Consider the following 113,778-nt stretch of genomic DNA (forward strand, 5'->3'; position numbering starts at 1 on the left):
GGTAAAACCACCATGGGGTATGGTGTAATTGGCAGCACGAGTGATTCTGGTTCATTTAGTCTAGGTTCGAGTCCTGGTACCCCAGCGCAGTAACAAAGCAAGCCCCCGTTGTGTAGCGGCCTAGCACGCCGCCCTCTCAAGGCGGTAGCGCCGGTTCGAATCCGGTCGGGGGTACAGCGAAACACAAGAAACGCCCTCCGCTTCGGCGGGGGGCGTTTTTTGCGCGTCCTTCCGCCCCTCGTGGGGCGGCGGGATAATCCCCGCATGGTCCACGTCGGTGATCTGCGGCCCGGTGACCACGCGTGTCTGCTCTTCGGATCGGACGAGGAGCGGGCCTCCATTCTGCGGGACTTCGTCCGAGGGGCCCTGGACGCCGAGGACAAGATCCTCTACCTGAGTGGTGCCGAAGCGGAGCCCCTGGGCATGCCCGGTGTGCCGGCGGGCCGGGTCGAGGTCGTCCGGCTCGGGGAAATCCTCTCCGGCCGGGGCCGGTTGGAGCCCGCCGCCCTGCTGCGGAGGCTGCGCGGTGCCGCCGAGCGCTCCCGACGGGAGGGCTATCGCGCCCTGCGGATCGCCGGGGACCTGTGCGCCGCCGTCCACGACGAACGGGACGTCCGCCGGCTGCTGCGGTACGAGGCGCTGCTGGCCGAGGAGTTCAGCGCGGGCCAGGCCCTGGCCGTCTGCCAGTACGACATCCGCCGCTGCGAACCCGCCGCCCTCGCCGCCCTCGCCTCCGCCCACGCCGGGAGCGTCGAGGCCGATCCGCTGGTGCGCACCCCCGAACTGGTCGTCGCCCGGACCTACCGCCCGCAGGGGCTGCGGCTGGAGGGCCTGGTCGACGAGGGAGCCCACCGCTGTCTGCGGGACGCCCTGCGGTCCGTGGCGGCGGTCCGGGGCGATGTCAGCCTGGAGATGTCCGGGGTGGAGTTCCTCGACCTGGGCGGGCTGCGGCTGCTGATGACCTTCGCCCGCGCCCGGGCGGCCCGCCACCGCGCCGTGGAGCTCACCGGGCTGCGGCCGCACCTCCGGCAGGTCATCACGCTCGTCGGCTGGGACCGCACCCCCGGCCTCCGGCTGGGGGCCGGGCATGGCCGGGACTGACCCGGGCACCGGTCCGGGCACCGGTCCGGGCTTCGTCCACCAGGCGTGCCTGTACGGCACGGACGAGGAGTTCCTGGCGACGGCGCTGCCCTTCGCCCTCGACGGGCTGGCGGCGGGGGAGCCCGTCCTCGCCGCCACGACGCCCGCCAACATCGAGCTGCTGCGGGAGGCATTGGGGGAGCGGGCGGGGGAGCTGGACACGGCCGAGACGGCGTATTTCGGGCGTCGGCCCGTGGAGCGGGTGGCCGCGTTCCTGCGCTACCACGACCGCCGCTCCCGCCCCGGGCGGCGCCTGCGGATCCTGGCCGAACCCGTGTGGGGCGGGAAGTCCGCGCGTCAGATCGCCGAGTGGAAGCGGATGGAATCCGGGCTCAACGTGCTGCTGGCCGGGCTGCCCGTCCGGATGATCTGCCCCTACGACACCCGGACCGTGCCCGGCGACGTGGCCCACGCGGCCCGGGCCACCCACCCGGCGCGGGTGGACGGGCGCCTGGTGACGCCCTGCGCCGAGTTCACGGACCCGGCGGCGTACGCGGCGGCCGTGCCGCCGCCGCGCCTTCCCGCGCCGCCGGGGGCGGCCCGGGCGGGGCCCACGGCGCGGATCGCGGAGATCCGCTCCTTCGCGCGCGAGCGAGCCGGGGCGGGCGGGCTGCGGGGGGAGCGGCTGGGGCTGGCGGTGCTGGGGGTGTGCGAGGCGGCGGGCCATCTGCTGGCCTCCGGGCCCGCGCCCCGGGTGGCGGTACGGGCGTGGGAGGAGCCGGGGGTGCTCGTGTACGAGCTGCTGGGCGCGCCGGTGCGGCCGCTGCCCGCCTTCGCGGGCTTCCGGCCGCCGGGGCCGGAGCCGCACTCGGAGGACGGGCTGTGGCTGGCGCGGACGCTGAGCGAATCGCTGGACGTGGCGGTGCGGGGTTCGCTGGCGCGGCTCACCCTGCGGGTGGCGGGCCCCCGGGACGCGGAGCGCTGGTGAGGGGGCGGCAGCCCCCTCGCACCCCCGCTCCGCGCTCACGCGCGGAGCGGGGGTCCGGGGGCGGAGCCCCCGGGAAGCTCACCCGTTGCGCCGCAGCGCCTCCGTGAGGCGGATCGCCGCGTCCAGGACGGCCTGGGCGTGCATCCGGCCCGGGTGGCGGGTGAGGCGCTCGATCGGTCCGGAGACCGAGACGGCGGCGACGACCCGGTTGGAAGGCCCCCGCACCGGCGCCGAGACCGACGCCACACCCGGCTCGCGCTCGCCGATCGACTGGGCCCAGCCCCGCCGCCGGACGCCCGAGAGGGCCGTCGCCGTGAAGCGGGCGCCCTGGAGGCCGCGGTGCAGCCGCTCAGGCTCCTCCCAGGCCATGAGGACCTGGGCCGCCGAGCCGGCCTTCATCGGCAGCGTGGAGCCCACGGGCACCGTGTCCCGCAATCCGGACAGTCTCTCCGCCGCGGCCACGCAGATCCGCATGTCGCCCTGGCGCCGGTAGAGCTGCGCGCTCTCGCCCGTGACATCGCGCAGGTGGGTGAGGACCGGGCCCGCCGTGGCCAGCAGGCGGTCCTCGCCCGCCGCGGCCGCGAGCTCGCTCAGCCGGGGGCCGAGGATGAACCGGCCCTGCATGTCGCGCGCCACCATCCGGTGGTGCTCCAGAGCCACCGCGAGCCGGTGCGCCGTCGGACGCGCGAGGCCGGTCGCCGTGACCAGCCCGGCGAGGGTCGCCGGACCGGACTCCAGAGCGCTCAGAACCAGAGCCGCCTTGTCGAGAACGCCCACACCGCTAGAGCCGCCACTACTGTTGTCCATGCAACGATACTCGCGTCTCACACTATGAAACGCAAGTTCATATTTTCGCGGGACGCGCCACCCTGGACGGACAGCACCCCACCCCACAGGAGAGAGCGATGGGACGGACACTCGCGGAGAAGGTCTGGGACGACCATGTCGTGACGCGCGCCGAAGGCGAGCCCGACCTCCTCTTCATCGATCTGCACCTGCTCCACGAGGTGACCAGCCCGCAGGCCTTCGACGGCCTGCGGAAGGCGGGACGACCGGTCCGTAGGCTCGACCTCACCATCGCCACCGAGGACCACAACACCCCCACCCTCGACATCGACAAACCCATCGCCGACCCGGTCTCCCGCACCCAGCTGGAGACCCTGCGCCGCAACTGCGCCGAGTTCGGGGTGCGCCTCCATCCGCTGGGCGACATCGAGCAGGGCGTCGTCCACGTGGTGGGACCGCAGCTGGGGCTGACGCAGCCCGGTACGACCGTGGTCTGCGGCGACAGCCACACCTCCACCCACGGCGCCTTCGGCGCGCTCGCGTTCGGCATCGGCACCAGCCAGGTCGAGCACGTCCTGGCCACCCAGACGCTGCCGCTGGCGCCGTTCAAGACGATGGCCGTCACCGTCGAGGGCGAACTGCCCGAGGGCGTCACCGCCAAGGACCTGATCCTCGCCGTCATCGCCAGGATCGGCACGGGCGGCGGCCAGGGCTACGTCATCGAGTACCGCGGTTCCGCCATCGAGAAGCTCTCGATGGAGGCCCGGATGACCGTGTGCAACATGTCCATCGAGGCGGGCGCCCGGGCGGGCATGATCGCCCCGGACGAGACCACCTTCGCGTACCTCAAGGGACGCCCCCACGCACCGCGTGGCGAGGACTGGGACGCGGCCGTCGCCTACTGGCGCACCCTGCGCACCGACGACGACGCGGTCTTCGACCACGAGGTGGTCGTCGACGCCGCCGAGCTCGCTCCGTTCGTCACCTGGGGCACCAACCCGGGCCAGGGCGCGGCGCTCTCCTCGGCGGTCCCCGACCCCGCTTCGTACTCCGACCCGTCCGAGCGGCTCGCCGCCGAAAAGGCGCTGGAGTACATGGACTTGACGCCGGGTCAGGCGCTGCGCGACATCCGCGTCGACACCGTCTTCGTGGGCTCCTGCACCAACGGCCGCATCGAGGACCTGCGCGCCGCCGCCTCCGTCATCGAGGGCCGGGACGTCGCCGACGGCGTGCGCATGCTGGTGGTCCCCGGGTCCGTCCGGGTGGCCCTCCAGGCGGTCGAGGAAGGGCTGGACAAGGTGTTCACCGCGGCCGGCGCCGAATGGCGGCACGCGGGTTGCTCCATGTGCCTCGGCATGAACCCCGACCAACTCGCGCCGGGCGAGCGCTCCGCGTCCACGTCCAACCGCAACTTCGAGGGCAGGCAGGGCAAGGGCGGGCGCACCCACCTCGTCTCGCCGCAGGTGGCCGCCGCCACCGCCGTGCTGGGTCACCTCGCCGCCCCGGGCGACCTGCCCGGCCTCGCCACCGATGTACGCACCCCCGTGGAGGTCTGACCGATGGAAGCGTTCACCACCCACACCGGCCGGGCCGTCCCGCTGCGCCGGAGCAACGTCGACACCGACCAGATCATCCCCGCGCACTGGCTGAAGAAGGTGACCCGCGACGGTTTCGAGGACGGGCTCTTCGAGGCGTGGCGCAAGGACCCGGAGTTCGTCCTGAACCGCCCCGAGCGGGCGGGTGCCAGCGTGCTGATCGCCGGTCCCGACTTCGGTACCGGCTCCTCCCGTGAACACGCCGTCTGGGCGCTCCAGAACTACGGTTTCAAAACCGTCGTGTCGTCCCGCTTCGCCGACATCTTCCGCGGCAACTCGCTCAAGAACGGACTGCTCACCGTCGTTCTGCCGCAGGAGACCGTGGAGGCGCTGTGGGAGCTGACCGAGAACGACCCCGCCGTGGAGGTGACCGTCGATCTGGTGGCGCGCGAGGTGCGGGCCGGCGGGCTGACGGCCGGTTTCGACCTTGACGAGAACGCCCGGTGGCGGCTCCTGGAGGGACTGGACGACATCGATCTGACCCTCCGGAACGCGGCGGACATCACCGCTTTCGAGGCCCGCAGGCCCTCGTTCAAGCCCTCCACAGCAAGAATCTGAGACCGATTCCGGCTCGTTTGGCCCAGTGTCGGACGGCCTTCACGGACCCCGGATTTCCGCTGCTCACCCAGGGTTTGGCATGATGCGCCCCCTGTCTTCGGACAGGGGGCGCATCGTTTTGTTGAGGCCCTGTGAAGCGACAACTCGCCTCAGATGGCACAATCGGTGCATGGAACGCGACAGCCAACTCGAGCTTTACCGGCTCGTCGCGGACCAACTGAAGGAAGCGCACACAAGGGTGCGCGCACTGCAAGTCCCGGAGGGCGTAAGGATGGCGCTGTCCCGGCAGCTGCTGGCCATCACGGCCTCGGCGAAGCACGATCTCTCAGGCGCGGCAAGGCGTCTGGACCGGCTGATGAACGACCTCGACGAGGGCCGTTTCCCCGAAGATCCCGGCACGCACGGAACTCCGTGATGCGTCGGGTTCGTTGCGGCACAAGGGTGATTAGACCGTTTCGTGTTTGATTTGCGGTATATATCTGCCTAACGTGCGAAAAAGCTGGAGCACTTTCCAGCCAATGTCTCCGAAGGGGAAGACGTGAACAAGGCGCAGCTCGTTGAAGCGATTGCCGACAAGCTCGGCGGCCGTCAGCAGGCCGCGGACGCCGTCGACGCGGTACTCGACGCGATTGTCCGCTCGGTCGTCGGTGGTGACCGTGTCTCGGTGACCGGCTTCGGTTCGTTCGAGAAGGTCGACCGCCCGGCTCGTTACGCCCGTAACCCGCAGACGGGAGAGCGCGTCCGGGTCAAGAAGACCTCGGTGCCGCGCTTCCGCGCGGGCCAGGGCTTCAAGGACCTGGTGAGCGGCACGAAGAAGCTCCCGAAGGCCGGCGAGGTCTCGGTCAAGAAGGCGCCCAAGGGCAGCCTCACGGCCGGCAAGGCCACCACCAAGGCCGCGGCGAAGAAGGCCACCGCCAAGAAGGCGACCGCCAAGAAGGCCACCGCCAAGAAGACGACCGCCGTGAAGGCCACGCCGGCGAAGAAGACGACGGCGGCCGCCAAGAAGGCGGCTCCGGCCAAGAAGGCCACGACGGCCAAGAAGGCCACCGCCACCAAGGCCACCACCGCGAAGAAGGCGGCTCCCGCCAAGAAGGCGGCGACCACGGCGAAGAAGGCGGCTCCGGCCAAGAAGGCGACCGCGAAGAAGACCGCGCCCGCCAAGAAGGCCGCGACCCGTACCACCACCACCGCGCGCAAGACCACGGCCAAGAAGACCACTGCCAAGAAGAAGTAAGGCAGCGGACGCACGTCGTAACGCGCCGGGCCGGGCTCCCCGAGGGGGAGCCCGGCCCGCGGTGCGTCCGTCCTCAGAACGTCTGGAGCGTCACCAGGGTCACCCGGCGCTGTGCCGGCGGGACCTCCGGGGCGCCCTCGGCCGGCGCCGCGAACTCGATCCGCACCCGCTGGCCGGGCCGCAGCATCAGCAGACCGCCGGCGTCGAACGCCGCCCCGTCGAAGGGCACGGGCGTGCCGTCGTCCAGGAGAACGCTCCCGGCGTGGGTCTGGGGATCGAAGGTGTACGCGGTGGCCTGCATGACCGGCAGCCTAGTCCGCCCGCGCGGGCGAGGGCGCCCCGGCGGCCCGCGCCCGGCCGGCGACCGCCGCCGTGCGCGGCCCCACGCCCAGCGCCAGGGCGGCCAGCAGGTCCTGCTCGGTGTCCACGTCCCGGCGTACGGAGTCCACGCCCGTGAGCGTTATCTCCTCGGCCCCCGAGGCCCGGTGCCGGGCGCGTGAGGCGCCCTCGAACGCGGGGGACAATTCCCTTCCGGGGGCCGCCGCCAGCAGGGTCGTACCGATTCCGGCGGCATCCGCGAGAAATGCGCGGGGAAATCCGCCGGCGAATTCGAGCACCCGCCCGAGTTCGGCGGGGCGCAATGCCGGCAGATCCGCGTTGAGCGTGGCCACGGCCGCGTCCGGGCGGGCCCGGCGCACTTCGCGCGCGCCGTGGGCCAGGGCCGCGTTCAGCCCGCCGCCCGGCGGCTCGGGCAGCACCCGGGCGCCCAGGGCCGCGAGCCGGGCCCCGGCCAGCGGATCCGCCGTGACGACCGCCACATCCCGCACGACGCCGCAGGCCAGCGCGGCGCCCACGGTGTCCAGGGCGAAGGCCAGGGCCAGCGCGGGCCCCGGCAGCCGTGCCGCGCCAGCCACCAGACGGCTCTTGGCCCCCGCCAGCGGTTTCACCGGCACCACCAGCGTCCAGTGCACGGCCCCGGTCCCCTCTCCTCGCGTCGGCCCCCATTGTCACCCGCTGCCGGAGCCCGGCGGCGGGCGCGGGGTTACGGTGTTCCGAGAAGTCCGGGGCCCCGGGGCGTTCTCGACAGACCGGGTACCCGGGGCGACACTTGTCCGGCCCCCGGGTGAGCAGCACGCCCGAAGCACGTCCAGGTTCCAACAGAAGGGTGTCCGAGTGTCCCGCCACAGAATCGGCTTCTGGTACCGCTTTGCGGCGGTGTTGGCGAAACCGCCGCTCGTGGTTCTGTTCAAGCGGGACTGGCGCGGAATGGAGCACATTCCCGCCGACGGCGGCTTCATCACCGTCGTCAACCACAACTCGTATCTCGACCCGCTGTCCTACGCCCATTACCAGTACAACACCGGGCGCGTCCCGCGCTTCCTGGCCAAGGCCGGGCTGTTCAAGGGCAGCTTCGTCGGCGCGATCCTGCGCGGCACCGGGCAGATTCCCGTCTACCGGGAGTCCGCCGACGCGGCCACCGCGTTCCGGTCCGCCGTGGACGCCATCAACAGGGGCGAGTGCGTGGCCTTCTACCCCGAGGGCACCCTCACCCGCGATCCCGACATGTGGCCCATGGAGGGCAAGACCGGCGCCGCCCGTGTCGCCCTGCTGACCCGTGCGCCCGTCGTCCCGGTCGCCCAGTGGGGCGCCAACGAGGCGATGCCGCCGTACGCCAAGGACAAGAAGCTGCGGCTCTTCCCCCGCAAGACCCTCCGGGTGCTGGCCGGCCCGCCCGTCGACCTGTCGGCGTACTACGGCAAGGAACCCACCGCCGAGGTGCTGCGCGAGGTCACCGAGGTCATCATGAGGGCCATCACCGAACTCCTCGCCGAACTGCGCGGCGAGCCCGCCCCGGCCGAGCCGTACAACCTCAAGAAGGCCCGTGCCGCGGCCCGCCGCGCCGCCGGGAAGGCCCCCTCCGAGGAGGAGAACGACAAGTGACGCGCGTCGCCGTCTACGGCACCGGTTCCTGGGGGACCGCCTTCGCGATGATCCTCGCCGACGCGGGCTGCGAGGTCACCATGTGGGGCCGCCGCGCCGCCCTCGTGGACGCCATCAACACCGGCCGCACCAACCCCGACTACCTCCCCGGCATCGAGCTCCCCGCCGCCGTCCGGGCCACCACCGACCCCGCCGAGGCCGCCCGCGACGCCGCGTTCACCGTGCTCGCCGTGCCCTCCCAGACCCTGCGCGGCAACCTCGCCGAGTGGACGCCCCTGCTGGCCGACGGCACCGTGCTGGTCTCCCTGATGAAGGGCGTCGAGCTCGGCACCGCGAAGCGGATGAGCGAGGTCGTCGAGGAGGTCGCCAAGGTCTCCCCGGACCGGGTCGCCGTGCTCACCGGCCCCAACCTCGCCAAGGAGATCGCGGCGCGGCAGCCCGCCGCCGCCGTCGTCGCCTGCCCCGACGAGTCCGTCGCCCGGCGGCTCCAGGCCGCCTGCCACACCGCGTACTTCCGCCCCTACACCAACACCGACGTGGTCGGCTGCGAGCTGGGCGGCGCGGTGAAGAACGTCATCGCGCTGGCCGTGGGCATCGCCGACGGCATGGGGCTGGGCGACAACGCCAAGGCGTCCCTGATCACCCGGGGCCTCGCCGAGACCACCCGGCTGGGCCTGGCCATGGGCGCCGACGCCCACACCTTCGCGGGCCTGGCCGGCATGGGCGACCTCGTCGCCACCTGCGCCTCGCCGCTCTCCCGCAACCGCACCTTCGGCGCCTGCCTCGGCCGGGGCATGACCCTGGAGGAGACCGTCGCGGTCACCAAGCAGACGGCGGAGGGCGTCAAGTCCTGCGAGTCCGTGCTCGATCTGGCCCGGCGTCACCATGTCGACATGCCGATCACGGAGACGGTCGTCGGCATCGTCCACGAGGGCAAGCCGCCCATGGTGGCGCTCAAGGAGCTGATGTCGCGCAGCGCCAAGGCCGAGCGGCACTGAAGCACCCGTGGTCACCAGGTACTCTCGACGCGATATGAGCAGCGAGACCTCCCCCCAGAGCCCTGAGCGGAAGCCGCGTGTCGCGGTCGTCTTCGGCGGCCGCAGTTCCGAACACGCCATTTCCGTGGTGACCGCAGGCGCGGTGCTGCGCGCCATCGACCGCGCCAAGTACGACGTGCTGCCGATCGGCATTACCACCGACGGCCGTTGGGCGCTGACCGCCGACGACCCCGAGCGGATGACCATCGCCGACCGGTCGCTGCCGAGCGTCGAGCAGCTCACCGACTCCGCCGACGGCGGCGTCCTGCTGCCCGTCACCCCGGCCAGCCGCGAGGTCGTCTACACCGAGCCCGGTGCCGTCCCCAAGGCGCTGGGCGAGGTCGACGTCGTCTTCCCCGTGCTCCACGGCCCCTACGGCGAGGACGGCACCCTCCAGGGCATGCTGGAGCTCGCCGGGATCCCCTATGTGGGCGCGGGCGTCCTCGCCTCCGCCGTCGGCCAGGACAAGGAGTACATGAAGCGCGTCTTCACCTCCTTCGGCCTGCCCGTCGGCCCGTACGTGGTCATCCGCCCGCGCGAGTGGGAGAACGACCAGGCGGGCGCCCGCAAGAAGATCGTGGACTTCGCGGGCGAGCACGGCTGGCCGCTCTTCGTGAAGCCCGCGCGCGCCGGCTCCTCGATGGGCATCACCAAGGTCGACGACCTCTCCGGTCTCGACGAGGCCATCGCCGAGGCCCGCCGCCACGACCCGAAGATCCTGGTCGAATCGTTGCTGCGCGGCCGGGAGATCGAGTGCGGCGTCCTCGAGTTCGAGGACGGCCCGCGCGCCAGCGTGCCCGCCGAGATCCCCCCGGTCTCCGCGCACGACTTCTACGACTTCGAGGCCAAGTACATCGACTCCGCCTCCGGCATCGTCCCCGCCCCGCTGAGCGAGGAGGAGACCCGCCGGGTCCAGGAGCTGGCCGTCGAGGCATTCGAGGCCGCCTCCTGCGAGGGCTTGGTCCGCGCGGACTTCTTCCTCACCGAGGACGGCGAGTTCGTGATCAACGAGATCAACACCATGCCCGGCTTCACGCCCATCTCCATGTACCCGCGCATGTGGCAGGAGACCGGCGTCGAGTACCCGGAGCTGGTCGACCGGCTCGTCCAGGCCGCCCTGCGCCGCTCCACGGGCCTGCGCTAGCGGCCGGTGGAGGGGCCCGTCAGGGGAGGATCCCCACGGGGACCGTCTTCGTGATGGCGCCGGCGAGATCGGTCAGCGCGCTGATGTCGCCGGCGCCGCCCACCACGCGGGCGGGCAGCGTCACCTCGATCCACGCCTCACGGTGCACGGTGGTGCAGCGGACGCTGCCGTCCGGCTGCCGCTCCGGCAGCCACTCCACCCCGTCGAGCTCCGCCGAGTCGGCGTTGGGGTTGTAGTGTTCGGAACCACGCGTAAGGATCTTGGGACGGGCCACCCCGCAGCGCAGTGAGATCGCGGGATCGCCCCACAGGGCCGTGAAGTCCGACGCGGGCTCCGCGGTACGCCGCTTCCGCCCGTCCAGGACGTCCGGCAAGGCACCGTGCAACGCCCGGCAGTGCCCGGCCTGCCGCGCGTCCGGCGTGGGAACCGCCGGACCCGCTGACGGGTCCGGCGCGGAACAGCCCGCGGCCGCGAGGAGCAGGGCGGCGGCGGGCAGGCCGAGGGGCCGGCGGAGCGAAGACTTCACCGGCCGAGCATACGGGGGAGCTAGATATGGACCACCGGGCAGGTCAGGGTGCGGGTGATGCCCTCCACCTTCTGTACTTTCGCGACCACCATGCGACCGAGCTCGTCCACGGTGTCCGCCTGGGCGCGCACGATCACGTCGTACGGCCCCGTCACGTCTTCGGCCTGGATCACTCCCGAGATCTTTCCGATGACTTCGGCCACGGTCGACGCCTTGCCGACCTCGGTCTGGATCAGGATGTACGCCTGTACCACGGAACCTCCAGGGCGGCTTCGAGGATCATGTGGGGAGAAGAGACGCCACGGTACCGCGTCGCCGCACGGTGCGGGGAGACCCGCGCGGCCTGCGCGGCGCGGAACACGTCACGATCAGGGCAACCGACACTCCGAGGAGGAGCTCAGTGAAAGGCACCGTGGGCGAGCTGGGGGAGTTCGGCCTCATCAGAGAGCTGACCTCCCGGCTCACCACCACCCCGGCGGTCCGGCTCGGACCGGGTGACGACGCCGCGGTGGTCGCGGCGCCCGACCGCCGGGTCGTCGCGAGTACGGACGTACTCCTGGAGGGACGGCACTTCCGCCGCGACTGGTCCACCGCCTACGACGTCGGGCGCAAGGCCACCGCGCAGAACCTCGCCGACATCGCCGCCATGGGCGCGGTGCCCACCGCCGTGCTGCTGGGCCTCGTCGTGCCCGCCGAGCTCCCCGCCACCTGGCCGACCGAGCTGATGGACGGCATCCGCGACGAGTGCCAGGTCGCCGGCGCGGCCGTGGTCGGCGGGGACGTGGTGCGCGGCGACACCATCACCGTCGCCATCACGGCCCTGGGCGACCTGCGCAACCACGAGCCGGTCACCCGCTCCGGAGCCCGCGCGGGCGACGTCGTGGCCGTCACCGGCTGGCTGGGCTGGTCCGCCGCCGGGCTCGCCGTGCTCTCCCGCGGCTTCCGCTCCCCGCGCGCCTTCGTCGAGGCCCACCGCCGCCCCGAGCCCCCGTACCACGCGGGGCCCGCCGCGGCCGCGCTCGGCGCCACCGCCATGACGGACGTCAGCGACGGCCTCATCGCCGACCTCGGCCACATCGCCGAGGCCAGCAAGGTCCGCATCGACCTGCGCACCGCCGCCATCGACGTGCCCACGCAGATGCTGGACATCGGCCAGGCCGTCGGCGTCGACCCGCTCCAGTGGGTGCTGACCGGCGGAGAGGACCACGCCATCGTGGCGACCTTCCCACCGGATGTGAAGCTCCCCGCCCGCTGGAAGATCATCGGCGAGGTCGTCAACCCCTCCGCCCTCCCGCAGGTCACCGTCGACGGCGCGCCCTGGGACAAGGCGGGCGGCTGGGACCACTTCGGCGACGACGGCCTGGAGCCGGGCGAATGACCGCCGGGGAGTAGATTGCGCGCATGCGCACACCCCCGCCCCGCGTGCTGACCGTCGCCGGATCCGACTCCGGCGGCGGTGCGGGCATCCAGGCCGACCTGAAGACGATGCTCGCCCTGGGGACCCACGGTATGAGCGTGGTCACAGCGGTGACCGCGCAGAACTCCCTCGGCGTCCAGGGCGCCTGGCCGCTGCCCGCCGAGGCGGTACGGGCCCAGTTCCGCAGCGTCGTGGACGACATCGGGGTGGAGGCCGTGAAGACCGGCATGCTCGCCTCGGCGGAGCTCGTGGAGACCGTGGCCGCGCTCCTGGCCGAGGTGACGGCCCCCGTCGTCGTCGACCCCGTCGGCATCTCCAAGCACGGCGACGCCCTGCTGGCCGCCTCCGCCCGCGACGCGGTCCGCACGAAGCTCCTGCCGGTCGCGACGGTCGCCACCCCCAACCTGGACGAGGTCGCCTGGCTGACGGGCGTCCAGGTCGCCTCCGAGACGGGTATGCGGCGGGCGGCGGACGCGATCCTCTCCCACGGCCCGCGCTGGGCCCTCATCAAGGGCGGCCACCTGGAGGGCGACGCGGTGGATCTCCTGACGGACGGATCGGAAGAACACTGGCTGCGCGCCCCGCGCCACGACAACCGCCACACCCACGGAACGGGCTGCACGCTGGCGAGCGCGATCGCCGCCGGTCTCGGCAAGGGGCTCTCCGTTCCGGAGGCCGTGCGGGCGGCCAAGGACTACGTCACGGGGGCGATAGCGGCGGGCTTTCCACTGGGCGCGGGCATCGGCCCGGTGCACCACGGGTGGACGAGCCCCTGACCCGCCCCTTCCCGTTTCCGAAGGAGCTGCCGCCCCTTCGAGACCCCGCTTGGGGCACAACGAAAAGCCGGCCCACCCCGAAACGGGGAGGACCGGCTTTCAAGGACGGCGAGGCTGCCGCGCTACTAGCTAGTTAGCGCGAGACCTTGCCGGCCTTGATGCACGAGGTGCAGACGTTGAGGCGCTTCGGCGTCCGACCGACCACGGCACGCACACGCTGGATGTTCGGGTTCCAGCGACGGGACGTACGGCGGTGCGAGTGCGAAATGTTGTTGCCGAAGCCCGGCCCCTTGCCGCAGACGTCGCAGTTGGCAGCCACGGGTCACTCCAAAGACTTCAGATGCACTTACGGGAAATCCCGGCGTGCCGGGTCGTAGGTGACTGGCTTGCCAGGGGGATGGCCTGATTCTCATCAGGCAACCGGAGCAGCATACAACGACCGCTCCTGGACAACGAAACTACCATGACCGGCCCCGAACCCGCCCGGCTCGCCCCCCGGGCCCGCGCCCGGGACTAGTCTGCCCAAGCACTTCACCCCGCCCCCGCCCCCGCCGTCCGAGGAGGACACACGTGCCGCACCCGCTCGACGCCGACGCGGTACGCGCCTGGTGCGCCCTGGCGCTCGACGCGCTCGGCGGAGCCCGCGAGGAGATCGACGCGATCAACGTCTATCCCGTCGCGGACGGTGACACCGGCACCAACCTCTACCTGACCGTCGAGTCCGCCGCCCGCGCCGTCGACGCCGTCTTCGACGCCCACGCCACCACCGGCCCCGGCTCCCGGCCCGGCCTGGCCGAGGCCGTCCGCGCCATGGCGCACGGCGCGCTCATAGGCGCGCGCGGCAACTCCGGGACGATCCTGGCGCAGCTGCTGCGCGGCATGGCCGAGGTCCTGGCCGCCACCGGCGGCGGCCAGGAGGCCGGCGACGACGCGACCCTCCTGCGCCGCGCCCTCCGCCGCGCCGTCGAGTCGGCGTACGAGGGCGTCGCCCGCCCCGTCGAGGGCACCGTGCTGTCCGTGGCCACGGCCGCCGCCGAGGCCGCCGAGGTCACCCCGGGCGACGGCCCGGCCGTCGCCCGCGCCGCGCACGAGGGCGCCCTGACGGCCCTGGCGGCAACACCGTGCCAGCTGGAGGTCCTCGGGCGGGCGGGCGTCGTCGACGCGGGCGGCAAGGGTCTCGTGGAGGTGCTGGGCGCGCTCGTGGCCGCCCTGACGGGCGGCCCCGGCGCCGCACGGCCCACCGCCGCGCCCGCCCACGCCGCCCATGACTGGCTCGCCGGGGGCTGCCCGGCCGAGGCCGGCGGCCTGGACGTCCCGCCGGGCGACGGGCCCGCCTTCGAGGTGATCTACCTGCTGGAGGCGGACGACACGGCCGTCGCCCGGCTGCGGGCCCGCCTCGACGCGCTGGGCGAGTCCCTCGTCGTCGTCGGCGGGGACGGCCTGTGGAACGTCCACGTCCACGTGGACGACGCCGGTGCCGCCGTCGAGGCGGGCATCGACGCCGGACGCCCGTACCGCGTCCGCATCACCCACTTCGGCGCCGCCGCCACCGAGCGCACCCGCGTCCACGAGCCCGTCCAGCGGGCCGTCGTCGCGGTCGTGCCGGGCGAGGGGCTGGCGGCGCTGTGCGCCGAGGCGGGCGCGACCGTCGTGACCGTGCGGCCGGGGGAGCCGCCCGCGAGCGGCGAGCTGGTGCAGGCGGTCCGGCGGGCCAACGCGCGCGAGGTGGTGCTGCTGCCCAACGACGCGGACCTGCGGCACACCGCCGCCGCGGCCGCCGAGCAGGCCCGCGCCGAGGGCGTCCGGGTCGCCCTGATCCCCACCCGCTCCCCGGTCCAGGGCATCGCCGCCCTCGCCGTCCACGAGCCCGGCCGCCGCTTCGATGAGGACGTCGTGGCCATGACCTCCGCCGCCGGGGCCACCCGGCACGCGGAGCTCGTCGTCGCCGAGCGGCAGTCGTGGACCATGGCGGGCGTCTGCCAGGCCGGGGACGTCCTCGGCCTCATCGACGGCGACGTGGCCGTCATCGGCGCGGAGCTCGCCGCCACCGCCGAGACCGTGCTGGACCGGATGCTCGCGGCGGGCGGCGAGATGGTCACGTTCGTGCTCGGCGCGGACGTGCCCGAGGCCGTCGCCGACCGCCTCCAGCGGCATGTGCGCGGCGGCCACCTGGCCGTGGACACCGTGGTCTACCGGGGCGGGCAGCACGCCGCCCGGCTGATCATCGGCGTCGAATGAACCGTGCCGACGGCGCCGCCCGGGCCGCGTTGTCAGCGGCGTGGTGTGCAATGGACCCGTGCCCGCCTTGGACGAACCCCTGAAGAAGACGCTCGGCGGCACCACCGCGAAGGTGATGGCCGAGCACCTCGATCTGCACACGGTCGGCGACCTGCTGCACCACTACCCGCGCCGCTACGCCGAGCGCGGCGAGCTCACCCGGCTCGCCGACCTGCCGCTCGACGAGCACGTCACGGTGGTCGCGCAGGTCCTGGACGCCCGGGTGCACAAGTTCAACCAGGGCCGGGGCCAGCGGCTGGAGGTGACCGTCACCGACGGCGGCGGCCGGCTCCAGCTGGTCTTCTTCGGCCGGTCGATCTACCACCACCAGAAGGAGCTCGTCCCCGGCCGGCGCGGCATGTTCGCCGGCAAGGTCGGCACGTTCCGCAACATCCGCCAGCTCTCCCACCCCGCGTACGAGATGCTCGGCGGCGACAGCGACGCCTCCGCCGCCAAGGCCTGGGCCGACCAGCTGATCCCGCTCTACCCGGCCTGCTCCAAGATGGAGTCCTGGAAGATCTCCAACGCGGTCGACGTCGTGCTCGCCTCGATGGAGGCCACCGGCTGGGAGGCCGTCGTCGACCCGCTGCCGCCCGCGCTGCGCGAGGGCCGGGGCCTCGTCCCGCTGCCGGAGGCCCTCCGCAAGATCCACCGGCCCCGGGCCAAGGCGGACGTCGAGGACGCCCGCTCCCGGCTGAAGTGGGACGAGGCGTTCGTCCTCCAGGTCGCCCTCGCCCGCCGCCGGCACGCCGACTCCCAGCTGCCCGCCGTGGCCCGCAAGCCCGCGCCCGGTGGCCTGCTGGACGCCTTCGACGCCAAGCTGCCCTTCACCCTCACCGACGGCCAGCGGAAGGTCTCCGCCGAGATCTTCGACGACCTGGCCACCGAGCACCCCATGCACCGGCTCCTCCAGGGCGAGGTGGGCTCGGGCAAGACGATGGTCGCCCTGCGCGCGATGCTCGCCGTCGTGGACGCCGGCGGCCAGGCCGCCATGCTCGCCCCCACCGAGGTCCTCGCCCAGCAGCACCACCGGTCGATCACCGAGATGATGGGCGAGCTCGCCGAGGGCGGGATGCTCGGCGGCGCCGAGCGGGGCACCAAGGTCGTGCTGCTGACCGGCTCCATGGGCACGGCCGCGCGCCGCCAGGCGCTGCTCGACCTGATCACCGGCGAGGCGGGCGTCGTCGTCGGCACCCACGCCCTGATCGAGGACAAGGTCCAGTTCCACGACCTGGGCCTGGTCGTCGTCGACGAGCAGCACCGCTTCGGCGTCGAACAGCGCGACGCCCTGCGCTCCAAGGGCAAGCAACCGCCGCACCTGCTGGTGATGACCGCCACCCCCATCCCGCGCACCGTCGCCATGACCGTCTTCGGCGACCTGGAGACGTCCGTCCTGGACCAGCTGCCCGCCGGGCGCTCGCCCATCGCCACCCATGTGGTGCCCGCCAAGGACAAGCCGCACTTCCTGGCCCGCGCCTGGGAACGGGTCCGCGAGGAGGTGGCGGGCGGCCACCAGGCGTACGTCGTCTGCCCCCGCATCGGCGACGAGGAGGACGCCCCCAAGAAGAAGTCCGCCGAGTCCGCGGAGTCCGCCGAGGACGCGGCGGAGCGCCGCCCTCCGCTGGCCGTGCTCGACGTCGCCGAGGAGCTCTCCCGGGGGCCCCTGGCCGGGCTGCGCGTGGAGGTGCTCCACGGGCGGATGCAGCCCGACGCCAAGGACGAGGTGATGCGCCGCTTCGCGGCGGGCGAGGTCGACGTCCTGGTCGCCACCACCGTCATCGAGGTCGGCGTGAACGTGCCCAACTCCACCGCCATGGTGATCATGGACGCCGACCGGTTCGGCGTCTCCCAGCTCCACCAGCTGCGCGGCCGCGTCGGCCGCGGCTCGGCCCCCGGGCTCTGCCTGCTGGTCAGCGAGATGCCCGAGGCCAGCCCCGCCCGCGCCCGGCTCGGCGCGGTCGCCGCCACCCTCGACGGCTTCGAGCTCTCCCGCATCGACCTGGAGCAGCGCCGCGAGGGCGACGTCCTCGGCCAGGCGCAGTCCGGCGTCCGCTCCTCCCTGCGGATGCTCACCGTCATCGACGACGAGGAGATCATCGCCGCCGCCCGCGAGGAGGCCGCCGCGGTCGTCGCCGCCGACCCCGAGCTCGCCCGGCTCCCCGAACTGCGCACCGCGCTCGACGCCCTCCTGGACAAGGACCGGGAGGAGTTCCTGGACAAGGGCTGACGCCCCGGGCCTCGGCAAGGGCTGAGATCCCGGGCCGGGCGAGGGCCGGGCGGACGCCGCGGCGCCGACGCCATACGCTGTCGGTGCGGCCACCGCCGCACCGTGTCACCCACCGCCGAAGGACTTCCGAGACCATGACCCGCGTGATCGCCGGCCGCGCCGGCGGACGCCGCCTGGCCGTACCGCCCGGCACCGGCACCCGCCCCACCTCCGACCGGGCGCGCGAGGGCCTCTTCTCCACCTGGGTGTCCTTCCTGGGCACCCTCGACGGCGCGCGCGTGCTGGACCTCTACGGCGGCTCCGGCGCCGTCGGCCTGGAGGCGCTCTCGCGCGGGGCCGCGCACACCCTCCTGGTCGAGGCGGACGCCCGCGCGCTGCGGGTCATCAAGGACAACGTCCGCGCGGTCGGCCTGCCGGGCGCCGAGGTGCGCGGCGGCAAGGCCGAGCAGGTCGTGGCCGGGGCGCCGCCCGCCGAGCCGTACGACGTGGTCTTCCTCGACCCGCCCTACGTGGTCACCGACGACGATCTTCGCGAGATCCTCCTCACACTCCGGAGCAGGGGCTGGCTGGCCGAGGACGCGCTCGTCACTGTGGAGCGCAGCACCAGGGGCGGGGAATTCCGCTGGCCGGAGGGTTTCGACGCACTGAGGGCCCGTCGCTACGGCGAGGGGACGCTTTGGTACGGTCACGCCGCTTCGCCGTGCACTGCCGACACCACGGGATCAGGCACGTCATGAATGGACCGGAGAGCGAGGAAACACCGTTGCGCCGCGCCGTCTGTCCGGGGTCGTTCGACCCCGTCACCAATGGGCACCTCGACATCATCGCCCGCGCTTCGAAGCTGTACGACGTCGTGCACGTCGCCGTGATGGTCAACAAGTCCAAGAAGGGCCTGTTCACCGTCGACGAGCGGATAGAACTCCTCCGCCAGGTCACCGCCGAGTACGGCAACGTCCAGGTGGAGTCCCATCACGGCCTGCTCGTCGACTTCTGCAAGGAGCGCGACATCCCGGCCATCGTCAAGGGCCTGCGGGCGGTCAGCGACTTCGACTACGAGCTCCAGATGGCCCAGATGAACAACGGCCTCTCGGGCGTCGAGACCCTCTTCGTGCCCACCAACCCCACCTACAGCTTCCTCTCCTCCAGCCTGGTCAAGGAGGTCGCGGCGTGGGGCGGCGACGTCTCCCACCTGGTGCCGCCGCTGGTGCTGGAGGCCCTCAAGGAGCGCCTCGTCCAGCGGTCCGACTCTGACTGATCGTCAGTAGCTGTCGGCCGGGGGCCGCCGGCCGTACAGTCGTCCCCGTTCGTTCCCATCGGCCACCAGGCCACCCCGGAATGCGAGAAGGCGGCGAGCGTCACGGTGGACGTCCAGAAGAAACTCGACGAGATCGTCAGGACCGTCACCGGCGCCCGCGCCCTGCCCATGTCGGCCTCCTGCGTGCTCAACCGGGCCGAGCTGCTCGCCCTCCTGGAGGAGCTGCGCGCCGCCCTGCCGGGCTCGCTGGCCCAGGCGCGCGAGGTCATCGGGGACCGGGAACAGCTCGTGGCCCGGGCGCGCGAGGAGGCCGAGGCGATCCTCGCCTCGGCCCGGGCCGAGCGCGGCTCCCTGATCTCCGGCACCGAGGTCGCCCGCCAGTCCCGCGAGGAGGCCGACCGCATCCTCGCGGAGGCCCACCGGGAGGCCGAGGAGATCCGCGCCGGCGCCGACGACTACGTCGACAGCACCCTCGCCAACTTCGAGGTCGTCCTCACCAAGACCATCGGCTCCGTCGACCGGGGCCGCGAGAAGCTCCTCGGCCTCGCCGGCGACGGCCACGACCCCGAGGGCCTGGCCCACGACGCCCCGGAGCGCAGCACCGACCCCCGGGCCCAGCGGCAGGGCGCCGACGCCTATGTGGACGTCAAGCTGGGCGCCGTCTCGGCCGTCCTGGCCAAGGCCCTGGAGGCCGTGGGCCGGGGCCGGGAGAAGCTGCTCGGGTCCCGCCCCGTCGACGAGCTGGGCGCCCACCTGGCCGCCCACGAGGGCATCGCCCCCGGGCGCCCCACCAGCGACGCCGACTTCCTCGCCGAGCTCGCCGGCGGCCCGCAGGACTCCCTGGGCGCCCCCCGGGCGCCCCGTGAGCCCCACCGGCCATCCGAGGCACCACAGGTTCCGCAGCAGCCCGTCTGGAGCGAATACACCGTCCCCGCCGGGGGCTACGAGGCGCAGGATCCGTACGGCTACGGCCGGCAGGCCGCGCAGTACCCGCCGCAGGCGGACCCGTACGCCGTCCCCGGCGGCTACCAGCAGCCCGACCCGTACGCCTGGCAGCCCCCGGCCCAGACGACGGGCGGCCACGGGACGGACGTCGGCCACGGGACCGACCTCGGCCAGGGCTACGGGACCGCGGCCGGCTACCCGGCCGACGGGCACCCGCCCCGGGCCGCGGGCGCCCTCGACGAGACCAGCTTCTTCGACACCTCGATGATCGACCTGAACCGGCTCCGCGAGTACGAACAGGGCCGCTGATCCGGTTCGGGCGGACCTGTCCGGGACGCGGATTGGGCCCAGGGGCGACCGTCCAGTATCCTGGCTCTTCGGTCGCGTGTACGTCCGCGATCCAGGCTGCCCGCCGTGCCCCGTGCACCCGGGGCCGCCGTCACCGCAGCGTAGAAAGCAGGAAGCCCTGAACGCCCGCCTTGACCCCCGCAACCCTCTCGTGTTCGATACGCGCGAGCTGGGCCGGCGTCCCGGTGCGCTGAAGAGGGTCTCCCGCTCCGTCCCCGCCCCCCGCGATCTCGGTATCGAGGTCATCGGTGTGGCCGAGGGCGCGACGGTGGAGCTCGACCTCCGGCTCGAGTCGGTCATGGAAGGGGTGCTTGTCACAGGCACCGCCCGTGCGCCGCTCACCGGGGAGTGCGTAAGGTGTCTGGAGCCGCTCGAGCGAGAGTTCGAAGCGGACTTCCAGGAGATGTACTCCTACCCCGACGCCGACGCCCGGGGCCGCATCGTGGCCACGGACGACGACGCCGAGGACGATGAGGAGGACATCCTCCACCTCGAGGACGACTTGTTCGACCTCGAACCCGTGCTGCGGGACGCGGTGGTGCTCTCACTGCCGCTGCAGCCGGTGTGCCAGGACGACTGCCCCGGCCTCTGCTCCGAATGCGGAGAGCGGCTGGCGGACGACCCGGACCACCACCACGAGTCCGTCGACATCCGTTGGGCGGCACTGAAGGGACTCGCCGGATCCGAAACGGCCGGCGAGAAGGACAACGCACCCCGCTCCGGCGGGGATGACACACAGGAGAAGTAGCCGTGGCTGTTCCGAAGCGGAAGATGTCGCGCAGCAACACGCGCCACCGCCGGTCGCAGTGGAAGGCTGCGGTCACCCCCCTGGTGGCGTGCGAGCGCTGCCACGAGCCGAAGCAGCAGCACATCGCGTGCCCCAGCTGCGGCACCTACAACAAGCGCCAGGTCCTCGCGGTCTGATCGGCGGGTGACAGGCTTCATGTCAGACGCCACTGCGCCGAAGAAGGCGTCGGCGGACACGGCCTCGTCCCACACGCTTCTGGAAGGGCGGCTCGGGTACACACTCGAGTCCGCCCTTCTGGTGCGTGCGCTGACGCACCGGTCCTACGCCTACGAGAACGGCGGGCTGCCCACCAACGAACGGCTGGAGTTCCTCGGGGACTCCGTCCTGGGTCTGGTGGTCACCGACACGCTGTACCGCATCCACCCGGACCTCCCCGAGGGCCAGCTCGCCAAGCTGCGCGCCGCGGTGGTCAACTCACGGGCGCTGGCCGAAGTCGGCCGGGGCCTGGACCTGGGCTCCTTCATCCGGCTCGGCCGGGGCGAAGAGGGCACCGGCGGCCGGGACAAGGCATCCATCCTCGCGGACACCCTGGAGGCCGTCATCGGTGCGGTCTACCTCGACCAGGGCCTCGACGCGGCCGCGGAGCTGGTGCACCGGCTCTTCGACCCGCTGATCGAGAAGTCCTCGAACCTCGGCGCCGGCCTGGACTGGAAGACCAGCCTCCAGGAGCTGACCGCCACCGAGGGTCTCGGCGTTCCGGAGTACCTGGTCACCGAGACCGGTCCGGACCACGAGAAGACCTTCACGGCTGCTGCCCGCGTCGGTGGTGTCGCGTACGGCACCGGCACCGGCCGCAGCAAGAAGGAAGCGGAGCAGCAGGCGGCGGAGTCCGCCTGGCGCGCCATCAACAGCGCGGCGGAAGCCCGTGTGGCGGCCGAGAAGGCCGCCGCCGAGTCCGGCGCGCTGCCGGGGGAGAAGTCCTCCAGCTGAGATACGGCGGTCCGGGCCGCGGTGCGAGAGCACCGCGGCCCGGACCGTTTCCTTTTCCCTTTCGCTGTCGTCGAGGAGCGCCGTGCCCGAGCTGCCCGAGGTCGAGGTCGTCCGGCGGGGTCTGGAGCGCTGGGTCTCCGGCCGCGTCGTCGCCGCCGTGGAGGTCCTCCACCCCCGGGCCGTCCGCCGCCACCCGGCGGGGCCGGCCGACTTCGCCGACCGGCTGACCGGCCACAAGCTGGGCGCCGCGCGCCGGCGCGGAAAGTACCTCTGGCTGCCCCTGGAACCCCTCACCGGGACGGGCGCGCCCACCCAGGCCGTCCTCGCCCACCTGGGCATGAGCGGCCAGTTGCTCGTCCAGCCGCAGGGTTCCCCGGACGAGAAGCACCTGCGCGTCCGCGTCCGCTTCGCCGACGCCACCGCGACCGAGCTGCGCTTCGTCGACCAGCGCACCTTCGGCGGGCTCTCGCTCCACGACACGGTGGAGGGCGACCCCGACGGGCTGCCCGACGTGATCGCGCACATCGCCCGCGACCCCCTCGACCCGGCCTTCGACGACGCCGCCTTCCACACCGCGCTGCGTGGCCGCCGGACCACGATCAAGCGCGCCCTGCTCGACCAGTCGCTGATCAGCGGTGTCGGCAACATCTACGCCGACGAGGCGCTGTGGCGCACCCGGCTCCACTACGAGCGCCCGACCGCGAGCCTGACCCGGCCACGCACGACCGAGCTGCTCACCCACATCCGCGAGGTCATGGCCGAGGCCCTCGCGGTCGGCGGCACCAGCTTCGACAGCCTCTACGTCAATGTGAACGGCGAGTCGGGCTACTTCGACCGCTCGCTGGACGCGTACGGCCGGGAGGACGAGCCGTGCCGCCGCTGCGGCACGCCCATCCGCCGCCGGCCCTGGATGAACCGCTCCAGCTACTTCTGCCCCCACTGCCAGCGCCCGCCACGCGCGGTCTGAGCGCCCCGGGGCAGCGCCCCAAAGGGGCGCGGGGAACTGCGCGCCCAGCCACGACGCACCCGCGCGGATAAAACGTACGGAACCTCAGCGGAGCGCTCAGCGCTCGCAGTCGTACCGCTGCCGCGCGGCCAGAACCTCCGGCATGCGCTCCTCAAGGAGCTCGATGAGCCCCATCAGCCGCCCGGTCACGTCGCGGCCCAGCGGCGTCAGCCGGTAATCGACCCGTGGCGGATTGGTCGGCTGCGCCTCCCGGTGCACAAGACCATCACGCTCCAGCGCGTGGAGCGTCTGCGACAGCATCTTCTCGCTGACGCCCTCCACCCGCCGCCGCAGCTCGTTGAAGCGCAGCGTGTCCTCGCGCAGGGCGCCGAGGGTCAGCGCGCCCCAGCGGCCCGTGACGTGCCCCAGGGTCTCGCGCGAAGGGCAGTTGCGCGCGAAGACGTCGAAGGGCAGTTGCTCGTCCGTGCCGTCGATCGTCGTCATGAGGACACCATACTCTCGCACAGCGCTAACCAAGGGGTTGCGCTAACCAAAAGTTAGTGCTTTCCTTTGGTCACCCAGTCAGCGCAACCAGCTTTTCCAGGGAGCCCCATCGTGACCACGCCCGTCGTCGCCATCGCCTACCACTCCGGCTTCGGCCACACCGCCGTCCTCGCCGAGGCCGTCCGCGCCGGTGCCGCCGGGGCCGGGGCGACCGTCCACCTGATCAACGTCGCCGAGATCACCGACGCGCAGTGGGAGCTCCTCGACGCCTCCGACGCCATCGTCTTCGGCTCGCCCACCTACATGGGCACCGCCTCGGGCGCCTTCCACGTCTTCGCCGAGGCGTCGTCCAAGCGCTGGTTCACCCGCGCCTGGCAGGACAAGATCGCGGCGGGCTTCACCAACTCCGCCTCCAAGAGCGGTGACAAGCTCCACACCCTGCAGTTCTTCACCGTCCTCGCCGCTCAGCACGGCATGCACTGGGTCGGCCTGGGCGCGATGCCGGGCTGGAACAGCTCCACCGCCTCCGAGAACGACATCAACCGCCTCGGCTTCTTCCTCGGCGCCGGTGCCCAGACCAACAACGACCAGGGCCCCGAGGGCGTCCACAAGGCGGACATAGCCACCGCCGAGCTGCTGGGCCGCCGCGTCGCCGAGCAGACCCGGATCTACGTCGCGGGCCGCGCCTCCGCCTGATCCGTCGCCTGATCGCGCCGCCCGATCCCGGGCGGCCACCGGACGCCGCTGCCCCGGCCGTACCGCCGTACGGCCGGGGCAGCGGTGCGTCACGGCCCGGTCGGTGACCTCGGTGGCGTCAGTAGCCGAAGTCCTGTGTCCAGTAGGGGCCGTTGCCCCCGTGGTGCACCCCTACGCCGATGCTCCGGTAGTCGCAGTTGAGGATGTTCGCCCGGTGGCCGCTGCTGCGCATCCAGGCCTCCATCACCGTGTGGGCGTCGGGGTGGCCGCGTGCGATGTTCTCCCCGCCGAGGTTCTTGATGCCGCGCCGGGCGGCCCGGTCCCAGGGGGTCCGGCCGTCCGGGTCGGTGTGGTCGAAGAAGCCCCGCCGGGCCATGTCGTCGCTGAAGGACTGGGCCAGCCGGTTGAGGTTGCCGCTGGGCCGCAGCGGGCGGCAGCCGGCCTTCGCCCGCTCGGCGTTGACCAGGGACAACATCAGGTGCGCGGCGGACGACCGGGTGTCCGCGAGCGTTCCGGGCAGCGCGCCCAGGTCGTCGTCGGGGTCGTGATCGGCGTGTTCGGCGGGCTCGTGCACCGAGGGGCGCCGAGGTGTGCCGGGGGCGGGCGGTGCCGGGCGCGCGCTGGGGACGGCGGCGCGCGCCCGGCCCTGGGGGTGGGCGCCGGGCGGGGCGTCGAAAGCGGCCGGGGGGCGCTCGGCGCCCCGGTTCGCCGGGGGGTTCCCGCGCCCGGGCGCGCTCACCGGCTCCACCGGGGCGCTCCGGGCCTCCGCCGGGGCCGGCCCTGAGGCCGCCGGTGCGGTCGGCGCCGCCGGTGGTGCCGCCGCGTCGCGCTCCGGCCGCGCCCCCTGGGCCCGGGCCGGTCCGTCGCGCCCGTCCGCCCGGTCCGCCGGGGCGGCGGCCGGTCCGTCGCGCCGGGGCGGGGGCACCGGCGCCTCCGGCGGGGCGTCCGCCAGCACGTGTCCGCTGCCGCCGGAGCCGGGGGAGTGGGAATCGGCGGGCGGGAAGGCCCCGCTGGGCAGCAGGCCGGAGACCACCGCGACCGCGCCCATCGCCACGGCCGCCGACGCGCCGAGCAGCCCGGCCCGCCGGGCGGGCGGCGCGGGCTTGGGGGGTTTGCCGCCGCCCGGGCCGGCCGCCGCCGCGCCGGTCTTGAGCGGTCGGCCCGCCTTGCGTTTGGTGCGGTGGGGGCTGCGGTGCCGGCCGGCACCGGTGGGGTTGGGGCGGACGATGGGAATGGGTTGGGTGACCGCCTCGGCCGGATCCTCGGTCCCGAACACTCCAGGCGTCTCGCTCGTCAGGGGAGCCCGGCCGGGCCGGGCATTCGCCACCGCCTCGTCAGCGGTCGCACGGGCAGAGCGTCGATGGCGACCCATCCACTGCCTTCCTTACGTGTTCGGCGCCAAGGTGCATCACTCGTACGGGGTAGCCTTATTCGGCCGCGACTGTACGGCACGGGATGGTGGGCCGAAGTGCTGCTTATCTAATTGGCCGGTTAACGTGCAGACATGAACGAGAATGTTCGTCTCACGGCATGGGTCCGTGGACATGTGCAGGGTGTGGGCTTTCGTTGGTTCACTCGGGCCAACGCCTTGCAGATCGGTGACCTGGAGGGCTTCGCCTCCAATCTCTCCGACGGCCGGGTGCAGGTCGTCGCCGAGGGCTCCCGCCAGGGCTGCGAACAGCTGCTCGACTGGCTGCGGGACGGCGACACGCCCGGGCGGGTGGACGGTGTCACCGAGATCTGGGGCCCGCCCAAGGGCGGATACGACGGTTTCGAGATCCGCTGATCCGACTGCCGGAAAATCGGATATCGGCTCGACTTTCCCGGAAATCGCGTCGCAGGAGTGTCCCCTCGCATATGCCATTGGTATATGCGAGGGCAGGAAATCGCCTGATGGTTGCCAACCGGGCCGCATCGTGCAAGGCTGCCTGTCAACGGATGATCTCTACGCCCCCTCGAGCCCCGGGCGCGGAATGCGGTGCGGATAAACCCCCGCGCACCCCTGGGACGCCTGCGGATACGGGGTGTGATCGTGTTGACCGTCAAACCTTTTGGTGAGACTCTGGAAGCCCCGCGCACCTTAGCTGTTTGGCATTGGAACACCGCAGTAGTGATGGCAGACACCGCGGGTGCGATTCCCTCACGACCCACACCGCTTCGGTCGGTCACTCAGTGTGGAGGACCATCCATCATGGCAAAGGCGCTTCTCGGTTACGTCGGCGGCTCCGACCCCCGAGTCCTCTCCGAGATGCGACGGCTCCAGCAGCGTGTCCAGGACCTTGAATCCGAGCTCATTCGGATGCAGGCCGAGAACGACGCGCTGACTGCCGCCGCTCACCGTGGTGACTCGCTGCTCGACAGCATCGACGTATCGAAGGCGGAGCCCGCGCTCGCCTGACCCGTGCCCTGCCCCGGGGCGCTCGGTCGGACCGCAACCGTCAGCCGCTGGAGAGTTCGCACTCACAAGGGACGCTTCGGCGTCCCTTCGTCGTGTGCGGCGATCTCGCTCGCCGTCCTCCCGTCCCCCTGATCCTCTCCGCGGTCGTCTCACGCATGGTGTGCCCTGAAGATTCCCGGGCGAAACCCATTGTTCAGAGCGGCGCGCCAGCGCCCGGCGCGCGGCCGCGCCGGGCGGCGCACGGCCGGTAGAGTCCTACCGCGTGCACCTCAAGAGCCTTACCCTGCGCGGCTTCAAATCCTTCGCCTCCGCCACCACGCTGCGCTTCGAGCCCGGGATCACCTGTGTCGTCGGCCCCAACGGCTCGGGGAAGTCCAATGTCGTGGACGCGCTCTCCTGGGTCATGGGCGAGCAGGGCGCCAAGTCGCTGCGCGGCGGCAAGATGGAGGACGTCATCTTCGCCGGGACGACCGGCCGCCCCCCGCTGGGCCGGGCCGAGGTCTCCCTCACCATCGACAACTCCGACGGTGCCCTGCCCATCGACTACGCGGAAGTCACCATCACGCGGATCATGTTCCGCAACGGCGGCAGCGAGTACCAGATCAACGGCGACACCTGCCGGCTGCTCGACATCCAGGAACTCCTCTCCGACTCCGGCATCGGCCGCGAGATGCACGTCATCGTCGGCCAGGGCCAGCTCGACTCCGTCCTCCACGCCGACCCCCAGGGCCGCCGCGCCTTCATCGAGGAGGCCGCCGGCGTCCTCAAGCACCGCAAGCGCAAGGAGAAGGCGCTGCGGAAGCTCGACGCGATGAAGGCCAACCTCGCCCGCGTCCAGGACCTCACCGACGAACTGCGCCGCCAGCTCAAACCGCTCGGCCGGCAGGCCGCCGTCGCCCGCCGCGCCGCCGTCATCCAGGCCGACCTGCGCGACGCCCGGCTCCGGCTGCTCGCCGACGACCTGGTCGCCCTCCGCGAGGCCCTGCGCGCCGAGATCGCCGACGAGGCCGCCCTCAAGGCCCGCAAGGACGCCGCCGAGGCCGAACTGCGGGCCGCCGCCCTCCGCGAGGCCGCCCTGGAGGAGCACGTCCGCGAGCTCGCGCCGCGCCTCACCCGCGCCCAGCAGACCTGGCACGAACTCTCCCGGCTCGCCGAACGCGTCCGCGGCACCGTCAGCCTCGCCGACGCCCGCGTCGCCAGCGCCACCACCGCCCCCGCCGAGGAGCGCCGCGGCCGCGACCCCGAGGACCTGGAACGCGAGGCCGCCCGCGTCCGCGAACAGGAAGCCGAGCTCGAAGCCGCCCTGGAGGCCGCCGGCCACGCCCTGGAGGCCACCGCCGGACACCGCGCCGAGCTCGAACGCCGCCTCGCCGAGGAGGAACGCCGCCTCAAGGACGCCGCCCGCGCCATCGCCGACCGCCGCGAACACCTCGCCCGGCTCCAGGGCCGGGTCACCGCCGCCCACGGCCGCGCCGCCTCCGCCGAGGCCGAGATCGGCCGCCTCGCGGCCGCCCGCGACGAGGCCGCCGAACGCGCGGCCGCCGCACAGGAGGAGTACGAGCGCCACCAGGCCGAGGCCGACGGCACCGCGGCCGACGACGCCGAGCTCGCCGCCCGCCACGACGCGGCCAGGGCCGGGCTGGCCGCCGCCGAGGCCGCCCTCGACGCCGCCCGTGAGGAGGCCGCCGAGGCCGACCGCCGCCGCGCCGCCGTCACCGCCCGCCGCGACGCGCTCGCCCTCGGCCTCCGCCGCAAGGACGGCACCGGAGCGCTGCTGAGCGCGCGGGAACGACTGACCGGACTCCTCGGCCCCGCCGCCGCACTCCTCACCGTCACCCCCGGGTACGAGCTCCCCGTCGCCGCCGCCCTGGGCACGGCGGCCGACGCGATCGCCGTCACCGGCCCCGCCGCCGCGGCCGAGGCGCTGCGCCTGCTGAAGAAGGAGGACGCCGGCCGGGCCACCCTCCTGCTCGCGGGGCCCGCAGAAGGAACGTCACCTCACCTTGCGGACGCCGAGGACGCCCCCGCCGGCGCTCTCCCGGCCGCCGGCCTGGTACGCGGCCCCGACGACCTGATGCCCGCCGTCCGCCGGCTGCTGCGCGGCTACGTCGTCGTCGACACGCTCGAGGACGCCGAGGCCCTCGTCCGCAGCCACCCCGAGCGCACCGCCGTCACCGCCGACGGCGATCTGCTCGGCGCCCACCTCGCCCAGGGCGGCTCCGGCGGCGCCCCCAGCCTCCTGGAGACCCAGGCGGCCGTGGACGAGGCGACCGCCGAACTGACCGGGCTGACCGCCCGCTGCGCCGCGCTCGCCGAGGCCCGGCACACCGCCGAGGAGCGCCGCGCGGCCGCGGCCGCCCTCGTCGAGGAGCTGGCGGCCCGCCGCGGCGACGCCGACCGGGAGAAGTCGCGGACCGCCCAGGCCCTCGGCCGCCTCGCCGGGCAGGCCAGGGCGGCGGCCGGTGAGGCCGAGCGCACCGCCGCGGCGGTAGCGCGCGCCGAGGAGGCGCTCCTGCGGGCCACCGAGGAGGCCGAGGAGCTCGCCGCCCGGCTCGCGGCGGCCGAGGAGCTCGACGACGAGCACGGCGCGGACGAACCCGACACCTCCGTCCGTGACCGCCTCGCCGCCGACGGCGCCAACGCGCGGCAGACCGAGATGGAGGCGCGCCTCGCGGTCCGCACCCACGAGGAGCGGGTCAAGGCGCTCGCCGGCCGGGCCGACGGGCTCGACCGCGCGGCCCGCGCCGAACGCGAGGCGCGCGCCCGCGCCGAGCGGCGGCAGGCCAGGCTGGCGCACGAGGCGCGGATCGCCGGGGCCGTCGCGTCCGGCGCCCGCCAGCTCCTGGCCCACGTGGAGGTCTCGCTGCTGCGCGCGGACGAGGAACGCGGCCGGGCCGAGCGCGCGAAGGCCGAGCGGGAGGTGGAACTGACCGCTGAGCGCGACCGGTCCCGGGGTCTGAAGACGGAGCTGGACAAGCTCACCGACTCCGTCCACCGAGGCGAGGTCCTCGGCGCCGAGAAGCGGCTGCGCATTGAGCAGTTGGAGGCGAAGGCCCTGGAGGAGCTGGGCGTGGAGCCGGCCGTCCTGATCGCCGAGTACGGGCCCGACCAGCCCGTACCGCCCTCGCCCCCGGCCGAGGGCGAGCAGCTCCCCGATGACCCGGATCACCCGCGCAACCGGCCCGTGCCCTACGACCGGGCCGCCCAGGAGAAGCGCCTGAAGGCCGCCGAACGCGCCTACCAGCAGCTCGGCAAGGTCAACCCGCTGGCCCTGGAGGAGTTCGCGGCGCTGGAGGAGCGCCACCAGTTCCTCTCCGAGCAGCTGGAGGACCTGAAGAAGACCCGGGCCGATCTGCTGCAGGTGGTCAAGGACGTGGACAAGCGCGTGGAGGAGGTCTTCACGGCGGCATACCACGACACGGCCCGGCAGTTCGAGGGCGTCTTCTCCCGGCTCTTCCCCGGCGGCGAGGGCCGGCTGGTGCTCACCGACCCGGACGACATGCTGGCGACGGGCGTGGACGTGGAGGCCCGGCCGCCCGGCAAGAAGGTGAAGCGGCTGTCCCTGCTGTCGGGCGGCGAGCGCTCCCTGACCGCGGTCGCCCTCCTCGTCGCCATCTTCAAGGCCCGGCCGAGCCCGTTCTACGTCATGGACGAGGTCGAGGCGGCGCTGGACGACACCAATCTCCAGCGGCTGATCGGGATCATGAGGGAACTCCAGGAGAGCTCCCAGCTGATTGTGATCACTCACCAGAAACGGACCATGGAAGTGGCCGACGCGCTCTACGGAGTGTCGATGCAGGGCGACGGAGTGTCGAAGGTGATCAGCCAGCGGCTCAACTAGCCAAGATCGATTCAAGTATTGAAGCCAACGGTGGGGAAACGCCCGGGAAACTTCTTCATCACAACCTATTGACTTAGAAAATTGAAGACATAGGGTCTCCCACGACGCTCGCGCCTTCACGTGGTGACCCCCTTGATCTTGTGTCCCACTGGATCTGTCCCACGGGAAAGGCCGCCCCCCACTCCCGGCAACGTGGCCGGGCCCAGGAGAAAACCTTGACCAGCACTGCGATGGCGCAGGGGTCCGAGGGCCGCAAGGCCCAGCCGGACCACCTCGGCCACGTCATCTTCATCACCGCGGCCGCGGCCATGGGTGGCTTCCTCTTCGGCTACGACAGCTCCGTGATCAACGGCGCGGTCGAGGGCATCCGCGGGAAGTACGACATCGGTTCCGCCGCCCTGGCCCAGGTCATCGCCATCGCGCTGATCGGCTGCGCCGTCGGCGCGGCCGTCGCGGGCAAGCTCGCCGACCGCATCGGCCGCATCCGGGTCATGCAGATCTCCGCGACGCTGTTCACCATCAGCGCCGTCGGCTCGGCCGTGCCCTTCTCGCTCTACGACCTCGCCTTCTGGCGCGTCCTGGGCGGCATGGCCATCGGCATGGCCTCCGTCATCGGCCCGGCCTACATCGCCGAGGTCTCCCCGCCGGCCTACCGAGGCCGTCTCGGCGCCTTCCAGCAGGCCGCGATCGTCGTCGGCATCGCCGTCTCGCAGCTGGTCAACTGGGGCATCCTCAACGCCGCCAACGGTGAGCAGCGCGGCAAGGTCCTGGGCATCGAGGCCTGGCAGCTCATGCTCGGCGTCATGGTCGTCCCGGCCGTCCTCTACGGCCTGCTCTCCTTCGCCATCCCCGAGTCCCCCCGCTTCCTGATCTCCATCGGCAAGACCGACAAGGCCAAGGAGATCCTGGCCGAGGTCGAGGGCCACGCCGTCGACGTCGACAAGCGCGTCGCCGAGATCGAGCACGCGATGCACAGCGAGGAGAAGTCCACCTTCAAGGACCTCATCGGTGGTCGCTTCGGCCTGCTGCCCATCGTCTGGGTCGGCATCGGCCTCTCCGTCTTCCAGCAGTTCGTCGGCATCAACGTCGCGTTCTACTACTCCTCGACGCTGTGGCAGTCCGTGGGCGTCAACCCGGAGAGCTCGTTCTTCTACAGCTTCACCACGTCGATCATCAACATCGTCGGCACCGTGATCGCGATGATCCTCGTCGACCGGATCGGCCGTAAGCCGCTCGCGCTCGTCGGCTCCGTCGGCATGGCGCTCTCCCTGGGCCTGGAGGCCTGGGCCTTCGCCTCCAAGACGGCCGACGGCACCCTGCCCACCACGCAGGGCACGGTCGCGCTCGTCGCGGCCCACGCGTTCGTCCTCTTCTTCGCGCTCTCGTGGGGCGTCGTGGTCTGGGTCTTCCTGGGCGAGATGTTCCCCAACCGCATCCGCGCCGCGGCGCTCGGTGTCGCCGCGGCGGCCCAGTGGGTCGCGAACTGGGCCATCACGGCCAGCTTCCCGAGCCTGGCGGACTGGGACCTGTCGGGTGCGTACGTCATTTACGCGGTCTTCGCCGTGCTCTCGATTCCCTTCGTGCTCAAGTTCGTGAAGGAGACCAAGGGCAAGGCGCTGGAGGAGATGGGCTAACCCCCCCCGCCGCCCCTCTCCTCGAAAGGGCGCGCCCCGGCTGACAGCCGGGGCGCGCCCTTTCGCTTTGCGGTGGGTCGTGGGTCGGGGGCGGGGTGGGGTGGACGGGCCCTTACGGGGCTGAGCTCTTCGCGGTCCCTGGTATCAGTAGGGGTGCCCGGCCCTTGTCCCTAGCGGCGAAGAGCTCCTTACGCCCCTACCAGGGCCCATCCACCCCACCCCGCCCCCTCACGCCGTTTGTGGGCAGGCGTTCCGCAGGGCGGAACGGGTGGGCACAAACCCACCCACCGGGCCGCACCCGCCCCGCTGGCCGCGCTCCCTACCCGGGGAATCCGGTTTCGGGTAATCGGGCGGGTGGGTGGGGTAGAACCGCGCCGGCAGGCGCGGAAAGCCCCCGCGGCGGGCGGCCGGAAACGCGAAGAGGGCCCCCGGAGGGGGCCCTCAAGTGCGTGCCGTGAAGGTTACGCGGCGACCTTCTCGCGCTCCGGCGCGTCAGCCGAAACCTCCGCCGCAACCTCCCGCGGCGCCGGCAGCGCCGCCATGACCGCCGCCGAGATCACGATCGTCGCCGCCCAACCGAGCCCGTACTTGCCGACGAACGTGCCCGACAGCGGGCCGGCGAACCAGTCGCACTTGGTGAAGGCGATGCCCGCGATCAGGGCGACGGCCCAGGCCGTCATCGCCTGCCAGCAGAAGCCGCCGACGTACCAGTACTTGCTCGTACGGCCGGTGTCCATGAGGGCCTCGGCGTCGTAGCGCACCGCGCGCTTGCGGCGGCGGTTCATGTCGACGACGTAGACGCCGATCCAGGCCGAGAAGGAGACGGCCAGCAGGATCAGGAAGGTGATGAACGAGCTCAGGAAGCTCTTCGCGACCAGCATCAGCAGCAGACCGCCGACCAGCGAGATCGCGGCGTTGATGCTCACGGCCAGCGCGCGCGGCAGCTTGACGCCCATCGTCTGGGCGGTGAAGCCGGCCGAGTACATCGACAGGGAGTTGATCAGCAGCATGCCGACGATCGCGGTGATCAGGTAGGGCACGGCGAGCCACGTCGGGAGGATGTCGCCGAGGAAGGAGACCGGGTCCGGAGCGTCGGCGAGACCCGGCGTGGCCACGGCCATGACCGCGCCCATCATCACCATGGGGACCATCACGAGGCCCGCGCCGGAGACCGTGACGCCGGCGATCTTCTTGCCGGAGGCGGCGTGCGGCAGGTAGCGGGCGAAGTCGGGGCCGGTGGGCACCCAGCTGATGCCGCCCGCGGCGATGGTGCCGATGCCGGCGATCATCATCGCGGTCGTACCGGCGGGCTTGGAGAAGACGTCGTCCCACTTGATGTTGGCGATCAGGTAGCCGAGCACCAGCACGCTGAAGACGCCGAAGAGGTACGTCGACCAGGTGTTGCAGACGTTGAGCGCCTTGCGGCCCATGCCGCTCACCAGGAACGTGCAGGCGACGAAGACGAACAGCGTGATGACGATCAGCACGTTGTTGCTCTTCACACCGAAGACCAGATCGAGCACGGTCAGCACCGCGTAGGCGCCGGTGACCGCGTTGATCGTCTCCCAGCCGAAGCGGGCGACCCACAGGATCGCGCCCGGGAAGAGGTTGCCGCGCACACCGAAGGTGGCCCGAGAGAGCATCGCGCCGGGCGCGCCGCCCCACTTGCCCGACACGGAGACCACGCCGACCAGGCCGAACGACACGAGCGCGGCGCACGCCGCGACGATCATGACCTGCCAGAAGTTCAGCTTGTTGAAGACCACCAGCGCCGCGCCCATGGTGAGCAGCAGCACGCTGATGTTGGCGGCCACCCAGGTCGGGAAGAGCTCCCGGACCCGGCCGTGGCGTTCGTTGTCGGGTACCGGCTCGATACCGCGGGTCTCGACGGCGCTCACGGCGCTGTCGGTGCTGGACACGTTGGCGCCTTCGGCAGCGTTGTCCATGGTGGGGGCCATATCGGGGGCTCCGTGTGGGGGAATTGCAGGGCGGGGCCTGGGCAGAAAGGGACGTTGGGACTCTACGCGCGTCGCGTGAGCCCACGCCATCGTACTTTGATCTAACTTTGGCCGGTTAGTGCCATTGGTCCTTGTGGAAAAGCACGAACACGCCCTGTTCGAAGGCAGCGCGGCCCCTCCGCGCGCAGGTGCCCGATACTGGGGGGCGTTATGGACATCGTCATCCTTGCTGTAGTCATCGCCGTGGTCGCGCTGGGCGCGATCAGCGGGCTCGTGGTCAGCAGCCGCAAGAAGAAAGCGCTGCCGCCCGCTCCGCCGAGCAGCCCGACCGTCACCGCGCCGCCCGCCGAACCGCACGTCGGCGAGGAGGCCGAGACCCCGCGGCCGGAACCCCGCCGCACCGTTGAGGAAGTGGAGCTCCCCGAGGCCGCCCCCGCCCCGGAGGAGACCGCTCCCGTCGTCGAACCGGAGCCCGCGGCCGAGGCCGCCGCCCCGGCCGAGCCCGAGATCGAGGTTCCCGAGCCCACCGCCGGCCGGCTGGTGCGGCTGCGGGCCCGGCTCTCCCGTTCTCAGAACTCCCTCGGCAAGGGTCTGCTGACCCTGCTGTCCCGTGAGCACCTCGACGAGGACACCTGGGAGGAGATCGAGGACACCCTCCTCACCGCCGATGTGGGCGTCGCGCCCACCCAGGAGCTCGTCGAGCGCCTGCGCGAGCGCGTCAAGGTCCTCGGCACCCGTACCCCCGACGAGCTGCGCGCCCTGCTGCGCGAGGAACTGCTCACCCTGATCGGCACCGAGGCCGACCGCAGTGTCCACACCGAGCCCGGTGTGGGGACGAACGGCGAGGAGAAGCCCGGCGTCGTGATGGTCGTCGGCGTCAACGGCGTCGGCAAGACCACCACCACCGGCAAGCTCGCCCGGGTGCTCGTCGCCGACGGGAAGTCCGTCGTCCTGGGCGCGGCCGACACCTTCCGTGCCGCCGCCGCCGATCAGCTCCAGACCTGGGGCGAGCGCGTGGGCGCGCGCACGGTCCGGGGCCCCGAGGCCGGCGACCCGGCGTCGATCGCCTTCGACGCGGTCAAGGAGGGCATCGCCGAGAAGGCGGACGTCGTGCTCATCGACACCGCCGGCCGGCTGCACACCAAGACCGGTCTGATGGACGAGCTCGGCAAGGTCAAGCGCGTCGTGGAGAAGCACGGCTCGGTCGACGAGGTGCTGCTCGTCCTCGACGCCACCACCGGCCAGAACGGCCTGGTCCAGGCGCGGGTCTTCGCCGAGGTCGTCGACATCACCGGTGTCGTCCTCACCAAGCTCGACGGCACGGCCAAGGGCGGCATCATCGTCCAGGTCCAGCGCGAGCTGGGCGTGCCGGTCAAGCTCGTCGGTCTCGGCGAGGGCGCGGACGACCTCGCGCCGTTCGAGCCCGAGGCGTTCGTCGACGCGCTGATCGGCGACTAGCCGCAGGCCGCGTCACGATCCGCACGAGCCCCGTCGCGCAGTACATCGCGACGGGGCTCGCCCGTACCCGGAACCGCGCGACCGGCCATCGACGGCCCGCAGTCGACTGACCGCGATTCCGGCGAAGCGCTCAGGCGCCGGCGGAACGGTGGCACACATACGCCAGCGTCCCCAGCAGGAGGCGGGCCTCCGGGGGGCAGCCCGCCGTGTCGAGGGCGGGCGGCAGCAGCCAGCGCATCGGGCCCAGACCCGCGTAGTCCGAGGGCGGGGCCGTGATGTGATCGCCGCGGCCCAGGCCGCGCAGATCGAGCCGGGCGTCGTCCCACCCCATGCGGTAGAGCAGCTGGGGGAGCTCCGCGGCCGCGCCGGGGGCGACGAGGAACAGCGCGCGCCCGTCGGGGGTGAGGGCCACGGGGCCCAGCGGCACCCCCATCCGCTCCAGCCGGGCCAGGGCGTGCCGCCCGGCGGCCTCGGCGACCTCCAGCACGTCGAAGGAGCGCCCCACCGGCAGCAGCACCGCCGCGCCCGGCACCTCCGCCCAGGCGGCCGCGGCCTCGTCCAGCGTGGAGCCCGCCGGGACGGGCGGGGCGAAGGGGAGTGGGTGGGCGCCGGGGGAGGGGCAGTCGGCGGCTCCGCAGGAGCAGACCACCCGGCCCCCGCGCGCGGCCCGGGCGCCCGGGACCACGTCCCAGCCCCACAGGCCGGTGTACTCCGCGACCGTCGTCGCGTATTCGGACGCGCGGCCTCGGCGCCGAGAGCTCGAGCGCAGGTCCCGGATGCCGCCGATTGTGAAGCCCATACCCCCTCCAACGGGTCGTGTTCGCGGTTGGTTACGTGTCGGAGTGTCTCGGACACGTACGGTCGCGGACGTGTCCTCCGGGGCGGCGCGACGGTGTGCGACGGGTGGTGCGCCGGAGGGCGCGCGCCGTGGCGCGCGACGATCCACCCGCTGCCCGGTTTTCCTGTGGTCGTTCCGCGTCAAGTCAATCGCGAACTGCGGGTGACTCGTTCATTCCTTGGGGTGGCGAATGGTGGCGTTTACTGGACCGCTCTCGCCTGAACGGTGATCGTAGGATTACTTTCGGTGCATGGACAGCGCCGGACAGGCGGCCGCAACACGCGGCAAGCTGTGGGCGGTTCACGCGCAGACGTGGTGAACGCACGTGTGGACACGTATGGGCGTGGTCACAGGCAAGGTGCGGAAGCGGGCCGCTGTGTGGACGCGGACGCGTTTGGTCGCGGAATTGCGGATTGTGGATGGGGGCGTTCCCGTGAGCGGCAATGTCAGTGGTGCCGACGGCACCGATCGGGCCGAGAAGGCCGACCGGGCCGACAAGGGTGAGAAACGCCCGAACGAACAGCTGAACTCCTGGTTCCTGCGCAGCGGGTGGTCCAAGGGCGAGCTCGCCCGCCAGGTGAACCGAAGGGCCCGGCAGCTCGGCGCCCACCACATCAGCACGGACACCTCCCGGGTGCGCCGCTGGCTGGACGGCGAGCAGCCCCGCGAGCCCATCCCCAAGATCCTCTCCGAGCTGTTCTCCGAGCGCTTCGGCTGCGTCGTCGGCGTCGAGGACATCGGCCTGCGCGTCGCCCACCAGTCGCCCTCCGTCGGCGGGGTCGACCTGCCCTGGGCCGCCCCCCAGACCGTGGAGCTGCTCAGCGAGTTCTCCCGCAGCGATCTGATGCTCGCGCGCCGGGGCTTCCTCGGCACCTCGCTCGCCCTCACCGCCGGGCCCGCCCTCATCGAGCCCATGCAGCGCTGGCTGGTGCCCGGCCCCACCGGCCGGGACGCCGCGCGGTCCGCCGAGCGCGACCGCTCCCGCAGGTCCCGGCTCTCCGAGCCGGAGCTGGAGCTGCTGGAGTCGACGACGGTGATGTTCCGCCAGTGGGACGCCCAGTGCGGCGGCGGGCTGCGCCGCAAGGCCGTCGTGGGCCAGCTCCACGAGGTCACCGACCTCCTCCAGGAGCCCCAGCCCGACGAGACCACCCGGCGGCTGTTCCACGTCGCCGCCGAGCTGGCCGAGCTGGCCGGCTGGATGAGCTACGACATCGGCCTCCACCCCACCGCCCAGAAGTACTTCGTCCTCGCCCTCCACGCCGCCAAGGAGGCCGGCAACCGCCCCCTGGGCTCGTTCGTGCTCTCCATGATGAGCCGCCAGATGATCCACCTCGGCCGGCCCGACGACGCCCTGGAGCTGATCCACCTCGGCCAGTACGGCTCCCGGGAGACGGCCACCCCCCGCACCCAGGCCATGCTCCACGCCATGGAGGCCCGCGCCTACGCCAACATGGGCCAGCCCGCCAAGGTCAAGCGCGCGGTCGCCATGGCCGAGGACTGCTTCGCGGACTGCTCCAAGAGCGACCGCGACCCCGACTGGATCCGCTTCTTCTCCGAGGCCGAGCTCAACGCCGAGAACGCCCACTCCTTCCGCGACCTGGCCTATGTGGCCGGCTGCAGCCCCACCTACGCCCAGCTCGCGCGGCCCAAGATGGAGCGCGCCGTCGAGCTGTTCGCCCAGGACGACGAGCACCAGCGTTCGTATGCGCTCAACCTGATCGGCATGGCCACCGTCCACCTCCTCCAGCGCGAGCCGGAGGCCTGCGCCGAGCCCGTGAAGAAGGCGCTGCGGATCGCCAAGCAGGTCCGCTCCGAGCGGGTCAACAACCGGCTGCGCAAGACCGTGGACAACGCCCTGCGCGACTTCGGGGACGTCGCCGAAGTCGTCGACCTGACCGACCACCTCGCCGTTCACCTGCCGGAATCCCTGGAGGCCGCCCACGCGGTCTGAACCTCCGGCCCCTCTGCCCGGCCGCGACGACCCTCCGTACAGCCCGACTCGGCCTCCCCCACGCCAGGTCACCCCCGGACGGTCGCCGCGGCCGGTCCGTGTCCGCGCGCGGGAGCGCGGCCGGTCGGGCCGCAGGGTAGGGGAGACCGGCCGCGCCCGTCCCGCCGTTCACCGGGGCGTAACACGCCCGGCCCCATCGTCACCGGCGTGAAACAGCCCACGGCACCGGCTGAAACCGCGCTGCGACAGCCTCAAGGCGACAACGGCCCACCGAAGCAACACCGCCCGCACGGGGGCGCGGGCCGCGGCGGCGAGGAGACACCGACATTGAATGGCGCAGACACCGCGTTCGTACTGATCAGTGCCGCGCTCGTGATGCTGATGACACCCGCCCTGGCCTTCTTCTACGGCGGCATGGTCCGGGTCAAGAGCGCGCTCAACATGCTGATGATGTCGTTCATCTCGCTGGGCGTCGTCAGCGTCCTGTGGGTGCTCTACGGCTACTCCCTGGCCTTCGGTGACGACATCGGCGCCGGGCTGCTGGGCGGCCTGGGCCACCTCGGCCTGAGCGGCATCCACCCCGACACCCTCACCGGCGGCAAGGAGGGCGTCCCCGTCCTCGCCTTCGCCCTCTTCCAGATGATGTTCGCCGTCATCACCCCCGCCCTGATGAGCGGCGCCCTCGCCGACCGCGTGAAGTTCAGCGCCTGGACGCTGTTCATCACCCTGTGGGTGAGCGTCGTCTACTTCCCCGTCGCCCACTGGGTCTGGCAGGCCGACGGCTGGCTGTTCAAGCTCAAGGTGATCGACTTCGCGGGCGGCACGGCCGTCCACATCAACGCGGGCATCGGCGCCCTGGCCGCCGTCCTCGTCGTCGGCAAGCGCGTCGGCTTCAAGAAGGACCCGATGCGCCCCCACAGCCTGCCCCTGGTGATGCTCGGCGCCGGGCTGCTCTGGTTCGGCTGGTTCGGCTTCAACGCCGGCTCCGCGCTCGCCGCCAACGGCACCGCCGCCAACATGGCCATGAACACCCAGATCGCCACCGGCGCCGCCATGCTCGGCTGGCTCGCCTACGAGCGGATCCGGCACGGCGCGTTCACCACCCTCGGCGCCGCCTCCGGAGCCGTCGCCGGCCTCGTCGCCATCACCCCCTCCGGCGCCGCCGTCAACGCCTTCGGGGCGATCCTCATCGGCCTCGTCGCCGGCGCCGTCTGCTCCTGGGCCGTCAGCTGGAAGTTCAAGCTCGGCTTCGACGACTCCCTCGACGTGGTCGGCGTCCACCTCGTCGGCGGCGTCATCGGCACCCTCCTCGTCGGCCTCCTCGCCACCGACGGCGTCGGCGGCCTCACCCAGCTCGGCCGCCAGGCCGCCGGCGCGTTCTCGGTGATGGCCTACTCCTTCACCGTCTCCTGGCTCCTCGCCAAGCTCGTCGACAAGCTCGTCGGCTTCCGGGCCAGTGAGGAGGACGAGATCAGCGGCGTCGACCAGGCCTTCCACGCCGAGTCCGCCTACGACTTCACCGCCGTCGGCGGAGCCGCCGCCTCCCGCGCCGTCCACCACACTCCCGCACAGCAGCAGCGCCCGAACGACACGTACGACAAGAAGGTGGACGCGTGAAGCTCGTCACCGCGATCGTCAAGCCCTACAAGCTCGAGGACGTCAAGACCGCCCTGCAGGAGTTCGGCGTCCACGGCCTGACCGTCACCGAGGCCACCGGATACGGCCGCCAGCGCGGCCACACCGAGGTCTACCGGGGTGCCGAGTACCGGATCGACCTCGTCCCCAAGGTCCGCATAGAGGTCCTCGCGGAGGACGACGACGCCGACGACATCGTCGACGTCATCGTCCGCAGCGCCCGCACCGGAAAGATCGGCGACGGCAAGGTCTGGGTCGTCCCCCTCGACACCGTCGCCCGCGTCCGCACCGACGAGCGCGGCCCCGACGCGCTGTGACCGGCAGGAGCACCCGTTGACGGAGCACGACACCGAGACGCACCCGGGGCGGCAGGGCGGCTACGCGGCCGCCCGGCTGCGCCTCCTGACCGAGGAACGGCTCACCGGCCCGCCCCTGCGCACCGGGCTCGCCCGGGCCACCGACAGCTGGCTGGGCGAACTCCTCGGGCCCGCCCCGGGCGTCGCCCTCGTCGCCGTCGGCGGCTACGGGCGCGGCGAGCTCTCCCCCCGCAGCGACCTCGACGTCCTCCTCCTCCACGACGGCACCACCGACGCCTCCGGCCTCGCGGCCCTCGCCGACCGCGTCTGGTACCCCGTCTGGGACATGGGCCTCGCCCTCGACCACTCCGTCCGCACCCCGGCCGAGGCCCGCAAGGCCGCCACCGGCGACCTCAAGGTCCACCTCGGCCTCCTCGACGCCCGCCACCTCGCCGGCGACCCGGCCCTCACCGCCGCCCTCCGCACCACCGCCTACGAGGACTGGCGCGCCCAGGCCCCCGCCCGGCTGCCCGAACTGCGCGAGCTGTGCGAGGAACGCGCCCGCCGCCACGGCGAGCTGCGCTTCCTGCTGGAACCCGACCTGAAGGAGGCCCGCGGCGGCCTCCGCGACGCCACCGCCCTGCGGGCCGTCGCCGCCTCCTGGCTCGCCGACGCCCCCCGCGAGGGACTCGAAGCCGCCCGCACCCTCCTCCTCGACACCCGCGACGCCCTCCACCTCACCACCGGCCGCGCCACCGACCGGCTCGCCCTCCAGGAACAGGACCAGGTCGCCGCCGCCCTCGGCCTCCCCGACGCCGACGCGCTCCTGCGCGACGTCTACCGGGCCGCCCACACCGTCTCCTACGCCGCCGAGGTCACCTGGCGCGAGGTCGCCCGCGTCCTGCGCGCCCGCTCCGGACGGCCCCGGCTGCGCCGGATCATCGGCGGACGCGGCGGGCGCGGCGGCTTCGTCACGCCCGAGAGGCTCCCGCTGGCGGAAGGCGTCGTCGAACAGGACGGCGAGGTCGGCCTCGCCCGTACCGCCCGCCCCGAGCACGACCCCGTGCTCCCGCTGCGCGCCGCCGCGGCCGCCGCCCAGGCGGGCCTCCCGCTGTCCCGGCACGCGGTGCGCCGCATGACCGGCGCCCCGCCGCTGCCCGTCCCCTGGCCCGCCGAGGCCCGTGAACAGCTCCTCACCCTCCTCGGCGCCGGAGAGCCCGCCGTGGCCGTCTGGGAGGCCCTGGAGACCGAGGGGATCGTCTGCCGGCTGCTGCCCGAATGGGAGCACGTACGCTGCCGCCCGCAGCGCAACGCCCTCCACCGCTGGACCGTCGACCGCCACCTCGTTGAGACGGCGGTGCGCGCCGCCGCCCTCACCCGCCGCGTCGGCCGCCCCGACCTGCTGCTCCTCGCCGCGCTCCTCCACGACATCGGCAAGGGCCTGCCGGGCGACCACTCCGAGACGGGCGCGGAGACCGCCCGCCGGGTGGCGGCCCGGCTCGGCTACGGCCCGCAGGACACGGAGGTCCTCGCCGCGCTCGTCCGCCACCACCTGCTGCTGGCCGACACCGCCACGCGCCGCGATCTCGGCGACCCGGCCACGGTCCGCGCGGTCACCGACGCGGTCGGCTCCGCCGCCGTCCTGGAGCTCCTCCACGCCCTCACCGAGGCCGACGCCCTCGCCACCGGCCCGACGGCCTGGACCGCCTGGCGGGCCTCGCTGGTGGCCGACCTGGTCCGCCGGGCGGCCGCCGCCCTCGACGGCCGGCCCGTCCCGCCCGGCCCCGAGCGGAGCGCCCCCACCGCCGAGCAGACGGGCGCGGCGGACGAGGCCCGGCGCACGGGCGCCCCCGTCGTCGTCCTGCGGGCCCGCCCCGAGGGCGCCGGGAGCGACGGGCCCGTCGGCGTCGAGCTGCTGATCGCGCTCCCCGACCGGCCGGGCGTCCTGCCCGCCGCCGCCGGGGTGCTCGCCCTCCACCGGCTGCGCGTCCGCACGGCCGAGATCCGCGCCATGGCCGGCCCGGAGGGCGAGGAGCGCCCCGTCCTCCTGCTGACCTGGCGCGTCGCCGCCGAGTACGGCTCCCCGCCGGGGGCCGCGCGGCTGCGCGAGGACCTGACGCGTGCCCTGGACGGCTCCCTCGACGTCGCCGGGCGGCTGGCCGAGCGCGAGGCCGCCTACCGCGGCCGGCGCCGGGGCGTCCCCCACGCGCCGCCTCGGGTGAGCGTGGCCCCGGGCGGCTCCCGGGACGCGACGGTCCTGGAGGTACGCGCCCAGGACGCCCCCGGACTGCTCCACCGCATCGGCCTCGCCCTGGAGGACGCCGGGCTGTGGGTGCGCAGCGCGCACGTCGGCACCCTGGGCGCGAGCGCCGTGGACGCCTTCTATGTGACCGGCCCCGGGGGCGGCCCGCTGCCGCCCGAGGAGGCCGCCCGGACGGCCCGCGCGGTCCAGGAGTCACTGGGCGGCTGACTGCACCGGGGAGGGCCGGATACCCTTGGGGGTCAGCCGCCGCCTTGACTTACGACAAGAAGGATCCGCGACCACCGTGTTCGATACCCTCTCCGACCGCCTCGCAGCGACGTTCAAGAACCTCCGGGGCAAGGGCCGCCTCTCCGAGGCCGACATCGACGCCACGGCACGCGAGATCCGCATCGCCCTGCTCGAGGCCGATGTGGCTCTGCCCGTCGTGCGCGCCTTCATCAAGCAGGTCAAGGAGCGCGCCACCGGCTCCGAGGTCTCCCAGGCCCTGAACCCGGCCCAGCAGGTCATCAAGATCGTCAACGAGGAGCTCATCACCATCCTCGGTGGCGAGACCCGCCGGCTGCGCTTCGCCAAGAGCGGCCCGACGGTCATCATGCTCGCCGGTCTCCAGGGTGCCGGTAAGACGACCCTCGCCGGAAAGCTCGGCCACTGGCTCAAGGGCCAGGGCCACGCCCCGCTGCTGGTCGCCTGTGACCTCCAGCGCCCCAACGCCGTCAACCAGCTCGGCGTCGTCGCCGAGCGCGCCGGTGTCGCGATCTTCGCGCCGGAGCCGGGCAACGGCGTGGGCGACCCGGTCCAGGTCGCCAAGGACTCCGTCGAGCACGCCCGCGCCAAGCAGTACGACGTCGTGATCGTCGACACCGCCGGCCGTCTGGGCATCGACGCGGAGCTGATGCGGCAGGCCGCGGACATCCGTGACGCGGTGCAGCCGCAGGAGATCCTCTTCGTCCTCGACGCGATGATCGGTCAGGACGCGGTCAACACCGCCGAGGCCTTCCGCGACGGCGTCGGCTTCGACGGCGTCGTGCTCTCCAAGCTCGACGGCGACGCGCGCGGTGGTGCCGCCCTGTCGGTCGCGCACGTGACCGGCAAGCAGATCATCTTCGCCTCCAACGGCGAGAAGCTGGACGACTTCGACGCGTTCCACCCGGACCGCATGGCGTCCCGCATCCTCGGCATGGGCGACATGCTCAGCCTCATCGAGAAGGCCGAGCAGACCTTCAGCCAGGCCGAGGCCGAGAAGATGGCGGCCAAGCTGGCGAAGGGCCCCAAGGAGTTCACGCTCGACGACTTCCTGTCGCAGATGGAGCAGGTCCGCAAGATGGGCTCCATCTCCAAGCTCCTCGGCATGCTCCCGGGCATGGGCCAGATCAAGGACCAGATCAACAACCTCGACGAGCGCGACGTCGACCGCACCGCCGCGATCATCAAGTCGATGACCCCGGCCGAGCGCCAGGACCCGACGATCATCAACGGCTCCCGCCGCGCCCGTATCGCCAAGGGTTCGGGTGTGGACGTCAGCGCGGTGAAGAACCTCGTGGAGCGCTTCTTCGACGCCCGCAAGATGATGTCCCGCATGGCCCAGGGCGGCGGGATGCCGGGCATGCCGGGCATCCCGGGCATGGGCGGCGGCGCGGCCCGCAAGAAGAAGCAGATCAAGCAGGGCAAGGGCAAGCGTCAGTCGGGCAACCCGATGAAGCGCAAGGCCGACGCGGAGGCCGCGGCCGCGCGCCGTGAGCAGGCGCAGGCCGAGGGCGTGCCGGGCCTCCCGACGGGCGCCGACGGCAAGTTCGAACTGCCCGACGAGTTCAAGAAGTTCATGGGCTGACCCCGGCCCTCGGCACACCGACGACAGCCCCCGGCGACGCCGGGGGCTGTCGTCGTCCGTACGCCTACACCCGGGCGATCAGGTACCGGAACACGTTCGGCATCCACACCGTCCCGTCGCCCCGCAGATACGGGTGGAGGGCCTCGGCGAGTTCCTTGGCGACCTGCTCCTCGTCCGTCGCCCGCACCGCCGCGTCGAAGGCGCCCGTGGACAGCAGGCCCCGCACCGCGCTGCCCATGTCGGCGTAGCCGTACGGGCAGGAGACCCGGCCCGAGCCGTCCGGGGTGAGCCCGGCGTCGCGGGCCAGGTTCTCCAGGTCGTCACGGCCGCTGGGACGCCAGCGGGCGGGGGCGCACATCGGATCGGCCAGGCGCGCGGCCACCCGTAGCGCGCTGGACGCCGCGCAGCGCTCCTGCGGCCCCCAGCCGGCCAGGACGACGGGCGAGCCCGGCGCGGCGTACGCGGCGGCGCGGGCGAGCCCTCGCGCGAGGCCCTGGGGGCCGGTGCCCGCGCAGAAGAGCGGGTCGAAGGCGGTGACGAGGGTGAAGAGCGGGTCGTCCGGCCCGCTCACGGCCTCGGGCCCGCCGAGGCCCAGCCGCGGGCCGTCCGTCCGGCCGCCCTCCGGCAGCAGCCGCTCACGGGCCAGCGCGAGCCTGCGGCCGTCGGTGTCGACACCGCAGACGACGGCCCCGCGGGCCGCGGCCATCAGCAGGGCCAGCCCCGAGCCGCAGCCGAGGCTCAGCAGCCGGGTGCCGGGGCCGGTCTCCAGGCGCTCGTACACCGCCTCGTAGAGCGGCACCAGCATCCGTTCCTGGATTTCCGCCCAGTCGCGGGCCCGGGATTCGGGCGAGGTCGGGGACGGCTGGTGCCGCCGCACGAGCGTTGGTGTCATCGAATGCGCCCCAATCCGCCGGTTCACGTCTTCTGATCCGTTGTCCCGCCCCCATGAGTGCCGCTTGTCCGTGCCGAGGTGCCTGGTATCCGGTGCCGCGTATCCGTTTTCTTCCGGCCGCGGCGAAGAAACCCCCCGATGCCAGAGAACTCCGCTTCGGCCGCCGAGTCCAGGGGGTGACGGCGAGGCTTTGCCCGGCCGTCACGATGGCATGTGCCGGATGTACGGGCGGCGGCGCGGACGGCCGGGAAGGGACGGTCGCCGGCGGACGGATTCACACTCGGCCTGACGGGCCCCGTACCATTCGCAGCATGGCAAAGGCTCCCATTCTCACCCCCCAGGCGGAAGACTTCCCGCGCTGGTACCAGGACCTGATCAACAAGGCCGAACTGGCCGACAACGGCCCGGTGCGCGGCACCATGGTCATCCGCCCGTACGGGTACGGGCTCTGGGAGCGCATGCAGCAGGAGATGGACGCCCGGATCAAGGACGCGGGCGCCTCCAACGCGTACTTCCCCCTCTTCATCCCGCAGTCCTACCTGACGCGGGAGGCGGAGCACGTCGAGGGCTTCGCCCCCGAGCTCGCGGTCGTCACCCACGGCGGCGGCAAGGAGCTGGAGGAGCCGGTCGTCGTCCGGCCCACCTCCGAGACGATCATCAACGAGTACTTCTCCAAGTGGGTGCAGAGCTACCGCGACCTGCCCCTGCTCATCAACCAGTGGGCCAATGTCGTCCGTTGGGAGATGCGTCCCCGCGTCTTTCTCCGCACGAGTGAATTCCTCTGGCAGGAGGGCCACACCGCCCACGCCACGTACGAGGACGCCCGCGACTACGCGGCCCGTATCCACCAGGACGTCTACTACGACTTCATGGTGAACGTCCTCGGCATCGACGTGGTGCTCGGCCGCAAGACGCCCAAGGAGCGTTTCGCGGGCGCCATCAACACCCTCACCCTCGAGGGCATGATGGGCGACGGCAAGGCCCTCCAGATGGGCACGAGCCACGAGCTCGGCCAGAACTTCGCCAAGGCCTTCAACACCTCCTACCTGTCCAAGGACGGACAGCAGGAGCTGGTCTGGCAGACGTCCTGGGGCGTCTCCACCCGCATGGTCGGCGGCCTGATCATGTCCCACGGCGACGACAAGGGCCTGCGCGTGCCGCCGCGCCTGGCGTCCGTCCAGGCCGTGGTCCTGGCGATCAAGGGTGACGAGGCCGTCCTCGCCAAGGTCCGCGAGCTCGGCGACGTCCTCAAGGCGGCGGGCGTGCGGGTGCAGGTCGACGACCGCACCGACACCCCCTTCGGCCGGCGCGCCGTCGACTGGGAGCTCAAGGGCGTCCCGGTCCGCATCGAGATCGGCCCCCGCGACCTGGAGAACGGCACCGCGATGCTGGCCCGCCGCATCCCGGGCGGCAAGGAGCCGGTGCGCATCGAGGAGCTGGCCGCGCTGCTGCCGAAGGTCCTGGAGGAGGACCAGGAGACGCTGCTGCGCCAGTCGCGCGAGCGCCGCCTGTCCCGCACCACGGACGTGGCGACCATCGAGGAGGCCGCCGAGGCCGCCGTCGCCGGCGGCTGGGCCCGCATCCCGTGGGCGACGCTGGGCGCGGAGGGCGAGGCCAAGCTGGCCGAGCAGGCCGTGACCGTGCGCTGCCTGGTGATGCCCGACGGCTCGGTGCCGGAGACCGACGACGCCGAGGGCGCCCTCGCGATCGTCGCGCGCGCCTACTGATCCACCCGCCCCCGGGCGCGCGCACATACGGCGCGCGTCCGGGGGTTCGCGCTTGTACGGGCGCGGGAGGGGCGCCTACTGCTGCTTACTGATGAGTCAGTACGTCCCACCTTGCGAACAGCTGAGCGTCTCATCCCTCCTTCTCCGCAGTTCTGCGCACCCGCCCTCCTCAGGACGAATGGGGCGGGAAACTGACTGGTACGTGCAAATTATTTGGGATGGCCCGGTATCGGAACACCGGGCCGCACCCGCTCGTTGTCACGACGTGAGCACGACACCACCTGTTCTCGCCGCAGAGCTGGCACAGGCGTGGGCCGACATTCAGCGGTTCCACCCCGAGCTGCCGGATCTAGCCGCGCCCGAATCGTTGATCGGGGAGTCGTCGTCCGCCTGCGGCGCCGAGCTCTCCTTCGAAAGGCTGCTGCACGAGGCAGTGCACGGCATCGCGGCCGCCCGCGGTGTCCGGGACACCTCTCGTGCCGGCCGTTACCACAACCGGCGATTCCTGGCGATCGCCGAGGAGCTGGGGCTCGACCACAGTGATGAGCCGCATCCCAGCAGCGGCTTCTCGCTCGTCGTGCTCAACTCGGAGGCGCGCAAGCGCTACCGGCCCACGATCGAGAGACTCCAGCGGGCGCTCAAGGCGCACACCGTCGCCACCGCCGCCGACACCTCGCGCACCTTCCGGGGCCCGGCCGCGCGCCACGGCTCCTCCGGCGGCGGGGTGCGGGTGAAGGCCGTGTGCGACTGCGGGCGCAATGTGCGCGTCGTGCCGTCCGTGCTCGCCCAGGCGCCGATCATGTGCGGCGGCTGCGGTCAGCCCTTCCGGATCCCGGAGCCCGCCGTCCCGGTCGGCTGACCCCGGCCGTTCGGTGCCCCGCGATCGATATGGCACAATGGGTCGCTGTACTCGACAGTCGCATAGGACCCCTCTCTCCTCCGGCTGACGCGTCCATCGGGCACCCGAGTACCGCAAACCCCACGTGGCATCTCGTTGTGCCCAACCACGTCAAGACCAGGAGACACCACTCCAGTGGCAGTCAAGATCAAGCTGAAGCGTCTGGGCAAGATCCGTTCGCCTCACTACCGCATCGTCGTCGCCGACTCCCGCACCCGCCGTGACGGCCGTGCGATCGAGGAGATCGGCCTGTACCACCCGGTGCAGAACCCCTCCCGCATCGAGGTCGACAGCGAGCGTGCCCAGTACTGGCTGAGCGTCGGCGCCCAGCCGACCGAGCCCGTTCTGGCCATCCTCAAGGTCACCGGCGACTGGCAGAAGTTCAAGGGTCTGCCGGCCCCGGCCCCGATGCTGGTCGCCGAGGAGAAGAAGCGCGACTTCAGCGACCTCTTCGAGGCTCGTGTGAACGCCGCGGGCGAGGCGAAGGGTGAGGCCATCACCCCGAAGGCCAAGAAGTCGGAGAAGAAGGACGAGGCCGCCGAGGCCGAGTCCGCTGAGTCGACCGAGGCCTGAGGATGCTCGAGGAGGCCCTTGAGCACCTCGTGAAGGGCATCGTCGACAACCCCGACGACGTGCAGGTCGCCTCGCGCGACCTGCGCCGGGGGCGCGTGCTGGAGGTCCGGGTCCACCCCGAGGACCTCGGCAAGGTGATCGGCCGCAACGGCCGCACCGCCCGCGCCCTGCGTACCGTCGTGGGCGCCATCGGCGGCCGTGGCATCCGTGTCGACCTCGTCGACGTGGACCAGGTCCGCTGAGAAGCGACAGAGCACCGGCACGGGCCGGGAAGGGTTTCCCTTCCCGGCCCGTTGTCGCGTTCGTAAGACCATGCGAGAAGGATTGAGACTGTGCAGCTGGTAGTCGGCAGGATCGGCCGTGCCCACGGCATCAAGGGCGAGGTCACCGTAGAGGTGCGTACGGACGAGCCCGAGCTGCGGCTCGGACCCGGCGCCGTACTGGCCACGGACCCCGCGGGCACCGGCCCGCTGACCGTCGAGACCGGCCGGGTGCACAGCGGCCGGCTGCTCCTGCGCTTCGCCGGCGTCACCGACCGCACCGCCGCCGAGGCCCTGCGCAACACCCTGCTGATCGCCGACGTCGACCCGGACGAGACTCCCGAGGACCCCGAGGAGTTCTACGACCACCAGCTGATGGACCTCGACGTCGTCACCGTCGACGGCACCGTCGTCGGCCGGATCGCCGAGATCTCCCACCTGCCCTCCCAGGACCTCTTCATCGTCGAGCGGCCCGACGGCAGCGAGGTGATGATCCCCTTCGTCTCCGAGATCGTCACCGAGATCGACCTGGACGGGCAGCGCGCCGTCGTCGACCCGCCGCGCGGTCTCCTCGACATGGGCGAGGCCGAGGTCGCGAGCAGCCGCGACGCCGAGGAGGAGCAGGAGTAATGCGCCTCGACGTCGTCACGATCTTCCCCGAGTACCTCGAGCCGCTGAACGTCTCGCTCGTCGGCAAGGCCCGCGCCCGCGGTCAGCTGGACGTACGTATCCACGACCTGCGGGAGTGGACGCACGACAAGCACAACACCGTCGACGACACCCCCTACGGCGGCGGCCCCGGCATGGTCATGAAGCCGGAGCCCTGGGGCGAGGCGCTGGACGCGATCATCGAGTCCGGCGCGGACGACGCGCGCCCCACGATCGTCGTCCCCACCCCCAGCGGCGAGCCCTTCACCCAGGAGATCGCCGTCGAGCTCGCCGAGAAGCCGTGGCTGGTCTTCACCCCCGCCCGCTACGAGGGCATCGACCGCCGCGTCATCGAGGAGTACGGCGACCACTACGACGTCCGCGAGCTCTCCATCGGCGACTACGTCCTGGCCGGCGGCGAGGCCCCCGTCCTCGTCATGGTCGAGGCCGTCGCCCGGCTGCTCCCCGGCGTCCTCGGCAACGCCGAGTCCCACCGCGACGACTCCTTCGCCCCCGGCGCCATGGCCGACCTCCTGGAAGGCCCCGTCTACACCAAGCCGCCGGAGTGGCGCGGCCGGGGCATCCCCGACGTCCTGCTCAGCGGCCACCACGGCAAGATCGCCCGCTGGCGCCGCGACGAGGCGTTCCGGCGCACCACCGCCAACCGGCCCGACCTCATCGAGCGCACCGACCCCGCCGCCTTCGACAAGAAGGACCGCGAGATGCTCTCGATCCTGGGCTGGGCCCCCGGCGCGGACGGCCGATTTGGGCGAGTGGACCCCCTCGTGGAAGAATGAGCCGTTGCCTTGCGTCCGGCGTGCGCCCCTGCCACAGGGGGACCGACGCCCGCCCGGTGTGCGGGGCACCCTTCACTTTTCCGAACGATTCCGCCGATGACCTGTGGCATCGGCGAGGAAGCAGACGAATATGTCTTCCCTGCTCGACGGCGTCAACGCCGCTTCGCTGCGCACCGACGTCCCGGCCTTCCGTCCCGGTGACACCGTGAACGTCCACGTTCGCGTCATCGAGGGCAACCGCTCCCGCATCCAGCAGTTCAAGGGTGTCGTCATCCGCCGCCAGGGTGCGGGCGTCTCCGAGACCTTCACCGTCCGCAAGGTCTCCTTCTCCGTCGGCGTCGAGCGTACCTTCCCGGTGCACAGCCCGATCTTCGAGAAGGTCGAGCTCGTCACCCGCGGTGACGTCCGTCGCGCCAAGCTGTACTACCTCCGTGAGCTCCGCGGCAAGGCCGCGAAGATCAAGGAGAAGCGCGACCGCTGAGCTCCTCGCCGGAGTCCGGAACGGGCCGGATAGGCTTTCGGCCCGATGGACACCGACGCACAGCTCGCATCGCTTCCGGAGCGCGACCGCTCTCCCGAACCCGCACAGGGGGAGGAGCAGGGGTCGCGCTCCGCGCGTTTTTCCGGGCTCTCCGCCGCTTGGCGATGGTGTACCGACGGTGGGCCGCTGCGGCGCGCTGGGGTGCTGCTCTTCGTCTGTCTGGTCTCGCTGCTGCTGGTCAGCGCCTATCTGGTGCAGCCGTTCCTGATCCCCAGCGGATCGATGGAGAAGACCCTCCAGGTCGGCGACCGGGTGCTCGTCAACAAGCTCGCCTACCGCTTCGGGGACGAGCCGCGCCGGGGCGATGTGATCGTCTTCGACGGCACCGACTCCTTCGTCCAGGACGACGGGCCCTCGGAGAACGTGGTGACCACGATCATCCGCAAGGGCGCGGCGGCCGTCGGGCTGATGCGGCCCTCCGAGACCGACTACGTCAAACGGGTCGTCGGCGTCGGCGGCGACCGCGTCCGCTGCTGCGACAAGTGGGGCCGGCTGGAGATCAACGGCCGTCCGGTGCTGGAGGAATACCTCTACCCGGGGGACGTTCCCTCCCAAGTGCCGTTCGATGTGGTGGTGCCGGAGGGCAAGCTATGGGTCATGGGTGACCATCGCAGCGACTCCCGTGACTCGCGGGACCATCTGGGCGAGCCGGGCGGCGGCATGGTTCCGGTGAACCGCGTCGTCGGGCGCGCCGACTGGATCGGCTGGCCGCTGGGCCGGACGACCTCCCTCGGCCGGACCGGCGCCTTCGCGGACGTCCCCGACCCGGGCCCGGGGCACGGGGGAGGCGGCCCGCATGGGTAGCAGGGGCCGCACCGGCGTCCGTACGGCCGCGCCGGCCGCCCGCCCGGCGACGGCGCCCGACGACCGGCCGCCCCCGGGGGCCGGGGGACGGGCGGAGCGGCGCAGGGCCGCGAAACGGACCGCCAGGAAGCAGCGGCGCCGGCGGCAGCGCTCGGTGCTCAAGGAAGTGCCCATCCTCATAGGCGTCGCGGTGTTGATCGCCCTGGTGCTGAAGACGTTCCTCGTCCAGGCCTTCGTGATCCCGTCCGGCTCGATGGAGGAGACCATCCGGATCGGCGACCGGGTGCTGGTCGACAAGCTGACGCCCTGGTTCGGGACCCGGCCGCAGCGCGGCGACGTGGTGGTCTTCAAGGACCCCGGGGGATGGCTCGGCGACGAGTGGAAGTCCCGCCATGACCCGGTGGGGATCAAACAGGGGAAGGAAGCGCTCACCTTCATCGGCCTGCTGCCCTCGGCCGACGAGCAGGACCTCATCAAGCGCGTGGTGGGCGTCGGCGGCGACAGGGTCAAGTGCTGCGACAAGGACGGCAAAATCACGGTCAACGGAACGCCGCTCGAAGAACCCTACGTCCACCCGGGGAACCCTCCTTCCCAGATGACGTTCGACGTGAAGGTCCCGGCGGGCCGGCTCTTCGTCATGGGCGACCACCGCTCCGACTCGGCCGACTCGCGCTACCACCTGGACCAGCCGGGGCAGGGAACCGTCCCGGAGGACCTGGTGGTGGGGCGTGCGGTGCTGATCGCCTGGCCGCTGGACCACTGGCGGCGGCTGACCGAACCGGACACGTACGCTTCGGTGCGGGACGCGCCGCGCGCGGATGCGCGGGCGGGCGGTTCGCCGCATAGTCTGTCCCCCACGGATCATGAAGGATTGATCCTGCTCCCGACCCCTGCGGAACTCCCGCTCGTTATGGGAGTGATGGGCCTGCGTCGTACGTATCGCGGGCGGCAGCGTGGAGTGAGGAGTGGATGTGGGGGATGTGGCGGTCGGCGCGCGTTCCGGTCACGGAGAGCCCGAAAGGCGGCCCGGGCGGACGGATGAGCCGTCCGGGGAGCTGTCCGGGGAGCCGTCCGGCGGTGACACGCCGCGGGAGGCCAGGTCCCAGGCGGCCGGTCCCGGCCAGGACGCCACGACGGTGACGTCCTCGGAGACCCCCGCGTCCGAAGGCGGCGCGGGGCACGGCGGCAGCGGCGGCGAGGGCCGCGGGTCGCGCCGCGACGAGCCGAAGAAGCAACGATCCTTCTGGAAGGAGCTGCCGCTCCTCATCGGTATCGCGCTGGTGCTCGCGCTGCTCATCAAGACCTTCCTGGTGCAGGCGTTCTCGATTCCCTCCGAGTCGATGCAGAACACCCTCCAGCGCGGCGACCGGGTGCTGGTGGACAAGCTCACGCCGTGGTTCGGCTCCAAACCCGAGCGCGGCGAGGTCGTCGTCTTCCACGATCCGGGCGGCTGGCTGGGCGAGAGCCCGGCCGCCGACAACGGCCCGGTGGCCAGCGGGCTCCAGAAGGTGCTCAGCTTCATCGGCCTGATGCCCTCGGCCGAGGAGAAGGACCTGATCAAGCGGGTCATCGCGGTCGGCGGCGACACCGTCGAGTGCAAGGGCAACAACGAGCCGGTGACGGTCAACGGCAAGGCGCTCGACGAGCCGTACATCTTCCCCGGGAACACGCCCTGCGGCGACAAGCCCTTCGGCCCGATCAAGGTGCCCCAGGGCCGGATCTGGGTGATGGGCGACCACCGTCAGGACTCCCTCGACTCCCGCTACCACCAGGAGCTCGACAGGTTCCAGGGCACGGTCTCGGAGGACGAGGTCGTGGGCCGCGCGATCGTCGTGGCCTGGCCGGTGAACCGGTGGTCCACGCTGCCGGTCCCCGGCACGTTCGACCAGCCGGGGCTGAGCGCCGCGGCCGCCGTCGCGCCGCCGGCGTTCGGGCTCGCGGGCGCGGTGCCGCTGGTGCTGTGGCGCCGCCGCCGGAACCTGCGCAAGGCCGAGGGGTCCGAGCGGTCCGTCGTGGTGGTCCCCACCGCGAAGGGGTGACGCGTCGTCCCTCCCCAACCGGCTGACATCGGCCCTCGCCAGGGGCTGACCGGAGCCCGTACCCCCGGGTAGGGTGCGGTTCCGTCGGACCGGCGGACGGGGGATGGGACGCGATGAGCGCAGTGGAACGTGGCGTCGACGGCCACGGCCGCGCGGGCAGGGTGCTGTCCGGGCTGGCCGTGGCCGTCGGCTGTGTGCTCTTCCTCGGCGGCTTCGGCTGGGCCGCCCTGCTGTACCGGCCGTACACCGTGCCCACGGACTCGATGGCGCCCACGATCGGGCGCGGCGACCGGATCCTCGCCCAGCGGATCGACGGCGGCGAGGTGCGGCGCGGGGACGTCGTCGTCTTCGAGGACGAGGTCTGGGCCAACGTCCCAATGGTCAAACGGGTCGTCGGCGTCGGCGGCGATCACATCGAGTGCTGTGACAAACAGGGCCGCCTGATGATCAACGGCAAGCCCGTGGAGGAGCCCTATCTGGAGGGCTCCGGCCCGGCCTCGCCCACCGGTTTCTCGGCCACCGTCCCCGAGGGCCGGCTGTTCCTCCTGGGCGACCACCGCTCGGACTCGCTGGACTCCCGCAGCCATATGACCGACGCGGGTCAGGGCACGGTGCCGCGTGACGCCGTCCGGGCCCGGGTGGACGCCACGGCCTGGCCGGTGTCCGGCTGGGGCATGATCGAGCGCCCCGGCGCCTTCGCCGCCCTGCCCGGCGGCACCTCCCGGCCGGGGCCGCTGCCGCTGATCACGACGTGCGTGGTGGCGGGCGCGGTGCTCATCCTGGGAGGTGCGGCGGTCGGCGCGCTCGCACAGCGGGCGGCACGCGGCGGGAAGGCGGCGGTGGCGACCCATGGGTGAGACGGGCGGGGTCGAGGGCGACGGCCCGCGCCGGGCCGCCCGCGTCGTCCTGCTGGACCCGGACGACCGGATCCTGCTGCTCCACGGCTACGAACCGGACGACCCCGCCACCACCTGGTGGTTCACCCCCGGCGGAGGGCTGGAGGGCGACGAGGGCTGGGAGGAGGCCGCGCGCCGTGAGCTGGCCGAGGAGACGGGGATCACCGAGATCGAACTCGGCCCGGTGCTCTGGACGCGCAGGTGCTCGTTCCCCTTCGACGGCCGCCGCTGGGAGCAGGACGAGCGCTACTACCTGGCCCGGACCGCGCAGCGGCCCACCTGGTCCGGCGGTGGGACGGAGCTGGAGCGGCGCAGCCTGTCGGGGCTGCGCTGGTGGACCTGCGAAGAACTGCTCGCGACGCATGAGACGGTGTACCCGACCAGACTCGCCGGGCTGCTGCGGGCGCTGCTCGACGAGGGACCCCCGAGTACGCCGGTGCTCCTGGAGACCGAGCGCGCCTGACGCACAATGGGGGGACGCACGGCTGAAGGGGAACATGCCATGAGCGCCGAGGACCTCGAGAAGTACGAGACCGAGATGGAGCTGAAGCTCTACCGGGAGTACCGCGACGTCGTCGGACTGTTCAAATACGTGATCGAGACCGAGCGCCGTTTCTACCTGACGAACGACTACGAGATGCAGGTGCACTCGGTGCAGGGCGAGGTCTTCTTCGAGGTCTCGATGGCGGACGCGTGGGTGTGGGACATGTACCGGCCGGCGCGCTTCGTGAAGCAGGTGCGGGTGCTCACGTTCAAGGACGTGAACATCGAGGAGCTCAACAAGACCGATCTCGATCTGCCGGGGACGTGATCCGATCGTTCGGGGGTCCTCTGGGCTCCTCTGGGGCTCCTCTGGGGGGTCCTCCCCTGATCGGGTGACGGTGTTTTCCACAATCGCGGGGTTATCCACCAATGATCGGGTGACGGTGTTTTCCACAATCGCGGGGTTATCCACCAAGATCCAAAACTTGGGGGCGCGGGCGGCATAGTCGGCACCGGAGGTGGTGCTGATGAACGCCCGAGGGGGGCTCGGCAGGTACGGGGAGGATCTGGCGGCGCGCCGGCTGACCGAGGCCGGGATGACGGTGCTGGATCGCAACTGGCGGTGTCGCGCCGGTGAGCTGGACATCGTGGCGCTGGACGGCGACGTGCTGGTGGTCTGCGAGGTGAAGGCCCGCCGCGCGGGCCGGTTCGAACCCCCGATGGCCGCCGTCACGGCCACCAAGGCCGGGCGGCTGCGCGAGCTCGCCGAGCGATGGCTGGCCGGGCACGGCGGAGCCCCGCCGGGCGGGGTGCGCATCGATCTCGTGGGCGTGGTCGTCCCGGACCGGGGCGCGCCGCTCGTCGAGCACGCCAAGGGGGTGGCGTGATGGGCTTCGCGCGGACGTGCTCGGTCGCCCTGGCCGGGGTGGACGGCGTGGTGGTCGAGGTCCAGGCCGATCTGGAGCCGGGAGTGGCCGCCTTCACCCTCGTCGGCCTGCCGGACAAATCCCTCAGCGAGAGCCGCGACCGGGTCAGGGCCGCCGTGGTGAACTCGGGCGCGGACTGGCCGCAGAAGAAGCTCACCGTCGGGCTCAGCCCGGCCTCCGTGCCCAAGGGCGGCAGTGGTTTCGATCTCGCCGTCGCGTGCGCGGTACTGGGTGCGGCCGAGCGGATCGATCCCCGGACGATCGCCGACCTGATGATGATCGGCGAGCTGGGCCTCGACGGACGGGTCCGCCCCGTGCGGGGCATCCTCCCCGCCGTCCTGGCCGCCGCAGACGCCGGATACCGGCAGGTCGTCGTCCCCGAGCGGACGGCGACCGAGGCCGCCCTGGTGCCCGGGGTGGCCGTGCTGGGCGTCCGCAGCCTGCGCCAGCTGATCGCGGTGCTGGCCGACGAGCCCGTCCCCGAGGAGGACGAGGAGCCGCCGGGGGAGGGCCGGCCCGACCCCATGCTCGCGGGGCTGGTCGTACCGGGCGCCGGCGGCGCGCTCGGGGCGCGGCCCGGCGAGCGCCCGCCCGACCTCGCCGAGGTCGCGGGGCAGGCCAGGGCCCGCCGGGCGCTGGAGGTGGCCGCCGCCGGGCGGCACCATCTCCTCTTCGTGGGCAGCCCGGGCGCCGGCAAGACCATGCTGGCCGAACGCCTGCCGGGGCTGCTCCCGCCCCTCACACCGCAAGAGTCCCTCGAAGTCACGGCGGTCCACTCCGTCGCCGGGACCCTGCCCGCCGGACAGCCCCTGATCGACCGCGCCCCCTACTGCGCGCCCCACCACTCGGCGTCCATGCCCGCGCTGATCGGCGGCGGTTCGGGACTGCCCCGGCCGGGAGCCGTCTCCCTCGCACACAATGGCGTACTTTTTCTCGACGAATCCCCTGAATTCTCGGGCAGAGTGCTCGACGCCCTGCGGCAGCCGCTCGAGTCCGGACACGTCGTCGTCGCCCGCACCGGCGGAGTGATGCGCCTCCCCGCCGCCTTCCTGCTGGCCCTCGCGGCCAACCCCTGCCCCTGCGGCCGGCGCGGCATGACCGGTGACGGCTGCGACTGCTCGCCCCGGGCGGTCAAACGCTATCTGGGGCGGCTGTCGGGGCCGCTGATGGACCGTGTGGATCTCAGAGTGGCCGTCGAGCCCGTGGCCCGCTCGGAGCTCACCGGCCCTCCGGCGGAGTCCACGGCCGACGTCGCCGCGCGCGTCCGCCTCGCCCGCGAACGGGCCGCCGCCCGGTACACCGGCACACCCTGGCGCACCAACAGCGAAGTGCCGGGCCATGAGCTGCGCACCCGCTGGAGCATGCCACCGGGCACCCTCGCCGAGGCCGAACGGGACATGGAGCGCGGCCTGCTGACGGCGCGCGGGCTGGACCGGGTCCTCCGGGTCGCCTGGACGATCGCGGACCTCGCCGGCCACGCCCGGCCCGACGCCGGGGACGTGGCCCAGGCGCTGGAGCTGCGCACGGGCGTCCGGCGCGGCGCGGTGACCGCCGGGGGCCGGCCATGAGCGGGCCCGGCCCGGGGGAGCGGCTGGCGCGGGCCGCGCTCACCGGCCTGACGGAACCGGGGGACGAACTCGTGGGCCGCTGGCTGAGGGAGCTGGGCCCCGAGGCCCTGCTGCACGGCCTGACCGGCAAGGGGCCGCCACCGAAGGGAGCCCGCCCGGACCGGCTGGAAGGCTGCCGGGCCCGCGCCGCGCACCGCGATCCGGTCCGCGATCTGGCCACCGTCGACCGGATGGGCGGACGCTTCATCTGCCCGGGTGATGTCGAATGGCCCGGACAACTCGACGATCTGGCCGACGCCCGCCCCATCGGCCTCTGGGTCCACGGCAGTCCGAACGTACGACTGTGGGCGCTGCGGTCGGTCGCCGTCGTCGGAGCCCGCGCCTGCACCGACTACGGCTCCTATGTGGCGGCGACCCTCGGCTCAGGGCTCGCGGAGCGCGGCTGGGTGGTCGTCTCCGGGGCCGCCTTCGGCGTCGACGGGGCCGCCCACCGGGGCGCGCTGGCCGCCGGCGGGGCCACCATGGCGGTGCTGGCCTCGGGGATCGACGTGCCCTACCCGCGCGGACACGCCGAGTTGCTCGACCGGATCGCGGAACAGGGTCTCGTCCTGGCCGAGTTACCACCCGGCGGCCACCCCACGCGCAGCCGCTTCGTCCTGCGCAACCGCGTGATCGCCGCGCTCACCCGGGGAACCGTGGTCGTGGAGGCCGAATACCGCAGCGGCTCGCTGGTCACCGCGCGCCGCGCGCGAGAACTGGGGCGGCACACCATGGGGGTGCCCGGGCCGGTGACGTCGGGGCTCTCCGCCGGGGTCCACGAACTCCTGCGCGAAGGGGCCTGTCTGGTGACCGACGCCGACGAGATCACCGAGCTGATCGGCGACATGGGCGAGCTGGCCCCCGAGCGCAGGGGCCCCGTCCTGGCCAGGGACCTGCTGCCCGACGCGGCCGCCAGAACACTGGAAGCCGTCCCCGGCAAAGGCGGCGCCGAGCTCGCGCTCATCGCCCGTAACGCCGGGATGGGCCGGGACCGGACGCTCGGCAGCCTGTACGAACTCCAGGCGCTGGGGTTCGTGGAACGACTGGGCGATCAGTGGCAATTGGCTGACGCGACGTCAACGTCCGGGACCCCCAAGCCCCTCGGACGGCGCCCCGGTGTGCGGCGAGGCGGTGCTTGACCTGGGGTGATCGGGTGAAAGGGTTAAGGGGTGGGCCGAGCCGGCCGATACGGCGGGCTCTGCGCGGCCCCGGGCGTCCCGACGGCCGCCGCCGCGGAACGCGGACCTGCGGAGGACATCCGCGCCCCTCCGTGAAGACCGAAGGGGCCTCATCGCTCACCGCAGCGCCACGGTCACGCTACGCTCACGGAATCCATCCATTCGTACCACCCGGTCCAAGTCACAGCAGAACGGCTCAAAACGACGAATGCCCCAGCACACCTCCGGGTCCGACCGCGCGGCGGCACCGCCCGCAGCGCGCGGCGCCGTGCGCCCTCCCGCACCCTCGACGCTCGACGAGCTGTGGCGGTCGTACAAGGCCTCGGGCGACGAACGGCTGCGGGAGCAACTGATCCTCCACTACTCGCCCCTGGTGAAGTACGTGGCGGGCCGCGTCAGCGTCGGGCTGCCGCCCAACGTCGAGCAGGCCGACTTCGTCTCCTCCGGGATCTTCGGCCTGATCGACGCCATCGAGAAGTTCGACCCCACCCGCTCCATCAAGTTCGAGACCTACGCCATCACCCGCATCCGCGGCGCCATGATCGACGAACTGCGGGCCCTGGACTGGATCCCCCGTTCGGTCCGGCAGAAAGCCCGTGCCGTCGAGCGCGCCTACGCCACCCTCGAAGCCGCCCTGCGCCGCACCCCCTCCGAAGCGGAGGTCGCGGCCGAGATGGACATCTCCCTGGAGGAACTCCACTCCGTCTTCAGTCAGTTGTCGCTGGCCAACGTGGTGGCCCTGGAAGAGCTGCTGCACGTCGGCGGCGAGGGCGGCGACCGGCTCAGCCTGATGGACACCCTGGAGGACACCGCCGCCGACGACCCCGTCGAGGTGGCCGAGGACCACGAACTGCGCCGGTTGCTGGCCCGGGCCATCAACACCCTCCCCGAGCGGGAGAAGACCGTGGTCACCCTCTATTACTACGAGGGCCTCACCCTCGCCGAGATCGGCCACGTGCTCGGGGTCACGGAGAGCAGGGTCAGCCAGATCCACACCAAGTCCGTCCTCCAGTTGCGGGCCAAGCTGGCGGACGTCGGACGCTGAATCGTCCCTCCAGCGTCGTCCCCGACGCGGTGTGTCCGTAAAGTGGGACCGTGCCCAGGATTCGAGCGGCCTCAGTGGCCGAGCACCGGACGATGCAGCGCGGCGCCCTCCTGGACGCCGCGCGCTCCTTGCTGTCCGAAGGCGGAACGGAAGCCCTGACCTTCCCCGCCCTCGCCGAGCGCACCGGGCTCGCGCGGTCCTCGGTCTACGAGTACTTCCGCTCCCGCGCCGCCGTCGTCGAAGAACTGTGCGCCGTGGACTTCCCCGTCTGGGCGGCCGAGGTCGAGGCCGCCATGGAGCGCGCCGACACACCGGGGGGGAAGATCGAGGCATATGTGCGGCAGCAGCTGTCGCTCGTCGGCGACCGCCGTCACCGGGCCGTCGTCGCCATCTCCGCGGGCGAGCTCGACTCCGGCGCCCGCGAGAAAATCCGCGCCGCCCACGGCGGCCTCGTCGCCATGGTCGTCGAAGCGCTGGACGCCCTCGGCCACGACCAGCCCCGCCTGGCGGCCATGCTCCTCCAGGGAGTCGTCGACGCCGCGGTACGTCGCATCGAGCTCGGCGCGGCGGAGGAACCGGACCGGATCACCGAGGCGGCCGTCGCCATGGCCCTGCGAGGCGTCTGCGGCTAGCGGCAGCCGAGCGCTCGGGCCCACCGGCCACAGCCGGGAGGGGGCGCGGCGCAGCATCCACGGTGGCAGGAGCGTCAGCGGGTCGAGGTAGTCCTCCCCGCGGCGCAGGCCCCAGTGGAGACAACCGTGGCCCGGGCAATGGGCCGAGCCGGCCTCCAGGAGGCCGATGATCTGACCGGCGTCGACGTGGTCGCCCTCGCGCACCGTCGCCCGTACGGGTTCGTATGTCGTCCGCAGGGCGGGGGCGAGCTCCACCGCCACCACGCCCCGCCCCGCGATCCGGCCCGCGAAGGAGATCCGGCCCGGGGTGGCGGCCCGGACCGGCAGGCCGGGGCCGGCCGCGAGGTCGACGCCCCGGTGGCCCGCCGCCCAGCGGGCCGGGGGCGGCTCCCAGGCCCGCAGGACCAGGGGCCGGGCGCCCCGGGCGCCCGCGACGGGCCAGGACCGGTCGCCGCCGGGGCCGCCCGACGCCCTGGGTGGGCCGGGGGCCGGGGGAGCGGGGCCCGAGACGGCCGTCGCGCAGGTCAGGAACAGGAAGGTCGGGAACAGGATCAGGGCCGTGAGCGCGCAGAGCGTGAGCGCCCGTCCGGCCGTGGCACGTCGTCGGGCGGAGAAGCCGGAGAAGTCGGCGAAGGCGGAGAAGTCGGTTCGTCGCATGGAGTAACCATGGCCGGGGCCGGCGAATCGTGGGGATCTTGATCCGGATCTGTGGACTACTCGTGGGTTGTGGACAACGCCGTCACCCGGGGGTTCTCCGGTCCCGTACACTTCTCATGGCGATCCGGGTCACCGGGTCGACTTCGCACGCCCCGCCACTGACGCGTCAGACCCTCTCGGGCAGCACGGTGGCCGTGTCTCTCGGTCCGTGAAACGGCTCCTCGCAAGGGATTCGTTCGCGGCAGGCGCGTCGGGGCGTCAGGAGCGGCGGCCGCCCGGCCGTCGTGGAACCGAGTATTTCAAGGAGCGCGGCCATGGCCGTCGTCACGATGCGGGAGCTGCTGGAGAGCGGCGTCCACTTCGGTCACCAGACCCGTCGTTGGAACCCGAAGATGAAGCGTTTCATCTTCACGGAGCGCAACGGCATCTACATCATCGACCTGCTCCAGTCGCTGTCGTACATCGACCGCGCCTACGAGTTCGTGAAGGAGACCGTCGCGCACGGTGGCTCCATCATGTTCGTCGGTACGAAGAAGCAGGCCCAGGAGGCCATCGCCGAGCAGGCGACCCGTGTCGGCATGCCCTACGTCAACCAGCGCTGGCTGGGCGGCATGCTCACCAACTTCTCGACCGTCTACAAGCGCCTCCAGCGCCTGAAGGAGCTCGAGCTCATCGACTTCGAGGACGTGGCCGCCTCCGGCCTCACCAAGAAGGAGCTCCTGGTCCTCTCCCGCGAGAAGGCCAAGCTGGAGAAGACCCTCGGCGGTATCCGCGAGATGCAGAAGGTGCCGAGCGCCGTCTGGGTCGTGGACACCAAGAAGGAGCACATCGCCGTCGGTGAGGCGCGCAAGCTCCGCATCCCGGTCGTCGCCATCCTCGACACCAACTGCGACCCCGACGAGGTCGACTACAAGATCCCGGGCAACGACGACGCCATCCGCTCCGTCACCCTGCTCACCCGCGTGATCGCCGACGCCGTCGCCGAGGGCCTCATCGCCCGTTCCGGTGCCGCCACCGGTGACGTCAAGGCCGACAAGGCCGCCGGCGAGCCGCTGGCCGAGTGGGAGCGCGACCTGCTCGAGGGCGAGAAGAAGGACGAGGCTCCGGCCGCCGAGGCTCCGGCCGCCGAGGCCGAGGCCGAGGCTGAGAAGCCGGCCGCGGACGCCGAGCAGGCCTGACGCCCTGTACCGGACGACGGCGGGGGCCCGGTGCCCCCGCCGTCGCCCGGCGGATCCACTGTCGGACCCCGTCAGCGGGACGGGAGCCGACAGGTGTGGTGACCTCAAGACGGACCAGCCCTGCCGGATGCCCGGGTGGCACGGCGGGGCGCAGTGACGAGAAGGATTGAAGGATGGCGAACTACACCGCCGCTGACGTCAAGAAGCTCCGTGAGCAGACCGGCGCCGGCATGATGGACTGCAAGAAGGCGCTCGACGAGGCCGAGGGCAACCTCGAGAAGGCCGTCGAGATCGTCCGCGTCAAGGGCCTGAAGGGTGTGGCCAAGCGCGAGAGCCGCACCACCGAGAACGGCGCCGTCGCCTCCCTCATCGCCGAGGACAACACCTCCGGTGTCATCGTCGAGCTGAAGTGCGAGACGGACTTCGTCGCCAAGGGCGAGAAGTTCATCACCGTCGCCGACGCCCTGGCCGCCCACATCGCCAAGGCCGCCCCGGCCGACGTCGAGGCCCTCATGGCCTCCGAGATCGAGGCCGGCAAGACCGTCCAGGCGTTCGTGGACGAGGCCAACGCCACCCTCGGCGAGAAGATCGTCGTGGACCGCTTCGCGCACTTCGCCGACGGCAAGGTCTACGCCTACATGCACCGCACCGCCGCTGACCTGCCCCCGCAGGTCGGTGTCCTGGTCGAGCTGGACAAGGACAACGCCGAGGTCGCCAAGGACGTCGCGCAGCACATCGCCGCCTTCGCGCCGAAGTTCCTCACCCGTGACGCCATCCCGGCCGAGACCGTGGAGAACGAGCGCCGCGTCGCCGAGGCCACCGCTCGCGAGGAGGGCAAGCCCGAGGCCGCCCTGCCGAAGATCGTCGAGGGTCGCGTCACCGGCTTCTTCAAGGAGCAGGTCCTGCTGGACCAGCCCTTCGCCAAGGACAACAAGAAGACCGTCCAGAAGGTCCTGGACGAGGCCGGCGTCACGCTGAAGCGCTTCGCCCGCATCCGCGTCGGCGCCTGAGCCGTCCGCAGGGCAGCGAATGACCCGCGACCCGCTAGGGTCGTACGCAGTCGGCCGCTCACGGGCCGGCCGCTGATGTGACGAGGAGGCCATTGCCGCAGAGGGAACCGAAAGGATCCATCCGGCAGTGGCCTTCTTCGTATGTGCACGAGGAGAACTCCAATGAATCAGGGCGCGGACGCCACGCAGGCCGCCGGTGACACCGGCACCGACCAGGGCAATCGCCGTCGGTTCCTGCTGAAACTGTCAGGTGAGGCCTTCGCCGGCGGCGGTGGACTCGGCGTCGACCCCGATGTCGTGCACGCCATCGCCCGCGAGATCGCGGCCGTGGTCCGCGAGGGCTACGAGATCGCCGTGGTCATCGGCGGCGGGAACTTCTTCCGCGGCGCCGAGCTCCAGCAGCGCGGCATGGACCGCGCCCGCTCGGACTACATGGGCATGCTCGGCACCGTGATGAACAGCCTCGCCCTCCAGGACTTCCTGGCCAAGGAAGGCGTCGAGACCCGGGTCCAGACCGGTATCACCATGGGCCAGGTCGCCGAGCCGTTCATCCCGCTGCGCGCCGTGCGCCACCTGGAGAAGGGCCGCGTCGTGATCTTCGGCGCGGGCATGGGCATGCCCTACTTCTCCACCGACACCACCGCCGCCCAGCGCGCCCTGGAGATCCACGCCGAGGCGATCCTCATGGGCAAGAACGGCGTCGACGGGGTCTACGACTCCGACCCCAAGAAGAACCCCGACGCGGTGAAGTTCGACGCCCTCGAGTACGGCGAGGTGCTGGCCCGCGGCCTCAAGGTCGCCGACGCCACCGCGATCAGCCTGTGCATGGACAACAAGCTGCCGATCCTCGTCTTCGAGCTGCTCGCGGCGGGCAACATCGCCCGTGCGGTCAAGGGTGAGAAGATCGGCACGCTCGTGAGCGACCAGGGCACGCGGGACTGACGAGCCCGTACGCCGTCCGTCGCGGGGGCGGCCGAGGAATCGGCCGCCCCCGCGACGGACGGCAACACCGCGCCGGGGGAAGACCTCGGCACGGGGATGGACAACCGCCTGCCCGGTCGGACACCGTGCAGGAGAAGACGCGCGCAGGGGCGAGGCTCTGCTTACTGATAACACCAGGAGCAAGTGGTGATCGAAGAGATCCTCCTCGAGGCCGAGGAGAAGATGGAGAAGGCCGTTGTGGTCGCCAAGGAGGACTTCGCGGCGATCCGCACCGGGCGTGCGCACCCGGCGATGTTCAACAAGATCGTGGCCGACTACTACGGCGCGCTGACGCCCATCAATCAGCTGGCGTCGTTCTCGGTGCCCGAGCCGCGCATGGCCGTGGTCACCCCGTTCGACAAGAGCGCGCTGCGCAACATCGAGCAGGCCATCCGCGACTCGGACCTGGGCGTCAACCCGAGCAACGACGGCAGCATCATCCGGGTGACGTTCCCCGAGCTGACCGAGCAGCGCCGCCGCGAGTTCGTCAAGGTCGCCAAGACCAAGGCGGAGGACGCCAAGGTCTCGATCCGCTCCATCCGCCGCAAGGCCAAGGACGCCCTGGACAAGCTGGTCAAGGACAAGGAGTCCGGCGAGGACGACGTCCGCCGCGCGGAGAAGGAGCTCGACGACACCACCGCGAAGTACGTCGCGCAGGTGGACGAGCTGCTCAAGCACAAGGAAGCCGAGCTGCTCGAGGTCTGATGAACGACGCATCCTGGGGAGCCCCGCCACGCGCCGGTCACTGGGGGTCCACCGGCCAGGGAACCAGCCCCGGCTACGGCCGGGAGGTGCCCCTCTCGGCGGGTCCTCTGCACGTCGCGGGTGACGCGGCGCAGACTCGGCCCATGCCCATTGTGCCCGGATCAGGCGGATACCAGGACGACGGAGCCGACCGTGACCAGGGGGCCGCCCACATCGGTGGCCCCCTGTTCCGCGATGAACAGGAGCCCGACATCCGGCCGCAGGAGCCCGCCGCCCCACAGGGGCCTCCGGCGAAGAAGAGCGCGGGTCGCGATCTGCGTGCCGCGATAGGGGTGGGGGTCGGCCTCGGTGCGGTGATCCTCGCCTCCCTGTTCGTCTACAAGCCCGTCTTCCTCGGCGTGATCGTGATCGCCGTGGTGGTCGGGCTGTGGGAGCTGACCTCCCGCCTCGCCGAGCGGAAGAACATCAAGGCCCCCTTGGTGCCGCTGGCCATCGGCGGCGCCGCCATGATCGTCGCCGGTTACGTCAACGGCGCCGAGGGCGCGTGGGTGGCCATGGCCTTCACCGCGCTCGCCGTGCTCGTCTGGCGGATGACGGAGCCGCCGGACGACTACCTCAAGGACGTCACGGCCGGCATCTTCGCGGCGTTCTACGTGCCCTTCCTCGCCACGTTCGTGGCGCTGATACTGGCCGCCGACGACGGTGCCTGGCGGGTGCTGACGTTCCTGATCCTGACGGTCGTCAGCGACACCGGGGCGTACGCGGTGGGCTGGCGGTTCGGGCGGCACAAGCTCGCGCCGCGCATCAGCCCCGGCAAGACCCGCGAGGGCCTGATCGGCGCGGTGCTGTTCGCGATGGTGGCGGGCGCGCTGTGCATGCAGCTGCTGATCGACGACGGGGTGTGGTGGCAGGGCCTGCTGCTGGGCCTCGCGGTGGCGGTCAGCGCCACGCTCGGCGACCTCGGCGAATCCATGATCAAGCGGGATCTGGGGATCAAGGACATGGGCGCCCTGCTCCCCGGCCACGGCGGGATCATGGACCGGCTGGACTCGCTGCTGCCGACCGCGCCGGTGGTGTGGCTGCTGATGGTGGCCTTCGTCGGCTCCTGATGCCGAACGGCCCTGACCTGGGCTTTTCGGAAGGTGTTCGATACGTGAGGGGTCCGTCGTCCACAGGACGGCGGGCCCCCTCCGTATGTCTGCGACACTGGTGGGACCATGCCTGCACCCGGAGAACTCACTTTCGTCGCCCCCCGCGGAGCCAAGCTGCCCCCGCGGCACCTCGCCGACCTCAGCCCCGCCGAGCGCCGCGAGGCCGTCGCCGCGATCGGCGAGAAGCCGTTCCGCGCCAAGCAGCTGTCCCAGCACTACTTCGCCCGCTACGCCCACGACCCGGCGCAGTGGACGGACATCCCGGCGGCGGCCCGCGAGAAGCTCGCCGATGAGCTGCTGCCGGACCTGATGAGCGTGGTGCGGCACATCTCGTGCGACGACGACACCACCCGCAAGACCCTCTGGCGGCTGCACGACGGCAAGCTCGTCGAGTCCGTCCTGATGCGCTACCCGGACCGGGTCACCATGTGCATCAGCTCCCAGGCGGGCTGCGGCATGAACTGCCCGTTCTGCGCCACCGGCCAGGCCGGGCTGGACCGCAACCTGTCCACCGCCGAGATCGTCCACCAGATCGTCGACGGCATGCGCGCCCTGCGCGACGGCGAGGTGCCCGGCGGCCCGGCGCGGCTGTCCAACATCGTCTTCATGGGCATGGGCGAGCCGCTGGCCAACTACAAGCGCGTCGTCGGCGCCATCCGCCGGCTGACCGACCCCGAGCCGGACGGCCTGGGCCTGTCCCAGCGCGGCATCACCGTCTCCACGGTCGGCCTGGTCCCGGCCATGCACCGGTTCGCCGACGAGGGCTTCAAGTGCCGTCTCGCGGTCTCGCTCCACGCGCCCGACGACGAGCTGCGCGACACCCTGGTGCCGGTCAACACCCGCTGGAAGGTCCGCGAGGTCCTCGACGCCGCCTGGGAGTACGCGGAGAAGTCCGGCCGCCGGATCTCCATCGAGTACGCCCTGATCCGCGACATCAACGACCAGGCCTGGCGCGGCGACCTGCTCGGCCGGCTCCTCAAGGGCAAGCGGGTGCACGTCAACCTGATCCCGCTCAACCCCACCCCCGGCTCCAAGTGGACGGCGTCCCGCCCGGAGGACGAGCGCGCCTTCGTCCAGGCCATCGCCGCCCACGGCGTGCCCGTGACCGTACGGGACACCCGCGGCCAGGAGATCGACGGCGCCTGCGGCCAGCTGGCCGCCACCGAGCGCTGAGCCGTGTCAGTGCCGGCCGGGGAGACCGGTCGGCACTGATACGGTGCCTTTCGTACAAATGAACAATCCGACAGGGGAGCGCCCAGGGCGCTGAGAGTGCGGCACGGCCCGCAGACCCTCGGACCTGATCCGGTTAGTACCGGCGTAGGGAGTCAGCACCACCATGAACACCAGCCTTCGGCGTGCCGTCGTGGCGACGGCCGTCGCCACCCTCGGCCTTCCGGCGCTCGCCGCCTGCGGCGGCTCCGGCGACAAGGGCGGTGAGGCGTCGGGCGGCAAGACCGTCACCCTCGTCTCCCACGACTCGTTCGTCGCCTCGGACTCCGTGCTCCAGGAGTTCACCCGGCAGACCGGCTACAAGGTCAAGGTCGTCAAGGGCGGCGACGCCGGTCAGGCCGTCAACCAGGCGATCCTCTCCAAGAGCCACCCGCAGGGCGACGTCTTCTTCGGCGTCGACAACACCCTGCTCTCCCGGGCCCTCGACAACGGCATCTTCACCCCCTACGAAGCCAAGGGCCTGGACCGGGTCCCCAAGGAGTTCCAGGCCGACGCCGCCCAGCACCGCGTCACGCCCGTCGACACCGGCGAGATCTGCGTCAACTACGACCGCGCGTACTTCGCCGACCACAAACTGGACCCGCCGAAGACGTTCGACGACCTGATCAAGCCGGAGTACAAGGGCCTCCTCGTCACCGAGAACGCCGCCACCTCCTCGCCCGGCCTCGCCTTCCAGCTCGCCACCGCCGCCAAGTACGGCGACGACGGCTGGAAGGACTACTGGAGCAAGCTCAAGGCCAACGGCGTCGAGGTCGTCGACGGCTGGGAGCAGGCCTACAACGAGCGCTTCTCCGGCTCCGCCGGCGGGAAGAAGGCCAAGGGCGACAAGCCCCTCGTCGTCTCCTACGCCTCCAGCCCGCCCGCCGAGGTCGTCGGCGCCAAGCCGCTGCCGAAGGAGGGCCCGACCGGCGTCGCGACCGGCACCTGCTTCCGGCAGACCGAGTTCGCCGGCCTCCTCAAGGGCGCGAAGAACACCGAGGGCGGCAAGGCCCTCGTCGACTTCATGCTGAGCAGGACGTTCCAGGAGGACATGCCCCTCCAGATGTACGTCAAGCCGGTCAGCCAGGACGCCAAGCTGCCCGAGGTCTTCACCCGGTACGGCGCGCAGGTCACCGACCCGCAGACGCTCGCCCCGGAGAAGATCGCCAAGAACCGCGACCAGTGGGTCAAGGAATGGTCCTCGCTCGTCCTGAAGTAACCGAAGCCGGGACGGCCGGCGCGCCCGACGTGACCGGCGCGCCCGCCGGAAGGCAGGCCGCCGGGAGGGCGCCGGGCGCCCGCCGGGCGGCGACGCGGCTCGGCCTGATGGCCGTGCCGCTCGCCTTCTTCGGCGTCTTCTTCGCCTACCCCGTCGCCTCGATCGTCACCCGCGGCCTCACGGACGGCGGCCGGTGGCAGCTCGCCCGCGTGGGCGAGGTGCTCACCGACCCCGGCATCCGCGACGTCCTGTGGTTCACGCTCTGGCAGGCGGCCGCCTCCACCGCCCTGACCCTCCTGCTCGCCCTCCCCGGCGCCTACGTCTTCGCACGCCTCGACTTCCCCGGCAAACGGCTGCTCAGAGCCGTCGTCACGGTCCCGTTCGTGCTGCCGACCGTCGTCGCCGGCTCGGCGTTCCTGGCACTCGTGGGCCGGGGCGGGCTGCTGGACGAGCTGTGGGGCGTCCGCCTGGACACCACGATCTGGGCGATCCTCCTCGCCCACGTCTTCTTCAACTACGCCGTGGTCGTCCGCACCGTCGGCGGGCTGTGGGCCCAGCTCGACCCCCGCCAGGAGGAGGCGGCCCGCGTCCTCGGCGCCGGCCGCCTCGCCGCCTGGCGCCGGGTGACCCTGCCCGCGCTCGGCCCCGCCGTGGCCGCCGCCGCCCTCATGGTCTTCCTCTTCACCTTCACCTCCTTCGGCGTCGTCCAGATCCTCGGCGGACCCCGCTACGCCACGCTGGAGGTGGAGATCTACCAGCGGACGGCGCAGCTCCTCGACCTGCCCACGGCCGCCGTCCTCACCCTGCTCCAGTTCGTCGTCGTGGCCGCGCTGCTGGCCGTCCACGCCCGGACCGTACGGCGCCGTGAGGCGACGCTGCGGCTCGTGGACGCCTCCCGCACCGCCCGCCGCCCGCGCGGCGCCGGCCAGTGGGCGCTGCTGGCGTCCGTCCTCGCCGTCGTCGCGCTGCTGGTGGTGCTGCCGCTCGCCGTCCTCGTCCTGCGCTCCTTCGAGGGCCCCGACGGCTACGGCCTCGCCTCCTACCGCGCCCTCGCCTCGGCGGGCGCGGGCGGCGGCACGTTCACCGTCGCCGCGCTCGACACCATCGGCAACTCGCTCACGTACGCGCTCGCCGCCACCGCCATCGCGGTCGTCGTCGGCGGCCTCGCGGCGGCGGCCCTCACCCGGCGCGAGGGCCGGCTCGTCCGCGGCTTCGACGCCCTGCTGATGCTGCCGCTGGGCACCTCCGCCGTGACCGTCGGCTTCGGCTTCCTGATCGCCCTGGACGAGCCGCCGCTGGACCTGCGCACCTCGTGGATCCTGGTGCCGCTGGCCCAGGCGCTGGTGGGCGTGCCCTTCGTCGTCCGCACCGTGCTGCCCGTGCTGCGCGCGGTGGACACCCGGCTGCGGGAGGCGGCCGCGGTGCTCGGCGCCTCCCCGCTGCGGGCCTGGCGGGAAGTGGACCTGCCGCTGGTGGGCCGGGCCCTGGGCATCGCGGCGGGCTTCGCGTTCGCGGTGTCGCTGGGCGAGTTCGGCGCGACCGTCTTCATCGCCCGCCCCGACAACCCCACCCTGCCGGTGGCCGTGGCCCGGCTGCTGGGCCGCCCCGGCGAACTCAACTACGGCCAGGCGATGGCCCTCAGCACGATCCTGATGCTGGTGTGCGCGGCGGCGCTGCTGGTGCTGGAGCGTGTGCGCACCGACCGTACGGGAGAGTTCTGATGCTTCGCCTCGAAGGCGTGACCGTCCGCTTCGGCGGGCGCGCGGTGCTGGACGCGGTCGACCTCGACGTCGCCGACCACGAGACCGTGTGCGTGCTCGGCCCGAGCGGCAGCGGCAAGTCGACGCTGCTGCGCGTGGTGGCCGGCCTCCAGCCGGCCCACGCCGGGCGGGTGCTGCTCGGCGGGCGCGACCAGGGCGGGGTGCCCCCGCACCGGCGCGGGGTGGGCCTGATGTTCCAGGACCACCAGCTCTTCCCCCAGCGGGACGTCGCCGGGAACGTCTCCTTCGGGCTGCGCGTCCGGGGGACCGGGCGGGCCGAGACCGAGCGCCGGGTGACCGAGCTGCTCGACCTGGTGGGGCTGCCGGGCGCGCAGAAGCGGGCCGTGGGGGCGCTGTCGGGCGGTGAGCAGCAGCGCGTCGCGCTGGCGCGGGCGCTGGCCCCCGAGCCTCGGCTGCTGATGCTCGACGAGCCGCTGGGGCAGCTCGACCGGGGCCTGCGCGAGCGGCTCGTGGAGGAGCTCCGCGGGCTGTTCGGGCGGCTGGGGACGACCGTCCTGGCCGTCACCCACGACCAGGGCGAGGCGTTCGCGCTCGCCGACCGGGTGGTGGTGATGCGCGACGGGCGGATCGCGCAGGTGGGCACGCCGATGGAGGTCTGGCGGCGGCCGGCGTCGGAGTTCGTGGCCCGGTTCCTGGGCTTCGACAACGTCGTGCCGGCGACGGTGACGGGAGAGCGGGCGGAGACGGTGTGGGGTGTGCTGCCCGTGCCGTCGGGGACGGAGCCGGGGGAGTGCGCGGTGCTGGTGCGGCCGGGGGGTGTTCGGCTGGTGCCCGTTTCGGACGGGCTGGCGTGCGAGGTGGTTTCCCGGACGTTCCGGGGGGACCACGTCGTGGTGCGGCTCCGGCCTGCCGACGGTCCCGAGCTCGAGGCGGCGTGCCCGCTCGGTGGGGCGCCGGGGGTGGGCGACCGTGTGGGTGCCGCCTTCGTGGCGGACGAGGTCGTTGTTCTCCCCTGACCCGCCCCTTCCCGTCACCGGGGCTCCGCCCCGGACCCCGGTCCTCAAACGCCGGACGGGCTGAAATCAGCCCGTCCGGCGTTGGCTATACAGCTGTCGGTTCCTTCTCCGCCGTCTGCGGCGCCGTCGCCCCGTGGCTGTCCGGTTCGCCGAACCAGGCCACCGCCACCGCGCCCGCCACGGCCAGGAGGAAGCCGAGGACGGCCATCCACGCGAAGCCCTCGCGGGACGCGTCGCCCAGCCAGAGGACGCCGATGATGCCGGGGAGGACCGTCTCGCCGACGACGAGGGCGGCCGTGGCGCCGTTCACGGAGCCGATCTGGAGGGCGACGGTGTGGAGGTACATGCCGACGGAGCCGGAGATGAGGATGGCGTAGAGGGCCGGGTCGGCGAGGAGGGTGGGCAGGTCGAAGGGGTCGATGCCGTCGAGGATGCGGACGCCCACGCCGATCGCGCCGAAGCCGAGGCCGGAGAGCAGGCCGGCGAGGATCGCGGCCCGGGAGCCGAGGAAGTGGACGGCGGTCCAGCCGCCGCCCATCAGGACGACCGAGATGATCAGCAGCCACCAGTGGGTGGAGCGCGCGGCGTCGCCGTTGCCCTCGTGGCCGGCGGCGGTCGCCAGCAGCACCAGGGCGGAGCAGACGACTCCGATCGACATCCACTCCCTGCGGTTGAGCTTGATGCCGAGGAGCTTGATGCTCAGCAGCGCGGTGACGATCAGGTTGGCGCTGATGACGGTCTGGGAGAGGAACAGCGGCAGCATCCGGGCGGCGAGGGCGCCGAGGGCGAAGCCTATGAAGTCCAGGACCGTGCCGACCATGAACTCCCAGGTGACGGCGGCCTTCGCGGTGGAGGACAGGCTGGGCCCGCCATGCTGGGTGGTGGCCGTGGAGGACGCCGTCGCGGCCTCCCGCTGGGCCGATTTCCGGGACCCCACGGCCTGTAGGACCGATCCTGTGCCGTAACACGCAGAGGCCGCGACAGCCGTGACAAGGCCGATGATCACCAGTAGCTCCGTTCGCCTGATAAGCCGTCGTGCTCAGGAAGCAGACGTACTTCTGAGCAGACGTGGATTTCGGCGTCGGAGTTGCCTTCGGTCAAGAACTGGTCAAGACCGGGTGAGCGGCAGGGCGGCGAGTTCGGCGATGACCCAGGTCAGCGGGGCGAGCACGATCAGCAGGACGCCCGTGCGGACGGCCGCCGCACCGCGCAGCAGGGAGGCGGGGATGCCCAGCCGCAGCAGCGCGGTGGTGGTCTCGGCGCGGCAGTGCCGGGTGTCGATGGCGGCGGTGATGGCGGTGGCCGTCACACAGGCCATCACCACGGCCGCGCCCAGCCCCGTGAGCGGCCCGAACGGGCGGGGGCCCGACCGTTCCCAGGCCGCGCCGTACAGCTCGACGGCCGCGAGCGCGCCCGCCGCCACCGCGCAGAGCACCCCGAGGGGCCGCCCGAGCCGGTTCGCCGTGTCCTGCAGTATGCGGCCGGCGAGCAGCCGCGTCGGGCCGGGCCGCCCGGCCGACAGCAGGGTGCCGCTCCAGTGGGTGAGGCCGGGGCCGGCCAGCACCAGGCCCAGGGAGGCGAGCAGCCAGCCGCCCATCAGCCCGGGGGAGGTGCCGCCGTCCTGGCCCGGCAGTGTCAGCAGGCTGTCCGGGGCGGGGGCGGGGGCGTGGCCCACGTACGCCTCCAGAGCGAGGCCGCAGGCGATGACCGCCACGCCCCAGGGGAGGCCCGCGTAGCCCCGGCGGTCCTCCTTGGCGGTGTCGGGCAGCGCCGCCGTCGAAACGGTCCTGGGCGCGCCTCCGGCGCGCTCCTTGCGCGGGCGCAGCGCGATGGCGCACGCGCCCGCCGCCAGCGCGGGCAGCAGCCCGAGCAGCGTGAGCGTCGCGGCCCAGGGCAGGGCCGCGTCCCCGTCGAGCAGTCCCGAGGCCGTGCCGCTCAGCGGGGTGCCGCCGAGGTCGCCGCGGAGTTCGAGGTAGACCAGCAGGGCGGCGGCGCTGCCGAGCCCGCAGGACAGGGCCGTCGACGTGGCGGCGAGCAGGGAGAGGCGGACGGGGCCGAAACCGATGGCGTCGAGCCCGTCGCGCGGGCGGGTCGCCGGGTCGCTGCGGGCCACGGTGACGGCGAACTGGGTGACGGCGGCCACGGGCACCGCGCACCACAGCAGCCGCACCAGCGACTGTTCCGTGGCGCCGGGGTGGGCCACCGCGTAGCCCAGGGAGCACAGCAGCAGGAAGCCGGCGCCGGAGGAGGCGACGGCGACGAGCAGCCGTCGCAGGAGGACGAGCGGGTGGGCGCCGCGCGCTAGGCGGAGACTGAGCACGCGGCCCTGCCCTCCCCTTCGGTCGCCTCGGGTGCCGGGAGGGCGCCGCCCCGGCGGCCGTCGGCGAGGACGACGGTGCGGTCGGCGAGGGCCGCGCTCTCGTCGTCGAGGGTGGCCAGGACGACGGTGATCTGGTGGGAGCGGGCGGCCGTGGTGAGGGTGCGCAGCACCTGGGCGCGGTCCGCGGCGTGCAGCGGGGCGGTCGGCTCGTCGGCGAAGACCACGGTGGGTTCGGCGGCCAGGGCGCGGGCGATGGCGATCCGCTGGCGCTGGGCCTGGGTGAGCGCCCCGGGGCGTTTGCGGGCGCAGTCGCCCACGTCGAGGCGTTCGAGCCACTCCGTGGCGGTCTGCTTGGCGGTGCGGTGGCCGGTGCCGCGCACCAGCAGCGGCAGGGCGGCGTTCTCCCAGCCCGTCAGCTCCGGGACCAGGTGGGGTTCGCTGTCGATCCAGCCGAAGCGGTCGCGGCGCAGCCGCTCGCGGGCGGAGCGGGAGAGGGTGTGCACGGGGGCGCTGTTGAACCACACCTCGCCGGGGTCGGCCAGGAGCTGGCCCGACAGGCATTTGAGGAGCGTGGTCTTGCCGGAGCCGCGTGGCCCGGTCACGGCGAGGATCTCGCCCTCCCGGACCCCGATGGACACCCCGGCGAGGGCGGGGGAACCGCTGTAGGAGTAGTGCAGGCCACGTGCCCAGAGCACGTCGTTGTCCGGCGGGGCCACCATATCGAGCACCTCGGGTCGCTGAGAGGGTCCGTTCCCCTGTCCGGGTGAACGAACCGGAGGCCATTGGGTCACTGGCACCGTACGGAACCGGGATCCTAGCCTCCGTCCAGGCTCGGCGCTTTAGTGCCTCACTTTCCTCCCATCGGGCTCATGCGACGAGGTTTGCGCGGTGGCATCACGGTTAACGCGCGGGGAGGCCGGCCGCCTCCCCGCGCGTTGGTGTCAGATCTTCGTCCATGCCTCCGTGAGGACGCCCCGCAGGATCTGCTCGATCTCGTCGAACGTCGACTGGTCGGAGATCAGCGGCGGCGCCAGCTGGACGACCGGGTCGCCGCGGTCGTCGGCCCGGCAGTACAGGCCGTTCTCGAAGAGCTTCTTCGACACGAAGCCGTACAGCAGGCGCTCGCACTCCTCGCCGCTGAAGGTCTCCTTGGTGGCCTTGTCCTTCACCAGCTCGATGCCGTAGAAGAAGCCGTTGCCGCGCACGTCGCCGACGATCGGCAGGTCCCGGAGCTTGGACAGGGTCGCGTGGAAGGCGCTCTCGTGGTCCAGCACGTGCTGGTTGAGGCCCTCGCGTTCGAAGATGTCGAGGTTGGCGAGCGCCACGGCCGCGGAGACCGGGTGGCCGCCGAAGGTGTAGCCGTGGAGGAAGGTGTCGGACCCCTTGAAGAACGGCTCCGCGATCCGGTCGGAGACGATCGCCGCGCCGATGGGGGAGTAGCCCGACGTCATGCCCTTGGCGCAGGTGATGATGTCCGGCACGTAGCCGAACTTCTCGCAGCCGAACATCGTGCCCAGCCGGCCGAAGGCGCAGATGACCTCGTCGGAGACGAGCAGCACGTCGTACTCGTCGCAGATCTCGCGGACCCGCCGGAAGTAGCCGGGCGGGGGCGGGAAGCAGCCGCCCGCGTTCTGTACGGGCTCCAGGAAGACGGCGGCGACGGTTTCCGGGCCCTCGAAGAGGATCTGCTGCTCGATCTGGTCGGCGGCCCAGCGGCCGAAGGCCTCCGGGTCGTCGCCGTGGACGGGCGCCCGGTAGATGTTGGTGTTGGGGACCTTGTGGGCGCCGGGCACCAGCGGCTCGAAGGGCGCCTTCAGGGCGGGCAGCCCGGTGATGGACAGGGCGCCCTGCGGGGTGCCGTGGTAGGCGACGTTCCGGGATATGACCTTGTACTTGCCGTGGTTGCCGGTGAGCTTGTGGTACTGCTTCGCCAGCTTCCAGGCGGTCTCCACGGCCTCGCCGCCGCCGGTGGTGAAGAAGACCTTGTTGAGGTCACCGGGGGCGAGGTGGGCGAGCCGCTCGGCCAGCTCGATCGCCTTTGGGTGGGCGTAGCTCCACACCGGGAAGAAGGCCAGCTCCTGCGCCTGCTTGCTCGCCGCCTCGGCGAGCTCGGCCCGGCCGTGGCCGGCCTGGACCACGAACAGTCCGGCGAGACCGTCGAGGTAGCGCTTGCCCTTGTCGTCGTAGATGTAGGTGCCCTCGCCGCGCACGATGGTGGGCACGGGGGCGTTCTCGTACGACGACATGCGGGTGAAGTGCATCCACAGGTGGTCGTACGCCGTCCTGCTGAGGTCCTTGCTCACGGCTATCGGGTTCCCCATGTGTAGGTCTGTTTGCGGAGCTTGAGATAGACGAAGCTCTCCGTGGAGCGGACCCCGGGCAGGGTCCGCACCCGCTTGTTGATCGTTTCGAGGAGATGGTCGTCGTCCTCGCAGACGATCTCGATGAGGAGGTCGAAGGAGCCCGCGGTGACGACCACGTACTCCACTTCGTCCATCGCGGTCAGGGCGTCCGCGACCGGGTCGAGGTCCCCCTCGACATTGATGCCGATCATGGCCTGGCGCCGGAGCCCCACGGTGAGCGGGTCGGTGACGGCGACGATCTGCATCACGCCCTGGTCGAGCAGCTTCTGCACGCGCTGGCGGACCGCCGCCTCGGACAGCCCCACCGCCTTGCCGATCGCGGCGTAGGGGCGGCGTCCGTCCTCCTGGAGCTGCTCGATGATCGCCAGGGAGACGGCGTCGACCGGCTGTGCGCCGGCCGCGCTCTTGGAATCGGGGTTACGAGTGGCCACATCCCCACTGTGCATGAGGACTCGGTGGCGAGGCAACCCCTGGACGACGGTATCCGTTGGCGCAGGTCGCCGGAAACACTGATTCCGTCGTTCATGCGTGATGGGTCTGCCGAAAGCGTCACCTCAGTGACTAGGCTGGGCGTCTCAGCGACTGGACATCCGACAGAAGGGGTGGCACATCGTGACCACCGAGCCGCGCCGCCTGCGCAACTACATCGCCGGCGAGTTCCGTGACGCCGCCGACGGGCGGACCACCGAGGTCGTCAATCCGGCCACGGGAGAGGCCTACGCCACCGCCCCGCTGTCCGGCGCGGCCGACGTCGACGCCGCCATGGCCGCCGCCGAGGCGGCCTTCCCCGCCTGGCGCGACCTGGTGCCCGGTGAGCGCCAGAAGGTCCTGCTCAAGATCGCCGACGCCTTCGAGGCGCGCGCCGAGGACCTGATCGCCGCCGAGTCGGAGAACACGGGCAAGCCGCTGGGCCTCACCCGCAGCGAAGAGCTCCCCCCGATGGTCGACCAGATCCGGTTCTTCGCGGGCGCCGCCCGGATGCTGGAGGGCCGCTCCGCCGGTGAGTACATGGAGGGGATGACCTCCATCATCCGCCGCGAGCCCGTCGGCGTCTGCGCCCAGGTCGCGCCGTGGAACTACCCGATGATGATGGCCGTGTGGAAGTTCGCCCCGGCGCTCGCCGCGGGCAACACCGTCGTCCTCAAGCCCTCCGACACCACCCCCGCCTCCACCGTCCTGATGGCCGAGATCATCGGCGGGGTCCTGGAGGAGCTGGGCCACCCCAAGGGCGTCTTCAACGTCATCTGCGGCGACCGCGAGACCGGCCGGCTGATGGTCGAGCACAAGGTGCCCGCCATGGCCTCCATCACCGGCTCCGTCCGCGCGGGCATGCAGGTCGCCGAGTCCGCCTCCAAGGACCTCAAGCGCGTCCACCTGGAGCTCGGCGGCAAGGCCCCCGTCGTGGTCTTCGAGGACGCCGACATCGCCAAGGCCGTCGAGGAGATCGCCGTCGCCGGCTACTTCAACGCCGGCCAGGACTGTACGGCCGCCACCCGCGTCCTCGTCCACGAGTCCGTCCACGACGAGTTCGTCACCGCCCTCGCCAAGGCCGCCGCCGACACCAAGACCGGCCAGCCCGACGACGAGGACGTCCTCTACGGCCCGCTCAACAACGCCAACCAGCTCAAGCAGGTGACCGGCTTCATCGAGCGGCTCCCCGCCCACGCCAAGGTCGAGGCCGGCGGCCACCGGGTCGGCGAGAAGGGCTACTTCTACGCCCCGACCGTCGTCTCCGGCCTCAAGCAGGACGACGAGATCATCCAGCACGAGGTCTTCGGCCCCGTGATCACCGTCCAGTCCTTCACGGACGAGGAGCAGGCCGTCTCCTACGCCAACGGCGTCGAGTACGCCCTGGCCTCCTCGGTGTGGACCAAGGACCACGGCCGCGCCATGCGGATGTCCAAGGCCCTCGACTTCGGCTGCGTGTGGATCAACACCCACATCCCGCTGGTCGCCGAGATGCCCCACGGCGGCTTCAAGAAGTCCGGCTACGGCAAGGACCTCTCCTCCTACGGCTTCGAGGACTACACCCGCATCAAGCACGTCATGACGTCGCTGGGCTGAGCCCGGCCCGCGGGGCGGGGTCGCGCACACGCGTACGTTCCGTACGCGTGTGCGCGTATCATCGACGCCCGGCCGACCGGCCCCCCACCCGCCCCGCACGTCCCCTTGAATGCGAGACGCCCGTGAAGCCCCTGTCCCGCCGTACCCTGCTGCGCGCGCTGGGCGCCGGCGCCGGGGCCGCAGCGCTCGCCGGATGCGGGGTCCCCGCCGCCTACGTCGCCCCCCGCGACCGGTCCGCCCCGGACCGCTCCGAGCGCGACCACCGGCTCTCCTTCGCCAACTGGCCGCTCTACATCGACACCGACGAGAAGCACCCGGAGCGGCGGCCCACCCTCGACGACTTCGAGAAGAGCACCGGCATCTCGGTGAAGTACACCGAGGAGATCAACGACAACGACGAGTTCTTCGGCAAGATCAGCCCGGCCCTGATGAACCATCAGCGGACCGGACGGGACATCATCGTCGTCAGCGACTGGATGGCCTCCCGCTACGTCCGCCTGGGCTGGGTCCAGACGATGGACCGCGCGGCCCAGCCCCACGTCGCCCGCGAGCTCGACCCGCTGCTGCGCAAGCCCTCCTTCGACCCCGGCCGGCTGCACACCGTCCCCTGGCAGTCCGGGATCACCGGTATCGCCTACAACCGCAAGAAGCTCGGCCGCGAGATCCGCCACACCTCCGACCTGTGGGCCGACGACCTGCGCGGCAAGGTCACCCTGCTCGCCGGCATGGACGAGGCGTTCGCGCTGCTGATGCTGGGCAACGGTGCCGACGTCACCCGCTGGACCGCCGACGACTTCCACCGGATGACCGACCAGCTGCGCACCCTGGTCCGCAAGCGCCACATCCGCCGCTTCACCGGCAACGACTACATCAAGGACCTCTCCTCCGGGGACGTCCTGGCCTGCCAGGCATACTCCGGCGACATCATCCAGCTCAAGGCCGACAACCCCGACATCGAGTTCGTCGTCCCCCAGGAGGGCGCCGAGCTGTGGGCGGAGAGCCTGATGATCCCCAACCTCGCCGACCACAAGCGCAACGCGGAACGGCTCATCGACTACTACTACCAGCCCGAGGTCGCGGCCCGGCTGGCCGTCGCCGTCAACTACGTCTGCCCGGTGCCCGCCGCACGCGAGGTCCTCGCCTCCTCCAAGGAGAAGGAGCTCGCCGAGCTCGCCGAGAACCCGCTGGTCTTCCCCACCGAGGACATGCGCGGGCGGCTCTCGACCGCCCGCGACATGACGCCCAAGGAGCGCCCCGCCTTCACCAAGGAGTGGAACGAGATCGTCGGGCTCTGAGCCGCCGGGTTTCCGAGCCTTCAGGCCGGCGGCGGGAGCAGCGAGCGCAGGGCGCGCACGCGGTTGGTGGTGATCGAGTCCACGCCCGCGCGCAGCAGCCGGCGCATGGCCCACCGGGTGTCGGCGGTCCAGGCCGACACCAGGAAGCCCGCGGCGTGGTCGCGGGCGACGAGCTCCTCGCTCACCAGCCCGAAGCGGTAGTTGAGCCAGTGCGGGCGCACCTCGGCGAGCAGCGCGGGGCGCGGCGGGGCGAGCGTGGTCCACGTCATCGCGATCTCGGCGTCCGCGTCCGCCCGCCGCACGGCGAGCATGGCGGCGGGGGAGCCGCAGTAGTAGACCCGGTCCCGGGCGCCGGCGGAGCGGACCTCGGCGACGGCCGCGCCCGCGGCGGACGGGTCCGGCAGGTCGACGAACAGCCGCGCCCCGTGGTCCCGCGCCGTCGCGTCGAGCGCCTCGGCGAGCGTCGGCACCCCGCCCCCGGTCAGCCCGCGCAGCTCGGCCGCCGACAGCGCGCCCAGCGCCCGCTCGTGGCCCCACAGCCGGCCCAGCGTCGCGTCGTGCAGCAGGACCGGCACCCCGTCGGCGGTCAGCCGGACGTCGATCTCCACTGCGGCCGCGCCCGCCCCCAGCGCGGAGCGGATCGAGGGCAGGGTGTTCTCGCGGTGGACGTACGGATCGCCGCGGTGGGCGACGGCGACGCAGGCGGCCGGGGTGCGCGGGGCGGCGGAGTCCGTGGAGACCATGGGCCTCATTGTGCCGGTGCCGGGCGCGTCAGCCGCGCCAGGCGGCGGTGTACGCGTCGATCTCGGCGGCCAGCGCGGCCTTGCCCGCCGGGTCCATGAAGGACGCCTCCACGGCGTTCCGGGCGAGCGCCGCGACGCCCCGGGCGTCCAGGTCCAGCAGTCGGGCGGCGACCGCGTACTCGGTGTTGAGGTCCGTGCCGAACATGGGCGGGTCGTCGCTGTTGATCGTCACCAGCACACCGGCCGCGACCATCTCCTTGACGGGGTGCCGCTCCAGGTCGGTCACCGCGCGGGTGGCCAGGTTGGAGGTGGGGCAGACCTCCAGCGGGATGCGGTGCTCGGCCAGGTGGGCCAGCAGCCTCGGGTCCTGGGTGGCGCTGGTGCCGTGGCCGACGCGCTCGGCGCGCAGCTCGGTGAGGGCGTCCCAGATCGTCCGGGGCCCGGTGGTCTCGCCGGCGTGCGGCACGCTGTGGAGGCCGGCGGCGATCGCCCGGTCGAAGTAGGGCTTGAACTGCGGCCGGGGCACCCCGATCTCGGGGCCGCCGAGACCGAACGAGACCAGGCCGTCGGCGCCCAGGTCGCAGGCGATCCGGGCGGTCTCCTCGGCCGCCTCCAGGCCCGCCTCACCGGGGATGTCGAAGCACCAGCGCAGCACCACGCCCAGCTCCGACTCGGCGGCCTTGCGGGCGTCCTCGATGGCCTCCAGGAAGGCGACGTCGGGGATGCCGCGCTTGGTGGAGCTGTAGGGGGTGACGGTCAGCTCGGCGTAGCGGATGTTCTGCCGGGCCATGTCACGGGCGACCTCGAAGGTCAGCAGCCGGACGTCCTCGGCGTCGCGGATCAGGTCGACGACGGAGAGGTAGACCTGGACGAAGTGCGCGAAGTCACGGAAGGTGAAGAAGTCGGCGAGCGCCTCGGGGTCCGTGGGCACGGGGGAGTCGGGGTGCCGGGCCGCCAGCTCGGCGACGATGCGCGGGGAGGCCGACCCCACGTGGTGGACGTGCAACTCCGCTTTGGGGAGCCCTGCGATGAACGAGTCGAGTGGGGACATGCGGGCCTCCAGGGCTGCTCGGGTCGTTCGGTCCGTCCGGGTCAACGGCGTGCCGATCATCGTATGCACGGATGCCGCCGCGGCTGTGCTCAGGCCTTAGCATGACGGGGTATCGAGTGGGGAGGGCCATGCCCGAGAAGGACGACGCGCAGGCGCAGCGGGAGCACCGGGAGGGTGACCCCTGGGCTCCGCCGGAGCGGCGAGTGCCGCTCGACAAGCCCGGCACCCCGCCGGTGCCGCCGCCCGCGGGGCCCGTTCCCGGACAGGCCGTTCCCGGCCCGTCCGTCTCCGGCGAGGCCGCCCACGGACAGGCCGTTCCCCGACAGTCCGCTCCCGGACTGCCTGTTGACGGGCCTGCCGCCGGTGCCTCCGCCGCGCCGCCCCCGCCGGAGCCGGCCGACGGGATCCCCGCCACGCTGCCTGCCCCGGGACCGACCGCAGGGCCTCCCGTGACACCGGCCGCGTCGCCCATGCCACCGATGGCACCGGCCGCCCCGGAGCCGGGTGCCATGCCGCCCGTGTCCTCGGGGCAGGGCTCCGTGCCGCTCGCGCCCCCGGAGGGGGGCGTGCCGCCCGTGCCGCTCGCGCCTACTGGGCCGGGCACCCCGGGTGGGTATCCGCCGGGGCCGTACGGCTACCCGCAGGCCGGTGTTCCGCCGCAGGCGGGGGCACCCTATGGCGTGCCGGGTGCGGCCGGGCCGTACGTCCAGGGTCCCTACGGGCAGACCGCCTACGGCACCGGCCACTACGGCTGGGGCGCACCGGGCTACGGGCAGGGCTGGCCGCACGCGGGGCGGGTGCCCAACAACGGGCTCGGCGTGGCCTCCCTCGTGCTCGGCATCCTCGGCGTGCTGACGTGCTGGACCATCGTCTTCGGCGTCGTCATCGGGGTGATGGCGATCGTCTTCGGGGCGATCGGCCGGGCCAAGGCCAACACCGGTGAGGCGAACAACGGCGGCCAGGCACTGGCCGGGCTGATCCTGGGCGGCGTGGCGCTGCTGCTGACGGCGGCGATGCTCGTCGTCTTCATCACGCTCGGGGTGCGCGGGGGCACCGACCCGGCCGGGGACGACAACCCCGACGACGCCACCTACGGCGCCTATATGGCGGTGCCGCCCGGCCCCGCGGGGCCGCTGGTTCCCGCCGCCAGCCGCTGACGCGCCTCCATCAGGGCGAAGCCCAGCAGATTGAGCCCGTCCCAGCGGGCCGGATCCCCGGCCCGCTCGTCGTCGGCGGCCAGGCCGATGCCCCACACCCGGTCGAGCGGGCTCGCCTCCACCAGCACCCGGCCCCCGGTGCCCAGCAGATACTCCCTCAGCTCCGGGTGCTGCCCGAACTTGTGCGCGCTGCCCTCGACGACCAGGGCGAAGCGGTGGCGACGCCACACCTCCTCGTCGAAGCCGCGCACCGCCCGGCCCGCGTCCTTGGCCTGCTTGGGATGGCCCGCCGCGAGCGCCCGGGCCTCGGCCTCCGCGTCCCCGAACAGCCGCGCCTTGCCGGCCATCATCCAGTGCTCGGCCGTCGCGTAGACCGTCCCGTCCACCGTGAACGGCGACGGCCACCACTGGCTGAAGCAGCCGGGCCCCACCGAGCCGTCCCGGCGCGGCCGGTGCCCCCAGAAATACACGTACTTCGGCCGCTCACCACGAGCCACGGCAGCCGTCAGCTCCTCGACCGAGCGCGGCCCGTCGGCGACATCCGCACCTGACGTGATCATGTTGTTTCCTCCCCGTTCCCTACCCGTACCAGTGTGGCGACGGCCACTGACAACGGCCCCGCGCGGGGCAGGGCGGCCACCGCGAGGGCCGCACCGAATCCGTCGTCCCGTCAAATCATGGCGACGGAATCCCTTGTCGCAAGCCGATTGATCTGCCAGGATCGGCAACCTGTCCCGTGGGAACCACACCCGCCCCGATGTCTGGGCCCGGTGAGGAGTGCGCGATGGACCGACGATCCGGCACCGCGAGAGCCCGTCGAGAGCCCGCGCACGGCATGGCCCGTATGAGACCACACCGCATCGTGTGTCACTGTTACGTGTTCTGCGTCCTCCCCACGACCCCCCTGGACCCACGACCATGACGGCTTTCGCCACGACAGGCAGCAACGGCACCGACGTCCGCCTCACCGGCATCAGCAAGGCGTACGGCGACGTCACCGCCGTGCACCCGCTCGACCTCTCCGTGCCCGCGGGCTCTTTCTTCGCCCTGCTCGGCGCCTCCGGCTGCGGCAAGACCACCACGCTGCGCATGATCGCCGGCCTGGAGGAGCCCACCACCGGCACCGTCGAGCTCGGCGGCCGGGACGTCACCGCGCTGCCCCCGTACAAGCGGCCCGTCAACACCGTCTTCCAGAGCTACGCGCTCTTCCCCCACCTGGACATCTACGAGAACGTCGCCTTCGGCCTGCGCCGGCGCGGCGTGAAGTCCGTCCGTAAACAGGTCGACGAGATGCTCGACCTCGTCCAGCTCGGCGACTACGCCCGCCGCAAGCCCCAGCAGCTCTCCGGCGGCCAGCAGCAGCGCGTCGCCGTCGCCCGCGCGCTGATCAACCACCCGGACGTCCTCCTCCTCGACGAGCCCCTCGGCGCCCTGGACCTCAAGCTGCGCCGCCAGATGCAGCTGGAGCTCAAGCGCATCCAGACCGAGGTCGGCATCACGTTCATCCACGTCACGCACGACCAGGAGGAGGCCATGACCATGGCCGACACGGTCGCCGTCATGAACGCCGGACGCGTCGAGCAGATGGGCGCCCCCGCCGAGCTCTACGAGACCCCGCGCACCACCTTCGTGGCCAACTTCCTCGGCACGTCCAACCTCATCACCGCCGACGTCGTCGGCACCGCGAGCGACGACGTCCTTCTGCGGGTCTCCGATACCAAACTCACCCTTCCGGGGACACGATGTACAGCCGGCGCCCGTGTGGGCGGGAAGCTGCTGGTCGGCATACGGCCGGAGAAGATCACGCTCACCCACGCCGACGACGCAGGGACCATCCCCGACGGCCGTAACCGCCTCACCGGGCGCATCGCCCAGTCCAGCTTCATCGGTGTCTCCACCCAGTACCTGGTCGACAGCCCGGCCGCGCCCGGCCTGTCCGTCTACGAGCAGAACATCGAGCGCGACCCGCGCCTCGTCCCCGGCGCCGACGTCGTCCTGCACTGGAACCCCGACCACGGCTTCGGCCTGGACGCGAACCAGGCCGTGTCCGCCGGAAAGCTGGGCGACGCCGGCACGGACGTCGTCGAGCTCGGCACCGACGCGCGAGAGGCGGGCACGTGATGATGACGACCGCCACCGACCACCCTCCCGCACCCCCGGCCGACGGCGCCCTCCACAAGGCCGTCCTCCGCAGGAAGCGCGTCCCCTACTGGCTGCTGCTCCCCGGAGTCCTCTGGCTGCTCGTCTTCTTCGCGGCCCCCCTGGTCTACCAGGCCTCGACCTCCGTACAGACCGGTTCCCTCGAAGAGGGCTTCAAGGTCACCTGGCACTTCGCCACCTACTGGAACGCGCTGACCGAGTACTACCCGCAGTTCCTGCGCTCCGTCGCCTACTCCGCGACCGCCACCGCGCTCTGCCTCCTGCTGGGCTACCCGCTCGCCTACCTCATCGCGTTCCGCGCGGGCCGCTGGCGCCACGTCCTGATGGTGCTCGTCATCGCGCCGTTCTTCACCAGCTTCCTGATCCGCACCCTCGCCTGGAAGACGATCCTCTCCGACGGCGGCCCCGTCGTCCGCGCCCTCGACGCGCTGCACGTCCTCGCCGTCACCGACGCGCTGGGCGTGACCGAGGGCCACCGTGTGCTCGCCACCCCGCTCGCCGTGGTCTGCGGGCTGACCTACAACTTCCTGCCGTTCATGATCCTGCCGCTCTACACCTCGCTCGAACGCATCGACAGCCGCCTCCACGAGGCCGCCGGCGACCTCTACGCCCGGCCGCTCACCACCTTCCGCAAGGTGACCCTCCCGCTGTCCATGCCGGGCGTCGTCGCCGGCACCCTGCTGACGTTCATCCCCGCCACGGGCGACTACATCAACGCCGAACTGCTGGGCTCCACCGACCAGAAGATGATCGGCAACGTCATCCAGTCCCAGTTCCTGCGCGTCCTCGACTACCCGACGGCCGCCGCCCTGTCGTTCCTCCTCATGGCCGTGATCCTCACCATGGTCACCGTCTACATCCGCAAGTCCGGGACGGAGGAACTGGTCTGATGGCACTTCTGAACCGCCTCGCGCGCGGACTGCGCCGCAACCTGGTCGTGATCGCCGGGCTGGCCACCCTCGCCTTCCTGATGCTGCCCAACGTCGTGGTGACGGTCTTCTCGTTCAACAAGCCGAACGGCCGCTTCAACTACCAGTGGCAGCGCTTCTCCACCGACGCCTGGACCCACCCCTGCGGCGTCGCCGACCTGTGCGGCTCGCTCTCGCTGAGCCTGTGGATCGCCCTGTGGGCCACCGTCGGCGCCACCCTGCTGGGCACCGCCATCGCCTTCGCGCTCGCCCGCTACCGCTTCCGGGCCCGCTCCTCGGCCGGCACCCTCGTCTTCCTGCCGATGGCCATGCCCGAGGTCGTCATGGCGGCCTCCCTGGCGACCCTCTTCCTCAACATGGGCGTCAGCTTCGGCTTCTGGACCATCCTCATCGCCCACATCACGTTCTGCCTGAGCTTCGTGGTCACCGCCGTCAAGGCCCGCGTGATGAGCATGGACCCGCGCCTCGAACAGGCCGCCCAGGACCTCTACGCCACCCCCTGGCAGACCTTCCGCAAGGTCACCCTGCCCATCGCCGCCCCCGGCATCGTCGCCGGAGCGCTGCTCTCCTTCGCGCTCTCGTTCGACGACTTCATCATCACCAACTTCAACGCCGGTTCGACCGTCACCTTCCCCATGTACGTCTGGGGATCCGCGCAACGGGGCACACCCGTCCAGATCAATGTCATCGGAACGGCGATGTTCGCCATCGCCGTGCTGTGCGTCCTCGTCGGCCAGCTCGTCGGGAGACGCCCGCGAAGGAGCTGAGAACCATGGCCGTCGCCGCCATGAACCCCACGAAAGCGCTCTCCGACGCAACTCCCCGTCCCTACTGGCTCGACGACCCCTCCCGGCCGGAGGCGCTCCCCGCGCTCGTCGGCGACGAGCACTGCGACCTGCTCGTCGTCGGCGGCGGCTACTCCGGCCTGTGGACCGCGCTCCTGGCCAAGGAGCGCGACCCCGGCCGGGACGTCGTCCTCATCGAGGCCGAGCGGACCGGCTGGGCCGCCTCCGGACGCAACGGCGGCTTCTGCGCCGCCTCCCTCACCCACGGCTGGGCCAACGGCCACGCCCGCTGGCCCGCCGAGCTCCGCACGCTGGAGGAGCTCGGCCACCGCAACCTCGATGGCATCGAGGCCACCCTCGCCCGCCACGGCATCGACTGCGACTTCGAGCGCACCGGCGAGATCGACGTGGCCACCGCACCCCACCAGGTCCAGGAGCTCCGCGAGGCCGCCGGGCGGGCGACGGCCCTCGGCGTCACCGGCCACACCTTCCTCGACCGCGACGCCGTGCGCGCCGAGGCCGACTCCCCGACCTTCCTCGCCGGCCTGTGGAACCGCACCGGCGTCGCCATGCTCCACCCCGCCAGGCTCGCCTGGGGCCTCCGGCGCGCCTGCCTCGGCCTCGGCGTGCGGATCTACGAGTACACCCCCGGCACCGAGTTGTCCTCCCGCCGTGCCTCCCTGGCCGTCCGCACCCCCTACGGCCGGGTCTTCGCCCGCCACGCCGCGCTCGGCACCAACGCCTTCCCCTCGCTGGTCAGACGGCTCCGCCCGTACATCGCCCCCGTCTACGACTACGCGCTGATGACCGAGCCGCTCACCGAGGAGCAGCTGGCCTCCGTCGGCTGGCGCCGCCGCCAGGGGCTCAGCGACAGCGCCAACCACTTCCACTACTTCCGGCTGACGGCGGACAACCGCGTGCTGTGGGGCGGCTACGACATCGTCTACCGCTACGGCGGCGGCGTGCGGGCCGAGTACGACCACCACCCGGCCACCTATCGGCGCCTCGCCGAGCACTTCTTCCGCTGCTTCCCGCAGCTGGAGGGGGTGCGCTTCTCGCACGCCTGGGGCGGTGCCATCGACACCTGCTCGCGTTTCTCCGCCTTCTTCGGCACCGCGCACGGTGGTCGCGTCGCCTACGCGCTGGGGTTCACGGGCCTCGGCGTCGGCGCGACGCGCTTCGGCGCGGACGTCATGCTGGACCTGCTCTCCGGGGCGCGCACCGAGCGCACAGAGCTGGAGATGGTGCGCAGCAGACCGCTGCCGTTCCCGCCGGAGCCGGTGCGGTCGGTGGGGATCGGCATCACGCAGTGGGCCATGACGCGGGCCGACCGCGACGGCCGCCGCAACGTCTGGCTGCGGGCGATGGACAGGCTGGGCCTGGGCTTCGACAGCTGAGCGCTCTGCTCGCGGTCATGCGACTGCGGGCCGTCAGTGGCTGGTCGCGCTCACGCGGCGGTAGCCGCATATCGACACAGTCCCGCGCCCCTTCGGGGCGCCTGCACCCACAGCACGACCCCGGCCAGGCACCACGCCCCGACCACGTCCAGCGGCCAGTGATACCCCTGCCGCACCAACCCGACGCCCACCCCGACGTTGAGCAGCACATAAGGCGCCACCCACCACCACGTACGGAACAGAAGAAGCGCCGCCGCCCCATAGGCCACCGCCGCCGTCGCAGCGTGCCCCGACGGGAAGAACCCGTCGTGCGGCCCGGACCCCATCGCCGGCGGCCCCGCCCGCCCGATCCACCACTTCAGCGGGACGACAAGCAAGGGCACCGCCACCATCGCCAGGGCGGCGGCCACCGGAGGCCGCCACCGCCGCCCGCGCACGGCGGAAAAGGCGACGGCCGCCAGGAGCACCGGCACCGCCACCACCGTGTTGCCCAGATCGGCCAGCAGCTCGGCGAGCCCCGACGGCACGGCGCCGGCGTCCACGACCGTGCGTCCCAGTCGCTCGTCGAGAGCGCGCAGCGGCCCGTGCGCGGCGACCTGCCAGGTGACGAGGGCGAACAGGAGGACGCACACCACCGGGAGCGCGTACGCCGACGGCCCCGGAACAGGGGGGGAAGTTCCAGGGCCGCCGGTCCGTCCGGTGGACCGCGCGCCCCGGGGGGTATGGGGCGGGCGACCGTCCGATCGGTGAGGATGTCCGGAGCCGAGGGCTCCGGTGTTGTGCGCGAAGGCACGGCCGGGCCGGCGCTGGGGAAGCGACGGTACGGCGTCGTCCGCAGTCCCCTGCGAACGGGGTGTTTCACTCATCTGAAGAAACCGTACGGCAGGGATGGGCGATCCGATAGTCGGATCACCCGTCCACCACCCGCCCCGCACAGGTTCTTCACCGGCTCACAACCGGCTCGCAGGGAGCCCACGGCGGGCTCACAGCCGGGTCACAGACCCGCGAACGCGCCCTCGATGATGTCGAGGCCCTCGTTGAGCAGGTCCTCGCCGATGACCAGCGGCGGCAGGAAGCGCAGCACGTTGCCGTAGGTGCCGCAGGTGAGGACCAGCAGGCCCTCGGCGTGGCAGGCCTTGGCGAGCGCGCCGGCGGCCGCCGGGTTCGGCTCCTTGGTCGCCGGGTCCTTGACCAGCTCGATCGCGATCATCGCGCCGCGGCCGCGGATGTCGCCGATGACCGGGAACTTCTCCTGCATGGCGGTGAGGCGGCCCTTCATGACCTCCTCGATGCGCTTGGCCTTCCCGTTGAGGTCCAGCTCGCGCATGGTCTCGATGGCGCCCAGGGCACCGGCGCAGGCCACCGGGTTGCCGCCGTAGGTGCCGCCCAGGCCGCCCGCGTGCGGCGCGTCCATGATCTCGGCGCGGCCGGTGACGGCGGCCAGCGGCAGACCGCCCGCGATGCCCTTGGCGGTGGTGATCAGGTCCGGGACGATGCCCTCGTCCTCACAGGCGAACCACTGGCCGGTGCGGCAGAAGCCGGACTGGATCTCGTCGGCGACGAAGACGATGCCGTTGTCGTTGGCGAACTTCACGATCGCCGGGAGGAAGCCCTTGGCCGGCTCGATGAAGCCGCCCTCGCCCAGCACCGGCTCGATGATGATCGCGGCGACGTTCTCGGCGCCGATCTGCTTGGTGATCTGGTCGATGGCCTGGGCGGCGGCCTCGGGGCCGCAGTTCTCCGGGCCGGTCGGCCAGCGGTAGCCGTACGCCACCGGCACACGGTAGACCTCGGGCGCGAACGGGCCGAAGCCGTGCTTGTACGGCATGTTCTTGGCGGTGAGCGCCATCGTCAGGTTGGTGCGGCCGTGGTAGCCGTGGTCGAAGACGACGACGGCCTGGCGCTTGGTGTACGCACGGGCGATCTTGACGGCGTTCTCGACGGCCTCGGCGCCCGAGTTGAACAGCGCGGACTTCTTGGCGTGGTCGCCCGGGGTCAGCTCGGCGAGCTGCTCGCAGACCTCCACGTAACCCTCGTAGGGGGTCACCATGAAACAGGTGTGGGTGAAGTCGGCGAGCTGCGCGGCGGCGCGGCGCACCACGGCCTCGGCGCTGGCGCCGACCGAGGTCACGGCGATGCCGGAGCCGAAGTCGATCAGGCGGTTGCCGTCGACGTCCTCGATGACGCCGCCGCCCGCGCGCGCGGTGAACACCGGCAGGACGGAGCCCACACCGCCCGCGACCGCGTCGAGGCGGCGGGCCTGGAGCTCGAGCGACTTGGGGCCGGGGATCGCGGTGACGACGCGGCGCTCCTGGGGGAGGGCGGCGCCTCCGGACAGTTCGGTCATGACGAGCTCCAGGGGGAAAGTACGGGCTTTTGGTCGCAGGCTAGGTGCGGCGGCCGGGGCGCGGCATGTTCCGATCGGGAGAAGTGCGCGCGTCCGGTTGTCCGTATCGGACATGGTGTCCCACTAGATTGGGCCGGTCGGAGACTTCAGGCACGCGCGGCGCGACGGCCGGCTGGGGGCGAGGGGCAGTGAGGGACACCGAGGAGACCACGGGAGGCGGGCGCGGGACGCCCGGCGCGCGGGGGGGCCGTCCGCCACGCCAGGCGGGCCCGCCCGGGGAGCCGCCGGCGCCGCCGCCCGCCGAACACACGCCGCCGCCCGTCGGGCCGCACGTGCCGCCGCCCGTCGAGTCGGCCGTGCCGCTCGAGTCCGCCGTGCCGCCGCGACCGGACGCCGAGCCCCGGGCCGACGGCGGCGCGGGCGCCCCGTTCCTGTCCTGGCTGCGCACCCCGCGCCCGGACGCCGCGCCCGGCGTGTGGACGTTCGGCCACCGGCCCAGGCCGCCGGAGGAGCCCGACCGGATCCCCGGCCGGCAGTTGCTCAGCAGCGCGGTGATCTCCCTGCTGTGCGGCTGGCTGCTGTGGTCCCTGCTGTGGAACGGCTACCTCGGCCACTACTGGATCTGGCCGCTGTTCGCGCTGACGCCCGACTCCTGGCGGGAGGAGGGCATGCTCGCCGTCTGGGTCGTCTACGGCTACTACACGCTGGTCGGACTCGTCCTCCTCGTCGTCTTCGGCCGCCTCGGCCGCTGGCCCCAGGTGTGGCGCCGCTGGGCCGTGCCCGCCCTGCGCCGCCTGTGGGACGACTCCGGTGACGCGGCGCCCACCGCTCCCGCCGCGCCGGGCGAGGACCCCGCCGAGTGGCCCCGGCTGCGCGCCTCGGGGGCGGGCGCCGCCGCCGACCGGCTCGCGGCGGAGGCCAGGGCCGGGCTGATGAACGACGTCGACCACGCCCGCATCGGGCGCGCCTGGGAGGCCGCGCGCGTCCGGCCCGACCGGCTGGCCGCCTTCACCGACGCCGTCGTCAAGCACGGCGCCGCCGCCTGCGCCCACCCCTCCGGGGCCCGCGACCTGCCCGCACGCGCCGCCGTCCACGACCTCGTCACCCGCCAGGTCCGCATCGGCACCGCCACCGACGACGAGCGCAACCCCTACGACCACCGGGGCGCCGGCGCGGCCCTCGACCCCACGCTGCTGGGCACCTCCCTGCTCGCCGTCGGGCCGCCCGGCTGCGGCAAGTCCGCGCGGCTGGTGCGGCCCGTCCTCGAATCGCTGTGCCTGCAGGCGCTCGCCGGGCGCACGGCGGTCGTCGCCGTCGCGGCGGCGGGAGCCGGGCTCGCCCCCGACGACGCCTTCGACGTCGTGGTCCGGATCGGCCGCCCCGACTCCGCCTACGACCTCGACCTGTACGGCGGCACGGACGATCCCGACGAGGCCGCCGCCGTCCTCGCCGAGGGCCTCGTCGGCGACATCGTCGCCGGTCTCCCCGGCGGCGACGGCCGCCGGGCCGCCACCGCCCTCGCCCAGCTCCTCGGCCCGTTCCGGGCCGCCCACGGCCGCTTCCCGGCCGTCCCCGAGCTGCGCGACCTCCTCGACGGCTCCGCCGCCGCGACCGGCGCGCTGCGCGCCGCCCTCACGGCACGCGGACAGGACGCGCTCGTCCGCGAACTGGACGCCCGCGAGCGCCAGGCGGGACGGCCCGGCGACCCCGGGCCGCTCCTCTCCGACCGGCTCGCCCTCCTCGACCGGCCCGCCTTCGCCGGCTTCTTCGACACCACCCGCAGCGGGCGGGCCTTCTCCCTGCGGACGCTCGAACACCCGCTGCGCGTCCGGATCGACCTGCCCGAGCGCGGCCACGCCGAGGCGTCCCGGATGCTCGCCCGGCTGATCCTCGCCCAGTTCACCGAGTGCGCCGCCGGCCGCGCCGACCGCTCGCTGTTCGCCTGCCTCGTCCTCGACGACGCCACCCACACCGTCACCCCCGAGTCCGTGCGCGGCCTGGCGCGGCTGCGCTCCGCCCACGCCGGGGCCGTGCTCACCCTGCGCACCCTCGACGACGTACCCGAGGCGCTGCGCAGCGCCCTGCTGGGCTCCGTCGGCTGCCGGATGGCCTTCTCCGGGGTGACCACCTGGGACGGGGCGCGTTTCGCGGAGGTCTGGGGCAAGGAATGGGTGGAGACCCGCGACGTCACCGACCGGCAGGTCATCGCCCACGAGCCGCTCACGCGCGTCACCCATGTCGTTCGCCGGGTGATCACGGGTCGGGCCGTCACCGCCCAGTCCGTGACGGTCCGCAAGGTGGAGCGGGAGCGCTGGTCCGCCTCCGAGCTGGCCCACGGCGTGCCCGCCGGGCACGCGGTGCTGTCCGTGACGTCGGTGCGGGGCGGCAGCGCGCCCCCCGTCCTGATCGACCTGGAGCGTTGAGCGCTCCGCTGGATTTCCGGCTTGTCATCCGCGGGCGCGTTGTGGCCGGTCGCGCCCACGCGGCGGTAGCCGCGTATCGGCACTGTCCCGCGCCCCTTCGGGGCGCCACCGGGTTTCCGCTTTCTGCGCAATGCTCCACTGAGGCAGAATCGGTCAGGGCCGTTCATACGGGACGGCACCTCCCCGCACCGCCCGTCCGAAGGTTCCATGCCCCTCACGCTCGCCTCTCTGGTCAACCACTCCGCGCTCAGGCTCACCGTGCTCGCCGGGGCGGAGCGGCTGGACACGCCCGTCCGCTGGGCGCACGTCAGCGAGCTCGCCGACCCCGTGCCGTGGATGGACGGCGGGGAACTGCTGCTGATCACCGCGATGAAGATCGACGCGGCGGACCGGGAGGAGATGCGGCGGTACGTGCGCCGCCTGGTCCGCGCCGGGGTCGTGGGGCTCGGCTTCGCCGTCGGGGTGAACTACGACGAGGTGCCCGGCGCCCTCGTCGAGGCGGCCGCCGAGGAGGGCCTGCCGCTGCTGGAGGTGCCCCGCCGCACCCCCTTCCTCGCCATCACCAAGGCCGTCTCGGCGGCGGCCGCCGCCGACCAGTACCACGCGGTCACGGCGGGCTTCGAGGCCCAGCGCGAGCTGACCCGCGCCGCCCTCGCCCCCGAGGGCCCCGCCGCCCTCCTCGCCCGGCTCGCCGCCCACCTCGGCGGGTGGGCCGCGCTCTACGACGCCTCCGGCGCCGTCGTCGCCGCCGCGCCCCCGTGGGCGGCCCGCCGCGCGGCCCGGCTCGGCCCCGACGTGAAACGGCTGCGGGAGCGGCCCGCGCCCGCCAGCGCCGTCCTCGGCCCGGACGCCGCCGGGGCGGAGGGCGGCGACCGCGTCGAGCTCCAGTCCCTCGGCTCCGGCCGCCGCACGCGCGGCGTCCTCGCCGTGGGCACGGACGCGCCGCTGGGCACCGCCGGGCGCTACGCCGTCAACTCCGCCGTCGCCCTCCTGACCCTGACCACCGAGCGCTCGCGCGCCCTGCAGGACGCGGAGGCGCGGCTGGGCGCGGCGGTGCTGCGGATGCTGCTCGCCGACGAGCCGGGCCACGCGCGGGCGGTCGCGGGGGAGCTGTACGGGGCGCTGCTGGACGAGCCCTTCCGGATGCTGGTGGCGGAGGCCGCCGACACCGGCCCGGAGGGCGAGCTCGGCACGCTCGCCGACACCGCCGAGACCGCGGCGAGCCGGGCGGCCGAGCCGGTGCTCGTCGTACCGGAGGGCGAGCGCGTCGTCGTCCTCGCCCGGGACGGCGGGGCGGCCGTGGCGGCGTGCGTCGCGTACGCCCGTACGGTCGAGGCGCGGCGGGGAGCCGCCGCCGCGGAGCGGGACGGGGGCGCGGAGCCCGGCGTGGCCGTCGGCCTCTCGGCGCCCGCCGGCCCGGCGGGCGCCGGGACCGCCTTCCACCAGGCGGAAGCGGCCCTGTCCGTCGCCCGCCGCCGGGGTCGCGCCCTCGTCGAGCACGAGGAGGTCGCGACCGGCTCGGTCGTGCCGCTGCTCGCCGACGACGCGGTGCGGGCCTTCGCGGACGGGCTGCTGCGCGCCCTCCACGAGCACGACGCCACCGGGCGCGGCGACCTGGTCGCCTCCCTGCGCGCCTGGCTCGCCCGCCACGGCCAGTGGGACGCGGCCGCCGCCGACCTGGGCGTCCACCGGCACACACTGCGCTACCGGATGCGGCGGGTGGAGGAGATCCTGGGGCGGTCGCTGGACGATCCGGACGTGCGGATGGAGCTCTGGCTGGCGCTGAAGGCGACGACGGGGCCGTCGCACTAGCCGAACCCACCCCGCCACAGTGGCGCACCGCCATCCCCCCGCGCTCCACCACGGACAAACGACCAGCGCGCGCCGCGCGCCTACGGTGAGGGAGCCCCAAGTCATCCGCACCCCCGGAGGAAACCCGTGACCGCTCCCATCGCGTTCTGGCTGGCCGGCCGTGAGGCCACCGGCGAGGAGACCTTCGACGTCACGAACTCCTGGGACGGCCGTCTCGTCGGCACCGTGAGCGTGCCGACCGAGGCGCAGGTCGAGGAGGCCGTGGCCGCCGCGCACGCCGTGCGCGACGAGTTCGCGGCCACGCCCGCGCACGTCCGCACCGCCGCCCTCGACCACGTCGCCAAGCGGCTCGCCGAGCGCACCGAGGAGATCGCCCAGCTGATCTCCGCCGAGAACGGCAAGCCCATCAAGTGGGCCCGCGGCGAGGTCGGCCGTGCCGTCTCCGTGTTCCGCTGGGCCGCCGAGGAGGCCCGCCGCTTCAACGCCGGCGAGGCCCAGCGCCTGGACACCGACGCCGGCGGCACCGGCCGCCTCGCCCTGACCCGCCGCGTCCCGCGCGGCACGGTCCTCGGCATCGCGCCCTTCAACTTCCCGCTCAACCTGAGCGCCCACAAGGTCGCCCCGGCCATCGCCGTCGGCGCCCCCATCATCCTCAAGCCCGCCCCGGCCACCCCGATCTCCTCCCTCGTCCTGGGCGAGATCCTGGCCGAGACGGACCTGCCCGCCGGTTCCTGGAGCGTCCTGCCGGTCCCGAACGACCGGATGCCCGCCCTCGTGAAGGACGAGCGCCTGCCCGTCATCTCCTTCACCGGCTCCGGCCCGGTCGGCTGGTCGATCCTCGACTCCGTGCCCCGCAAGCACGTCACCCTGGAGCTGGGCGGCAACGGCGCGGCCGTCGTCCTCGCCGACTGGTCGTCCGAGGCCGACCTGGACTGGGCGGCGCAGCGCGTCGCCACCTTCTCCAACTACCAGGGCGGCCAGTCCTGCATCTCCGTGCAGCGCGTCATCGCCGACGCCTCGCTGTACGAGCGGCTGCTGCCGAAGGTCGTCGCGGCCGTCGAGGCGCAGGTGACGGGCGACCCGTCCGACGCGTCCACCGACGTCGGCCCGCTGGTCAGCGAGGACGCCGCCAAGCGCGTCGAGTCCTGGGTGGACGAGGCCGTCGCGGCGGGCGCCACGCTGCTCACCGGTGGCAAGCGCGACGGCGCGACCTACGCCCCGACCGTGCTCGCCGACGTCCCCGCCGGCGTCACGATCGCCTGCGAGGAGGTCTTCGGCCCGGTCCTGACCATCTCGAAGGCCGAGGGCGAGGACGCGGCGTTCGCGGCCGTCAACGACTCCCCGTACGGCCTCCAGGCCGGTGTGTTCACCCACGACCTGCAGACCGCCTTCCGCGCCCATCGGGCGCTGGAGGTCGGCGGCGTGGTCATCGGCGACGTGCCGTCCTACCGCGCCGACCAGATGCCGTACGGCGGCGCCAAGCAGTCCGGCGTCGGCCGCGAGGGCGTGCGGTACGCGATGGACGACTACACCTACGAGCGGGTGCTCGTGCTCACCGGCCTCGACCTCTGAGACCTCCGAGACATCGAGAAGACGGGTCGGCCGTCCCCCGCCCGGGGGACGGCCGACCCGTCTTGCGCGGGGGCTGGTAGAGCGGGTCCGGATCGGGTAGGTACATACGGACGAGTAGCACCGGTCGGTAGTCGACCGGACTTTTCGACCCGACTCACGCGGTGAGGTGCCAGATGACCGCACCATCCGTACGACCGGTCTCCGAGCGCGAGGCGCGCCAGGTCGCCGAAGCGGCGCGCGAGCAGGACTGGAAGAAGCCCAGTTTCGCCAAGGAGCTCTTCCTCGGCCGGTTCCGGCTCGATCTGATCCATCCGCATCCCACCCCCGCGCCGGACGACGTCCGGCGGGGCGAGGAGTTCCTCGGCAAGCTCCGGGAATTCTGCGAGACGCGGATCGACGGCGCGCGCATCGAGCGCGAGGCGAAGATCCCCGACGAGACGGTGGGCGGGCTCAAGGAGCTCGGCGCCTTCGGCATGAAGATCGACATCAAGTACGGCGGCCTCGGGCTCAACCACGTCTACTACAACAAGGCCCTGGCCCTCGTGGGCTCCGCGAGCCCCGTCGTCGGCGCGCTGCTCTCCGCGCACCAGTCGATCGGCGTGCCCCAGCCGCTGAAGCTGTTCGGCACGCAGGAGCAGAAGGAGAAGTTCCTGCCGCGCTGCGCGCGCACGGACATCACCGCCTTCCTGCTGACCGAGCCGGACGTGGGCTCCGACCCGGCCCGGCTGGCCACGAGCGCCGTGCCCGACGGCGACGGCTACGTCCTCGACGGCGTGAAGCTGTGGACGACCAACGGCGTCGTCGCCGACCTGCTCGTCGTGATGGCGCGGGTGCCGAAGAGCGAGGGCCACCGGGGCGGCATCACCGCCTTCGTCGTCGAGGCGGCCGCCGAGGGCGTCACCGTGGAGAACCGCAACGCCTTCATGGGCCTGCGCGGCATCGAGAACGGCGTCACCCGCTTCCACCAGGTGCGGGTGCCCGCCGCGAACCGGATCGGCCCCGAGGGCGCCGGCCTGAAGATCGCGCTGACCACCCTCAACACCGGCCGGCTGTCCATCCCGGCCATGTGCGCGTCCAGCGGCAAGTGGGCGCTGAAGATCGCCCGCGAGTGGTCCTCGGCCCGGGAGCAGTGGGGCAAGCCCATCGCCAAGCACGAGGCCGTCGGCTCGAAGATCTCCTTCATCGCGGCGACCACCTTCGCCCTGGAGGCGATCGTCGACCTGTCCGGCCAGATGGCCGACGAGGAGCGCAACGACATCCGCATCGAGGCCGCCCTCGCCAAGCTCTACGCCAGCGAGATGGCCTGGCTGATGACGGACGAGCTGGTCCAGATCCGCGGCGGCCGGGGCTACGAGAGCGCCGACTCGCTCGCCGCCCGGGGCGAGCGCGCCGTCCCCGCCGAGCAGATGCTGCGCGACTCGCGCATCAACCGGATCTTCGAGGGCTCCACGGAGATCATGCACCTGCTGATCGCCCGCGAGGCCGTCGACGCCCACCTGTCCGTGGCCGGCGACCTCATCGACCCGGACAAGTCCCTGGGCGACAAGGCCCGGGCCGGCGCCCGGGCCGGCGGCTTCTACGCCCGCTGGCTGCCCAAGCTCGTCGCGGGCCCCGGAGCGCTGCCGCGCACGTACTCCGAGTTCCACCCGGCCGGTCACCGCGACCTCTCCGGCCATCTGCGGTACGTCGAGCGGTCCTCGCGCAAGCTCGCCCGCTCCACCTTCTACGCCATGTCCCGCTGGCAGGGCCGCATGGAGACCAAGCAGGGCTTCCTCGGCCGGATCGTCGACATCGGCGCCGAGCTCTTCGCGATGAGCGCCGCCTGCGTCCGCGCCGAGCACCTGCGGCTGCGCGGCGAGCACGGCGGCGAGGCGTACCAGCTCGCCGACGCCTTCTGCCGGCAGTCCCGCATCCGGGTGGAGGAGCTCTTCCGGCGGCTGTGGACCAACACCGACGACCTCGACCGCAAGGTCGTCTCCGGGGTGCTGGCGGGCTCGTACGAGTGGCTGGAGAGCGGCATCGTCGACCCCAGCGGCGAGGGCCCCTGGATCGCCGACGCCACCCCCGGCCCCTCCAAGGCGGAGAACGTCCACCGCCCGATCCGCTGACGGGTACCGGGCCGATTGCGCCGTACCGCCGGACGCCCCTGTCGGAGCGCACCGGCGGTACGGCCACAATGGGGGGATGACGGACTGCCTCGCTGACCCCCACCTGCGTTACTCCGCTCCCGGCCGCGATCACGACGGCCCGCGCGAGATCGTGATCCTCGGCTCGACCGGCTCGATCGGCACCCAGGCCATCGACCTGGTGCTGCGCAACCCCGAGCGGTTCACCGTGACCGCGCTGTCCGCCGCCGGCGGGCGGGTGGACCTCCTGGCGGAGCAGGCGCACAGACTGCGGGTCCGCACGGTGGCCGTCGCACGGGCGGACAAGGCGCCCGCGCTGCGCGAGGCGCTGGCCGCCCGCTACGGCACCGAGCCGCTGCCGGAGATCCTGGCGGGCCCGGACGCGGCCACCGAGGTGGCCCGGAGCGAGTGCCACACGGTCCTCAACGGCATCACCGGCTCCATCGGCCTGGCCCCCACCCTCGCCGCCCTGGAGGCGGGCCGCACCCTGGCCCTGGCCAACAAGGAGTCGCTGATCGTCGGCGGGCCGCTGGTGAAGGCCCTCGCCAAGCCCGGCCAGATCATCCCGGTCGACTCCGAGCACGCCGCGCTCTTCCAGGCCCTCCTCGGCGGCACCCGCGCCGAGGTCCGCAAGCTGGTCGTCACGGCCTCCGGCGGCCCCTTCCGCGGCCGGACGAAGGCCGAGCTGGCCGCCGTCACCCCGAAGGACGCCCTGGCCCACCCCACCTGGTCCATGGGCCCGGTGATCACGATCAACTCCGCGACCCTGGTCAACAAGGGCCTGGAGGTCATCGAGGCGCACCTGCTCTACGACATCCCGTTCGAGCGCATCGAGGTCGTCGTCCACCCGCAGTCGTACGTCCACTCGATGGTGGAGTTCACCGACGGCTCCACCCTCGCCCAGGCGACCCCGCCGGACATGCGCGGCCCCATCGCCATCGGCCTGGGCTGGCCCGAACGGGTGCCCGACGCGGCCCCCGCCTTCGACTGGTCCAAGGCATCCACCTGGGAGTTCTTCCCGCTCGACGACGAGGCCTTCCCGTCCGTGGGCCTGGCCCGGCACGTGGGTACGCTCGGCGGGACGGCCCCGGCCGTCTTCAACGCCGCGAACGAGGAGTGCGTCGACGCGTTCCTGAGCGGACATCTGCCGTTCAATGGGATCGTGGACACCGTCGCCGAGGTGGTCGCCGAGCACGGCACCCCCGCCGTGGGAACTCGCCTGACCCTCTCGGACGTCCTGGAGGCGGAGACCTGGGCCCGTGCCCGGGCCCGTGAACTGGCGGCCCGCACGGGCGGCCGTACGGCGAAAGCGACCTCGGAGGCCCGCGCATGACGACACTGATGACGATCCTCGGGATAGTCGTCTTCGTGGTGGGCCTGCTCTTCTCCATCGCCTGGCACGAGCTGGGGCACCTGTCCACGGCGAAGATGTTCGGCATCCGGGTGCCGCAGTACATGGTCGGCTTCGGGCCGACGCTGTGGTCGCGGAAGAAGGGCGAGACCGAGTACGGGGTCAAGGCCATCCCGCTCGGCGGCTACATCCGCATGATCGGCATGTTCCCGCCCGGCGAGGACGGCCGGATCAGCGCCCGCTCCACCTCCCCGTGGCGCGGCATGATCGAGGACGCCCGCTCGGCGGCGTACGAGGAGCTCCAGCCGGGCGACGAGACCCGGATGTTCTACACGCGCAAGCCCTGGAAGCGCGTGATCGTGATGTTCGCCGGACCGTTCATGAACCTGGTCCTGGCCGTCGCGATCTTCCTCGGCGTGATGATGTCCTTCGGCGTCAACACCCAGACGACCACCGTCTCGGCCGTCTCGGACTGCGTGGTCTCCGCCAGCGCCGCCACCGACAAGTGCCCCAAGGGCGCCAAGGACTCACCGGCCAAGGCGGCCGGCCTCCAGCCCAAGGACCGGATCGTCGCCTTCGACGGCCACCGGATCGGTGACTGGACCACCCTCCAGAAGGAGATCCGCAAGACCACCGGACCGGCCACGATCACCGTCGTCCGCGACGGCGCCGAGAAGACCCTCAGCGCCAACCTCATCTCCAACCAGGTGCAGAAGTACGACGGCAAGGGCGCGCCCGTCAAGGGCGAGTACGTCACCGCCGGCTTCCTCGGCTTCACCCCGGCCACGGGCGTCGTCCAGCAGTCCTTCGGCCAGTCCGTCGACCGCATGGGCGACATGGTCCAGTCCGGCGTGGAGTCGCTGATCGCCCTGCCCGGCAAGATCCCGGACCTGTGGAACGCGGCCTTCGACGGCGGCGAGCGCAAGGCGGACTCGCCGATGGGCGTGGTGGGCGCCGCACGGGTGGGCGGCGAGGTGTTCAACCTCGACATCCCGCCGTCGCAGCAGATCGCGACCATGCTCTTCCTGGTCGCCGGCTTCAACCTCTCCCTGTTCCTCTTCAACATGCTGCCGCTGCTCCCGCTGGACGGCGGGCACATCGCGGGCGCGCTGTGGGAGTCGGTCCGGCGGAACGTCGCCAAGGTCTTCCGGCGCCCCGACCCGGGCCCGTTCGACGTGGCGAAGCTGATGCCGGTGGCGTACGTGGTGGCGGGCATCTTCGTCTGCTTCACGCTGCTGGTGCTGATCGCGGACGTGGTCAACCCGGTACGGCTGACGTAGGCGCGGGGGCCCGGGGCGCCGCCCCGGGCCCCGGTGATGTGCTCCGACCGGATCGCGTGCCGTAATCTCGGAGGCGGAGCCCGCCGATCTCGGGACCGTGATTCAAAACTTGGGGTTGCTCGCCAGATGACAGCGATTTCGCTTGGAATGCCGTCCGTTCCGACCAAGCTCGCCGACCGCCGGGTCAGCCGCAAGATCCAGGTCGGCTCCGTGGCCGTCGGCGGCGACGCCCCCGTCTCGGTCCAGTCCATGACGACGACCCGCACCTCCGACATCGGCGCCACCCTCCAGCAGATCGCCGAGCTGACCGCCTCCGGCTGCCAGATCGTCCGCGTCGCCTGCCCGACCCAGGACGACGCCGACGCGCTCGCCGTCATCGCGAAGAAGTCGCAGATCCCGGTCATCGCGGACATCCATTTCCAGCCGAAGTACGTCTTCGCCGCCATCGACGCCGGCTGCGCCGCCGTCCGCGTCAACCCCGGCAACATCAAGCAGTTCGACGACAAGGTCAAGGAGATCGCCAAGGCCGCCGGCGACGCCGGGACCCCGATCCGCATCGGCGTGAACGCCGGCTCGCTGGACCGCCGCCTGCTCCAGAAGTACGGCAAGGCCACCCCCGAGGCGCTGGTCGAGTCCGCCCTGTGGGAGGCGTCCCTCTTCGAGGAGCACGGCTTCCGCGACATCAAGATCTCGGTCAAGCACAACGACCCGGTCGTCATGGTCAACGCCTACCGCCAGCTGGCCGCCCGGTGCGACTACCCGCTGCACCTCGGCGTCACCGAGGCCGGCCCGGCCTTCCAGGGCACGATCAAGTCCGCCGTCGCCTTCGGCGCCCTGCTCTCCGAGGGCATCGGCGACACCATCCGCGTCTCCCTCTCCGCCCCGCCGGCCGAGGAGATCAAGGTCGGCATCCAGATCCTGGAGTCCCTCAACCTCCGCCAGCGCCGCCTGGAGATCGTCTCCTGCCCGTCCTGCGGCCGCGCCCAGGTCGACGTCTACAAGCTGGCCGAGGAGGTCACCGCGGGCCTGGAGGGCATGGAGGTGCCCCTGCGCGTCGCCGTCATGGGCTGCGTCGTCAACGGCCCCGGCGAGGCCCGCGAGGCCGACCTCGGCGTCGCCTCCGGCAACGGCAAGGGCCAGATCTTCGTCAAGGGCGAGGTCATCAAGACCGTCCCCGAGTCGAAGATCGTGGAGACCCTCATCGAGGAGGCGATGAAGATCGCCGAGCAGATGGAGAAGGACGGCGTCGCCTCCGGCGAGCCCACCATCAGCGTCGCGGGCTGACCGCCCGCCTCCCGCCCCGCCCCGCCCGCACACCGGGCGGGGCGGGGCGGCGCCATATCGGCGGCATGGCGGGTACGCGGCGGGACCGGGAGGTACAGTGCCAGGACCTGATTCCCCCGGCCCCGTGCCCGCGACGGTGAGGCATTGCGACACGTGCTGACGACGACCACCACCAGGGTCCTGGAGCCCGGCGACCTCGCCGCCGCCCTCACCGTCCTCGACCGCGACCCCGTGGCCAACGCCTTCGTCGCCGCCCGCGTCAAGGTCGCCGGCCTCGACCCCTGGCGGCTCGGCGGCGAGATGTGGGGCTGGTACGCGGACGGCCGCCTCGCGTCCCTCTGCTACGCCGGCGCCAACCTCGTCCCCATCGGCGCCGGCCCCGAGGCCGTACGGGCCTTCGCCGACCGCGCCCGCCGGTCCGGCCGCCGCTGCTCCTCCATCGTCGGCCCCGCCCCGGCCACGACCGAGCTGTGGAGCCTGCTGGAACCCCACTGGGGCCCCGCCCGCGAGGTCCGCCCCCACCAGCCGCTCATGGTCACCCGGTCCATGCCCGCCGGGATCACGCCCGACCCCCTCGTCCGCCGCGTCCGCAAGGACGAGATGGAGACGATCATGCCCGCGTGCGTGGCCATGTTCACCGAGGAGGTCGGCGTCTCCCCGCTCGCCGGCGACGGCGGCCTGCTCTACCAGGCACGCGTCGCCGAGCTCGTCGGCTCCGGGCGCTCCTTCGCCCGCGTGGAGAACGGCCGCGTCGTCTTCAAGGCCGAGATCGGCGCCGCCACGGACCTCGCCTGCCAGATCCAGGGCGTCTGGGTCGCCCCCGAACACCGCGGCAAGGGGCTCTCCGTGACCGGCATGGCCGCCGTGCTCGGCTACGCGCTGCGCGAGGTCGCCCCCGTGGTGAGCCTCTACGTCAACGACTACAACACCGCCGCGCGCGCCACCTACCGGCGCGTGGGCTTCGAGGAAGTCGGCGCGTTCATGAGCGTGCTGTTCTGATGAGCGGCGTAACCCCGTACGGGTAGCCTCCGGGCATGGATGACATCGTGGTCGGCCCGCTCGACCTGGCCTCCCGGGTGGACGAGGCGCTGGCCGTCCAGGCCCTCGCCTTCGGGCTGACGCCCGAGGAGGTCGACGTCCGGCGCCACATCGTGCTCCGGCACCTCACCTGCCCCGGCGCCCGCGCCCTGGGCGCCACCACCCCCGAGGACCGGCTGGTGGGCTTCGTCTACGGCATGCCCAACGACCGGACGCACTGGTGGTCCACGGTCGTCGAGCCGTATCTGCGCGCCAACGGACTGGACGGCTGGCTGGACGACGCCTTCGTCATCACCGAGCTGCACGTCCACCCCGCCTACCAGAACCGGCGGATCGGCCGGACCCTCATCACAGCGATCACGGCCGGCGCGGAGGAGCCCCGCTCCATCCTCTCCGCCATCGACAAGGAGAGCCCCGCCCGGGCCCTCTACCGCAAGCTCGGCTACCGCGACCTGGCCCGGCACGTGGCCTTCCCGAGCGCGGCGAGCCCGTATGCCGTGATGGGGGCTCCATTGCCCCTGTTGGGGTAGCGACGGACCGGCCGGGGGTCCGGGGGTCGCCCCCGGGTGGGCACAGTCCGAGCGCGGCGAGCCCTTACGCGGTGATGGGCGCTCCGCTGCCGCTGCTGAAGTGAGCCGCGCGCGGGGCGGGGCGGTGTTACAGCAAGTCCGCGAACTCCAGGAGGAGTTCGCCCTGACCCCGCGCGCCCAGCGACAACTCCCGCATCCCGGCGGCCGTCGCCCGGAACACCGTCCACCCGCGCAGCCGGTCCGCGTCGACCTCCAGGGAATCCGCCAGCTTCGTCACCCGCCGCCGCGCCGCGGCCGCCGCGCCCGGCGCCGCCAGCAGCGTGTCGAGCCGGTCGCGCACCAGCCACGCCAGGTCGTACGCCCGCTCGCCCACCAGCGGGCGGGGCGCGATCGCCAGCCACGGCACGCGGTCGGCGGCCAGGACGTTGCCCTGGTGGTACTCGCCGTGCAGCAGCACCGGCGGCTCCGCCGGGGCGTCGGCCGTCAGGCCGTCCCGCAGTCCGACGGCCTCGTCGAGCAGCTCCCGGGCGTCCGCCGCCCACGGGAGCTCGCGCCACGCGCGCAGCGCCTCGGCCAGCGCCGCCGAGTGGTCGGTCACGGTGGGGAGGGGGTGCCCCCCGGCGGGCGGTGCCACCCACAGCCGCTGGAGCGTCGCCGCCGCCTCCAGCTGCGCCTTCTGCTCCGCCAGCGAGCGCAGGCTGACGTCGGCGTGCAGCCGCTCCAGGAGCAGCGCCCCGCCCTCGGCGTCCACGCGCAGCGGGCGGACGGCCGAGCGGCCGTCCCAGTGGGCGAGCGCGGCGTGCTCGGCGGCGGTCGTGCCGCCGGGCGGGCAGAGCTTGAGCGCGGCGGGGGTGCCGTCGGCCTGCCGGACGAGGACGACCATGCTGGTGCGCCCGCCGGGACACTGCACCCGTTCGGGTGTCAGCTCCCAGCGCGTCAGCCACTCCCGGGCGATGTCCGGGAGGTCCGTGAGCCACCGGCGGGCGGCCTCGTCGGCGGCGGGGTCCGCGCTCAGGGTCCGAACCAGCCGCTGCGGCGGTTCGAGGCGGTCGTTGGTGATGGCCATCCCTGAGCGTTCCCTTTCCTGGCTTCTCTTCCGGGCCGGACGCGGTCCCTGACCGGACCTTTTCCCCCGATCAGACCCGATCGGCGAGCCCAGGGAAGGCTACGCTGCCGCCGCTCCAGCGCACCGCCCGGACCGCCGCCTCCCGCAGCCCGGCCGCCGCCTCGGCGCGCAGGCTCCCCGTGGCGGCCCGGACGAGATCGGCGTAGACCGCCGTCAGTCGCCGCTCCAGCTCCGCCGCGAGCCGCACCGCCGCCTCCCCGTCCGGTACGGGGAAGGGCAGGGCGTACGCGGCGGCGGCCGCCTCCGGCTCGGCGCCCAGTGCCCGCACCGCGCGGCTCATCGCGTCCCGGCGGGCCCGGTGGGCGTCGTGGGCCTCACGGGCCTCGCCCGCCCGCGCGTCGTCCACGCGGCCGCCGACGATCCCGTAGCCGTAGACCGCCGCGTGCTCGGCCGCGAGCGCCGCTTGTGCCGCCTGGGCCGCCTGTGTCGCGGCCACCGTCTCCCGCCGGGCGCGCCCGGCCCGAGGCGCCGTCATGAGCCGTCCTCCGTCAGCAGATAGGCGTGTGCCGCGCCCGCCGCCGCCACCGAGGCGAGGAGCCGGGCGAGCTCGGGCGGTGCGGAGCCGAGGGCGGCGGTCCGGGCGTCGGCGGTGCGCCGCTCGGCGTCCGCGAGCGCGGCCAGCGCCGCTTTCTCCTCCTCGGGCACCTCGACGCGCGCCGCCGGCGCGGCGGGCGACGCGGAGGGGGAAGCAGAGGCGGAAGCGGAAGCCGACGGGGACTTCGGCCCGGGGGCGGCGAATGCCTCGGCGTGCCGGGCTACTTCGGCCCGCAGCGGCCGCAGCCGGCCCGCCAGGGCGGTGTGCGCGGCGAGCGTGGCGTCGTACCGCTCCAGCAGCGCGGCGGTGTCCCGCGCCGCACGCTCCCTCAGCCGCGCCGCGCCGGGGGAGCGTTCGGCGGCGTCCGGGTCGCCGGAGGAAGCGGAGGAACAAGCGGAGAGCAGCGCGCCGGCGCCACCGGCCAGCAGGGCGGCGGCACCGCCCGCCAGTACCCTGCGTCTGCGCGGGCCGTTCGCGCCCCGCGTCGTCGTCGTGAGCGGCACGATCCTCTTTCCGCCTGGTGGGCTCGGTGCGGCGCGCCGGGCGTGCCGGCCCGTCGGGGTCCTGGTGGGGCGGGCGTTCGAAAGGGGTCCGGCCCCGAGTGATCGCCGCACGCGAGCGTACCGGCGTGGCACCCGGCGGCCGTGGACCGGGCACCGAATCGTCAGTCGGCTGCCGGAACAGATAGGCTTTGACCTGACACGCGTCTTTCCCACAACAGCACACGCGGCCGAGGAGTCACCCGGATGAGCACCACCCAGAGCGAGCGGCTGCGCGAGCTGCTGGCCCCTCTCGTCAGCGCGCGGGAGCTGGAGCTGGAAGAGGTCGAGGTGACGCCGGCCGGAAAGCGGCGTGTGCTGCGCATCGTGGTCGATTCCGACGAGGGCGTCCAGCTGGACGCGTGCGCGGACCTGAGCCGCGACATCTCCGCGAAGCTCGACGAGACCGATGTGATGGGCGGAGCCCCCTACGTTCTCGAGGTCACCTCTCCGGGTGCCGACCGTCCCCTGAGCCGGCACCGGCACTACGTCCGGGCCACGGGCCGGCTGATCAAGGCGCAGCTCGTCGAGGGCGGCGAGCTCGTCGCGCGGATCGTCGCCGTGGACGACGAGGGGCTCGACCTGGAGGTGCCGGGCGTCAAGGGCCGCAAGCCCACCGCCCGCCGCCTGACCTTCGCCGAGATCGCGAAGGCGCGTGTGGAGATCGAGTTCAACCGTAAGTCGGCCGCGGGCGACGACGCCGCGGCAGAAGCAGACGAATCCGACGAGATTCAAGAGGAGGCGTAGCCGTGGACATCGACATGAGTGCCCTGCGGGGTCTGGTGCGAGAGAAGGAGATCTCCTTCGACCTGCTGGTCGAGGCGATCGAGTCGGCCCTCCTCATCGCCTACCACCGCACCGAGGGAAGCCGCCGCCGCGCCCGCGTGGAGCTGGACCGGTCGACCGGGCACGTGACGGTCTGGGCCAAGGAGGACCCGCAGGACCTCGCCGAGGGCGAGGAGCCCCGCGAGTTCGACGACACCCCCTCCGGCTTCGGCCGGATCGCCGCGACCACCGCGAAGCAGGTCATCCTCCAGCGTCTGCGCGACGCCGAGGACGAGATCACTTTCGGTGAGTTCGCCGGTCGTGAGGGCGACGTCGTCGCGGGCGTCGTGCAGCAGGGCAAGGACCCCAAGAACGTCCTGGTCGACATCGGCAAGCTGGAAGCCATCCTGCCGGTCCAGGAGCAGGTCCCGGGTGAGGAGTACAAGCACGGCACCCGCCTGCGGACGTATGTCGTCCGCGTGGCCAAGGGTGTCCGCGGCCCGTCCGTGACGCTCTCGCGCACCCACCCCAACCTGGTGAAGAAGCTCTTCGCCATGGAGGTCCCGGAGATCGCGGACGGCTCGGTGGAGATCGCCGCCATCGCCCGCGAGGCCGGTCACCGCACCAAGATCGCGGTGCGCTCGACCCGCTCCGGACTCAACGCCAAGGGCGCCTGCATCGGCCCGATGGGCGGCCGGGTCCGCGCGGTCATGGCCGAGCTGCACGGCGAGAAGATCGACATCGTGGACTGGTCGGACGACCCGGCCGAGCTGGTGGCGCACGCGCTGTCCCCCGCTCGGGTGAGCAAGGTGGAGGTCGTCGACCTCGCCGCCCGCTCCGCCCGGGTGACCGTCCCGGACTACCAGCTCTCCCTCGCCATCGGCAAGGAGGGGCAGAACGCCCGGCTCGCGGCCCGGCTGACCGGCTGGCGGATCGACATCCGGCCGGACACCGAGCAGCCGTCCGAGCGCGACTGAGGCGCGCACCGGCGCCTTGAAGCGACGGGGGGCGCGCGTATGGCGCCCCGAGCGGCCCGGAATGGTCCGTAAAACGACCGTGCCGGGCCGCTTCCGCCCTTGGCGGAGCTGGTACGCGGCCCGTTGAACCAGCAGATCATGGCCGAAACGCATACGTGCGCGACCGATGCCCCGAAGGGGTGAGGTCCGCGCGGGGAGGTAGACTTAACCAGTGTCTGGCCGGACGCATGCCCGCGCATGCCCTGAGCGCACCTGTGTGGGGTGCCGGGAGCGAGCGGCCAAGGGTGAACTGCTGCGGATCGTGATGATCGAGGGATCGTGCGTCCCCGACCCTCGCGGTACGCTGCCCGGCCGGGGTGCCTCCGTGCATCCCACACTGGTCTGCCTCGATCTGGCGGTGCGCCGCCGGGCGTTTCCCCGGGCCTTCAAGGTCCCGGGGCCGCTCGACACGGTGGAGCTCCGCCGGTATGTCGAACAGACCGATCAGCAGGAGATCGGCCCCGCGGTCACGCGGGGATGACCCACGTCAGGTACCTCGCGAGTTGGAAGTAGGTCGAGATTGCGATGAGCACTCGATGAGTACGCGATGAGTACGCCCATGAAGTAGCGACGGTCCGGCGGACACCCGGACCTAGAAGGAGCGAAGTGGCTAAGGTCCGGGTATACGAACTCGCCAAGGAGTTCGGAGTGGAGAGCAAGGTCGTCATGGCCAAGCTCCAAGAACTTGGTGAATTCGTCCGTTCGGCGTCCTCGACCATCGAGGCGCCGGTCGTCCGTAAGTTGACTGACGCATTGCAGGGACCCGGCGGCAGCGCCGGCAAGTCCGCTGCGAAGCCCGCGGCGCCGCGCAAGGCCGCGCCCGCGAAGCCTGCTGCCCCCACTCCGGGTGCGCAGGCCCCCCGTCCCGCCGCCCCGGCCCCGAAGCCGGCCGCGGCCCCCAAGCCCGCCTCGGCGACGCCGGCCGCCGGCTCCGCGCCGACGCCGGGTCCGCGTCCGGGCCCCAAGCCGGCCCCGGCCGCCCCGGCCAAGCCGGTCACCCCGGTGCCCGCCGCGGAGTTCTCCGCGCCGGCCCCGGCCACGCCGTCCGAGCGTCCCGCCGCGCCGCGTCCCGGTGCTCCCGGCCCGCGCCCCGGCGCCCGTCCGGGTGGTCCCGCCGGCCAGCGTGAGGGCGGCCGTCCCGAGCGCGCCCCGCGTCCGCAGGGCGGTCCCGGCGAGCGTGCCCCGCGTCCCGGTGGCGCCCGTCCGGCCGGTCCCCGTCCGGGCAACAACCCCTTCACCTCCGGTGGCTCCACCGGTATGGCCCGTCCGCAGGCCCCCCGTCCGGGTGGCGCCCCGCGTCCGGGTGCCGGCGGCCCCGGTGCCCCGCGCCCGCAGGGCGGTCCCGGCGGTGCCCCGCGTCCCCAGGGCGGCGCTCCGCGTCCCACCCCTGGTGGCATGCCCCGTCCGCAGCAGGCTCCCGGTGGCGCCCCGCGTCCCGGTGGCGCTCCGGCCGGTAACCGCCCGAACCCGGGCATGATGCCGCAGCGTCCGGCTGCCGGCCCGCGTCCGGGTCCCGGTGGCGGCGGTCGCGGTCCCGGCGGCGGTGCCGGTCGTCCCGGCGGCGGTGCCGGTCGTCCCGGCTTCGCCGGTCGTCCGGCCGGTCCCGGCGGCGGCGGTCGTCCCGGTGGCGGCGGCGGCTTCGCCGGTCGTCCCGGTGGCGGTGGCCCCGGCGGCGGTGGCGGCGGCTTCGGCGGTCGTCCGGGTGGCGGCTTCGGCGGTCGTCCCGGTGGTCCGGGTGCCCGTGGTGGCACGCAGGGCGCCTTCGGCCGTCCCGGTGGTCCGGCCCGTCGTGGCCGCAAGTCCAAGCGTCAGCGTCGCCAGGAGTACGAGGCCATGCAGGCCCCGTCCGTGGGCGGCGTGATGCTGCCGCGCGGCAACGGCGACACCATTCGCCTGTCGCGTGGTGCCTCCCTCACCGACTTCGCGGAGAAGATCGGCGCCAACCCGGCGTCGCTCGTCGCCGTGATGATGAACCTCGGCGAGATGGTCACGGCCACGCAGTCCGTCTCCGACGAGACGCTGCAGCTCCTCGGCGGCGAGATGAACTACACGGTTCAGATCGTCAGCCCCGAGGAGGAGGACCGTGAGCTCCTCGAGTCGTTCGACATCGAGTTCGGTGAGAACGAGGGCGGCGAGGAGATGCTCGTCGCGCGTCCGCCGGTCGTGACCGTCATGGGTCACGTCGACCACGGTAAGACCCGACTCCTCGACGCGATCCGCAAGACCAACGTGGTCGCGGGCGAGGCCGGTGGCATCACCCAGCACATCGGTGCCTACCAGGTCGCGACCGAGGTCAACGACGAAGAGCGCAAGATCACCTTCATCGACACCCCGGGTCACGAGGCGTTCACCGCCATGCGTGCCCGTGGTGCGAAGTCGACCGACATCGCGATCCTCGTGGTGGCGGCCAACGACGGTGTCATGCCGCAGACGATCGAGGCCCTGAACCACGCCAAGGCGGCCGACGTGCCGATCGTGGTCGCGGTCAACAAGATCGACGTCGAGGGCGCCGACCCGACCAAGGTCCGCGGTCAGCTGACCGAGTTCGGTCTGGTGGCCGAGGAGTACGGCGGCGACACGATGTTCGTCGACATCTCCGCCAAGCAGGGTCTGAACATCGACAAGCTGCTCGAGGCCGTCGTCCTCACCGCCGACGCCGCGCTCGACCTGCGCGCCAACGCGGAGCAGGACGCGCAGGGCATCGCGATCGAGGCCCACCTCGACCGCGGTCGCGGCGCCGTGGCCACCGTCCTCGTCCAGCGCGGTACCCTCCGCGTCGGCGACACGATGGTCGCCGGTGACGCCTACGGTCGTGTCCGCGCGATGCTCGACGACAAGGGCCAGAACGTGGACGAGGCGGGTCCGTCGACCCCGGTCCTCGTCCTGGGTCTGACCAACGTCCCGGGCGCCGGCGACAACTTCCTCGTCGTCGACGAGGACCGTACGGCCCGCCAGATCGCCGAGAAGCGCGCGGCGCGCGAGCGCAACGCCGCCTTCGCCAAGCGCACCCGCCGGGTGTCCCTCGAGGACCTCGACAAGGTGCTCAAGGCCGGCGAGATCCAGCAGCTCAACCTCATCATCAAGGGCGACGCGTCCGGTTCGGTCGAGGCTCTCGAGTCCTCGCTGCTCCAGCTCGATGTGGGCGAGGAGGTCGACATCCGCGTGCTGCACCGCGGCGTGGGTGCGGTCACCGAGTCCGACATCAACCTGGCGTCCGGCTCCGACGCGATCGTCATCGGCTTCAACGTCCGCGCAGAGGGCCGTGCCACGCAGATGGCCGAGCGCGAGGGCGTCGACGTCCGGTACTACTCGGTCATCTACCAGGCGATCGAGGAGATCGAGGCGGCCCTCAAGGGCATGCTGAAGCCGGAGTACGAAGAGGTCGAGCTCGGTACGGCGGAGATCCGCGAGATCTTCCGCTCGTCCAAGCTGGGCAACATCGCGGGTGTTCTCATCCGCTCCGGCGAGGTCAAGCGCAACACCAAGGCGCGCCTCATCCGCGACGGCAAGGTCATCGCGGAGGAGCTCAACATCGTCGGTCTGCGTCGCTTCAAGGACGACGTCACCGAGATCCGCGAAGGCTTCGAGGGTGGTATCAACCTCGGAAACTTCAACGACATCAAGGTCGACGACGTCATCGCGACGTACGAGATGCGCGAGAAGCCGCGCGGCTGATCGCAACAGCGTCCACCGGGGCCGGTCGGCGGAAAATATTTCCGTCGATCGGCCCCGGCCGTTGCGTGTACGGTTCGAAGAGTCCGTACACCGTGTACGGGAACACCTCACGCCTCCCGGGTGGGCTTCACCCGCACCATATGTATGTAGGGACTCTGTCCTTCGACATCCTCCTCGGTGACGTCCGGTCGCTGAAGGAGAAGCGCTCCGTCGTCCGCCCGATCGTCGCCGAGCTCCACCGCAAGTACGCGGTGAGCGTGGCGGAGGTCGGCGACCAGGACCTCCACCGCAGGGCCACCATCGGTGTGGCGGCGGTCTCGGGGGACCCGGGGCACCTCACGGACCTACTGGACCGCTGCGAGCGCATGGTCGCCGCACGGCCCGAAGTGGAGCTGCTGTCGGTACGGCGGCGGTTCCACGGCGAGCACGACGACTGAGCGCGTCGGCGGCGCCGAGAGCACAATGCAGGAAGACGAGAAGGAGACGGACCAGTGGCCGACAACGCGCGGGCGAAGAGGCTGGCGGACCTCATCCGCGAGGTCATCGCCCAGAAGCTGCAGCGCGGAATCAAGGACCCGCGGCTCGGCTCGCACGTGACCATCACGGACACCCGGGTCACCGGTGACCTGCGGGAGGCTACGGTCTTCTACACGGTCTACGGCGACGACGAGGAGCGTGCCAGCGCGGCGGCCGGACTGGAGAGCGCCAAGGGCATCCTGCGCTCCGAGGTCGGCCGGGCCGCGGGCACCAAGTTCACGCCGACGCTGACCTTCGTCGCGGACGCCCTCCCGGACACCGCCCGGACCATCGAGGACCTCCTCGACAAGGCGCGCGCCTCGGACGCCCAGGTGCGCCAGGCGTCCTCGGGCGCCACCTACGCCGGTGACGCGGACCCGTACCGCAAGCCGGACGAGGAAGAGGGCGACGAAAAGGGCGCCGGCGCCTGATGAAGGAGAAGTACAGCGGTCCGGACGGCTTGATCATCGTCGACAAGCCGGCCGGCTTCACCTCGCACGACGTCGTCGCCAAGATGCGGGGCATCGCCCGCACCCGGCGCGTCGGCCACGCGGGGACGCTCGACCCGATGGCGACCGGTGTGCTCGTCCTCGGCGTCGAGCGGGCCACCAAGCTCCTCGGTCACCTCGCGCTGACCGAGAAGGAGTACGTGGCCACCATCCGCCTCGGGCAGAACACGGTGACCGACGACGCGGAGGGGGAGATCACCTCCACCACCGACGCCTCCGGGGTCACCCGGGAGGCCATCGACGCGGGCATCGCCAAGCTCACCGGCGCGATCATGCAGGTCCCGTCCAAGGTCAGCGCGATCAAGATAGACGGCGTGCGCTCGTACAAGCGGGCGCGCGAGGGCGAGGACTTCGAGATCCCCGCCCGGCCGGTGACCGTCTCGTCGTTCACCCTCCACGCCGTGATCCCGGCGCAGGCCGAGGACGGCACCCCGGTGCAGGACCTGCTGGTGTCCGTCGTCTGCTCCTCCGGCACCTACGTCCGGGCGCTCGCCCGTGACCTGGGCGCCGACACGGGCGTCGGCGGCCACCTCACGGCACTGCGGCGCACCCGCGTCGGCCCCTACGGGATCGGCGACGCCCGCACGCTCGATCAGCTCCAGGAGGAGCTGACCGTGATGCCCGTCGCCGAGGCCGCGTCCGCCGCGTTCCAGCGCTGGGACGTGAACGAGGAGCAGGCCCGGCTGCTGGGCAACGGCGTCCGGATCAAGGTGCCGCTGTTCGACACCACCGGCCCGATCGCCGTCTTCGGACCCGACGGCCGCTTCCTCGTGCTCGTGGAGAACCAGGGCGGCCGGGCCAAGAGCCTGGCGGTCTTCGCCTAGCGAGCCCGTCCCCTACGGACACCACCGTGGGGCGGGGAGCGCGTCGTCCCGACGCCTTCCCCGCCCCACGATCCCCCTCCCACTGGTCTCTATCCATCCGAGACGGGTGATTCACCCCAACGGGCAGGCGCTCGGAGTGAACCAGGGGGGTGGAAGGGGGCGCGTTCAGGATGTGATCTGGTTTCGCCGATCATCCGCTGCCTACCGTCGTGAGGACCAAGCACGCCGGGGAGGTTCGACGGAGATGAACGGTCGGCGGACCGATGCCGAGGATTCGCTCGTACGCATTCGCGACCTCGCAGGGCGCGAACGCGGCACGGGATTCCTCGCCGACGACCGCGGCACCCTGATCACCAGCCATGAGGCCGTCGACGGCCTGGCGCGGCTGGTGCTCCACGCCTCGGGCGATCTGACCTGCGTCGTCGGCGCGGAGAACGTCACGCCGCTGCCCGAGTACGACCTGGCGCTCGTGCGCACCGAGGGCCTGTGCGTCCCGCCGCTGCCGGTCGCCGCGGCCGTGAGCTTCGAGGGCGGCAACGACGTCCGGCTGCGTGCCGGGCGCTGGCACGACGCGCGGATCATCGGTGACGTCCCGGTCACCTACACCGCCACCGACCGCTTCCACCTCCTCGGCGCCGCGCTGGAGCTGTCCCTGTCCGGCCGCGCCGGGCTGCGGCTCGGCGAGGAGGCCACCGGAGGGCCCGTCTTCGACGCCCGCACGGGGGCGGTCGTCGCCGTCCTCGGTACCGCGCTCCAGGCCGAGCGCCGGGCCGCCGGATTCGCCATCCCGCTGCGGGCCGCCGCGGCGTCCTGCCCCGGCGGGGCGCTCGCGGAGCTCCTCGACCGCAACTCCGCCACCGTCCCCGCCTTCGGCCCCGACCTCAACCTGGCCGGCGCCCTCCAGCTCACCGCCACCGCCCTGGGCTCGGTCGTCACCCCCCGCGTCTGGCGCGACCCCGTGGAGCGCCCGGAGACCGAGCGGGAGTTCGCCCGCTTCCTCGACGGCGAGCCCGGCGCGGAGAGCCACGCCCTGGTGCTCGGCCTCGTGGGCGACCCCGGCACGGGCCGGACCACCGAGCTCGGCGCGCTCGCCGGCCGCCGGGCGCGCGGCGCCCAGCCCGCGCCCACCCTCTGGCTGCGCGGCGCGGACCTGCGCGTGGGCGACGAGAGCCTCCGGGACGCGATCGCCCGGGCCCTCAAGGCCGCCGGGCGCATCGTCACCGCCTCGGCGGGCCCCGCCGGCACCATCGGGGACACCGCCGCCGCCACGCCCGAGGCCGTCGCCGGGCTCGCCCGCCGGGTCGGGCACCCCCTGCTCGTCCTCCTGGACGGGCC

Annotated in this window: 106 protein-coding genes, 2 tRNA genes, 1 pseudogene and 1 riboswitch (1 of these 110 only partly in view); of the genes and pseudogenes, 84 read left to right on the forward strand and 25 right to left on the reverse strand. The window is 72.5% G+C overall.

Annotation, left to right across the window (positions count from 1 at the left end; genetic code table 11):
* Positions 1-13 precede the first annotated feature (13 nt).
* The 4 genes from ACX9I7_RS18785 to ACX9I7_RS18800 all read left to right on the forward strand — a co-directional run bounded on the left by ACX9I7_RS18785 (position 14) and on the right by ACX9I7_RS18800 (position 2,068).
* Positions 14-85: transfer RNA gene (locus ACX9I7_RS18785), tRNA-Gln, on the forward strand.
* Positions 86-101: 16 nt separating this feature from the next.
* A tRNA-Glu gene (locus ACX9I7_RS18790) sits at positions 102-174 on the forward strand.
* Between the two features lie 90 nt (positions 175-264).
* Entirely contained in the window at positions 265-1,101 is an 837-nt protein-coding gene (locus ACX9I7_RS18795; RefSeq protein WP_387565725.1) for an MEDS domain-containing protein, read from the forward strand.
* The gene (locus tag ACX9I7_RS18800) at positions 1,088-2,068 is read left to right on the forward strand and encodes an anti-sigma factor RsbA family regulatory protein (protein ID WP_459387973.1); all 981 of its coding nucleotides are present in this window, start codon (positions 1,088-1,090) and stop codon (positions 2,066-2,068) included. Before ACX9I7_RS18795 ends, ACX9I7_RS18800 begins: the two co-directional genes overlap by 14 nt.
* 78 nt (positions 2,069-2,146) lie before the next feature.
* Here the strand turns inward: ACX9I7_RS18800 and ndgR are convergent, their stop codons facing one another.
* A complete protein-coding gene (gene ndgR / locus ACX9I7_RS18805; protein ID WP_126916265.1) occupies positions 2,147-2,875 on the reverse strand; it encodes an IclR family transcriptional regulator NdgR in 729 nt (242 codons plus the stop codon).
* A 98-nt stretch (positions 2,876-2,973) separates the two neighbouring features.
* Between ndgR and leuC the strand changes: the two genes are divergently transcribed.
* From leuC to ACX9I7_RS18825, 4 genes are all read left to right on the forward strand, one after another.
* Positions 2,974-4,410 (forward strand): 3-isopropylmalate dehydratase large subunit, encoded by a 1,437-nt coding sequence (gene leuC, locus ACX9I7_RS18810; protein WP_387565719.1) that lies wholly within the window; start codon positions 2,974-2,976, stop codon positions 4,408-4,410.
* Positions 4,411-4,413: 3 nt separating this feature from the next.
* Positions 4,414-5,007, forward strand: coding sequence for a 3-isopropylmalate dehydratase small subunit (gene leuD / locus ACX9I7_RS18815; RefSeq protein WP_387565716.1), 594 nt, complete (start codon positions 4,414-4,416; stop codon positions 5,005-5,007).
* 169 nt (positions 5,008-5,176) lie between these two features.
* A complete protein-coding gene (locus tag ACX9I7_RS18820) occupies positions 5,177-5,422 on the forward strand; it encodes an SCO5555 family protein (RefSeq protein ID WP_126916268.1) in 246 nt (81 codons plus the stop codon).
* Positions 5,423-5,545: 123 nt separating this feature from the next.
* Positions 5,546-6,241, forward strand: coding sequence for an HU family DNA-binding protein (locus tag ACX9I7_RS18825; protein ID WP_387565713.1), 696 nt, complete (start codon positions 5,546-5,548; stop codon positions 6,239-6,241).
* Between the two features lie 73 nt (positions 6,242-6,314).
* On the opposite strand, the gene ACX9I7_RS18830 is transcribed toward ACX9I7_RS18825, so the two are convergent.
* Together ACX9I7_RS18830 and cofC are read right to left on the reverse strand one after the other, a co-directional pair.
* Positions 6,315-6,542 carry a hypothetical protein gene (locus ACX9I7_RS18830; RefSeq protein ID WP_189451167.1) on the reverse strand — a complete coding sequence of 76 codons (228 nt, stop codon included), beginning with the start codon at positions 6,540-6,542 and terminating at the stop codon, positions 6,315-6,317.
* Positions 6,543-6,552: 10 nt separating this feature from the next.
* Positions 6,553-7,212: a 2-phospho-L-lactate guanylyltransferase gene (gene cofC / locus ACX9I7_RS18835; RefSeq protein WP_387565710.1), complete on the reverse strand. Its 660-nt coding sequence runs from the start codon at positions 7,210-7,212 to the stop codon at positions 6,553-6,555.
* Between the two features lie 202 nt (positions 7,213-7,414).
* Between cofC and ACX9I7_RS18840 the strand changes: the two genes are divergently transcribed.
* The 3 genes from ACX9I7_RS18840 to ACX9I7_RS18850 are packed head-to-tail and all read left to right on the forward strand — an operon-like array spanning position 7,415 to position 10,363.
* Positions 7,415-8,182: a lysophospholipid acyltransferase family protein gene (locus ACX9I7_RS18840; protein ID WP_387565707.1), complete on the forward strand. Its 768-nt coding sequence runs from the start codon at positions 7,415-7,417 to the stop codon at positions 8,180-8,182.
* Positions 8,179-9,180 carry an NAD(P)H-dependent glycerol-3-phosphate dehydrogenase gene (locus tag ACX9I7_RS18845; RefSeq protein WP_358628492.1) on the forward strand — a complete coding sequence of 334 codons (1,002 nt, stop codon included), beginning with the start codon at positions 8,179-8,181 and terminating at the stop codon, positions 9,178-9,180. The genes ACX9I7_RS18840 and ACX9I7_RS18845 overlap by 4 nt, the downstream gene beginning before the upstream one ends.
* 34 nt (positions 9,181-9,214) lie before the next feature.
* Complete coding sequence (locus tag ACX9I7_RS18850) at positions 9,215-10,363, forward strand: D-alanine--D-alanine ligase family protein (RefSeq protein WP_459387974.1); 1,149 nt, start codon at positions 9,215-9,217, stop codon at positions 10,361-10,363.
* A 19-nt stretch (positions 10,364-10,382) separates the two neighbouring features.
* Here the strand turns inward: ACX9I7_RS18850 and ACX9I7_RS18855 are convergent, their stop codons facing one another.
* A complete protein-coding gene (locus ACX9I7_RS18855; protein ID WP_387565698.1) occupies positions 10,383-10,889 on the reverse strand; it encodes a DUF3515 domain-containing protein in 507 nt (168 codons plus the stop codon).
* A gap of 20 nt (positions 10,890-10,909) precedes the next feature.
* Positions 10,910-11,143: an Lrp/AsnC ligand binding domain-containing protein gene (locus ACX9I7_RS18860; protein WP_126916274.1), complete on the reverse strand. Its 234-nt coding sequence runs from the start codon at positions 11,141-11,143 to the stop codon at positions 10,910-10,912.
* A gap of 146 nt (positions 11,144-11,289) precedes the next feature.
* Here ACX9I7_RS18860 and ACX9I7_RS18865 point away from each other — a divergent pair, with 146 nt between their 5' ends.
* Positions 11,290-12,267, forward strand: a complete 978-nt coding sequence (locus tag ACX9I7_RS18865) for a thiamine-phosphate kinase (protein WP_126916275.1) — start codon at positions 11,290-11,292, stop codon at positions 12,265-12,267.
* 23 nt (positions 12,268-12,290) lie between these two features.
* Positions 12,291-13,082: a bifunctional hydroxymethylpyrimidine kinase/phosphomethylpyrimidine kinase gene (gene thiD / locus ACX9I7_RS18870; RefSeq protein WP_459387975.1), complete on the forward strand. Its 792-nt coding sequence runs from the start codon at positions 12,291-12,293 to the stop codon at positions 13,080-13,082.
* A 133-nt stretch (positions 13,083-13,215) separates the two neighbouring features.
* Here the strand turns inward: thiD and rpmB are convergent, their stop codons facing one another.
* Entirely contained in the window at positions 13,216-13,401 is a 186-nt protein-coding gene (rpmB, locus tag ACX9I7_RS18875) for a 50S ribosomal protein L28 (RefSeq protein ID WP_003957616.1), read from the reverse strand.
* 251 nt (positions 13,402-13,652) lie between these two features.
* Between rpmB and ACX9I7_RS18880 the strand changes: the two genes are divergently transcribed.
* From ACX9I7_RS18880 to mutM, 9 genes are all read left to right on the forward strand, one after another.
* The gene (locus ACX9I7_RS18880; RefSeq protein ID WP_459387976.1) at positions 13,653-15,320 is read left to right on the forward strand and encodes a DAK2 domain-containing protein; all 1,668 of its coding nucleotides are present in this window, start codon (positions 13,653-13,655) and stop codon (positions 15,318-15,320) included.
* A 115-nt stretch (positions 15,321-15,435) separates the two neighbouring features.
* Positions 15,436-17,586, forward strand: a complete 2,151-nt coding sequence (gene recG / locus ACX9I7_RS18885; RefSeq protein ID WP_459388006.1) for an ATP-dependent DNA helicase RecG — start codon at positions 15,436-15,438, stop codon at positions 17,584-17,586.
* A 134-nt stretch (positions 17,587-17,720) separates the two neighbouring features.
* Positions 17,721-18,323 carry a 16S rRNA (guanine(966)-N(2))-methyltransferase RsmD gene (gene rsmD, locus ACX9I7_RS18890; protein ID WP_358628507.1) on the forward strand — a complete coding sequence of 201 codons (603 nt, stop codon included), beginning with the start codon at positions 17,721-17,723 and terminating at the stop codon, positions 18,321-18,323.
* Positions 18,324-18,349: 26 nt separating this feature from the next.
* Positions 18,350-18,841, forward strand: a complete 492-nt coding sequence (coaD, locus tag ACX9I7_RS18895) for a pantetheine-phosphate adenylyltransferase (protein ID WP_387567267.1) — start codon at positions 18,350-18,352, stop codon at positions 18,839-18,841.
* Between the two features lie 105 nt (positions 18,842-18,946).
* The gene (locus tag ACX9I7_RS18900) at positions 18,947-20,095 is read left to right on the forward strand and encodes an ATP synthase F0 subunit B (RefSeq protein ID WP_459387977.1); all 1,149 of its coding nucleotides are present in this window, start codon (positions 18,947-18,949) and stop codon (positions 20,093-20,095) included.
* 190 nt (positions 20,096-20,285) lie between these two features.
* Positions 20,286-20,882, forward strand: a complete 597-nt coding sequence (locus ACX9I7_RS18905) for a YceD family protein (protein ID WP_189451142.1) — start codon at positions 20,286-20,288, stop codon at positions 20,880-20,882.
* Between the two features lie 2 nt (positions 20,883-20,884).
* Complete coding sequence (gene rpmF, locus ACX9I7_RS18910; RefSeq protein WP_086575354.1) at positions 20,885-21,058, forward strand: 50S ribosomal protein L32; 174 nt, start codon at positions 20,885-20,887, stop codon at positions 21,056-21,058.
* A gap of 19 nt (positions 21,059-21,077) precedes the next feature.
* A complete protein-coding gene (gene rnc / locus ACX9I7_RS18915; protein WP_189451140.1) occupies positions 21,078-21,872 on the forward strand; it encodes a ribonuclease III in 795 nt (264 codons plus the stop codon).
* An 82-nt stretch (positions 21,873-21,954) separates the two neighbouring features.
* Positions 21,955-22,839 carry a bifunctional DNA-formamidopyrimidine glycosylase/DNA-(apurinic or apyrimidinic site) lyase gene (gene mutM / locus ACX9I7_RS18920; protein WP_459387978.1) on the forward strand — a complete coding sequence of 295 codons (885 nt, stop codon included), beginning with the start codon at positions 21,955-21,957 and terminating at the stop codon, positions 22,837-22,839.
* A gap of 96 nt (positions 22,840-22,935) precedes the next feature.
* On the opposite strand, the gene ACX9I7_RS18925 is transcribed toward mutM, so the two are convergent.
* A complete protein-coding gene (locus ACX9I7_RS18925; RefSeq protein ID WP_459387979.1) occupies positions 22,936-23,322 on the reverse strand; it encodes a winged helix-turn-helix transcriptional regulator in 387 nt (128 codons plus the stop codon).
* Between the two features lie 111 nt (positions 23,323-23,433).
* On the opposite strand from ACX9I7_RS18925, the gene ACX9I7_RS18930 reads away from it, so the two are divergent.
* Positions 23,434-24,018 (forward strand): flavodoxin family protein, encoded by a 585-nt coding sequence (locus ACX9I7_RS18930; protein ID WP_387565680.1) that lies wholly within the window; start codon positions 23,434-23,436, stop codon positions 24,016-24,018.
* A 118-nt stretch (positions 24,019-24,136) separates the two neighbouring features.
* On the opposite strand, the gene ACX9I7_RS18935 is transcribed toward ACX9I7_RS18930, so the two are convergent.
* The gene (locus ACX9I7_RS18935) at positions 24,137-25,294 is read right to left on the reverse strand and encodes a CAP domain-containing protein (protein WP_459387980.1); all 1,158 of its coding nucleotides are present in this window, start codon (positions 25,292-25,294) and stop codon (positions 24,137-24,139) included.
* Positions 25,295-25,522: 228 nt separating this feature from the next.
* On the opposite strand from ACX9I7_RS18935, the gene ACX9I7_RS18940 reads away from it, so the two are divergent.
* The 4 genes from ACX9I7_RS18940 to ACX9I7_RS18955 all read left to right on the forward strand — a co-directional run bounded on the left by ACX9I7_RS18940 (position 25,523) and on the right by ACX9I7_RS18955 (position 31,891).
* A complete protein-coding gene (locus tag ACX9I7_RS18940; protein ID WP_358630574.1) occupies positions 25,523-25,804 on the forward strand; it encodes an acylphosphatase in 282 nt (93 codons plus the stop codon).
* A 405-nt stretch (positions 25,805-26,209) separates the two neighbouring features.
* The gene (locus ACX9I7_RS18945; RefSeq protein WP_126918241.1) at positions 26,210-26,416 is read left to right on the forward strand and encodes a hypothetical protein; all 207 of its coding nucleotides are present in this window, start codon (positions 26,210-26,212) and stop codon (positions 26,414-26,416) included.
* Between the two features lie 262 nt (positions 26,417-26,678).
* Positions 26,679-30,257, forward strand: coding sequence for a chromosome segregation protein SMC (gene smc / locus ACX9I7_RS18950; protein ID WP_459387981.1), 3,579 nt, complete (start codon positions 26,679-26,681; stop codon positions 30,255-30,257).
* Between the two features lie 140 nt (positions 30,258-30,397).
* Entirely contained in the window at positions 30,398-31,891 is a 1,494-nt protein-coding gene (locus tag ACX9I7_RS18955; RefSeq protein ID WP_387565671.1) for a sugar porter family MFS transporter, read from the forward strand.
* A 461-nt stretch (positions 31,892-32,352) separates the two neighbouring features.
* On the opposite strand, the gene ACX9I7_RS18960 is transcribed toward ACX9I7_RS18955, so the two are convergent.
* Positions 32,353-33,837 carry a purine-cytosine permease family protein gene (locus ACX9I7_RS18960; RefSeq protein ID WP_387565668.1) on the reverse strand — a complete coding sequence of 495 codons (1,485 nt, stop codon included), beginning with the start codon at positions 33,835-33,837 and terminating at the stop codon, positions 32,353-32,355.
* A gap of 222 nt (positions 33,838-34,059) precedes the next feature.
* On the opposite strand from ACX9I7_RS18960, the gene ftsY reads away from it, so the two are divergent.
* On the forward strand, positions 34,060-35,307 hold the full coding sequence (gene ftsY, locus ACX9I7_RS18965) for a signal recognition particle-docking protein FtsY (RefSeq protein WP_189451124.1): 1,248 nt from the start codon (positions 34,060-34,062) through the stop codon (positions 35,305-35,307).
* A 130-nt stretch (positions 35,308-35,437) separates the two neighbouring features.
* On the opposite strand, the gene ACX9I7_RS18970 is transcribed toward ftsY, so the two are convergent.
* Positions 35,438-36,106: a bifunctional DNA primase/polymerase gene (locus tag ACX9I7_RS18970; RefSeq protein ID WP_459387982.1), complete on the reverse strand. Its 669-nt coding sequence runs from the start codon at positions 36,104-36,106 to the stop codon at positions 35,438-35,440.
* A 472-nt stretch (positions 36,107-36,578) separates the two neighbouring features.
* On the opposite strand from ACX9I7_RS18970, the gene nsdA reads away from it, so the two are divergent.
* The 5 genes from nsdA to ffh all read left to right on the forward strand — a co-directional run bounded on the left by nsdA (position 36,579) and on the right by ffh (position 44,118).
* Complete coding sequence (gene nsdA / locus ACX9I7_RS18975) at positions 36,579-38,096, forward strand: transcriptional repressor NsdA (RefSeq protein WP_387565663.1); 1,518 nt, start codon at positions 36,579-36,581, stop codon at positions 38,094-38,096.
* Between the two features lie 327 nt (positions 38,097-38,423).
* Positions 38,424-39,713 (forward strand): ammonium transporter, encoded by a 1,290-nt coding sequence (locus ACX9I7_RS18980; protein WP_459387983.1) that lies wholly within the window; start codon positions 38,424-38,426, stop codon positions 39,711-39,713.
* On the forward strand, positions 39,710-40,048 hold the full coding sequence (locus tag ACX9I7_RS18985) for a P-II family nitrogen regulator (RefSeq protein WP_358630556.1): 339 nt from the start codon (positions 39,710-39,712) through the stop codon (positions 40,046-40,048). The genes ACX9I7_RS18980 and ACX9I7_RS18985 overlap by 4 nt, the downstream gene beginning before the upstream one ends.
* A gap of 16 nt (positions 40,049-40,064) precedes the next feature.
* The gene (locus ACX9I7_RS18990; RefSeq protein WP_459387984.1) at positions 40,065-42,497 is read left to right on the forward strand and encodes a [protein-PII] uridylyltransferase; all 2,433 of its coding nucleotides are present in this window, start codon (positions 40,065-40,067) and stop codon (positions 42,495-42,497) included.
* 76 nt (positions 42,498-42,573) lie between these two features.
* Positions 42,574-44,118: a signal recognition particle protein gene (gene ffh / locus ACX9I7_RS18995; RefSeq protein WP_358630550.1), complete on the forward strand. Its 1,545-nt coding sequence runs from the start codon at positions 42,574-42,576 to the stop codon at positions 44,116-44,118.
* 64 nt (positions 44,119-44,182) lie between these two features.
* Here the strand turns inward: ffh and ACX9I7_RS19000 are convergent, their stop codons facing one another.
* Positions 44,183-45,010: a class I SAM-dependent methyltransferase gene (locus ACX9I7_RS19000; protein WP_387565653.1), complete on the reverse strand. Its 828-nt coding sequence runs from the start codon at positions 45,008-45,010 to the stop codon at positions 44,183-44,185.
* A 311-nt stretch (positions 45,011-45,321) separates the two neighbouring features.
* Between ACX9I7_RS19000 and proS the strand changes: the two genes are divergently transcribed.
* From proS to ACX9I7_RS19090, 18 genes are all read left to right on the forward strand, one after another.
* On the forward strand, positions 45,322-46,737 hold the full coding sequence (gene proS, locus ACX9I7_RS19005; protein WP_387565650.1) for a proline--tRNA ligase: 1,416 nt from the start codon (positions 45,322-45,324) through the stop codon (positions 46,735-46,737).
* A gap of 265 nt (positions 46,738-47,002) precedes the next feature.
* Positions 47,003-47,596, forward strand: coding sequence for a hypothetical protein (locus ACX9I7_RS19010; protein ID WP_189451111.1), 594 nt, complete (start codon positions 47,003-47,005; stop codon positions 47,594-47,596).
* A 174-nt stretch (positions 47,597-47,770) separates the two neighbouring features.
* Positions 47,771-48,208 carry a 30S ribosomal protein S16 gene (rpsP, locus tag ACX9I7_RS19015; RefSeq protein ID WP_126916296.1) on the forward strand — a complete coding sequence of 146 codons (438 nt, stop codon included), beginning with the start codon at positions 47,771-47,773 and terminating at the stop codon, positions 48,206-48,208.
* A 2-nt stretch (positions 48,209-48,210) separates the two neighbouring features.
* Positions 48,211-48,450, forward strand: a complete 240-nt coding sequence (locus ACX9I7_RS19020) for an RNA-binding protein (protein WP_014048589.1) — start codon at positions 48,211-48,213, stop codon at positions 48,448-48,450.
* A gap of 90 nt (positions 48,451-48,540) precedes the next feature.
* The gene (rimM, locus tag ACX9I7_RS19025) at positions 48,541-49,098 is read left to right on the forward strand and encodes a ribosome maturation factor RimM (RefSeq protein ID WP_386726183.1); all 558 of its coding nucleotides are present in this window, start codon (positions 48,541-48,543) and stop codon (positions 49,096-49,098) included.
* Entirely contained in the window at positions 49,098-49,913 is an 816-nt protein-coding gene (gene trmD / locus ACX9I7_RS19030) for a tRNA (guanosine(37)-N1)-methyltransferase TrmD (protein ID WP_358630540.1), read from the forward strand. Before rimM ends, trmD begins: the two co-directional genes overlap by 1 nt.
* Before the next feature lie 130 nt (positions 49,914-50,043).
* Positions 50,044-50,394 (forward strand): 50S ribosomal protein L19, encoded by a 351-nt coding sequence (gene rplS / locus ACX9I7_RS19035; RefSeq protein ID WP_189451107.1) that lies wholly within the window; start codon positions 50,044-50,046, stop codon positions 50,392-50,394.
* 45 nt (positions 50,395-50,439) lie between these two features.
* Positions 50,440-51,258 (forward strand): signal peptidase I, encoded by an 819-nt coding sequence (lepB, locus tag ACX9I7_RS19040; protein ID WP_459387985.1) that lies wholly within the window; start codon positions 50,440-50,442, stop codon positions 51,256-51,258.
* Entirely contained in the window at positions 51,251-52,300 is a 1,050-nt protein-coding gene (gene lepB / locus ACX9I7_RS19045; RefSeq protein WP_459387986.1) for a signal peptidase I, read from the forward strand. Before lepB (ACX9I7_RS19040) ends, lepB (ACX9I7_RS19045) begins: the two co-directional genes overlap by 8 nt.
* Positions 52,239-53,297, forward strand: a complete 1,059-nt coding sequence (lepB, locus tag ACX9I7_RS19050; RefSeq protein ID WP_459388007.1) for a signal peptidase I — start codon at positions 52,239-52,241, stop codon at positions 53,295-53,297. Before lepB (ACX9I7_RS19045) ends, lepB (ACX9I7_RS19050) begins: the two co-directional genes overlap by 62 nt.
* 113 nt (positions 53,298-53,410) lie before the next feature.
* A complete protein-coding gene (gene lepB, locus ACX9I7_RS19055) occupies positions 53,411-54,154 on the forward strand; it encodes a signal peptidase I (protein ID WP_387565642.1) in 744 nt (247 codons plus the stop codon).
* Positions 54,147-54,656, forward strand: a complete 510-nt coding sequence (locus tag ACX9I7_RS19060; RefSeq protein WP_387565639.1) for an NUDIX hydrolase — start codon at positions 54,147-54,149, stop codon at positions 54,654-54,656. Before lepB (ACX9I7_RS19055) ends, ACX9I7_RS19060 begins: the two co-directional genes overlap by 8 nt.
* 39 nt (positions 54,657-54,695) lie before the next feature.
* Entirely contained in the window at positions 54,696-55,004 is a 309-nt protein-coding gene (locus ACX9I7_RS19065; RefSeq protein ID WP_126916304.1) for a DUF2469 domain-containing protein, read from the forward strand.
* Between the two features lie 199 nt (positions 55,005-55,203).
* Positions 55,204-55,563 (forward strand): YraN family protein, encoded by a 360-nt coding sequence (locus ACX9I7_RS19070; protein WP_459387987.1) that lies wholly within the window; start codon positions 55,204-55,206, stop codon positions 55,561-55,563.
* On the forward strand, positions 55,563-57,170 hold the full coding sequence (locus tag ACX9I7_RS19075; RefSeq protein ID WP_459388008.1) for a YifB family Mg chelatase-like AAA ATPase: 1,608 nt from the start codon (positions 55,563-55,565) through the stop codon (positions 57,168-57,170). Before ACX9I7_RS19070 ends, ACX9I7_RS19075 begins: the two co-directional genes overlap by 1 nt.
* Complete coding sequence (gene dprA, locus ACX9I7_RS19080) at positions 57,167-58,348, forward strand: DNA-processing protein DprA (protein WP_459387988.1); 1,182 nt, start codon at positions 57,167-57,169, stop codon at positions 58,346-58,348. The genes ACX9I7_RS19075 and dprA overlap by 4 nt, the downstream gene beginning before the upstream one ends.
* A 247-nt stretch (positions 58,349-58,595) precedes the next feature.
* Positions 58,596-59,432 (forward strand): RNA polymerase sigma factor WhiG, encoded by an 837-nt coding sequence (gene whiG / locus ACX9I7_RS19085; protein WP_126916307.1) that lies wholly within the window; start codon positions 58,596-58,598, stop codon positions 59,430-59,432.
* Between the two features lie 74 nt (positions 59,433-59,506).
* Positions 59,507-60,064, forward strand: a complete 558-nt coding sequence (locus ACX9I7_RS19090; RefSeq protein WP_387567261.1) for a TetR/AcrR family transcriptional regulator — start codon at positions 59,507-59,509, stop codon at positions 60,062-60,064.
* A 138-nt stretch (positions 60,065-60,202) separates the two neighbouring features.
* Here ACX9I7_RS19090 and ACX9I7_RS19095 read toward each other — a convergent pair.
* Positions 60,203-60,721 (reverse strand): annotated as a pseudogene (locus ACX9I7_RS19095) (peptidoglycan DD-metalloendopeptidase family protein); the annotation flags it as partial.
* Between the two features lie 314 nt (positions 60,722-61,035).
* On the opposite strand from ACX9I7_RS19095, the gene rpsB reads away from it, so the two are divergent.
* From rpsB to ACX9I7_RS19140, 9 genes are all read left to right on the forward strand, one after another.
* Positions 61,036-61,899 carry a 30S ribosomal protein S2 gene (gene rpsB, locus ACX9I7_RS19100; RefSeq protein WP_459387989.1) on the forward strand — a complete coding sequence of 288 codons (864 nt, stop codon included), beginning with the start codon at positions 61,036-61,038 and terminating at the stop codon, positions 61,897-61,899.
* Positions 61,900-62,072: 173 nt separating this feature from the next.
* Positions 62,073-62,909, forward strand: a complete 837-nt coding sequence (gene tsf, locus ACX9I7_RS19105; protein WP_387565629.1) for a translation elongation factor Ts — start codon at positions 62,073-62,075, stop codon at positions 62,907-62,909.
* 162 nt (positions 62,910-63,071) lie between these two features.
* Positions 63,072-63,851 carry a UMP kinase gene (gene pyrH, locus ACX9I7_RS19110; RefSeq protein ID WP_126916310.1) on the forward strand — a complete coding sequence of 260 codons (780 nt, stop codon included), beginning with the start codon at positions 63,072-63,074 and terminating at the stop codon, positions 63,849-63,851.
* A gap of 186 nt (positions 63,852-64,037) precedes the next feature.
* On the forward strand, positions 64,038-64,595 hold the full coding sequence (frr, locus tag ACX9I7_RS19115) for a ribosome recycling factor (protein WP_358630519.1): 558 nt from the start codon (positions 64,038-64,040) through the stop codon (positions 64,593-64,595).
* On the forward strand, positions 64,595-65,704 hold the full coding sequence (locus ACX9I7_RS19120) for a phosphatidate cytidylyltransferase (RefSeq protein WP_387565625.1): 1,110 nt from the start codon (positions 64,595-64,597) through the stop codon (positions 65,702-65,704). The genes frr and ACX9I7_RS19120 overlap by 1 nt, the downstream gene beginning before the upstream one ends.
* 108 nt (positions 65,705-65,812) lie before the next feature.
* Positions 65,813-66,919, forward strand: a complete 1,107-nt coding sequence (rlmN, locus tag ACX9I7_RS19125; protein WP_459387990.1) for a 23S rRNA (adenine(2503)-C(2))-methyltransferase RlmN — start codon at positions 65,813-65,815, stop codon at positions 66,917-66,919.
* Positions 66,920-66,981: 62 nt separating this feature from the next.
* Positions 66,982-67,087: riboswitch (TPP riboswitch) on the forward strand.
* Positions 67,083-68,174, forward strand: coding sequence for a thiamine ABC transporter substrate-binding protein (locus ACX9I7_RS19130; RefSeq protein WP_387565621.1), 1,092 nt, complete (start codon positions 67,083-67,085; stop codon positions 68,172-68,174). It overlaps the preceding riboswitch by 5 nt.
* Before the next feature lie 107 nt (positions 68,175-68,281).
* A complete protein-coding gene (locus tag ACX9I7_RS19135; protein ID WP_387567259.1) occupies positions 68,282-69,895 on the forward strand; it encodes an ABC transporter permease in 1,614 nt (537 codons plus the stop codon).
* Entirely contained in the window at positions 69,895-70,911 is a 1,017-nt protein-coding gene (locus ACX9I7_RS19140) for an ABC transporter ATP-binding protein (RefSeq protein ID WP_387565618.1), read from the forward strand. The genes ACX9I7_RS19135 and ACX9I7_RS19140 overlap by 1 nt, the downstream gene beginning before the upstream one ends.
* A gap of 85 nt (positions 70,912-70,996) precedes the next feature.
* On the opposite strand, the gene ACX9I7_RS19145 is transcribed toward ACX9I7_RS19140, so the two are convergent.
* From ACX9I7_RS19145 to ACX9I7_RS19165, 5 genes are all read right to left on the reverse strand, one after another.
* A complete protein-coding gene (locus ACX9I7_RS19145) occupies positions 70,997-71,917 on the reverse strand; it encodes a hypothetical protein (RefSeq protein WP_459387991.1) in 921 nt (306 codons plus the stop codon).
* Between the two features lie 102 nt (positions 71,918-72,019).
* Positions 72,020-73,231, reverse strand: coding sequence for a hypothetical protein (locus ACX9I7_RS19150; RefSeq protein WP_459387992.1), 1,212 nt, complete (start codon positions 73,229-73,231; stop codon positions 72,020-72,022).
* Positions 73,213-73,950: an ABC transporter ATP-binding protein gene (locus ACX9I7_RS19155; RefSeq protein WP_387565609.1), complete on the reverse strand. Its 738-nt coding sequence runs from the start codon at positions 73,948-73,950 to the stop codon at positions 73,213-73,215. Before ACX9I7_RS19155 ends, ACX9I7_RS19150 begins: the two co-directional genes overlap by 19 nt.
* Before the next feature lie 222 nt (positions 73,951-74,172).
* Positions 74,173-75,552, reverse strand: coding sequence for an aspartate aminotransferase family protein (locus ACX9I7_RS19160; protein WP_459387993.1), 1,380 nt, complete (start codon positions 75,550-75,552; stop codon positions 74,173-74,175).
* Entirely contained in the window at positions 75,537-76,040 is a 504-nt protein-coding gene (locus tag ACX9I7_RS19165; RefSeq protein WP_126916321.1) for an Lrp/AsnC family transcriptional regulator, read from the reverse strand. Before ACX9I7_RS19165 ends, ACX9I7_RS19160 begins: the two co-directional genes overlap by 16 nt.
* A gap of 166 nt (positions 76,041-76,206) precedes the next feature.
* Here ACX9I7_RS19165 and ACX9I7_RS19170 point away from each other — a divergent pair, with 166 nt between their 5' ends.
* Both ACX9I7_RS19170 and ACX9I7_RS19175 read left to right on the forward strand, forming a co-directional pair.
* Positions 76,207-77,658: a gamma-aminobutyraldehyde dehydrogenase gene (locus ACX9I7_RS19170; protein WP_126916322.1), complete on the forward strand. Its 1,452-nt coding sequence runs from the start codon at positions 76,207-76,209 to the stop codon at positions 77,656-77,658.
* 131 nt (positions 77,659-77,789) lie between these two features.
* Positions 77,790-78,953: a polyamine ABC transporter substrate-binding protein gene (locus tag ACX9I7_RS19175; protein ID WP_386726259.1), complete on the forward strand. Its 1,164-nt coding sequence runs from the start codon at positions 77,790-77,792 to the stop codon at positions 78,951-78,953.
* 20 nt (positions 78,954-78,973) lie between these two features.
* Here ACX9I7_RS19175 and ACX9I7_RS19180 read toward each other — a convergent pair whose 3' ends face one another.
* Together ACX9I7_RS19180 and ACX9I7_RS19185 are read right to left on the reverse strand one after the other, a co-directional pair.
* Positions 78,974-79,696, reverse strand: a complete 723-nt coding sequence (locus ACX9I7_RS19180) for a glycerophosphodiester phosphodiesterase (RefSeq protein ID WP_459387994.1) — start codon at positions 79,694-79,696, stop codon at positions 78,974-78,976.
* Positions 79,697-79,724: 28 nt separating this feature from the next.
* The gene (locus ACX9I7_RS19185) at positions 79,725-80,747 is read right to left on the reverse strand and encodes an adenosine deaminase (RefSeq protein WP_459387995.1); all 1,023 of its coding nucleotides are present in this window, start codon (positions 80,745-80,747) and stop codon (positions 79,725-79,727) included.
* A 128-nt stretch (positions 80,748-80,875) separates the two neighbouring features.
* On the opposite strand from ACX9I7_RS19185, the gene ACX9I7_RS19190 reads away from it, so the two are divergent.
* Entirely contained in the window at positions 80,876-81,904 is a 1,029-nt protein-coding gene (locus tag ACX9I7_RS19190; protein ID WP_459387996.1) for a DUF4190 domain-containing protein, read from the forward strand.
* Here ACX9I7_RS19190 and ACX9I7_RS19195 read toward each other — a convergent pair.
* Complete coding sequence (locus ACX9I7_RS19195) at positions 81,847-82,464, reverse strand: NADAR family protein (RefSeq protein ID WP_387565596.1); 618 nt, start codon at positions 82,462-82,464, stop codon at positions 81,847-81,849. The two genes, ACX9I7_RS19190 and ACX9I7_RS19195, sit on opposite strands and share 58 nt — an antisense overlap.
* Before the next feature lie 358 nt (positions 82,465-82,822).
* Between ACX9I7_RS19195 and ACX9I7_RS19200 the strand changes: the two genes are divergently transcribed.
* The 4 genes from ACX9I7_RS19200 to ACX9I7_RS19215 are packed head-to-tail and all read left to right on the forward strand — an operon-like array spanning position 82,823 to position 87,175.
* Positions 82,823-84,025, forward strand: coding sequence for an ABC transporter ATP-binding protein (locus tag ACX9I7_RS19200; protein ID WP_387565593.1), 1,203 nt, complete (start codon positions 82,823-82,825; stop codon positions 84,023-84,025).
* Positions 84,025-84,954: an ABC transporter permease gene (locus ACX9I7_RS19205; protein ID WP_387567255.1), complete on the forward strand. Its 930-nt coding sequence runs from the start codon at positions 84,025-84,027 to the stop codon at positions 84,952-84,954. Before ACX9I7_RS19200 ends, ACX9I7_RS19205 begins: the two co-directional genes overlap by 1 nt.
* Positions 84,954-85,760 (forward strand): ABC transporter permease, encoded by an 807-nt coding sequence (locus ACX9I7_RS19210; RefSeq protein WP_358630477.1) that lies wholly within the window; start codon positions 84,954-84,956, stop codon positions 85,758-85,760. The genes ACX9I7_RS19205 and ACX9I7_RS19210 overlap by 1 nt, the downstream gene beginning before the upstream one ends.
* A gap of 5 nt (positions 85,761-85,765) precedes the next feature.
* Positions 85,766-87,175, forward strand: a complete 1,410-nt coding sequence (locus ACX9I7_RS19215) for an NAD(P)/FAD-dependent oxidoreductase (protein ID WP_459387997.1) — start codon at positions 85,766-85,768, stop codon at positions 87,173-87,175.
* Positions 87,176-87,225: 50 nt separating this feature from the next.
* Here the strand turns inward: ACX9I7_RS19215 and ACX9I7_RS19220 are convergent, their stop codons facing one another.
* A complete protein-coding gene (locus tag ACX9I7_RS19220; RefSeq protein ID WP_459387998.1) occupies positions 87,226-87,810 on the reverse strand; it encodes a phosphatase PAP2 family protein in 585 nt (194 codons plus the stop codon).
* 359 nt (positions 87,811-88,169) lie between these two features.
* Positions 88,170-89,522: a 4-aminobutyrate--2-oxoglutarate transaminase gene (gene gabT / locus ACX9I7_RS19225; RefSeq protein ID WP_189451059.1), complete on the reverse strand. Its 1,353-nt coding sequence runs from the start codon at positions 89,520-89,522 to the stop codon at positions 88,170-88,172.
* A gap of 356 nt (positions 89,523-89,878) precedes the next feature.
* On the opposite strand from gabT, the gene ACX9I7_RS19230 reads away from it, so the two are divergent.
* The 9 genes from ACX9I7_RS19230 to ACX9I7_RS19270 all read left to right on the forward strand — a co-directional run bounded on the left by ACX9I7_RS19230 (position 89,879) and on the right by ACX9I7_RS19270 (position 102,938).
* Positions 89,879-91,945: a type IV secretory system conjugative DNA transfer family protein gene (locus tag ACX9I7_RS19230; RefSeq protein ID WP_459387999.1), complete on the forward strand. Its 2,067-nt coding sequence runs from the start codon at positions 89,879-89,881 to the stop codon at positions 91,943-91,945.
* Positions 91,946-92,152: 207 nt separating this feature from the next.
* The gene (locus ACX9I7_RS19235; RefSeq protein ID WP_459388000.1) at positions 92,153-93,757 is read left to right on the forward strand and encodes a PucR family transcriptional regulator; all 1,605 of its coding nucleotides are present in this window, start codon (positions 92,153-92,155) and stop codon (positions 93,755-93,757) included.
* A gap of 126 nt (positions 93,758-93,883) precedes the next feature.
* Positions 93,884-95,329, forward strand: coding sequence for an aldehyde dehydrogenase family protein (locus tag ACX9I7_RS19240; RefSeq protein WP_189451054.1), 1,446 nt, complete (start codon positions 93,884-93,886; stop codon positions 95,327-95,329).
* 173 nt (positions 95,330-95,502) lie between these two features.
* Positions 95,503-97,437 (forward strand): acyl-CoA dehydrogenase family protein, encoded by a 1,935-nt coding sequence (locus ACX9I7_RS19245; protein ID WP_459388001.1) that lies wholly within the window; start codon positions 95,503-95,505, stop codon positions 97,435-97,437.
* 76 nt (positions 97,438-97,513) lie between these two features.
* The gene (dxr, locus tag ACX9I7_RS19250; protein WP_189451050.1) at positions 97,514-98,788 is read left to right on the forward strand and encodes a 1-deoxy-D-xylulose-5-phosphate reductoisomerase; all 1,275 of its coding nucleotides are present in this window, start codon (positions 97,514-97,516) and stop codon (positions 98,786-98,788) included.
* Positions 98,785-100,086, forward strand: coding sequence for a M50 family metallopeptidase (locus tag ACX9I7_RS19255; RefSeq protein WP_189451048.1), 1,302 nt, complete (start codon positions 98,785-98,787; stop codon positions 100,084-100,086). The genes dxr and ACX9I7_RS19255 overlap by 4 nt, the downstream gene beginning before the upstream one ends.
* 126 nt (positions 100,087-100,212) lie before the next feature.
* Positions 100,213-101,370 (forward strand): flavodoxin-dependent (E)-4-hydroxy-3-methylbut-2-enyl-diphosphate synthase, encoded by a 1,158-nt coding sequence (gene ispG / locus ACX9I7_RS19260; protein ID WP_459388002.1) that lies wholly within the window; start codon positions 100,213-100,215, stop codon positions 101,368-101,370.
* Positions 101,371-101,523: 153 nt separating this feature from the next.
* Entirely contained in the window at positions 101,524-102,369 is an 846-nt protein-coding gene (locus ACX9I7_RS19265; protein WP_387565571.1) for a GNAT family N-acetyltransferase, read from the forward strand.
* A 35-nt stretch (positions 102,370-102,404) separates the two neighbouring features.
* Positions 102,405-102,938, forward strand: a complete 534-nt coding sequence (locus tag ACX9I7_RS19270) for a GNAT family N-acetyltransferase (RefSeq protein WP_358630451.1) — start codon at positions 102,405-102,407, stop codon at positions 102,936-102,938.
* Positions 102,939-103,065: 127 nt separating this feature from the next.
* On the opposite strand, the gene ACX9I7_RS19275 is transcribed toward ACX9I7_RS19270, so the two are convergent.
* The 3 genes from ACX9I7_RS19275 to ACX9I7_RS19285 form a co-directional block, all read right to left on the reverse strand.
* Complete coding sequence (locus ACX9I7_RS19275) at positions 103,066-104,004, reverse strand: aminoglycoside phosphotransferase family protein (protein WP_459388003.1); 939 nt, start codon at positions 104,002-104,004, stop codon at positions 103,066-103,068.
* A 70-nt stretch (positions 104,005-104,074) separates the two neighbouring features.
* Positions 104,075-104,539: a DUF4439 domain-containing protein gene (locus tag ACX9I7_RS19280; protein WP_387565565.1), complete on the reverse strand. Its 465-nt coding sequence runs from the start codon at positions 104,537-104,539 to the stop codon at positions 104,075-104,077.
* The gene (locus ACX9I7_RS19285) at positions 104,536-105,102 is read right to left on the reverse strand and encodes a hypothetical protein (RefSeq protein ID WP_387565562.1); all 567 of its coding nucleotides are present in this window, start codon (positions 105,100-105,102) and stop codon (positions 104,536-104,538) included. Before ACX9I7_RS19285 ends, ACX9I7_RS19280 begins: the two co-directional genes overlap by 4 nt.
* 243 nt (positions 105,103-105,345) lie before the next feature.
* On the opposite strand from ACX9I7_RS19285, the gene rimP reads away from it, so the two are divergent.
* The 8 genes from rimP to ACX9I7_RS19325 all read left to right on the forward strand — a co-directional run.
* A complete protein-coding gene (gene rimP / locus ACX9I7_RS19290) occupies positions 105,346-105,885 on the forward strand; it encodes a ribosome maturation factor RimP (RefSeq protein ID WP_387565559.1) in 540 nt (179 codons plus the stop codon).
* Between the two features lie 2 nt (positions 105,886-105,887).
* Positions 105,888-106,880, forward strand: a complete 993-nt coding sequence (gene nusA / locus ACX9I7_RS19295) for a transcription termination factor NusA (RefSeq protein ID WP_189451036.1) — start codon at positions 105,888-105,890, stop codon at positions 106,878-106,880.
* A gap of 211 nt (positions 106,881-107,091) precedes the next feature.
* A complete protein-coding gene (locus ACX9I7_RS19300; protein ID WP_189451034.1) occupies positions 107,092-107,400 on the forward strand; it encodes a YlxR family protein in 309 nt (102 codons plus the stop codon).
* 125 nt (positions 107,401-107,525) lie between these two features.
* On the forward strand, positions 107,526-110,594 hold the full coding sequence (gene infB / locus ACX9I7_RS19305) for a translation initiation factor IF-2 (RefSeq protein WP_387565555.1): 3,069 nt from the start codon (positions 107,526-107,528) through the stop codon (positions 110,592-110,594).
* 140 nt (positions 110,595-110,734) lie between these two features.
* Positions 110,735-111,031, forward strand: a complete 297-nt coding sequence (locus tag ACX9I7_RS19310) for a DUF503 domain-containing protein (RefSeq protein ID WP_126916345.1) — start codon at positions 110,735-110,737, stop codon at positions 111,029-111,031.
* A 54-nt stretch (positions 111,032-111,085) separates the two neighbouring features.
* A complete protein-coding gene (gene rbfA / locus ACX9I7_RS19315; RefSeq protein ID WP_387565551.1) occupies positions 111,086-111,541 on the forward strand; it encodes a 30S ribosome-binding factor RbfA in 456 nt (151 codons plus the stop codon).
* A complete protein-coding gene (truB, locus tag ACX9I7_RS19320) occupies positions 111,541-112,443 on the forward strand; it encodes a tRNA pseudouridine(55) synthase TruB (protein ID WP_189451028.1) in 903 nt (300 codons plus the stop codon). The genes rbfA and truB overlap by 1 nt, the downstream gene beginning before the upstream one ends.
* Before the next feature lie 244 nt (positions 112,444-112,687).
* A protein-coding gene (locus ACX9I7_RS19325; RefSeq protein ID WP_459388004.1) for a hypothetical protein crosses the window boundary here: on the forward strand, positions 112,688-113,778 show its beginning. The gene runs 3,907 nt beyond the window's last position; 1,091 of the gene's 4,998 nt are visible here — the first part of the coding sequence; the start codon lies at positions 112,688-112,690; its stop codon lies beyond the right edge, outside the window.

The sequence above is a fragment of the Streptomyces sp. L500 genome (assembly GCF_054551825.1).

Coding starts and splice junctions, on each gene's coding strand:
- ACX9I7_RS19135 (WP_387567259.1), top strand. CDS start 68,282: ATGGCCGTGCCGCTCGCCTTCTTCGGCGTCTTCTTCGCCTACCCCGTC.
- lepB (WP_459387985.1), top strand. CDS start 50,440: ATGGACACCGACGCACAGCTCGCATCGCTTCCGGAGCGCGACCGCTCT.
- ndgR (WP_126916265.1), bottom strand. CDS start 2,875: ATGGACAACAGTAGTGGCGGCTCTAGCGGTGTGGGCGTTCTCGACAAG.
- ACX9I7_RS18820 (WP_126916268.1), top strand. CDS start 5,177: ATGGAACGCGACAGCCAACTCGAGCTTTACCGGCTCGTCGCGGACCAA.
- ACX9I7_RS19270 (WP_358630451.1), top strand. CDS start 102,405: ATGGATGACATCGTGGTCGGCCCGCTCGACCTGGCCTCCCGGGTGGAC.
- ACX9I7_RS18940 (WP_358630574.1), top strand. CDS start 25,523: ATGAACGAGAATGTTCGTCTCACGGCATGGGTCCGTGGACATGTGCAG.
- lepB (WP_387565642.1), top strand. CDS start 53,411: ATGAGCGCAGTGGAACGTGGCGTCGACGGCCACGGCCGCGCGGGCAGG.
- ACX9I7_RS19190 (WP_459387996.1), top strand. CDS start 80,876: ATGCCCGAGAAGGACGACGCGCAGGCGCAGCGGGAGCACCGGGAGGGT.
- ACX9I7_RS19160 (WP_459387993.1), bottom strand. CDS start 75,552: ATGGGGAACCCGATAGCCGTGAGCAAGGACCTCAGCAGGACGGCGTAC.
- leuD (WP_387565716.1), top strand. CDS start 4,414: ATGGAAGCGTTCACCACCCACACCGGCCGGGCCGTCCCGCTGCGCCGG.
- proS (WP_387565650.1), top strand. CDS start 45,322: ATGGCAAAGGCTCCCATTCTCACCCCCCAGGCGGAAGACTTCCCGCGC.
- ACX9I7_RS19195 (WP_387565596.1), bottom strand. CDS start 82,464: ATGATCACGTCAGGTGCGGATGTCGCCGACGGGCCGCGCTCGGTCGAG.
- rsmD (WP_358628507.1), top strand. CDS start 17,721: ATGACCCGCGTGATCGCCGGCCGCGCCGGCGGACGCCGCCTGGCCGTA.
- ACX9I7_RS19070 (WP_459387987.1), top strand. CDS start 55,204: ATGAACGCCCGAGGGGGGCTCGGCAGGTACGGGGAGGATCTGGCGGCG.
- rpsB (WP_459387989.1), top strand. CDS start 61,036: ATGGCCGTCGTCACGATGCGGGAGCTGCTGGAGAGCGGCGTCCACTTC.
- tsf (WP_387565629.1), top strand. CDS start 62,073: ATGGCGAACTACACCGCCGCTGACGTCAAGAAGCTCCGTGAGCAGACC.
- ACX9I7_RS18925 (WP_459387979.1), bottom strand. CDS start 23,322: ATGACGACGATCGACGGCACGGACGAGCAACTGCCCTTCGACGTCTTC.
- gabT (WP_189451059.1), bottom strand. CDS start 89,522: ATGACCGAACTGTCCGGAGGCGCCGCCCTCCCCCAGGAGCGCCGCGTC.
- ACX9I7_RS19065 (WP_126916304.1), top strand. CDS start 54,696: ATGAGCGCCGAGGACCTCGAGAAGTACGAGACCGAGATGGAGCTGAAG.
- ACX9I7_RS19120 (WP_387565625.1), top strand. CDS start 64,595: ATGAACGACGCATCCTGGGGAGCCCCGCCACGCGCCGGTCACTGGGGG.
- ACX9I7_RS19075 (WP_459388008.1), top strand. CDS start 55,563: ATGGGCTTCGCGCGGACGTGCTCGGTCGCCCTGGCCGGGGTGGACGGC.
- trmD (WP_358630540.1), top strand. CDS start 49,098: ATGCGCCTCGACGTCGTCACGATCTTCCCCGAGTACCTCGAGCCGCTG.
- ACX9I7_RS19310 (WP_126916345.1), top strand. CDS start 110,735: ATGTATGTAGGGACTCTGTCCTTCGACATCCTCCTCGGTGACGTCCGG.
- dxr (WP_189451050.1), top strand. CDS start 97,514: ATGACGGACTGCCTCGCTGACCCCCACCTGCGTTACTCCGCTCCCGGC.
- lepB (WP_459387986.1), top strand. CDS start 51,251: ATGGGTAGCAGGGGCCGCACCGGCGTCCGTACGGCCGCGCCGGCCGCC.
- ACX9I7_RS19060 (WP_387565639.1), top strand. CDS start 54,147: ATGGGTGAGACGGGCGGGGTCGAGGGCGACGGCCCGCGCCGGGCCGCC.
- ispG (WP_459388002.1), top strand. CDS start 100,213: ATGACAGCGATTTCGCTTGGAATGCCGTCCGTTCCGACCAAGCTCGCC.
- ACX9I7_RS19185 (WP_459387995.1), bottom strand. CDS start 80,747: ATGTCCCCACTCGACTCGTTCATCGCAGGGCTCCCCAAAGCGGAGTTG.
- leuC (WP_387565719.1), top strand. CDS start 2,974: ATGGGACGGACACTCGCGGAGAAGGTCTGGGACGACCATGTCGTGACG.
- ACX9I7_RS19205 (WP_387567255.1), top strand. CDS start 84,025: ATGATGACGACCGCCACCGACCACCCTCCCGCACCCCCGGCCGACGGC.
- ACX9I7_RS19235 (WP_459388000.1), top strand. CDS start 92,153: ATGCCCCTCACGCTCGCCTCTCTGGTCAACCACTCCGCGCTCAGGCTC.
- ACX9I7_RS19280 (WP_387565565.1), bottom strand. CDS start 104,539: ATGACGGCGCCTCGGGCCGGGCGCGCCCGGCGGGAGACGGTGGCCGCG.
- rlmN (WP_459387990.1), top strand. CDS start 65,813: ATGCCTGCACCCGGAGAACTCACTTTCGTCGCCCCCCGCGGAGCCAAG.
- ACX9I7_RS19130 (WP_387565621.1), top strand. CDS start 67,083: ATGAACACCAGCCTTCGGCGTGCCGTCGTGGCGACGGCCGTCGCCACC.
- ACX9I7_RS19255 (WP_189451048.1), top strand. CDS start 98,785: ATGACGACACTGATGACGATCCTCGGGATAGTCGTCTTCGTGGTGGGC.
- ACX9I7_RS19210 (WP_358630477.1), top strand. CDS start 84,954: ATGGCACTTCTGAACCGCCTCGCGCGCGGACTGCGCCGCAACCTGGTC.
- ACX9I7_RS18800 (WP_459387973.1), top strand. CDS start 1,088: ATGGCCGGGACTGACCCGGGCACCGGTCCGGGCACCGGTCCGGGCTTC.
- ftsY (WP_189451124.1), top strand. CDS start 34,060: ATGGACATCGTCATCCTTGCTGTAGTCATCGCCGTGGTCGCGCTGGGC.
- ACX9I7_RS18960 (WP_387565668.1), bottom strand. CDS start 33,837: ATGGACAACGCTGCCGAAGGCGCCAACGTGTCCAGCACCGACAGCGCC.
- ACX9I7_RS18850 (WP_459387974.1), top strand. CDS start 9,215: ATGAGCAGCGAGACCTCCCCCCAGAGCCCTGAGCGGAAGCCGCGTGTC.
- ACX9I7_RS19155 (WP_387565609.1), bottom strand. CDS start 73,950: ATGGTGGCCCCGCCGGACAACGACGTGCTCTGGGCACGTGGCCTGCAC.
- ACX9I7_RS19200 (WP_387565593.1), top strand. CDS start 82,823: ATGACGGCTTTCGCCACGACAGGCAGCAACGGCACCGACGTCCGCCTC.
- ACX9I7_RS18945 (WP_126918241.1), top strand. CDS start 26,210: ATGGCAAAGGCGCTTCTCGGTTACGTCGGCGGCTCCGACCCCCGAGTC.
- rnc (WP_189451140.1), top strand. CDS start 21,078: ATGTCAGACGCCACTGCGCCGAAGAAGGCGTCGGCGGACACGGCCTCG.
- rplS (WP_189451107.1), top strand. CDS start 50,044: ATGTCTTCCCTGCTCGACGGCGTCAACGCCGCTTCGCTGCGCACCGAC.
- ACX9I7_RS19165 (WP_126916321.1), bottom strand. CDS start 76,040: ATGCACAGTGGGGATGTGGCCACTCGTAACCCCGATTCCAAGAGCGCG.
- ACX9I7_RS18970 (WP_459387982.1), bottom strand. CDS start 36,106: ATGGGCTTCACAATCGGCGGCATCCGGGACCTGCGCTCGAGCTCTCGG.
- ACX9I7_RS18795 (WP_387565725.1), top strand. CDS start 265: ATGGTCCACGTCGGTGATCTGCGGCCCGGTGACCACGCGTGTCTGCTC.
- ACX9I7_RS19245 (WP_459388001.1), top strand. CDS start 95,503: ATGACCGCACCATCCGTACGACCGGTCTCCGAGCGCGAGGCGCGCCAG.
- ACX9I7_RS19020 (WP_014048589.1), top strand. CDS start 48,211: ATGCTCGAGGAGGCCCTTGAGCACCTCGTGAAGGGCATCGTCGACAAC.
- recG (WP_459388006.1), top strand. CDS start 15,436: ATGGCCGAGCACCTCGATCTGCACACGGTCGGCGACCTGCTGCACCAC.
- truB (WP_189451028.1), top strand. CDS start 111,541: ATGAAGGAGAAGTACAGCGGTCCGGACGGCTTGATCATCGTCGACAAG.
- ACX9I7_RS19215 (WP_459387997.1), top strand. CDS start 85,766: ATGGCCGTCGCCGCCATGAACCCCACGAAAGCGCTCTCCGACGCAACT.
- ACX9I7_RS19140 (WP_387565618.1), top strand. CDS start 69,895: ATGCTTCGCCTCGAAGGCGTGACCGTCCGCTTCGGCGGGCGCGCGGTG.
- dprA (WP_459387988.1), top strand. CDS start 57,167: ATGAGCGGGCCCGGCCCGGGGGAGCGGCTGGCGCGGGCCGCGCTCACC.
- ACX9I7_RS19180 (WP_459387994.1), bottom strand. CDS start 79,696: ATGGTCTCCACGGACTCCGCCGCCCCGCGCACCCCGGCCGCCTGCGTC.
- ACX9I7_RS19000 (WP_387565653.1), bottom strand. CDS start 45,010: ATGACACCAACGCTCGTGCGGCGGCACCAGCCGTCCCCGACCTCGCCC.
- whiG (WP_126916307.1), top strand. CDS start 58,596: ATGCCCCAGCACACCTCCGGGTCCGACCGCGCGGCGGCACCGCCCGCA.
- rimP (WP_387565559.1), top strand. CDS start 105,346: ATGAGCACCACCCAGAGCGAGCGGCTGCGCGAGCTGCTGGCCCCTCTC.
- pyrH (WP_126916310.1), top strand. CDS start 63,072: ATGAATCAGGGCGCGGACGCCACGCAGGCCGCCGGTGACACCGGCACC.
- ACX9I7_RS18830 (WP_189451167.1), bottom strand. CDS start 6,542: ATGCAGGCCACCGCGTACACCTTCGATCCCCAGACCCACGCCGGGAGC.
- thiD (WP_459387975.1), top strand. CDS start 12,291: ATGCGCACACCCCCGCCCCGCGTGCTGACCGTCGCCGGATCCGACTCC.
- ACX9I7_RS19275 (WP_459388003.1), bottom strand. CDS start 104,004: ATGGCCATCACCAACGACCGCCTCGAACCGCCGCAGCGGCTGGTTCGG.